Source organism: Gordonia sputi NBRC 100414 (assembly GCF_000248055.1).
Classification (GTDB): Bacteria; Actinomycetota; Actinomycetes; order Mycobacteriales; family Mycobacteriaceae; genus Gordonia; species Gordonia sputi.
In genome coordinates this window covers 1-114,436 of record NZ_BAFC01000116.1, presented here as the reverse complement: position 1 = coordinate 114,436, position 114,436 = coordinate 1, and the positions used below count along the sequence as shown (strand labels likewise).

106 protein-coding genes, 5 tRNA genes, 1 other RNA gene and 4 pseudogenes (1 of these 116 cut by a window edge) are annotated in these 114,436 nt (G+C 65.1%); 74 read left to right on the top strand and 42 right to left on the bottom strand.

Annotated features, from left to right (window positions below):
* Together GOSPT_RS19195 and GOSPT_RS19190 are read right to left on the bottom strand one after the other, a co-directional pair.
* Positions 1-3,044: the 5' portion of an arabinosyltransferase domain-containing protein gene (locus GOSPT_RS19195; protein ID WP_005208206.1), read on the bottom strand. The gene continues 322 nt to the left of window position 1, outside the view; only the first 3,044 of its 3,366 coding nucleotides appear in the window; it begins with the start codon at positions 3,042-3,044; its stop codon lies beyond the left edge, outside the window.
* Between the two features lie 63 nt (positions 3,045-3,107).
* Positions 3,108-6,503: an arabinosyltransferase domain-containing protein gene (locus GOSPT_RS19190; protein WP_005208205.1), complete on the bottom strand. Its 3,396-nt coding sequence runs from the start codon at positions 6,501-6,503 to the stop codon at positions 3,108-3,110.
* 162 nt (positions 6,504-6,665) lie between these two features.
* Here GOSPT_RS19190 and aroQ point away from each other — a divergent pair, with 162 nt between their 5' ends.
* Both aroQ and GOSPT_RS19180 read left to right on the top strand, forming a co-directional pair.
* On the top strand, positions 6,666-7,127 hold the full coding sequence (gene aroQ, locus GOSPT_RS19185; RefSeq protein WP_039856717.1) for a type II 3-dehydroquinate dehydratase: 462 nt from the start codon (positions 6,666-6,668) through the stop codon (positions 7,125-7,127).
* Positions 7,127-7,998, top strand: a pseudogene (locus tag GOSPT_RS19180) (SAM-dependent methyltransferase). Before aroQ ends, GOSPT_RS19180 begins: the two are co-directional and overlap by 1 nt.
* Before the next feature lie 67 nt (positions 7,999-8,065).
* On the opposite strand, the gene GOSPT_RS19175 reads toward GOSPT_RS19180, so the two are convergent.
* From GOSPT_RS19175 to GOSPT_RS19165, 3 genes are all read right to left on the bottom strand, one after another.
* Positions 8,066-8,818 (bottom strand): MBL fold metallo-hydrolase, encoded by a 753-nt coding sequence (locus GOSPT_RS19175; protein ID WP_005208195.1) that lies wholly within the window; start codon positions 8,816-8,818, stop codon positions 8,066-8,068.
* Positions 8,815-10,812 (bottom strand): galactan 5-O-arabinofuranosyltransferase, encoded by a 1,998-nt coding sequence (locus GOSPT_RS19170; protein ID WP_005208193.1) that lies wholly within the window; start codon positions 10,810-10,812, stop codon positions 8,815-8,817. Before GOSPT_RS19170 ends, GOSPT_RS19175 begins: the two co-directional genes overlap by 4 nt.
* Before the next feature lie 108 nt (positions 10,813-10,920).
* Positions 10,921-12,630 (bottom strand): HNH endonuclease signature motif containing protein, encoded by a 1,710-nt coding sequence (locus tag GOSPT_RS19165; protein WP_141630933.1) that lies wholly within the window; start codon positions 12,628-12,630, stop codon positions 10,921-10,923.
* A 431-nt stretch (positions 12,631-13,061) separates the two neighbouring features.
* Here GOSPT_RS19165 and GOSPT_RS19155 point away from each other — a divergent pair.
* From GOSPT_RS19155 to GOSPT_RS19145, 3 genes and pseudogenes are all read left to right on the top strand, one after another.
* Positions 13,062-14,298 (top strand): annotated as a pseudogene (locus GOSPT_RS19155) (glutaminase).
* Positions 14,299-14,327: 29 nt separating this feature from the next.
* Positions 14,328-14,750, top strand: a complete 423-nt coding sequence (locus tag GOSPT_RS19150; RefSeq protein ID WP_039856695.1) for a helix-turn-helix domain-containing protein — start codon at positions 14,328-14,330, stop codon at positions 14,748-14,750.
* A gap of 30 nt (positions 14,751-14,780) precedes the next feature.
* Positions 14,781-15,197 carry a VOC family protein gene (locus GOSPT_RS19145; RefSeq protein ID WP_005208187.1) on the top strand — a complete coding sequence of 139 codons (417 nt, stop codon included), beginning with the start codon at positions 14,781-14,783 and terminating at the stop codon, positions 15,195-15,197.
* A 27-nt stretch (positions 15,198-15,224) separates the two neighbouring features.
* Here GOSPT_RS19145 and dprE2 read toward each other — a convergent pair whose 3' ends face one another.
* The 3 genes from dprE2 to GOSPT_RS24400 all read right to left on the bottom strand — a co-directional run bounded on the left by dprE2 (position 15,225) and on the right by GOSPT_RS24400 (position 19,340).
* Positions 15,225-15,986 carry a decaprenylphospho-beta-D-erythro-pentofuranosid-2-ulose 2-reductase gene (gene dprE2, locus GOSPT_RS19140; RefSeq protein WP_005208185.1) on the bottom strand — a complete coding sequence of 254 codons (762 nt, stop codon included), beginning with the start codon at positions 15,984-15,986 and terminating at the stop codon, positions 15,225-15,227.
* Positions 15,987-16,085: 99 nt separating this feature from the next.
* On the bottom strand, positions 16,086-17,531 hold the full coding sequence (gene dprE1 / locus GOSPT_RS19135) for a decaprenylphosphoryl-beta-D-ribose oxidase (RefSeq protein WP_005208183.1): 1,446 nt from the start codon (positions 17,529-17,531) through the stop codon (positions 16,086-16,088).
* A gap of 45 nt (positions 17,532-17,576) precedes the next feature.
* Positions 17,577-19,340, bottom strand: a complete 1,764-nt coding sequence (locus GOSPT_RS24400; RefSeq protein WP_005208182.1) for a phytoene desaturase family protein — start codon at positions 19,338-19,340, stop codon at positions 17,577-17,579.
* Between the two features lie 167 nt (positions 19,341-19,507).
* On the opposite strand from GOSPT_RS24400, the gene GOSPT_RS19125 reads away from it, so the two are divergent.
* From GOSPT_RS19125 to GOSPT_RS19105, 5 genes are all read left to right on the top strand, one after another.
* Entirely contained in the window at positions 19,508-20,338 is an 831-nt protein-coding gene (locus GOSPT_RS19125; RefSeq protein ID WP_005208179.1) for an aldo/keto reductase, read from the top strand.
* 35 nt (positions 20,339-20,373) lie between these two features.
* Positions 20,374-20,880, top strand: a complete 507-nt coding sequence (locus tag GOSPT_RS19120) for a GtrA family protein (protein ID WP_005208178.1) — start codon at positions 20,374-20,376, stop codon at positions 20,878-20,880.
* A 2-nt stretch (positions 20,881-20,882) separates the two neighbouring features.
* Positions 20,883-22,310, top strand: coding sequence for a phytoene desaturase family protein (locus GOSPT_RS19115; protein ID WP_005208177.1), 1,428 nt, complete (start codon positions 20,883-20,885; stop codon positions 22,308-22,310).
* Positions 22,311-22,558: 248 nt separating this feature from the next.
* Positions 22,559-24,463: a glycosyltransferase gene (locus GOSPT_RS19110; RefSeq protein ID WP_005208176.1), complete on the top strand. Its 1,905-nt coding sequence runs from the start codon at positions 22,559-22,561 to the stop codon at positions 24,461-24,463.
* Positions 24,450-26,003 (top strand): glycosyltransferase family 39 protein, encoded by a 1,554-nt coding sequence (locus GOSPT_RS19105; RefSeq protein ID WP_005208175.1) that lies wholly within the window; start codon positions 24,450-24,452, stop codon positions 26,001-26,003. Before GOSPT_RS19110 ends, GOSPT_RS19105 begins: the two co-directional genes overlap by 14 nt.
* A gap of 76 nt (positions 26,004-26,079) precedes the next feature.
* On the opposite strand, the gene GOSPT_RS19100 is transcribed toward GOSPT_RS19105, so the two are convergent.
* The 5 genes from GOSPT_RS19100 to GOSPT_RS19080 all read right to left on the bottom strand — a co-directional run bounded on the left by GOSPT_RS19100 (position 26,080) and on the right by GOSPT_RS19080 (position 30,425).
* The gene (locus GOSPT_RS19100; RefSeq protein WP_005208174.1) at positions 26,080-26,958 is read right to left on the bottom strand and encodes a TIGR03619 family F420-dependent LLM class oxidoreductase; all 879 of its coding nucleotides are present in this window, start codon (positions 26,956-26,958) and stop codon (positions 26,080-26,082) included.
* A 152-nt stretch (positions 26,959-27,110) separates the two neighbouring features.
* Positions 27,111-28,073, bottom strand: a complete 963-nt coding sequence (glfT1, locus tag GOSPT_RS19095) for a galactofuranosyltransferase GlfT1 (protein ID WP_005208173.1) — start codon at positions 28,071-28,073, stop codon at positions 27,111-27,113.
* The gene (gene wzt / locus GOSPT_RS19090) at positions 28,070-28,909 is read right to left on the bottom strand and encodes a galactan export ABC transporter ATP-binding subunit Wzt/RfbE (RefSeq protein ID WP_005208170.1); all 840 of its coding nucleotides are present in this window, start codon (positions 28,907-28,909) and stop codon (positions 28,070-28,072) included. The genes glfT1 and wzt overlap by 4 nt, the downstream gene beginning before the upstream one ends.
* 3 nt (positions 28,910-28,912) lie before the next feature.
* Positions 28,913-29,782, bottom strand: a complete 870-nt coding sequence (gene wzm, locus GOSPT_RS19085; protein ID WP_039856694.1) for a galactan export ABC transporter permease subunit Wzm/RfbD — start codon at positions 29,780-29,782, stop codon at positions 28,913-28,915.
* Between the two features lie 76 nt (positions 29,783-29,858).
* Entirely contained in the window at positions 29,859-30,425 is a 567-nt protein-coding gene (locus tag GOSPT_RS19080) for a bacterial proteasome activator family protein (RefSeq protein WP_039856711.1), read from the bottom strand.
* A 170-nt stretch (positions 30,426-30,595) separates the two neighbouring features.
* On the opposite strand from GOSPT_RS19080, the gene GOSPT_RS19075 reads away from it, so the two are divergent.
* The 5 genes from GOSPT_RS19075 to GOSPT_RS19055 all read left to right on the top strand — a co-directional run bounded on the left by GOSPT_RS19075 (position 30,596) and on the right by GOSPT_RS19055 (position 34,025).
* Entirely contained in the window at positions 30,596-31,792 is a 1,197-nt protein-coding gene (locus tag GOSPT_RS19075; RefSeq protein ID WP_005208164.1) for a cysteine desulfurase-like protein, read from the top strand.
* An 83-nt stretch (positions 31,793-31,875) separates the two neighbouring features.
* Positions 31,876-32,346 (top strand): MarR family winged helix-turn-helix transcriptional regulator, encoded by a 471-nt coding sequence (locus GOSPT_RS19070; RefSeq protein WP_005208162.1) that lies wholly within the window; start codon positions 31,876-31,878, stop codon positions 32,344-32,346.
* A gap of 43 nt (positions 32,347-32,389) precedes the next feature.
* A complete protein-coding gene (locus GOSPT_RS19065; RefSeq protein ID WP_005208160.1) occupies positions 32,390-33,364 on the top strand; it encodes an NAD(P)H-quinone oxidoreductase in 975 nt (324 codons plus the stop codon).
* 90 nt (positions 33,365-33,454) lie between these two features.
* Positions 33,455-33,539: transfer RNA gene (locus GOSPT_RS19060), tRNA-Ser, on the top strand.
* Positions 33,540-33,650: 111 nt separating this feature from the next.
* Positions 33,651-34,025 (top strand): hypothetical protein, encoded by a 375-nt coding sequence (locus GOSPT_RS19055; RefSeq protein ID WP_231894495.1) that lies wholly within the window; start codon positions 33,651-33,653, stop codon positions 34,023-34,025.
* A gap of 10 nt (positions 34,026-34,035) precedes the next feature.
* Here GOSPT_RS19055 and GOSPT_RS19050 read toward each other — a convergent pair whose 3' ends face one another.
* Both GOSPT_RS19050 and GOSPT_RS19045 read right to left on the bottom strand, forming a co-directional pair.
* Complete coding sequence (locus GOSPT_RS19050) at positions 34,036-34,521, bottom strand: SRPBCC family protein (RefSeq protein WP_005208156.1); 486 nt, start codon at positions 34,519-34,521, stop codon at positions 34,036-34,038.
* Positions 34,522-34,525: 4 nt separating this feature from the next.
* The gene (locus tag GOSPT_RS19045; protein WP_005208154.1) at positions 34,526-34,888 is read right to left on the bottom strand and encodes an ArsR/SmtB family transcription factor; all 363 of its coding nucleotides are present in this window, start codon (positions 34,886-34,888) and stop codon (positions 34,526-34,528) included.
* A 105-nt stretch (positions 34,889-34,993) separates the two neighbouring features.
* Between GOSPT_RS19045 and GOSPT_RS19040 the strand changes: the two genes are divergently transcribed.
* Both GOSPT_RS19040 and GOSPT_RS19035 read left to right on the top strand, forming a co-directional pair.
* Positions 34,994-35,458, top strand: a complete 465-nt coding sequence (locus tag GOSPT_RS19040) for an Rv2732c family membrane protein (protein ID WP_005208152.1) — start codon at positions 34,994-34,996, stop codon at positions 35,456-35,458.
* 137 nt (positions 35,459-35,595) lie between these two features.
* The gene (locus GOSPT_RS19035; RefSeq protein ID WP_005208149.1) at positions 35,596-36,210 is read left to right on the top strand and encodes a hypothetical protein; all 615 of its coding nucleotides are present in this window, start codon (positions 35,596-35,598) and stop codon (positions 36,208-36,210) included.
* Positions 36,211-36,479: 269 nt separating this feature from the next.
* Here GOSPT_RS19035 and GOSPT_RS19030 read toward each other — a convergent pair whose 3' ends face one another.
* Both GOSPT_RS19030 and GOSPT_RS19025 read right to left on the bottom strand, forming a co-directional pair.
* Positions 36,480-37,106: a hypothetical protein gene (locus GOSPT_RS19030; RefSeq protein WP_005208146.1), complete on the bottom strand. Its 627-nt coding sequence runs from the start codon at positions 37,104-37,106 to the stop codon at positions 36,480-36,482.
* Positions 37,107-37,206: 100 nt separating this feature from the next.
* A complete protein-coding gene (locus tag GOSPT_RS19025) occupies positions 37,207-38,298 on the bottom strand; it encodes a magnesium transporter CorA family protein (protein ID WP_005208137.1) in 1,092 nt (363 codons plus the stop codon).
* A gap of 70 nt (positions 38,299-38,368) precedes the next feature.
* Between GOSPT_RS19025 and GOSPT_RS19020 the strand changes: the two genes are divergently transcribed.
* On the top strand, positions 38,369-39,490 hold the full coding sequence (locus GOSPT_RS19020; protein ID WP_005208135.1) for an acyltransferase family protein: 1,122 nt from the start codon (positions 38,369-38,371) through the stop codon (positions 39,488-39,490).
* 73 nt (positions 39,491-39,563) lie between these two features.
* Positions 39,564-40,805: a hypothetical protein gene (locus GOSPT_RS19015; RefSeq protein ID WP_005208134.1), complete on the top strand. Its 1,242-nt coding sequence runs from the start codon at positions 39,564-39,566 to the stop codon at positions 40,803-40,805.
* A 10-nt stretch (positions 40,806-40,815) separates the two neighbouring features.
* On the opposite strand, the gene GOSPT_RS19010 is transcribed toward GOSPT_RS19015, so the two are convergent.
* Positions 40,816-41,328, bottom strand: a complete 513-nt coding sequence (locus GOSPT_RS19010; RefSeq protein ID WP_039856691.1) for an acyl-CoA thioesterase — start codon at positions 41,326-41,328, stop codon at positions 40,816-40,818.
* 222 nt (positions 41,329-41,550) lie between these two features.
* Here GOSPT_RS19010 and GOSPT_RS19005 point away from each other — a divergent pair, with 222 nt between their 5' ends.
* The gene (locus GOSPT_RS19005; protein WP_174273073.1) at positions 41,551-42,594 is read left to right on the top strand and encodes an alpha/beta hydrolase; all 1,044 of its coding nucleotides are present in this window, start codon (positions 41,551-41,553) and stop codon (positions 42,592-42,594) included.
* 19 nt (positions 42,595-42,613) lie between these two features.
* Here the strand turns inward: GOSPT_RS19005 and hisC are convergent, their stop codons facing one another.
* Entirely contained in the window at positions 42,614-43,687 is a 1,074-nt protein-coding gene (gene hisC / locus GOSPT_RS19000; protein ID WP_005208131.1) for a histidinol-phosphate transaminase, read from the bottom strand.
* Positions 43,688-43,876: 189 nt separating this feature from the next.
* Here hisC and GOSPT_RS18995 point away from each other — a divergent pair.
* From GOSPT_RS18995 to GOSPT_RS18975, 5 genes and pseudogenes are all read left to right on the top strand, one after another.
* Positions 43,877-43,968, top strand: a tRNA-Ser gene (locus GOSPT_RS18995).
* Positions 43,969-44,008: 40 nt separating this feature from the next.
* Positions 44,009-44,084: transfer RNA gene (locus GOSPT_RS18990), tRNA-Arg, on the top strand.
* A gap of 209 nt (positions 44,085-44,293) precedes the next feature.
* Positions 44,294-45,054 (top strand): annotated as a pseudogene (gene aqpZ, locus GOSPT_RS18985) (aquaporin Z).
* Between the two features lie 178 nt (positions 45,055-45,232).
* Complete coding sequence (locus GOSPT_RS18980; protein WP_005208129.1) at positions 45,233-45,985, top strand: hypothetical protein; 753 nt, start codon at positions 45,233-45,235, stop codon at positions 45,983-45,985.
* Between the two features lie 151 nt (positions 45,986-46,136).
* Positions 46,137-46,685 carry a putative glycolipid-binding domain-containing protein gene (locus GOSPT_RS18975; RefSeq protein ID WP_005208128.1) on the top strand — a complete coding sequence of 183 codons (549 nt, stop codon included), beginning with the start codon at positions 46,137-46,139 and terminating at the stop codon, positions 46,683-46,685.
* Between the two features lie 4 nt (positions 46,686-46,689).
* On the opposite strand, the gene GOSPT_RS18970 is transcribed toward GOSPT_RS18975, so the two are convergent.
* Positions 46,690-47,694, bottom strand: coding sequence for a prephenate dehydrogenase (locus GOSPT_RS18970; protein ID WP_005208126.1), 1,005 nt, complete (start codon positions 47,692-47,694; stop codon positions 46,690-46,692).
* 115 nt (positions 47,695-47,809) lie between these two features.
* Here GOSPT_RS18970 and GOSPT_RS18965 point away from each other — a divergent pair, with 115 nt between their 5' ends.
* The gene (locus GOSPT_RS18965) at positions 47,810-48,352 is read left to right on the top strand and encodes a tRNA adenosine deaminase-associated protein (RefSeq protein WP_005208124.1); all 543 of its coding nucleotides are present in this window, start codon (positions 47,810-47,812) and stop codon (positions 48,350-48,352) included.
* Positions 48,353-48,401: 49 nt separating this feature from the next.
* Positions 48,402-48,863, top strand: coding sequence for a nucleoside deaminase (locus tag GOSPT_RS18960; protein ID WP_039856708.1), 462 nt, complete (start codon positions 48,402-48,404; stop codon positions 48,861-48,863).
* A 72-nt stretch (positions 48,864-48,935) separates the two neighbouring features.
* Here GOSPT_RS18960 and GOSPT_RS18955 read toward each other — a convergent pair whose 3' ends face one another.
* The gene (locus tag GOSPT_RS18955; RefSeq protein WP_005208120.1) at positions 48,936-49,883 is read right to left on the bottom strand and encodes an NAD-dependent epimerase/dehydratase family protein; all 948 of its coding nucleotides are present in this window, start codon (positions 49,881-49,883) and stop codon (positions 48,936-48,938) included.
* Positions 49,884-49,953: 70 nt separating this feature from the next.
* On the opposite strand from GOSPT_RS18955, the gene GOSPT_RS18950 reads away from it, so the two are divergent.
* From GOSPT_RS18950 to GOSPT_RS18935, 4 genes are all read left to right on the top strand, one after another.
* Positions 49,954-50,589, top strand: a complete 636-nt coding sequence (locus GOSPT_RS18950) for a TetR/AcrR family transcriptional regulator C-terminal domain-containing protein (RefSeq protein WP_005208118.1) — start codon at positions 49,954-49,956, stop codon at positions 50,587-50,589.
* A 121-nt stretch (positions 50,590-50,710) separates the two neighbouring features.
* On the top strand, positions 50,711-50,980 hold the full coding sequence (locus GOSPT_RS18945) for a hypothetical protein (RefSeq protein WP_005208110.1): 270 nt from the start codon (positions 50,711-50,713) through the stop codon (positions 50,978-50,980).
* A gap of 161 nt (positions 50,981-51,141) precedes the next feature.
* Positions 51,142-51,351, top strand: a complete 210-nt coding sequence (locus GOSPT_RS18940; protein WP_005208107.1) for a CsbD family protein — start codon at positions 51,142-51,144, stop codon at positions 51,349-51,351.
* An 83-nt stretch (positions 51,352-51,434) separates the two neighbouring features.
* A tRNA-Ser gene (locus tag GOSPT_RS18935) sits at positions 51,435-51,525 on the top strand.
* 43 nt (positions 51,526-51,568) lie between these two features.
* On the opposite strand, the gene GOSPT_RS18930 is transcribed toward GOSPT_RS18935, so the two are convergent.
* Positions 51,569-52,726, bottom strand: coding sequence for a site-specific integrase (locus GOSPT_RS18930; protein WP_005208105.1), 1,158 nt, complete (start codon positions 52,724-52,726; stop codon positions 51,569-51,571).
* Positions 52,713-53,402, bottom strand: coding sequence for a helix-turn-helix domain-containing protein (locus GOSPT_RS23335; protein WP_005208103.1), 690 nt, complete (start codon positions 53,400-53,402; stop codon positions 52,713-52,715). The genes GOSPT_RS18930 and GOSPT_RS23335 overlap by 14 nt, the downstream gene beginning before the upstream one ends.
* Positions 53,403-53,525: 123 nt before the next feature.
* Between GOSPT_RS23335 and GOSPT_RS24690 the strand changes: the two genes are divergently transcribed.
* From GOSPT_RS24690 to GOSPT_RS22885, 14 genes are all read left to right on the top strand, one after another.
* Positions 53,526-53,756, top strand: coding sequence for a helix-turn-helix domain-containing protein (locus tag GOSPT_RS24690; RefSeq protein WP_051994062.1), 231 nt, complete (start codon positions 53,526-53,528; stop codon positions 53,754-53,756).
* Positions 53,756-54,118 carry a hypothetical protein gene (locus GOSPT_RS18920; protein ID WP_005208100.1) on the top strand — a complete coding sequence of 121 codons (363 nt, stop codon included), beginning with the start codon at positions 53,756-53,758 and terminating at the stop codon, positions 54,116-54,118. Before GOSPT_RS24690 ends, GOSPT_RS18920 begins: the two co-directional genes overlap by 1 nt.
* Positions 54,115-54,822 carry a hypothetical protein gene (locus GOSPT_RS18915; RefSeq protein ID WP_005208098.1) on the top strand — a complete coding sequence of 236 codons (708 nt, stop codon included), beginning with the start codon at positions 54,115-54,117 and terminating at the stop codon, positions 54,820-54,822. The genes GOSPT_RS18920 and GOSPT_RS18915 overlap by 4 nt, the downstream gene beginning before the upstream one ends.
* Entirely contained in the window at positions 54,819-54,953 is a 135-nt protein-coding gene (locus GOSPT_RS24565) for a hypothetical protein (RefSeq protein ID WP_280985317.1), read from the top strand. Before GOSPT_RS18915 ends, GOSPT_RS24565 begins: the two co-directional genes overlap by 4 nt.
* Positions 54,950-55,582 carry a hypothetical protein gene (locus tag GOSPT_RS18910; RefSeq protein ID WP_005208097.1) on the top strand — a complete coding sequence of 211 codons (633 nt, stop codon included), beginning with the start codon at positions 54,950-54,952 and terminating at the stop codon, positions 55,580-55,582. The genes GOSPT_RS24565 and GOSPT_RS18910 overlap by 4 nt, the downstream gene beginning before the upstream one ends.
* 123 nt (positions 55,583-55,705) lie before the next feature.
* Entirely contained in the window at positions 55,706-55,939 is a 234-nt protein-coding gene (locus tag GOSPT_RS23690; protein ID WP_005208095.1) for a DUF6011 domain-containing protein, read from the top strand.
* The gene (locus GOSPT_RS18905) at positions 55,936-56,418 is read left to right on the top strand and encodes a hypothetical protein (RefSeq protein WP_005208093.1); all 483 of its coding nucleotides are present in this window, start codon (positions 55,936-55,938) and stop codon (positions 56,416-56,418) included. Before GOSPT_RS23690 ends, GOSPT_RS18905 begins: the two co-directional genes overlap by 4 nt.
* The gene (locus GOSPT_RS18900) at positions 56,415-57,734 is read left to right on the top strand and encodes an AAA family ATPase (RefSeq protein ID WP_005208091.1); all 1,320 of its coding nucleotides are present in this window, start codon (positions 56,415-56,417) and stop codon (positions 57,732-57,734) included. The genes GOSPT_RS18905 and GOSPT_RS18900 overlap by 4 nt, the downstream gene beginning before the upstream one ends.
* A gap of 301 nt (positions 57,735-58,035) precedes the next feature.
* On the top strand, positions 58,036-58,371 hold the full coding sequence (locus GOSPT_RS23965) for a hypothetical protein (protein WP_005208083.1): 336 nt from the start codon (positions 58,036-58,038) through the stop codon (positions 58,369-58,371).
* 157 nt (positions 58,372-58,528) lie between these two features.
* On the top strand, positions 58,529-58,783 hold the full coding sequence (locus GOSPT_RS23960; protein WP_168431307.1) for a helix-turn-helix domain-containing protein: 255 nt from the start codon (positions 58,529-58,531) through the stop codon (positions 58,781-58,783).
* 153 nt (positions 58,784-58,936) lie between these two features.
* A complete protein-coding gene (locus GOSPT_RS18890; protein ID WP_168431305.1) occupies positions 58,937-64,174 on the top strand; it encodes an aggregation-promoting factor C-terminal-like domain-containing protein in 5,238 nt (1,745 codons plus the stop codon).
* Positions 64,175-64,218: 44 nt separating this feature from the next.
* Complete coding sequence (locus GOSPT_RS18885) at positions 64,219-64,755, top strand: hypothetical protein (RefSeq protein WP_005208075.1); 537 nt, start codon at positions 64,219-64,221, stop codon at positions 64,753-64,755.
* A 29-nt stretch (positions 64,756-64,784) separates the two neighbouring features.
* Positions 64,785-65,498 carry a hypothetical protein gene (locus GOSPT_RS18880; protein WP_005208074.1) on the top strand — a complete coding sequence of 238 codons (714 nt, stop codon included), beginning with the start codon at positions 64,785-64,787 and terminating at the stop codon, positions 65,496-65,498.
* A 3-nt stretch (positions 65,499-65,501) separates the two neighbouring features.
* A complete protein-coding gene (locus GOSPT_RS22885) occupies positions 65,502-65,936 on the top strand; it encodes an HNH endonuclease (RefSeq protein WP_005208073.1) in 435 nt (144 codons plus the stop codon).
* Positions 65,937-66,031: 95 nt separating this feature from the next.
* Here GOSPT_RS22885 and GOSPT_RS18870 read toward each other — a convergent pair whose 3' ends face one another.
* Entirely contained in the window at positions 66,032-66,310 is a 279-nt protein-coding gene (locus tag GOSPT_RS18870; RefSeq protein WP_005208072.1) for a hypothetical protein, read from the bottom strand.
* Positions 66,311-66,678: 368 nt separating this feature from the next.
* Between GOSPT_RS18870 and GOSPT_RS22880 the strand changes: the two genes are divergently transcribed.
* Positions 66,679-67,596 (top strand): hypothetical protein, encoded by a 918-nt coding sequence (locus tag GOSPT_RS22880; RefSeq protein WP_005208071.1) that lies wholly within the window; start codon positions 66,679-66,681, stop codon positions 67,594-67,596.
* 71 nt (positions 67,597-67,667) lie between these two features.
* On the opposite strand, the gene GOSPT_RS24685 is transcribed toward GOSPT_RS22880, so the two are convergent.
* The gene (locus GOSPT_RS24685; RefSeq protein ID WP_373278573.1) at positions 67,668-68,324 is read right to left on the bottom strand and encodes a DUF5677 domain-containing protein; all 657 of its coding nucleotides are present in this window, start codon (positions 68,322-68,324) and stop codon (positions 67,668-67,670) included.
* A gap of 320 nt (positions 68,325-68,644) precedes the next feature.
* On the opposite strand from GOSPT_RS24685, the gene GOSPT_RS18855 reads away from it, so the two are divergent.
* Together GOSPT_RS18855 and GOSPT_RS18850 are read left to right on the top strand one after the other, a co-directional pair.
* A complete protein-coding gene (locus GOSPT_RS18855) occupies positions 68,645-69,046 on the top strand; it encodes a hypothetical protein (protein WP_005208069.1) in 402 nt (133 codons plus the stop codon).
* 584 nt (positions 69,047-69,630) lie between these two features.
* Positions 69,631-70,812, top strand: coding sequence for a Fic family protein (locus tag GOSPT_RS18850; RefSeq protein ID WP_005208068.1), 1,182 nt, complete (start codon positions 69,631-69,633; stop codon positions 70,810-70,812).
* Positions 70,813-71,200: 388 nt separating this feature from the next.
* On the opposite strand, the gene GOSPT_RS18845 is transcribed toward GOSPT_RS18850, so the two are convergent.
* The gene (locus tag GOSPT_RS18845; protein ID WP_005208067.1) at positions 71,201-72,277 is read right to left on the bottom strand and encodes a D-alanine--D-alanine ligase family protein; all 1,077 of its coding nucleotides are present in this window, start codon (positions 72,275-72,277) and stop codon (positions 71,201-71,203) included.
* Between the two features lie 85 nt (positions 72,278-72,362).
* Between GOSPT_RS18845 and GOSPT_RS18840 the strand changes: the two genes are divergently transcribed.
* Complete coding sequence (locus tag GOSPT_RS18840; protein WP_039856685.1) at positions 72,363-73,673, top strand: UDP-N-acetylmuramoyl-tripeptide--D-alanyl-D-alanine ligase; 1,311 nt, start codon at positions 72,363-72,365, stop codon at positions 73,671-73,673.
* A 1-nt stretch (position 73,674) separates the two neighbouring features.
* Here the strand turns inward: GOSPT_RS18840 and GOSPT_RS18835 are convergent, their stop codons facing one another.
* Positions 73,675-74,472, bottom strand: a complete 798-nt coding sequence (locus GOSPT_RS18835) for a MerR family transcriptional regulator (protein ID WP_005208064.1) — start codon at positions 74,470-74,472, stop codon at positions 73,675-73,677.
* A 51-nt stretch (positions 74,473-74,523) separates the two neighbouring features.
* On the bottom strand, positions 74,524-74,976 hold the full coding sequence (locus GOSPT_RS18830) for a hypothetical protein (RefSeq protein ID WP_039856684.1): 453 nt from the start codon (positions 74,974-74,976) through the stop codon (positions 74,524-74,526).
* A 136-nt stretch (positions 74,977-75,112) separates the two neighbouring features.
* Here GOSPT_RS18830 and tgt point away from each other — a divergent pair, with 136 nt between their 5' ends.
* Positions 75,113-76,366 carry a tRNA guanosine(34) transglycosylase Tgt gene (gene tgt, locus GOSPT_RS18825; protein ID WP_039856704.1) on the top strand — a complete coding sequence of 418 codons (1,254 nt, stop codon included), beginning with the start codon at positions 75,113-75,115 and terminating at the stop codon, positions 76,364-76,366.
* Here tgt and GOSPT_RS18820 read toward each other — a convergent pair.
* Together GOSPT_RS18820 and GOSPT_RS23685 are read right to left on the bottom strand one after the other, a co-directional pair.
* Complete coding sequence (locus GOSPT_RS18820) at positions 76,342-77,259, bottom strand: hypothetical protein (RefSeq protein ID WP_005208061.1); 918 nt, start codon at positions 77,257-77,259, stop codon at positions 76,342-76,344. The two genes, tgt and GOSPT_RS18820, sit on opposite strands and share 25 nt — an antisense overlap.
* A 67-nt stretch (positions 77,260-77,326) precedes the next feature.
* Positions 77,327-77,530: a hypothetical protein gene (locus GOSPT_RS23685; protein WP_005208060.1), complete on the bottom strand. Its 204-nt coding sequence runs from the start codon at positions 77,528-77,530 to the stop codon at positions 77,327-77,329.
* Positions 77,531-77,947: 417 nt separating this feature from the next.
* On the opposite strand from GOSPT_RS23685, the gene GOSPT_RS18810 reads away from it, so the two are divergent.
* A complete protein-coding gene (locus GOSPT_RS18810; RefSeq protein ID WP_005208059.1) occupies positions 77,948-79,297 on the top strand; it encodes a hemolysin family protein in 1,350 nt (449 codons plus the stop codon).
* Positions 79,290-80,315, top strand: a complete 1,026-nt coding sequence (locus GOSPT_RS18805) for a hemolysin family protein (RefSeq protein ID WP_005208057.1) — start codon at positions 79,290-79,292, stop codon at positions 80,313-80,315. The genes GOSPT_RS18810 and GOSPT_RS18805 overlap by 8 nt, the downstream gene beginning before the upstream one ends.
* A 15-nt stretch (positions 80,316-80,330) precedes the next feature.
* On the opposite strand, the gene gluQRS is transcribed toward GOSPT_RS18805, so the two are convergent.
* Positions 80,331-81,266, bottom strand: a complete 936-nt coding sequence (gene gluQRS, locus GOSPT_RS18800) for a tRNA glutamyl-Q(34) synthetase GluQRS (RefSeq protein ID WP_005208056.1) — start codon at positions 81,264-81,266, stop codon at positions 80,331-80,333.
* 376 nt (positions 81,267-81,642) lie between these two features.
* Between gluQRS and GOSPT_RS18795 the strand changes: the two genes are divergently transcribed.
* Genes GOSPT_RS18795 through GOSPT_RS18785 form a run of 3 tightly spaced genes read left to right on the top strand, consistent with a single transcriptional unit; the run spans position 81,643 to position 84,737 of the window.
* Entirely contained in the window at positions 81,643-82,698 is a 1,056-nt protein-coding gene (locus GOSPT_RS18795; protein ID WP_039856682.1) for an ATP-dependent DNA ligase, read from the top strand.
* A gap of 1 nt (position 82,699) precedes the next feature.
* Complete coding sequence (locus tag GOSPT_RS18790) at positions 82,700-83,785, top strand: DNA polymerase domain-containing protein (protein ID WP_005208054.1); 1,086 nt, start codon at positions 82,700-82,702, stop codon at positions 83,783-83,785.
* Positions 83,786-83,843: 58 nt separating this feature from the next.
* A complete protein-coding gene (locus GOSPT_RS18785) occupies positions 83,844-84,737 on the top strand; it encodes a DUF5996 family protein (protein ID WP_005208053.1) in 894 nt (297 codons plus the stop codon).
* A gap of 76 nt (positions 84,738-84,813) precedes the next feature.
* Here GOSPT_RS18785 and GOSPT_RS18780 read toward each other — a convergent pair whose 3' ends face one another.
* Positions 84,814-85,662 (bottom strand): NmrA family NAD(P)-binding protein, encoded by an 849-nt coding sequence (locus GOSPT_RS18780; RefSeq protein ID WP_005208052.1) that lies wholly within the window; start codon positions 85,660-85,662, stop codon positions 84,814-84,816.
* A gap of 112 nt (positions 85,663-85,774) precedes the next feature.
* Here GOSPT_RS18780 and GOSPT_RS18775 point away from each other — a divergent pair.
* The 8 genes from GOSPT_RS18775 to GOSPT_RS18745 all read left to right on the top strand — a co-directional run bounded on the left by GOSPT_RS18775 (position 85,775) and on the right by GOSPT_RS18745 (position 94,418).
* Positions 85,775-85,860, top strand: a tRNA-Ser gene (locus tag GOSPT_RS18775).
* Positions 85,861-86,047: 187 nt separating this feature from the next.
* Positions 86,048-86,770, top strand: a complete 723-nt coding sequence (locus GOSPT_RS18770; protein WP_231894643.1) for a hypothetical protein — start codon at positions 86,048-86,050, stop codon at positions 86,768-86,770.
* Positions 86,771-86,836: 66 nt separating this feature from the next.
* An RNA gene (gene ffs / locus GOSPT_RS23320) (signal recognition particle sRNA small type) lies at positions 86,837-86,931 on the top strand.
* A 70-nt stretch (positions 86,932-87,001) separates the two neighbouring features.
* Positions 87,002-88,288 (top strand): aspartate aminotransferase type Ic, encoded by a 1,287-nt coding sequence (locus tag GOSPT_RS18765; protein WP_039856680.1) that lies wholly within the window; start codon positions 87,002-87,004, stop codon positions 88,286-88,288.
* A 29-nt stretch (positions 88,289-88,317) separates the two neighbouring features.
* The gene (locus GOSPT_RS18760; protein ID WP_174273072.1) at positions 88,318-89,619 is read left to right on the top strand and encodes a glycosyltransferase 87 family protein; all 1,302 of its coding nucleotides are present in this window, start codon (positions 88,318-88,320) and stop codon (positions 89,617-89,619) included.
* An 85-nt stretch (positions 89,620-89,704) separates the two neighbouring features.
* Positions 89,705-90,166 (top strand): hypothetical protein, encoded by a 462-nt coding sequence (locus tag GOSPT_RS18755; RefSeq protein WP_005208039.1) that lies wholly within the window; start codon positions 89,705-89,707, stop codon positions 90,164-90,166.
* Positions 90,167-90,277: 111 nt separating this feature from the next.
* Positions 90,278-91,846, top strand: coding sequence for an acyl-CoA synthetase (locus tag GOSPT_RS18750; RefSeq protein ID WP_039856679.1), 1,569 nt, complete (start codon positions 90,278-90,280; stop codon positions 91,844-91,846).
* A 76-nt stretch (positions 91,847-91,922) separates the two neighbouring features.
* Positions 91,923-94,418 carry a DNA polymerase III subunit gamma and tau gene (locus tag GOSPT_RS18745; protein ID WP_005208037.1) on the top strand — a complete coding sequence of 832 codons (2,496 nt, stop codon included), beginning with the start codon at positions 91,923-91,925 and terminating at the stop codon, positions 94,416-94,418.
* A 39-nt stretch (positions 94,419-94,457) separates the two neighbouring features.
* Here the strand turns inward: GOSPT_RS18745 and GOSPT_RS18740 are convergent, their stop codons facing one another.
* Entirely contained in the window at positions 94,458-95,783 is a 1,326-nt protein-coding gene (locus tag GOSPT_RS18740; protein ID WP_005208036.1) for a class I SAM-dependent methyltransferase, read from the bottom strand.
* Positions 95,780-97,171: an FAD-binding oxidoreductase gene (locus GOSPT_RS18735; protein ID WP_005208035.1), complete on the bottom strand. Its 1,392-nt coding sequence runs from the start codon at positions 97,169-97,171 to the stop codon at positions 95,780-95,782. The genes GOSPT_RS18740 and GOSPT_RS18735 overlap by 4 nt, the downstream gene beginning before the upstream one ends.
* 80 nt (positions 97,172-97,251) lie before the next feature.
* On the opposite strand from GOSPT_RS18735, the gene GOSPT_RS18730 reads away from it, so the two are divergent.
* From GOSPT_RS18730 to GOSPT_RS18705, 6 genes are all read left to right on the top strand, one after another.
* Entirely contained in the window at positions 97,252-97,692 is a 441-nt protein-coding gene (locus GOSPT_RS18730; protein WP_005208034.1) for an SRPBCC family protein, read from the top strand.
* Positions 97,693-97,718: 26 nt separating this feature from the next.
* Positions 97,719-98,699, top strand: coding sequence for a pseudouridine synthase (locus GOSPT_RS18725; RefSeq protein WP_085941963.1), 981 nt, complete (start codon positions 97,719-97,721; stop codon positions 98,697-98,699).
* A 141-nt stretch (positions 98,700-98,840) separates the two neighbouring features.
* Positions 98,841-99,182 (top strand): hypothetical protein, encoded by a 342-nt coding sequence (locus GOSPT_RS18720; protein ID WP_039856678.1) that lies wholly within the window; start codon positions 98,841-98,843, stop codon positions 99,180-99,182.
* Between the two features lie 23 nt (positions 99,183-99,205).
* Complete coding sequence (locus GOSPT_RS18715; RefSeq protein ID WP_039856699.1) at positions 99,206-99,574, top strand: YbaB/EbfC family nucleoid-associated protein; 369 nt, start codon at positions 99,206-99,208, stop codon at positions 99,572-99,574.
* 6 nt (positions 99,575-99,580) lie between these two features.
* The gene (gene recR, locus GOSPT_RS18710) at positions 99,581-100,192 is read left to right on the top strand and encodes a recombination mediator RecR (RefSeq protein ID WP_005208030.1); all 612 of its coding nucleotides are present in this window, start codon (positions 99,581-99,583) and stop codon (positions 100,190-100,192) included.
* A 34-nt stretch (positions 100,193-100,226) separates the two neighbouring features.
* Positions 100,227-100,778 (top strand): uridine kinase family protein, encoded by a 552-nt coding sequence (locus tag GOSPT_RS18705; protein WP_005208029.1) that lies wholly within the window; start codon positions 100,227-100,229, stop codon positions 100,776-100,778.
* Positions 100,779-100,977: 199 nt separating this feature from the next.
* Here the strand turns inward: GOSPT_RS18705 and GOSPT_RS18695 are convergent, their stop codons facing one another.
* Positions 100,978-101,517, bottom strand: coding sequence for a hypothetical protein (locus tag GOSPT_RS18695; protein WP_039856676.1), 540 nt, complete (start codon positions 101,515-101,517; stop codon positions 100,978-100,980).
* Positions 101,518-101,656: 139 nt separating this feature from the next.
* Between GOSPT_RS18695 and GOSPT_RS18690 the strand changes: the two genes are divergently transcribed.
* A complete protein-coding gene (locus tag GOSPT_RS18690; RefSeq protein WP_005208026.1) occupies positions 101,657-102,382 on the top strand; it encodes a uracil-DNA glycosylase in 726 nt (241 codons plus the stop codon).
* 460 nt (positions 102,383-102,842) lie between these two features.
* Here GOSPT_RS18690 and GOSPT_RS18685 read toward each other — a convergent pair whose 3' ends face one another.
* A complete protein-coding gene (locus GOSPT_RS18685) occupies positions 102,843-103,565 on the bottom strand; it encodes a type 1 glutamine amidotransferase (protein ID WP_039856675.1) in 723 nt (240 codons plus the stop codon).
* On the bottom strand, positions 103,565-104,887 hold the full coding sequence (locus GOSPT_RS18680; RefSeq protein ID WP_005208024.1) for a Mur ligase family protein: 1,323 nt from the start codon (positions 104,885-104,887) through the stop codon (positions 103,565-103,567). Before GOSPT_RS18680 ends, GOSPT_RS18685 begins: the two co-directional genes overlap by 1 nt.
* Before the next feature lie 232 nt (positions 104,888-105,119).
* Here GOSPT_RS18680 and GOSPT_RS18675 point away from each other — a divergent pair, with 232 nt between their 5' ends.
* Both GOSPT_RS18675 and GOSPT_RS18670 read left to right on the top strand, forming a co-directional pair.
* Positions 105,120-106,178: an alpha/beta hydrolase gene (locus tag GOSPT_RS18675; protein ID WP_039856674.1), complete on the top strand. Its 1,059-nt coding sequence runs from the start codon at positions 105,120-105,122 to the stop codon at positions 106,176-106,178.
* A 73-nt stretch (positions 106,179-106,251) separates the two neighbouring features.
* Entirely contained in the window at positions 106,252-106,656 is a 405-nt protein-coding gene (locus GOSPT_RS18670; RefSeq protein ID WP_245548742.1) for a DUF732 domain-containing protein, read from the top strand.
* Positions 106,657-106,662: 6 nt separating this feature from the next.
* On the opposite strand, the gene GOSPT_RS24055 is transcribed toward GOSPT_RS18670, so the two are convergent.
* The 3 genes from GOSPT_RS24055 to GOSPT_RS18655 form a co-directional block, all read right to left on the bottom strand.
* Entirely contained in the window at positions 106,663-108,501 is a 1,839-nt protein-coding gene (locus GOSPT_RS24055) for a MinD/ParA family ATP-binding protein (protein WP_245548740.1), read from the bottom strand.
* Positions 108,502-108,708: 207 nt separating this feature from the next.
* The gene (locus GOSPT_RS18660) at positions 108,709-109,701 is read right to left on the bottom strand and encodes an EamA family transporter (RefSeq protein WP_039856673.1); all 993 of its coding nucleotides are present in this window, start codon (positions 109,699-109,701) and stop codon (positions 108,709-108,711) included.
* A 228-nt stretch (positions 109,702-109,929) separates the two neighbouring features.
* A complete protein-coding gene (locus GOSPT_RS18655) occupies positions 109,930-110,952 on the bottom strand; it encodes an LLM class flavin-dependent oxidoreductase (protein WP_005208019.1) in 1,023 nt (340 codons plus the stop codon).
* A gap of 123 nt (positions 110,953-111,075) precedes the next feature.
* Here GOSPT_RS18655 and GOSPT_RS18650 point away from each other — a divergent pair, with 123 nt between their 5' ends.
* Positions 111,076-111,960, top strand: coding sequence for a LysR family transcriptional regulator (locus GOSPT_RS18650; protein WP_005208018.1), 885 nt, complete (start codon positions 111,076-111,078; stop codon positions 111,958-111,960).
* Between the two features lie 5 nt (positions 111,961-111,965).
* On the opposite strand, the gene GOSPT_RS18645 is transcribed toward GOSPT_RS18650, so the two are convergent.
* Complete coding sequence (locus GOSPT_RS18645) at positions 111,966-113,222, bottom strand: MFS transporter (protein ID WP_039856672.1); 1,257 nt, start codon at positions 113,220-113,222, stop codon at positions 111,966-111,968.
* 63 nt (positions 113,223-113,285) lie between these two features.
* On the opposite strand from GOSPT_RS18645, the gene GOSPT_RS18640 reads away from it, so the two are divergent.
* Positions 113,286-114,161 carry a LysR family transcriptional regulator gene (locus tag GOSPT_RS18640; RefSeq protein ID WP_005208016.1) on the top strand — a complete coding sequence of 292 codons (876 nt, stop codon included), beginning with the start codon at positions 113,286-113,288 and terminating at the stop codon, positions 114,159-114,161.
* A gap of 38 nt (positions 114,162-114,199) precedes the next feature.
* On the opposite strand, the pseudogene GOSPT_RS18635 reads toward GOSPT_RS18640, so the two are convergent.
* Positions 114,200-114,436: pseudogene (locus GOSPT_RS18635) on the bottom strand (hypothetical protein); the annotation flags it as partial.

The following is a 114,436-nucleotide window of genomic DNA, read 5'->3' as shown; positions in this document are numbered from 1 at the left end:
TGCTGGCACGGGAAGTGCGCGGCGACCATGAAGTCGATCAGCGTGGGGGTCTGGGACCCGACGACCTGCTGAAGGGTCTGTAGGCGTGGTGCTCGCGGCGGTGTGATCCCGATGAACTGGTACTGCCCGAGGTTGTTGTCCAACAGCGACATTCGCATCGCCGACGCTCTCGGTGGCGCAGCACTCATGGGTACGCGCAGGTTGCGCCACGGCCGGTTGGAGATGACCGGCCCGGGATCGATCGGGAGGATGTCGGGTCCGATCTGGGTGAACGACCCGTCGGGTCCCCTGGTGCCGAACTGGACAACGAGTTTCTGCCCGAAGTTCGTGACCCCGAAGGTATCCACCGTCGAAATCGCACCCGCGGCCGAGACGACGAGCAGCGGGGTCGCGGCACGATCGGCGGGCAGGTCGTACCAGTCGGTGGTGAGTCGGGCCTCGCCCGCGTAGCCGTAGCTACCGAGGACCGGCGTCGTCGCGGGATCGAGTCCGTAGGGGAGTGCGACTGTCGACCCGTTGACGGTTTCGGGTCCGCGGCCACCCGTGGTGCCTGCGCCCAATCCGCCCGTGATCGAGAACGGTCGTGCGGGGCTTGCCGCCACGTTCATCTGGCCGGGGCGCTGACTGCCCGGCTCCGGCGAGAGATCGTCGGGGATGCCGTTGGGGGAGAATCCGACGGCAGCATCCGGTCCGCTTGTGGCTCCCGAGAGTGCCTGTGTCGCAGTCCGTCCGTCGGCGGGTCGAAGCATTCCGGTGTTGGGATCGGATTCGACGAGCACGTCGTCGGCCATGCCACAGTTGTTGCCGCGCAGCGTGTTCACGTTCTCGGCGAACACCGTGGTCGCGGGATAGCGCGATGCGACCGCTTTGGCGAACACCAGCAACTCCGCGATCACCATGAGGCCGGCGATCAGAGCGATGGGCGACGAGGCGAGGAAGAGTCGTCGACGATCGGCCCGCGACTCGCCGGGTCCGTCGGTCGTATGCGAAAGTCCCTTGTTCTCAACATAATCGAGTCGAAGGTGCTGCCACACCGCGATTCCGGCGGCGATCACGGCCAGGATCAGGAACAGCGTCGACACCGGTCTGCCCGCGATGATCGGGGCGCGGTCGAACCACGAGATGCCGTATTCGTAGGCGAATGGCCAGGCGTTGTAGCCGGCCATCGCGGCGGCGAGGGCGAAGAACAGTCCCGAGACGAAGACCGTCAGATTCCGTGCCGAGCGTGCGGCAGATTGCGCGACAGCCAGAGTCGCGATCGCTGCGATCGCGGCGGCGAGTCCCGCGAAGACGCCGAACTGGATCGTCCACTTCGTCGGGATGAAGGCGAACAGCACAAGGGTGACGCCGATGGCGCCGATCAGTCGCCACGTGGGACCGGCGTGGACACCGGCAATTCGCCCGCGCCGCAACATCACTGCGACTGTGACGACCAGTCCCGCCAACAGCAGCAGTACGGGGACACGGCGGGTGAGCGCTCCGTCGTCGGTGACGACGGAGATGAAGTAGTAGCGCAGATACTCCTGATACCAACCGATGACGGGTCCGACGACGTAGCGGACGCGGATCGCCTCGACCACCGTGGCGATCGTCTGGTCGCGGAACACGACGACCAACACGAGAAGTCCGGCGGCGATGGTGGGTGCGAGTAGGGGGAGCAGCCCGTCGGAGCGCCTGCGCACGAGCAGTACGTGCAGCAGTGCGCGGGACGAGGCAATCAGGATCGCGACGCCGATGATGCCCTGTGGCGCAAGGGCAAGCGTGAATGCCGCGAGGCCCGCCGCGATGGCTCCGGGAAACAGTTTGCGGGTCGCGAGTGCGTGTTCTGCCGCCCACCACGTGAGCAGCGAGCCCAGCACGATGATTCCCTCGGGACGCAGACCGGAGCAGAACGGCAGCCAGAAAGCGGTGAAGACCAGTGCTGCCGACCATTGCGCCCAGCCGCTTCGTCGAACAGCAGAACCCAGGCGTGGCAACAGGATTCGACTCAGCACAAACCACGAGGCGAGTCCCGCGATCAGTGCGGGGATGTGCATCCACAGGATCGACGGCGAGATCGACGACCAGTGCGCCAGGAACGAGTAGTACCAGTCGAATGGAGCCTCGGGGATGCCGTACCAGCGGTAGTAGTTGGCGAGATAACCGAACGACGACGCCGTGCGCCCCATATTCAGGATGTACCCGTCGTCGGGGCTGCCCGCGCCGAGGAACAACCAGATCACCAGCACCGCGGTGACCGTCAGGTCGGTGGCGCGGGGACGCAGGAGGCGCAGCCATCCGGTGCGGCGTCGAGGTCGGTGCCGGACGTCGTCGCTCATCCGGTCGAGCAGGAAGAGTGCGACGAGCGAGACGATCACCGCGAGCACCGCCAGCACCATCAGAACGAGCTTGAGCGTCGTCGGCGAACTCTCGTAGCGATTGTCGATGCGGATGTCGACCCGCATCCCCGCATCAGCGGCCGCCCGTGCCTGGTCGGGCGTCAGGTCGCTGAACACGCCGTCGATCTGAGGGCGCTTGTCGGGCTCGAGGGTTGTGGCGGCACCGAGGCCGACGAACTGTGCGCCGGGACCGTCCGGCGACGACCAGACGTGCAGTTCGCTACAGCGCCCCAGATCGGCTCTCGGCGCCGACGCCGCGACGGAGTTGCGGAAGGTCGCGGTCACGGTGTCGCCCGCGGTCACGTAGAGGGCAGAGGCCTTGGAGTCCTGCGCGGAGACTGCCATCGTCGACATGATGAGCGTCGACTTGCCCGCGGGTGCGTCGGCGAGCACGCGGCACGGGATGCGGACGTCCAGCGATTGCGAGGTCTGCGCGATCAGCGGCGCGGTGACCGACGACGTCGTCGACGCGAGTTGTTGACCCTGCGGCCAGGAGAACGATGCGTCGGTGCTGTGTACGGGCAGGAACCCGATCAGCAGACACAGCACAGCGCCCAGTAGGCCGGAGACCGTGGCGACCAGCCCGACGGTGCGACGCGAGCCGATCGTCGACTTCTCTGCCGGTGGCGAAGCATCGGACTCGGCTGGCGGGGCTGTCGCAGGCACGGTCACTGATGTTAGGCGATCACGTCCCACCGCCCGCCCGGTGCCGCGATCAGGGGTTGTGGGTCAGTGCCTGATCGGGGCGGGGCTCCACAATCCGCTGCGCGTTGCGGTGCCCGTGGTGATGGGTGCGCGGGTCGTCACGTCTCCGTAGGGCTGGTAGCGCTCGAGGGCGCCCCAGTCGCGGCCGATGTCACCCTGCAGATAGGTCGCGAGGGTCTCGGGCTGCTGCGACACCTCGAGCCACCCCAGCGGACCGCCACCGTAGGAGTCCTGCCACGCCGAGACGGCCGCGGCGAGGTCGGCGCCGGGCCTGATACGCCACTTCGGGATCTCAGCGACGCCGTAGTGGTGGGTGAACGGCCGCTGGCACGGGAAGACCAGCCCCGACGTCCAGTCGACGTGCACCGGGTCCTCACTGCCGACAACCTCTTGCAGTGTCTCCATGTGAGGCAGTCGCGGTGGGGTCACCACGATGAACCGATCGGCCGAGAGATTGTCGTCGTTGGCGACGATCCGCACCGCGGAGAGGTTGTCGGGAAGCGACGACGTGGTGATGCGGACGTTGCGCCACGACGGTTGCGGTCCCGGGTCGATCATCTCGGTCTCGCCGGTGGGCTTGAGGTCGGCGTCGCGGGTCGACGACCCGACGGGGTCGGTTGTGTACTCCAGCAGGAGGTTCGGGTTGTCGTAGCGTCCGGCGACCGAGAAGGTCAGCAGCGGCTGCTTCTTGTAGTCGGCGGGCAGTGCGTACCAGCCCGAGGTGAGGCGGGCGGGAACCTGATCGGTCGTCGAATAACTGCCCTCGACGGGTGTGCGTGCCGGGTCGAGCATGAACGGCAGACGTGCGTGGCTGCCGTTGACCCCGGCCGTCGAGAGCTCTCCACCGCCGGTTCCGCCACTGTTGGCGGTGAGGACGTCGTTGGTCGACGTCGCGTTGCCTGCGAGCACGCCCAGCGAGCCGGCGCTCGCCTGAGTGGTGAGGTCCTCGGGAACGCTGTTCGACGTGAATCCTGTTGTCGCAGGCCGGGATGCGTCGGGTTGGACGGTCGATGGGCCCGCGAGGGGGTCGGTCAGGGTCGGGTCGACGGGCGAGAGCATGTGGTCGTTGGGGTTGCGTTCCACCCACACCTTGTCGGCCATGCCGCACTGTTTGCCCGCGAGGGCCTCGATGTTCGAGCGTGGAACCGAGAACGACGACGACTGGTTGACCGCTGCGAATCCTGCCGTGACGAGTTCGAAGATCACCACGGCGGCTGCCACGTAAGCCAGCGGTGCGCCCGCGACGGAATCGATCGCCCTGCGGTACCAGCGTCGTCCGGTGTCGGTCTCACCGGGCGTGGTGTCCTGGGGCGTGGCGTCTTGGGGCGTCGTATCTCGGGGGTCGGTTCCGGTGAACGGCTCGCGGAAGTGGAACCACAGTGCGAGCAGCAACAGCAGCAGCGAGAGGTAGAGCAGTGCATTGCTCACCGAGAATCCCAAGCTGACCTGGCCGACGCCCCACGGCATACCCCACGCCGACGCGTAGTAGTACGAGTTGGGTGCCGTGAACGCCAAGCCCGCGATGAACAGCACGAGTGCTGCGAACAGGGTGCGGTTGCGCCGGGAATGCATGGCCTTGTTGCTCGCGGCGATGGCGGCGATGGCAGCCAAAGCCGCGGCAAGTCCGGCGAACACGCCGAAGTGGTGCGTCCATTTGGTCGGCGTAAACATCAGGAACACCAGCGACGCGAATGTGATGCCGACGATGCGTCGAGCAGGGCCGACGGCCGTTCCGGGGATGCGCGACTTGCGGATGAGCACCGCTGCCGAGACCACCATGCCGAGGATCATCGCGAGGACGGCGAAGCGTCGGGCGATCGAACCATCGGCCGAGAACGCGAACAGCGACGAGTACCGGTCGATCTCGTTGTACCAGTGTGCCGACGGCCCCAATGCGGTCTTCATCTTCGACGAGTCGGAGAACGCACGCAGCGTCAGGTTGGAGAAGACCACGAAGATGACGAACGTCCCGGAGGCGAGAACCGGTGCGAGCAGCGCTGCGTACGACCAGAATCCGCCGCCGATCGCGCGCGCACGTTTGATCAGGGCCAAGATGATCGGTCTCGCTCCCGCGATGAGCGCGGCAACCGCGAGCAGGCCTGTCGGACCCGCGGCGAGGCTGAACGCGCCGATCAGACACGCGATCGCGGCGGGGAGGATGCGTCCGGTCGCGATTGCGCGCTCGACCGAACACCAGGTCAGTAGCGCGCCGAGCGCGATGATCGGTTCCGGTCGCAGACCGTTGTCGAACGGGAACCACGATGCGAGGAAGACGAACGCGGCGGTCCAGCCGACGACGGGTCGGCTGATCGCGGCGCGGCCGAGTCGTGGCAGCACCTCGTGGCTGACGATCAACCACGACGCGATTCCGCACAGCAGGGCCGGTATGCGCACCCACGGGCTGGCGAGCGAGATATGGCTCATCAGGCCGAAGACCTCGTAATACCAGCCGAATGGCGCCTCCGGTGCACCGAACCAGCGGAAGTAGTTGGCCGTGTACTCACTGTTCTGCGCGACCCGCGACATCGTCAGCAGGTAGCCGTCGTCGGACGTGTTGGGTCCGATGAAGTGCCAGATGATCAGGGCGCCGATCACCACGTAGTCGCGGGCATTGAGTCGCCACCACTTCGCAGGGAAGATTCGACGATGCTTGCGGCCGTCCGTCGAATCGAGAACGGCAAGCGCCGACAACGACAACAGGGTGCACACGATACCGACGATCAGTACGAGCCATTTGAGGATCGTCGGGGCCGTCGAATAGCGCGAGTCGATGGTCACGTGTGCGCGCAGCCCGGGGAGTTCCGACGCCGCTCCGGACAGGTCGGTGAAGAGTCCGGTGACCTGTGGGCGCTGGTCGGAGCTATAGCTCTGCGATTCGCGGCCCTTGGTGGTCCCCATCAGCGCGGTACTGCCGGAGGCGGACTGGCCTGCTGGTGCCGTCATTCCGACGAACTCGGCGGTCACGGCGTCGGAGTCGGCGTGGACGACGATGTCACGGCATCCCTGCGAACGCATGTCGGCGAGCGTGGCCGACACCAGCGGCACGTTGCGCACGACGACTTCGATGCTCTGCTTGTCCGGCGAGTCGGCGGGGTTGCCGGTGCGGCGGATGAACAGACCGCGCTCAGCAGACTTCGCCGCCTGCTTGGGGGTCGTCGACAGCAAGACCGAATCGTCGGCGCCGAGCCGTTCGGCTGCCGAACACGGAACCGAGACGTCGAGGTCGATCGGGACGTACGAGATGAGTGGTGCCGAGACCGATCCGATCTCGCTGGATTCGACGCTGCCGGTGGAGGGCCAGTTGATCTCCGCCGTGGTCTGCTTGACCGGCATCAGCGGCGTGGCGAGCGCGAGGAATACTCCGAGCAGGCCGGTGACGATCGCGATGAGTTTCGCTCGTCTCACGGTCTGCGATTGCACAAGCAGTGATCCTAACGGCCGTGTGCGACGTCGCGAACTCTCGGTCACTCGTGCGGCTGACGCGCTCGTGGGTCTGGCGGTGTCGTGGGTGTGGCGGTTTCGTGGGTGTCGGCGGTGGAGAGTATGGACGCGTGGCCGGTGCCGGTGGATAGGCTTGCAACCATGTCGACCGACGCCACGGGAACCGAACCGCTGCCGATCCTGCTGTTGAATGGGCCCAACCTGAACACGCTCGGGATTCGACAGCCCGAGGTGTACGGCTCGGCGACGCTCGCCGACGTCGTCGAACTCGCCGAACGCACCGCCGGTGAACTCGGTTACGGCCTGCGGGCGGCGCAGACCAACCACGAGGGCGAGATGATCGACTGGCTGCACGAGGCGCGCGGCAATATCAGCGGAATCGTCATCAACCCGGCTGCGTGGACGCATACGTCGGTCGCGCTGGCCGACGCGCTCGTGATCCCCGACGTTCCGATCATGGAGGTGCACATCAGCAATGTGCACAAGCGTGAGGAGTTCCGTCACCACTCGTTCGTGTCGCCGCTCGCCTCGGGAGTGATCATCGGCTACGGCATCCGCGGCTATGAGTTCGCGATTCGACGCCTCGTGGAGGTCCTGGGCTGATGGCTGACCTCGACGATCTCGGACGGACGGCGCTGGGTGTCGCGTGGGCGCGAGCTGTCGAGTCGTCGAGGGACGACGCATTGTTCGACGACCCGCTGGCCGAGGCGATCGCACGAATCCAGCCCCGTGGCTCCGAATTCGGTGGACGCGACGGCGCCGATGGAGGCGGTTCGGACAAGATCCGAGCGATGTACGACTGGATCGTCGCGCGCACGGTGTCCTCGACGAGGTGTTCGCTGATGCCGTCGCCGACGGGATCACGCAGTTCGTGATCCTTGGTTCGGGGCTGGACGGTCGGGGATTTCGGCTCGATTTCGGTTCGGGAGCAACGCTTTTCGAGGTCGACAGGCCGTCGGTGGTCGAGGTCAAGGAGGACCTCGTCGCGCAGTCGGGTCTTGCGCCGACCGTCGAACGTCGCGTGGTGGCTTCCGATCTGGCTGATGACTGGCTGCGTGCCCTCCAGAGCAAGGGTTTTCGGGCAGATCTACCGTCGGCGTGGCTCGCCGAGGGGCTGTTCGTGTACCTGCCCGACGAACTCGGTCTACGCGTGATCGAGGGCATCACCGCGGCATCCGAATCCGGCTCACGGATCGGGGTGACCGTGCGCCGCGCGGCGTCGTCGGTTGTCGACGATTCCGCTGGTCCTTCTGCTGCCGACCCGTTTGCGGAGGTGCGGAAGTTGTGGCGTAGCGATGTTGACGTCGCGCAGCATCTCGACGCTGCCGGGTGGAACTGCGAGCTGTCAAAGACGCGCGACGTGCTTGCCGCTCATGGGCGTTCGCTGTCCGAGACCGCCGACGCGCAAGAGTCCGCGACGCTGCTGTCGGGTGTACGACGCCAACGCGGCCACGGGACGATCGACCGCTCCTGACGGATTGCTCAGCGCGCCGGGGGTTTTCGCGCCCGGGTTATCGTGCCGGGGTTTATCGAGCCGGGGTTTATCGAGCCAGGGCTTCTCGGGCCAGCTCGGCGACGGGGCCGTCGAGGCGAGGTCCGTGTCCGGGGAAGAGCACTGTCGCGTCGAGGTCGGTGAACGATTCGACGCTGCGTCGGGTCGCGGCGTCGTCGTGGTTGAAGAAGCGCGGGAGTAGCTGCGGCCCTTGGTGTCCAGAGAGCGGATGGCCGCTGATCAGAGCGTCGCCCGAGACGAGTACCGCGCCGTCGGCGACGAGGAAAGCGCTGTGCCCGTCGGTGTGGCCGCGAGCAACCACCGGCTGTGGCCGACCGGGGAGGTCGAGGGCGACGTCGGTCGAAAAGGGTTGTGCGGTGGCGATTCCGGCCCGGCTGAGTACGCCGAGAAGTGTGACCATCGCCAGCCATCGCCACGCGCGTGGCTGCCACGCGACCGCGGCGATGTCGAGTGGACCCGCCTGCTGCAGGAGGTCGCGGTGTGCGTGTGGCACTTCGGCGGGGTCGACGAATACCGGGAAGCCGAAGCGGTCCACCAGCTTCGCCAGCCCTCCGATGTGGTCGACGTGAGCGTGGGTGAGCAGTGCGGCTCTGATGTCGGTGGGGTGTGCGCCGATCGACTCGATCGACGCCACCACGTCGTCGGCGTTGCCCGGATATCCGCCGTCTATCAGTGTGATGCCCGAATCGTCGCGCAGCAGAACCCAATTCACCGCGGGTGTGTGCACCAGATACGCCGTCGACGACGTGGCGTCGACCTCGGTGATCTCGAAGGCGCTCACTTGCGCACCACCAGAACGAACGGTCCGACGTCGGTGACCTCGAAACGTGGGTCGTTGAAGAGGTTCGGGTCGAATGTCACCGTGTAGCGCTTGACGTTTGGATCGTTCGGATAGACGTCTGCGGCGAGGCGTAGTGCGTAGCCGTCGGCGGAATAGCGGAACAGGAAGACGTTCGGCGGGGTCCAGGGCGCGGCGTCGAGTTGGCGGACGAGGTCGTCGGCCGACGACGCCTTGGACCAGGTCTCGATGGTTGCGGCTCGTTTGTCGAACTCCGCCAACGGGTTTGCGTAGTGCGAGGTGAGTCCCTGGAAGCCCCAGTACGGGTAGACCGAGAGGAATCCGTAGTCGGCCGTGAGGACGACGTTGTCGGTCGCCGGGCGTCCGGTCTTCTCGCCGATGAGCTTGTCGATCTGCGGGTAGTACGACTCGGCGCCGGGTGGACGCTTGTCGGCACGGTCTCCGTAACCGTCGGTGTCGGTGTAGGCGGTCGTGATCTCGTTGGAGAGATAGGCCGGAATGCTCTGCGCCACAGCGATTGCCGCAAGGGCTGCGAGTACCCCGACCACGACGCGCACGTCACCGAATCTGCCGACGGCCCAGTGGGCAAGCTCGACGACGCCGAACACTCCCGCCGCCGCGAGCACCGCGACGAGGATGGGTTCGAGTCGAAAGCCGAGCAGCGTCGTGCCCGCGGCAGTTGCCAGCATCGAGAGCAGACTCATCAGGTAGATGCCGACGACCGTGACGCCCAGGGCCGCGGCGATGGTGCGTTGGCGGAATCGGAGCAGAATCCAGACCAGGCCGATGAACGTGATCGCGCCGACCAGGCTGAGGTGGAACATCGGCCACGGCAAGAACGAACCGCGTTCTGGCAGATAGTGTTCGGCGGTGCCGCCGCTCGCGGGCTCACTGCGCAATCGAGCGAGGAGGTAGGGAGCCCACACGGTCATTGCGATGAGCCCGGAGATGACACCCATCACCACCAGCCGCCCGAACACAGCCAGGACGAGGCCGCGTCGGGTTTTCGACACTTCTTCGCGGGGTAGCGCCTTGTTGGAGGCGTTGACCCAGCCGTGAACGATGAGCGCAAATGCCATCAGGATCGCGACGCCCGCGAACAGTCCCGTGTAGAGCGTGTAGAAGGTTGCGCTCAGACCGAGAAAGAGGCCGGTTGCCACCACCGCTGCCCAACTCGTGCCGGAGCGCAGTGAGGCCGTCGGGCCGTCGGCGTGCCGGGAACGACCGCGCAGACCGTAGAGCATGGGGATCAGCATCGGGACGCCGATCATGATCAGCACCGCCGCGTACGGTTCGGGACCCGCGTACATCAGCGTCACGACGGTGACGGCGAGCGCTGTCGCGATGCCGCGGTCGGCGCGCACCATGCGAGTCCAGAGCACCACTCCGATCGCCGCGGCGACCGCCATCGAGAGGATTGCCCACGGTTTGAACGCCTCCCAGCCGGGCAGACCCATCAACGACGCATAGCGGCCGCCGCCCCAGAACCATCCCGCCGGATAGTAGGGAGCCAGGTGCAGATAGGTCATGTCCGCGAGGTGCGGACTGCTGGTGAGCCGGGTCAGGTATTCGGTGCGGAACTGCTGGTCGGCGGAGAGTCCGAAGAGGTAGAGGCGGGTCGCCCCGAGCGGCATCCCGAGCGTGACCGTGACCAGCCCGGAGATGCCCGCGGTCGACAGTAGGGTGACCAGCCACCGCGCTTTGCCGTAGCGGTACAGCAGCGCAGCGATCACCAGGATCGCCACGGCCACCACCTGGCCCGCCGTGGTGAGCGACCGGGTGACGTTCGACGAGTTGAACGCGGGCCACTGCACCGAGTCGATGGCCTTGAGAGCGACCAAGGCCACGATCGCCCCGACGATCACCGCGATGACCAGGTCGATCAGTGTCCGGACGTGGCGATTCACTCGACGCTGAGGGGTCGCAGAAGCCTGTGGACTCGAGTCGTCGGTGGTCGGGCTCTGCGTTGACGTCACGCGTCTATTTCTAGCAGGGGGCCGTACTGACCCACGCCGGACGCCGCGGCGCGACGGCGTGTGGCCCCCGAGACGGTGTCTGGGGGCTGGCGCTCGTGCGGGCGTGGGTCAGAAGGGCGGGTCGCCGGTGTCGGGGTCGTTGGCGAGCCGCCAGGCGCGGGTGTCGGCGCGGTGTTGTCCGATGCGCGCGCTATGAGCGGCGGCAAGCCGTCCGGGGATGCGTCGGTCTGGGCGATCGGGCTCGTCGAGGGCGGGGAAGAGGTCGCGACCGTTGTACGCGTTGCCGACGAAGTGGTAGCCGCCCGGGGACCGGAAGATGGCGCGGCCCATGGGTGTCTGATGGTCGCGCCAGCCGACGGCGAAGGTTTTGTGGCGGTGGTGGAAGCGGCACAGCGGGCGCAGGTTGGCGAGCTCGGTGAGTCCGCCGGCTTTCGGATTGCCATGGTTGAACGGCTTGGCATGGTCGACGTCGGCGGTGGCGACTTTGTTGGTGCAGCCGGGGAAGGCGCAGCAGAGCTCGCCGGCCTTGACCAGGACGCGCAGTTTCTGCGGGATGGGGTAGCGGTAGGCGGCTTTGTTGTTGGGGGTGACGCGGTTGGGGTGGATGTAGTTCCGGGTGGCATCGGCGAGTAGCCGGCGGGCGGTGTCGGCGTCGATGAGGCCATGGCCGTCGAGGAACGCGGGGTTGTTGTCGTGGCCGAGGAGAGTCGAGAGATTGACCACGATGTGGAACATCGGCCGCGGCGCGAGGGCGGCGGAGCTCTGAGTTGCTGCGACCGGGTTCGTGATGGTTATGGCTGCGGGGCTCTGCTTGTCGTCGACGTTCTCGCTGCACGGAGTCTCGGACACCGTGGCGCAGTCGGGGCAGGTGCAGGGGAGTGTCGGGTAGCCCTGAGCGAGGGCGGTGAGTGCGTCGGCGCGTTGTTGAGCGTGGGTGCGGGGATCGTCGGGGTGGGTGTCGGCGATCATCGCTTCGAGCCGGGTGTCGAGGATCGCTGCCGCAGTGCAGGGGAGTTGGCCGTCGAATCTGGACTGACCGGGCTCGTCGCGGTGGGGGCGGATGCGGAAGTAGCGGCGGCTGGTGGCGGTGTCGCGGCGGCGGCGGGCGGCGCCGTCGGGATCGACGAGTTCGACGGTGGCGTCGATCATGGTGCGAAACCTGGTCATGGACATGGGTTCTCGTGCGCTGATTGCTGCGGCGAGTGCGGTATCGACGGCGGTGAGATGCGCGTCGTCGACGTTGTCGGTGCGGGCAACGACTTCGTGGAAGCGGGGTAGGTCGATACGGCCGGTTGCCAACAGTTCTGCGGTTCGGGGTATGCGGTAGCGGAGGGCTGCGCCGGTCTCGATCATCTTCTTGGCTTGGCCGGGTGTGAGGCAGAGGGTGGCGCCGAGCTCGGCGATGGCTGTGGTCAGGCCATCGGGGCCGAAGCGGGCCAGCGGGTTCTGGTTGTTCTGAGTCAGGAGCGCGGCGAGTTGTTCGGGGTCGGTACAGCCGTCGGGGACGGCGTGCTCGCCGGTTCCGATTTCAGCGTCGATGCGCTGGAGGTATTCGGCCTCGCGTTCTTCGTACAGCAGGATTGCGGCTTGCAGCATGCGATAGTCGGCGCACGCCTTGATCGCGTTGGTGTGGAAAAGCACCTCGATGAGTTCACGTGAGTAGAGGCGTTCGTCGTCGGCGAGCTGTGTCAGCTGTGTCTCGACGTCGGAGGTCGGTGCGTCAACTGCTGGAGTATGCGCATGACTGTTGGCCGCGGGCACGACGGGTGATTCGTCGGGTGTCAGCGGGCCGGTGCCGTCGGGGTTCTCCGATGCCATAGTCAGAACATACATTCGAGGTCTGACAATTCTGTCGGCCCAGGTGAAAGCGTTAGCAGCCGGTGTTTCCGACGGTGTGACGAATCATGTCGACGACGTTCAATCCCGGTATGGTCAGTTCGAGGGCGCCCGTTGACGACAGGACCGCTATCCCGTGTAGCGCGACCCACAATGAGGCTGCGACTCTTTCGGGATCTGTTGTACGGCCGCTCTTCTGGATGACGGACACCAGCCACTCGTACAGGGGGCGCAGTATGACGTTACCCCCGAAAATCGCCCACACTGTCATACGGATCGACCCCGTCGAACCCGCCGCGCCGCGCGGACGCGCACGCAGGCGTCGGTACCGTCGTCGAACCCGCCGCGCCGCGCGGACGCGCACGCAGGCGTCGGTACCGTGGACAGCAAAGCGCAAGGAGGCGTCTACCTGTATGCAGTCACCCGTCCGCGATTATCTGACCGAGGTCCTCGATTCGCTCGACGCCGAGAAGAGCGGCGCTGTCGCCGACTACATCCCGGACCTGGCCGAGGCCAACCCCGATCTCTTCGCCATCGCGGTCACCACCGTCGACGGCCGAACGTACTGCGTCGGCGACGACGAGGTCGAGTTCTCCATCCAGTCGATCTCCAAGCCGCTCGCCTACGCGGCAGCCCTGGCCGACCGTGGCTTCGACGCGGTGCTGGAGAAGGTGGGCGTCGAGCCGTCCGGTGAAGCCTTCAACGAGCTTTCCCTCGAGAGCGGTACGTGCAGGCCACGCAACCCGATGATCAACGCGGGCGCGATCACCACCCACGGGCTGCTCGTCGACGACGATGCCGACGTCGAGTCCCGCGTGGAGCGGGCGCGCAGCTTCTTCTCCACCCTTGCCGGACGTGAACTTGCCGTCGATCAAGCGCTCCACAAGTCCGAAATGGACTCAGCCGACCGCAATCTCGCGATCGCGCACATGCTGCGCAACTACGGGATCGTCGACGATGCGCCGCACGACATCGTCGACGGATACATCCAACAGTGCTCAATCATGGTGACGGCCAAGGATCTTGCCGTGATCGGAGCGTGCTTTGCCAACGGCGGCGTACACCCCGTCACCGGCGAGCGGGTGATGAGTCGACGTATCGCGCGGCAGGTGATGTCGGTGATGGCAGGCTGCGGAATGTACGACGGCGCGGGCGAGTGGCTGACCACCGTCGGCATTCCGGCGAAAAGCGGTGTGGCGGGCGGACTTCTCGGGACGCTGCCCGGCCAGTGCGGCATCGCGGTCTTCTCGCCGCGGCTCGACGAACACGGCAACAGCACGCGCGGTGTGTTGGCGTTCCGTCGGCTGTCAACCGACATGAACATGCACATGGTCGACGCCGAGCCCTACGGAACCACCGTGCTGCGCGATCCGAACCTCCGACGATTCGACGACCTTCGAACTGCAGGGAGTCATCCAGTTCAGTGGCGCAGAGTACGTCCTCGACAGTTTGGCCGCCGACGAAACAGGCACCCCCACTGTGGTTTTCGACGTCAGTCAGGTCAGCCACTTCGCTGACGTCGGGCGTCGGATGATCCTGGAGGGTATGCGTCGTGTCCGCGAGGACGGGCGCCGCGTCGTATTGATTGATCCCGACGACACTCTGCCCGATCCCGATCTGGGCGACGGAAGCTATCCGGACAGATCATGACTGGTGATGCGCGGCAAGCACGCGCGCGGATGAATCACACCGAGGACACGAATCGGCGAATGCTGCGCGCGCGTGATGCGATGGATTGCCGGTTCGCTGAACCCCTGGACCTCGGTGCGCTGGCGGCGATTGCGCACGTGTCGGAGTCGCACTTCAGCCGCGTGTTCAAGGCGACCTTCGGCGAGACGCCGCACCGCTACCTCCAACGACGACGGATCGAGCGAGCGTCGTCAATGCTGCGCGAGACGCAGCTGTCGATCAGTGACATCAGCACCGCAGTCGGGTTCAGCAGTTTCGCGACCTTCACCAGGACCTTCGGGCAGATCATGAGCGAGACACCCACCGCGCATCGCCGTCACGCCGGGGACCACGGTGCGCCAATCTGCGCGGTCAAGGCGCTACGCCGGCCGGCAGGAGCTCCTGTCGCCAAGAGAGCAGTTTTGGACAAGTGAGACCGAGGCAGCGCCGGTAGCGTTCCCGCCATGCCCAACACGATCATTCTGTCCCAGATATACGTACTCGACCACGACGAAGCCCTTGACTTCTACGTCGGCAACCTCGGCTTTGAGGTCCACTCCGACGTCGACATGGGTTTCATGCGATGGCTCACCATCAATCTGCCGTCCGACCCCGACCGCCAACTCATGTTGGAGATCCCCGGGCCACCGTCGTTGAGCCCGGAGACCGCAGCCCAGGTTCGCGACCTATTGACGAAAGGTGCTGGCGGTGGCTGGTTTTCGATGTCAACCGATGATGCCTATGCGACCGCAGACACACTTCGGGCCGGAGGCGTCGACTTCACCGATGAACCGACCGATCGTGACTACGGCATCGATTTCGGTATCCGCGACCCGTTCGGCAATCGAATCCGCATCGGACAGATGAAGTCTCGCCCCTGAGTCTCGCGAGCGTGGCTTCCGGTACGCCTAGACCGGCAGCTTGCGGAAGACCTTGCGCGGTATGTGGCGCAGCACGGTCATAATGAACCGGAAAGTGCCTGGCACCCAGACGATTTCCTTGTTGTCGTCGACAGCCTTGATGACGGCCTTCGCGACGACGTCCTTGTTGACGGTGAGCGGAGCTTCCTTGACGTTCGCCGACAGTCGGGTCCGCACCTGGCCGGGACGCACGACGAGAACGTGCACGCCGTCGTCGGCCAGCGCCTCGCCGAGGCCGAGGTAGAAGCCGTCGAGACCTGCCTTCGACGATCCGTACACAAAGTTGCTGCGTCGAACACGCTCGCCCGCAACCGAACTCATCGCGACGATCTGGGCGCGTCCCTGGTGCTTCATCTTGTCGCCGAGCAGCACCCCAACACTCACCGCGGCGGTGTAGTTGATGGTCACCTCGGTCACGGCCTTGCGCTGGTCCTGCCAGACCTCTTCGTCGTCGAACTGCACACCGGCAGCGACGATAGCGAGGTCGACATCGCCTCCGGCAAAAGCCTTCTCGATGGTCTCGGGGTGCGTCTCGGGCTTCGTCGCGTCGTAGTCGATGAGCTCGACCGACGTCGCACCCGCCTTGCGCATGGTGTCGGCTGCGGCGTCGGCGGTCGGATCACCGGGCACGACGGCGAGGATCACGCGGGCGGGTCCACGAACGAGGAACTCGCTGGCAATGGCGAGTCCGATCTCGGAACTGCCACCGAGGATCAGGATCGACTGCGGCGAATCGACGGCGTTGAACATTGGTTGGTGTCTCCTCGGGTGTTGGGAAGTAGTTGGTGGTCTGAACGGGCAACCGGATTCGGCCGCAACGCAATTCAGTACAAGCGAGCCGAGTTCACGTCAGTTGAGTTCGAGTCGACGGCCCATGTCGGACAGGAACACGCCGGTCGGGTCGATCTCGCGACGCTTGGCGATCCACTTGTCGATCTCCGGGTACATCTTGTGGAAGTGCTCGGCAGACGTCCGCGAATCCTTTGCGGTGTACAGCCTTCCGCCGATCTCCATGACCCGACGGTCCATGTCGTTGAGGAACTCCGCGAGCCCTGCACGCAGCGGGAAGTCGAGGCAGACGTTCCAGCCCTCGAACGGGAACGACAGCGGCGCTTTGGGATTGCCCTTACCGAACAGCTTGATCACGTTGAGGAAGCTGATGTGACCCGACGCCTGGATGTCGGTGATGATCTTCTTGAACTCGTCCTCGTTGCCCTTGGGCACGATGAACTGGTACTGCGTGAATCCACCACCCTTGCCGTACGCGACGGGGCGTCCGTAGGCGTTGTTCCAGTTCCCGATCAGATCGAGCGGGTGATAGAACTGCGGCAGACTCTCGATGACGTCGCGCTTGTTCGATCCGGCCCGGTAGTAGAGCTCGCCGATGAGTCCGAAGTCGAATTTGTTGTCGAGTCCACGCGGGAAGATATTCGGCAGCGTGATCAGCGGCTTCGGGTTGAACTTGAGCGGATCCTTCTTGAGCTTGTCAGGCAGTTCGTCGAACGTTGCCAGATTGCCGCGGCTGAACGAACCGCGACCGAGCTTCGGGGCGGCGCTCATCGTGTCGAACCAGCCGGACGCGTACTCGTAGCCGTCCTCGTAGTTGTCCTCGAGGTGCAGCGCGATGGTCTCGTCGAGGTTGTTGGTGGTGAAGGTGTCGGCCTTGAAGTAGGCCGTCTCGGTGCGCTTGAGCTTGATCTTCACGCGCAGCACGATGCCCGTCAGGCCGATGCCTGCCACCGTGCACCAGAACAGCGAGCCGTCGGGATCGTCGGGCGAGCCGTCGGGAGTCAGGGTGAGAATCCGGCCGTCGGCAACAAGGAGTTGCATCTCGGTGACGTGATCGCCGAACGCGCCCGTCGCGTGGTGGTTCTTGCCGTGGATGTCGTGCGCGATGGCGCCACCGACGGTCACCTGCCTCGTGCCGGGCATCACCGGCACCCAGAAGCCGCGGGGCACGACCACCTTCATCAGGTGATCGATCGAGAGGCCCGCGTCGACGTCGACGATGCCGGCCTCTTCGTCAAGAGAATAGATCCTGGTCAGCGGCGTCATGTCGATGGTCAGGCCACCGGAATTCTGCGCCGACTCGTTGTACGAGCGGCCGAGTCCGCGGGCGATGACCCCACGCTTGAGGTAATCGGGTTTGTCGGCGTTGTCGTCGGCAACCCGAGCCACCGCATCGGCGATGACCTCGGGGTATGGCGTCGACAGGACATGCCCGGTGATCGGGGTGGTACGTGACCATCCGGCCAGCGTGCGCGTGGTGATCGGCAGGAGCTCTTCAGTAGACATCGTTAGGGATCTTACCGCGACGGCAGATACGCCCGACGCAGCTTGTCAGCCTTCGAGCACCAACGCCGCCGCGTTGTGTCCGGGTATGCCACTGACACCACCGCCTCGACGCGCCGCCGCACCGGCGAGCAGTACGCGGGGGTGCCGCGTCTCGACACCCCACTGCCCGACGGTGTGCCGGTCCTGCGCCCACGGCCACTGCAGGCTCCGGTGGAAGATGTTGCCGCCGGGCAGCCCGAGTGCGGCCTCGAGATCCTGCGGCGTCTTGGCCTCGATACACGGATTGCCGTGGGCGTCGGTGCAGATGACGGACTGAATAGGTTCTGCGAGAACAGAATTCAGAGAGTTCAGAGTGGCTTCGACGGCCCTGCCGGTTGCCGACGGTGCGTCGAAGACCGCCGGAGGCATCTGGAGTCCGAACAGTGTCAGCGTGTTGCATCCGGCGAGCTCTGGTCCGAGGATTGACCTGTCGGACAGTGTGTGACAGTAGATTTCACACGGCGGGACGCTCGGGACCTTATCGATACTCGCCTGCTGCCACGCCGCGTGCAGCTGCCCGTACGACTCGTTGATGTGGAACGTCCCGGAGAACGCAGCGTCGGGAAGGACCGATCCATCACGAAGCGCCGGCAGCCGATCGAGCAGCATGTTGATCTTCAATTGTGCTCCGGCAGTGTCGGATTCGACGTCGAGCGGAACGTCGAGGCAGTCGTTGATCGACTGCGGCGCACACGCGACGTAGAGCATCGAGGCGCGGAGGGTGGTCTCGACTCGGCTGCTCGCTGCGCTCGCGGCCGGCTCGACCAGGGGTTGGGGGCTGCTCGCTGCGCTCGCGGCCGGCTCGACCAGCGGGTGGGGGCTGCCCGCAGGCTGGACCAGCGGGTGGGGGCTGCCCGCAGGCTGGACCAGCGAGGAGGGGCCAGCCGTGGACCGCTCGACCAGCGGGGATGGGCCGCGCTCAACATGCGCGGAGCTGACGTACTCGACCGTGCCGTCGGCCGGGTCGATGCCGGTTATCCGCGCGCCGGTCACGATCCGGGCGCCTGCGGCGACGGCGGCTTCGTAGAGTGCGCCCGATACCGCACCCATGCCGCCGACCGGGACGTCCCAGTCGCCGGTGCCACCACCGATCAGGTGATAGAGGAAGCAGATGTTCTGGCGCAGTCGGGCGTCGTGGAGGTCGGCAAAGGTGCCGATCAGCGCGTCGGTGGCGACGACGCCGCGCACCAGGTCGTCGGCAAAATAGCGCTCGATGAGCTCGCCGAGTGGACGTTCGGTGAGCAGCTCCCAGATCTCGGCGAGCGACGTGTCGAGGCCGGCGGAGCTCGACGCACCGATCACCAGATCGCGCAGTTCGTCGCGGCTGCGCAGCGGCTCGATCAGCGTCGGGAAGACGCGACGTGCGATTTCACCCATCCGGCCGTAAAACCATTGCCACGACGCGAACTCCGTGTCATCGCCGGTGATGCGTCGAAACGATTCGGCGGTCGCAGACTCGTCCGCATTGTCGACGAGCAGGCCGCGAGTGGGGTCGGTGGGCAGCGGCGTGTACGACGAGTAGCGGCGTCGAATCAGCGAAATGTCCAGGTCCAGGTCGGTGATGATCTCGCGCGGCAGCAGCGACACCAGGTACGAGTAACGCGAAAGATGTGCGGGCACACCGGGAAACGGCGTCGCGGAGACGGTGGCACCGCCGACGTGGTCTGCACGCTCGAGCACCAGCACTCGACGTCCCGCACGCGCGAGGTACGCGGCAGCCGTCAGTCCGTTGTGACCCGCACCGATGATGATGTCGTCGAAGCGTTCCATGCATCGAGCATGACCACCGTCGTGACGTGTTGTCGAGGGTCGAGGTACCCGACCGGTCGCTACGCGGTGTCGGGTCGGGCACTTCGGATACGTCATGGTCACGATGCGCCAACGACGGGGGTTGTTCACCGGGCACGATCGGTCGTCGCGACCATATCCTTGTGAGCGTGGACATCCCTTCGGTCGAACTCTCGTCAGGATTCCGGTTACCTCTCGTCGGCCTCGGAACCTACGACATGCTCGGCATGCCCTGCGTCGACGCCGTGTCGGACGCGCTCAGGTCCGGATATCGCCTGCTCGACACCGCGTCGAGGTACTCCAACGAACTCAGCGTCGGGATGGGATTACGCGAATCCGGCATCGCTCGCGACGAGGTCGCCGTGCAGACCAAGCTCGGCGGTGGCGACCAGGGATTCGACGAGCCGATCAACGCGGCCAAGGAAAGCGCTCGACGGCTCGGCGTCGCACACATCGACATCTATCTGATTCATTGGCCGTGTCCGAGCCTCGGTCGAACCGTCGACTCCTGGAAGGCGCTGCTGACCCTCGCCGACGAGGGCTTCATCACCGTGCCGGGGGTCTCGAACTTCAAGGCACACCAACTGCAGATGCTCTACGACGAAACCGGCGTCTGGCCACAGGTCAACCAGATCCAGTGCTCGCCTGCACTCGCGCGAGATGAGTTGCGCGAGTTCATGTCCGAGCGTGGGATCGTCGCGCAGGCGTGGCATCCGACCGGCCGCAAGGAAGGCATGCTCGGCGACGCCGTGATCATCAGGCTCGCGCGCAAGTACGGCAAGTCGCCGACGCAGATCGCGTTGCGCTGGTCGGTGCAGCAGGGCATCTCGGTGGTCCCCAAGTCGTCGCATCACGGGCGGCAACTCGAGAACGCCGACCTCTTCGACTTCTCGTTCGACGACGCCGACCTCGCAGAACTCGCAACACTCGACCGTGGTGAGAAGGCGGCCCGCGACTCCGACGTCGAAGAGGAGTTCTGAAACAGCGCCCGCCCGGCACCGTCTAGGGTGGCAGGGTGCAAGACGCAACCTCCGACGACGGGCACGACCACAAGTCGCGGCACGAAGACTTCAAGACGCGCCACGCCCCGACTCCGATCGAAGTGCCGGTCGACGATGCGGAGGCCTCGACCGACGTTCCGCTGACGACACAGATCCTGCGGTTCGTCATCAGCGGCGTGATCTCCGGCATCCTCGACTTCGGACTGACCACGATCCTGCAGTTCGGTTTCGGGTTGCCGCCCGTGGTGTCGAAGGCCGTCGGCTTCATCTGCGGCACCACCTGCGCGTACATCATCAACCGGCGCTGGACGTTCCGTGCGTCGCCGAGTACGGCTCGCTTCATCGCCGTCGCACTGCTCTACTGCTGCACGTTCTTCGTCAACGTCGGCATCTACACCTGGCTGGCCCACGTGTGGGAGCACACGTTCCTCAACAGCCTCATCGCGTATGTGATCGCACAGGGCACTGCGACGGTCATCAACTTCGTGGTGCAGCGCACCGTCATCTTCCGAGTCACGTAGTCGTGCCGACCGCGGTTGTCGTCGGCGCAGGCCCGAACGGGTTGTCGGCAGCGGTCCGACTCGCGCAGGCGGGTCTTGACGTCACAGTCCTCGAGGGTGCCGACACGATCGGCGGCGGCACGCGGTCGGGCCCATTCGACGACGAGTTTCCCGAGGTCATCGTCGACCATTGCTCCGCGTTCCATCCGCTGGGGACGTCGTCGCCCTATCTGCGCACCCTGCCTCTCGACGAGCACGGATTGCGCTGGTCGTGGCCCGACATCGACTGCGCGCACCCGCGCGACGACGGCACTGCGGCGCTTCTCTTCCGCGACATCGAGCGCACCGCGGCCGGATTCGCCGACGCGGGTTTCCCCGGGGCGGGCGACCGGTGGCTCGCGCTCCTCGGCAAGGTGTCGACGCACTTCCCCGAGGTCGCCGACGACGTGCTCTCGCCGATGCTGGCGCTGCCGCATCACCCGCTGCTGCTGGCGCGTTTCGGGTTGCCCGCGCTGATGCCTGCGACGGCCCTTGCCAGCTTCCTCGGTCCGCACGCGGGCGCTCTGTTCACCGGCATGTCCGCGCACGGTTTCACCCGACTCGACGTCCCCGGAAGCTCGGCTGCCGGACTCATGCTGACCGCGGCGGGCCATCACGGCGGCTGGCCGGTGGCTGTCGGCGGGTCGTCGACGATCACGACCGCGCTCGCCGGACTCCTGCGCTCGCTGGGCGGCACGATCGAGACCGGACACACCGTCTCCGACCTCGCGCAGATCCCCGCCGACATCGTGATTCTCGACGTCACGCCGCGCGCGGCCGCCGACATCCTCGGTGCGCGCCAACCCAGCCGCATCGCTCGGTCATATCGGCGCTGGCGACGCGGCCCGGCGGCGTTCAAGGTCGACTATGTGATCGACGACGAGGTCGGGTGGACGGCGCGCGACTGCGCTCGTGCGGGCACGGTGCACCTCGGCGGCGAGGCGTCGGAGATCGCGAAGGCCGAAGCCGACGTCGCCGCGGGACGGATGCCTCGTCGACCCTTTACTCTCGTCGGGCAGCAGTGGGTCGCCGACGAGAGTCGAGCGTCGGGAAGTCTCAAGCCGCTGTGGGCTTATGCCCATGTGCCGCAAGGGTATTCGGTTGACGCGACAGAGTATGTGACCGCACAGATCGAGCGCTTCGCGCCGGGATTTCGGAGCAGGATCGTCGCGGTTCGTGCGACTTCGCCCGCAGAGCTGGAACGGGCGAATCCCAACTATCCCGGCGGCGACATCGGCGGTGGACGCAACGACCTGGTTCATCTCGTCGTACGGCCGCGACTCACCGCATCGCCGTACTCGACGGGAGTCGACGGCGTGTACCTGTGCTCGGCCGCGACACCTCCCGGGGGAGGTGTGCACGGGATGTGCGGCTTCGGTGCCGCTGAGGCCTCGCTGGCCGCGCTCCGCTGAGAACGTCACGGTAGCCGTCGGTCGCGCGAACGACATGTAACGCGTGTGTCTGGGCGCCCGACAGAATTGATACACGAGTTCAGTCGGGATCGTCAGCCCGATTCGACCGAATGCGTTGCGGCAGCACCCACTTGTGGAGCAGTGGCGCTCGGGTGTCAGTGACAGGGTGTTCACAGGGTGTGGGCTACTGTGGCCGTCGGGGCCGACACGTGTGGCGCGAGAGCCCCCGAAGAGATGAATGGGATGCAATGTCGACAGCAGCACAGCCGACCACGACCGATACTCCGCACACGGACCCGTCTGATTTGCGCGAGATGACCAATTCGTCGTCGGACCGTCTACTCGTCCAACGCACGCTGTTCACCGGTCCGGAAACCCGGATCGAGCCGGGAATGTACGCCGACACCGACCTCTCCCGGGTGAGGCTCGATCGCCGCCGAGCTCATCTCGGACCGGGGGCACGACTGTCGGCGAACACCTACTTCGGACGTTTCCCCGCCGCCTTCTGGCAGAGCTACACCCGCGTGCGCTCAGTTCGCCTAGAGTTCGACCACGATTGCGCCCCCGGTACGACGCTGCGGATCGACATCCGCGCGTCCGACATCAGCGGTCGCGAACGCCCGGTGCAGACCGCGGAGGTCTCCGGACAGGGACACGTGAGCTTCGACCTCGACGTCAAGCGCTTCCTCGACGGCGGCGCACTCTGGTTCGAGTTGACCGCCATCGACGGTCCGGCCAGCATCTCCGACGTCGAGTGGAGTGTGGACTCGCGGGTCCGGGACCGGCCCGTGTCGGTCGTCATGTGCACGCACAACCGCCCGGTCGACGCCGTGGCGACCGTGCTGGCGCTCGCATCCGATCCCGTCGTGCTCGAGCGTGTCGCCGCGGTGTACGTCGTCGACCAGGGCACCGACCGCGTCGCAGACCAGGCACGGTTCAGCGAGGTCACCGCTGTACTCGGCGACCGCCTGCACTACATCACCCAGCCCAACCTCGGCGGCGCGGGAGGATTCAACCGCGGCATCCACGAGGTCACCAAGGACGGCAACCACGACACCGACATCGTCGTGATGGACGACGACATCACGTGCGAGCCTGAGTCCGTTCTCCGGTTGACCTCGTTCGCCAACAGCACGGCGCGGCCGATGCTCGTCGGCTCGCAGATGTTGCTGGCGTCGGAGACCTACCGGGTGCACATGACCGGCGAGTGGGAAGCGCTCGACGAGCTCAAGGCCGGACGTCCGGGCGCGTATGGCAAGCAGGGACTCAACGCGCTCGAGAAACAACAGGACGCGCGCACCGACGCCGGATGGAACGGGTGGTGGTCGTGTCTGCTCCCGGTCGAGGCCGTCTATGCGGCGGGACTCTCGCTGCCGCTGTTCTTCCAGTGGGACGACATCGAATTCGGTATCCGCGCGCGCCGCAACGGTTTTCCGACGGTCACGCTGCCCAACGCGGGCGTCTGGCACGCCGACTTCCACCTCAAGGACTACGACGACTGGTCGCGCTACTTCAGTTGGCGTAACGCCCTCATCGTCGCAGCGATCCACGGACCGTTCGACCCGAAGCACCTGGTGGCCGTCATCGCCAAGGAGATCGGCGCGCACATCGTATCCATGCGCTATGGCCTTGCCGCGACTTTCCTTCTCGCCGTTCGTGATTTCCTGCGCGGACCGTCGATCCTCGACGACGGCGGAATGTCGAAGCTGGCGGAACTGAAGGAGCTGCGCGCGCAGTATCCGGACACGGTCATCCGTGACAGTGCCGACGTACTCGTCGACGCCGATCCCAACACGAGGATCTCACGCCGCGGACCGCTGCCCGACGAGGACAAAGAGACCCGCGTGCTGGTCAAACGCGCTGTGCAGCAATGGCTCGGCAGGGTGTCGCCGGCGCCCGTGTCCATCTCAGCCGACGACGGACGCTGGTGGCACGTCGGGCTCTTCTCGTCGGCCATCGTCACCGACTCGTCGCAGACTGGTGTCCGAGTCAGACGGCGCGACAAGCAGGTCGCGGCTCGGCTCGGACGTGAACTCGCACAGTTGTGCCTCGAACTGCGTCGTGACGGACTCGACGTCGCCGAGGAGTGGCGAGGAGCCATGCCCGAACTGACGAGTCGCGAGAACTGGACGAGATTGTTTGACGGCGACTGAACGACTCCGGTCCGCCCGACCCGCACTGGTGGTCGGGATCTTTGGAGTGGTGTTGTGCGCCTTCGGTTCCTGGCGCCCATCGCACTGGTATGACGAGGCCGCAACGGTGTCGGCGGTGCACCGTCCACTGTCGGCGATGTGGGACCTACTCGCTCTGACCGACGCCGTGCACGCGCTGTACTACCTGTGCATGCATGTGTGGACCAAGGTGTTTGGGCTGTCGGAGTTCTCGCTGAGGTTCCCGTCTGCATTGGCGATCGGCATCGCCGCGGGTCTGCTCGTCGTTCTCGCTGCGCGACTGTGGGATACGCGTTTCGGCGTCATCGCGGGCCTCGTGCTCCTCTGTCTGCCGCGCACGACCTGGGCGGGCTCTGAGGCCCGATCCTATGCTGGCACAATCGCCCTGGCGATCGCCATGACGCTTGTCTTGCTGATTGCGCTCGACGTCGACGACGGTGCCACTCGGCGTCGACGCTGGGGGTGGTGGGTGGCCTACGCCGCGGTCTGCGTTGTCGGCGTGGTCTGGTTCTTTTTCACCATCTCGCTGCTCTCCGCGCACCTGCTGATCGTGCTCGTGCGGAGTCGGGGGCGAGATAGGCTCCAGATACGCCGGACGACAGTCGCTTTCGTCATCTCCGCGATCGTCGTGTGCGCGGTCGTTGCACCATTTGCGCGCATCGTCATCTCGCAACGTGGGCAGATCTCGTGGGTAGAGCAAATGTCGCCACGGACGCTCGGCAACTATGCCCGATTCGAGTTCTTCGACGGCGCAACCATTTTCCTCATTGTTGGCGCTCTCGTAGTCGCGGTAGGACTCGCCGCTGCGGTACTCGGTGCCGGCGGCCGGTGGTCGATCCCGGTCATCGGAATGCTGTGGGTCTTCGTGCCCGCGGCACTCGTGTTCGTCTTCTCGTGGTTGGTCGACGCTGTCTACACACCCCGCTATCTGATCTTTACAGCAGGTGGACTCGCGCTGATCCTGGCGTGGGCGGTGCGCCAGATCGCACGCGACCGTGTGTGGGTGGCAGCGCTTCTCGTCGTGGTTCTGGCCGCGGCCGCGACGCCGTCGTACCTCGCCGACCGCAGCGCGTACGGCCGACTCGGCGGCACCGACTTCTCCGAGGCCGCAGACTTCATCGGCGCCAACGCACACCCCGGCGACTGCGTCGCCTTCTCCACCGCGCCGACGTGGAGTCCGGTCTCGCAGCGAGTCGTCTTGCGCGCCAAGCCCGCCGACTTCGCAGGACTCCGCGACGTCGGCCCCTCGATAGATGCGGTCCGGGCCGACTCGCTGTGGGACGGCGACAAACCCGTCACCGCCTATCGACGGTTTGCCGAACAGTGCCAGGTGATGTGGGTGATCACCGACAAGGACCGTGACCACGGCTACGTCGTCTACCCCGGCGCCACCGCCTACTGGCTGTTCTCACCTAACCACTTCACATCGACGTTGCTCTACCAACAACTTTCGGCCGCCGGACTGCACGTCGTGCGCCAGGTGCCGTTCAACAACTCGCAGGTCGTCGAGATGCGACGCTGACGTCGAGCGCACGCTCTGGAGTGCCAACTGTGTGCTCGAGGGCGTCGACTGGGCGTCGCGTCGCGTCGAGTGTGCGTCAGCCGTTCACCTTGGCGATGACGTTCTCGGCGTAGGCGTTCAGATGATCGATCTTGGTCGCAAGTGGCTCGGTGTCGTCACCCATCACGTACGGCAGGCGGAAGCCGACGATCACGTCGGTGATTCCCTTGTCCTCCAACCTCTTACATCCGTCGACCGTATAGGCGTCGAGTGAGATGACGTGGATCTCGAAGGGGTCGTTGAGTTTTCCCTCCGCTTTACGGATGTCGGTGATCTTGTCGAGCAGGGCGTCGAGCTCCTCCGCGGGGCCGCCTCCGTGCATCCATCCGTCGCCTCTGATGACGGCTCGACGCAGCGCGGCGTCGGCGTGACCTCCGACGAGGAGTGGAATCGGCTCGGTGGGTGCGGGAGTCATCTTGATGCGTGGGATGTCGTAGAACTCGCCGTGGAATTCGAAGTACTCACCCGACGTCAGACCGCGGAAGATGTCCATGCATTCGTCCATGCGCTTGCCGCGGCGGGCGAAGTCGACGCCCATGAATTCGTAGTCCTCCGGCCACGGACTGGTGCCGACGCCGAGCGCGAGGCGGTTGTTGGTCAGGTACGCAACGGAACTCGCCTGCTTGGCCACCAGCGCGGGCGGCCGCACTGGCAGTTTGAGAACGAACGGCGTGAAGCGGATCGTCGAGGTAACTGCGCCGAGGGCAGCGGCCTCGATGAACGTCTCGATGAACGCCTTGCCGTCGAGGAACTCGCGATTGCCGTCCGGGGTGTACGGATAGGTGGCGTCGGACTCCTCCGGATACGCGAGCGAGTCGGGAATGGTGAACCCCGCGTACCCCGCCTTCTCGGCCGCCTGGGCGAGTGGTGCGTAGAAGCTCGGATCTGTCATCGCCTCGGCGAAGGTGAACCGCATGTGTCTCCCCTGTGGATCGGTGTCTGATCACACAGTAGAACACGTTCTAGTTCCGGCGAGGGCGGTCGGCGAATTGCGCCCAGTCGACGCGACGGAGCGCCCAGTCGGCACGCTGAAGCGCCCACTCGACACGCTGAAGCGCCCAGTCGACGTCAGTCTGGCCGCACGAACCGCTCGCGTCGGCCGAGCTGCTGCAACCGGAACCACTCGCGGAAGCCCGCGACGTCGCGCTGCTGCACCAGGAAGTACCAGCCGAATCGCGCGTACTCCTGCGGCAGCAGTTTGCGCATGCCGGGCTGGTTCATCAGGAAGCCGCGGTTGCGGTAGGTGAAGAAGCGCTTCACCGAGTTGTCGGGATACTGCGTGTGCATGCGGCCGCCGAGGATCGGGCGGAACTCGTCGGAGCCGTACGGGTGCAGATATGCCGTGGTCAGGCACGTGCCGAAGCGCAACCCGGAGCGCGCCAGGCGTCGGTGCACCTCGACCTCGTCGCCGCGGAAGAACAGCCGGAGGTCGGGGACGCCGACCACGTCGAGCGCATGCGCTGAGAACAGCGCACCGTTGAACAGCGAGGCGATGTCGGGCAGCAGGTCGTCGTCGCCTGCAGGCTCGCCGTCGCCCTCGAACAGCTCTGACCGCTTGCGCCGCCACGCCACTCCGCGGCGTAGCGGGAAGGCGAGTGTGTCGGGGTCGTCGATGTTGACGACGACGGGCGAGACCTCGTCGAGCCGATGACGCGCGGCGCAGTCGAGCAGCGTCGACAACACCTCACTGCCTTCCGGGCGTCCGTCATCGTCGGCGCACCACACCCAATCGGCGCCGAGCGACAGCGCGGTCAACATGCCGAGTGCAAACCCGCCCGCACCCCCGAGGTTGCGCTGTGAACCCACGTAGGTTGTCGGAATGGGTTGCGCGGCAACGAGTTCAGCTACCTGATGCTCGTTCCCGTTGTCGACGACGACGAGGTGGTCGACAGGTCGCGACTGTGCCGAGACCACGGCAAGCGATTCGGCGAGCAACTCCGCCCGCCGATGCGTCACCACCACTGCAATGACACGCGAGGCAGTCACACGCGAGGCGCTGACATGCGATGTCGAGCCCGTGGTGTCGCTCATGCGGACTTGCCGTCGGTCCGATGCATCTCGTCGAGCACCTCGCGCACGTGCGCGGCAGCGGTCGGGCCCTCGTAGGCACCGACCACTTCCTCGATCCCGCCGTCCATCCGGATCTCGCCGTGGTCGATCCAGAGGGCGCGGTCGCACAGCTGCGCCAAGAACTCGTTGGAGTGGCTGGCGAAGACCAGAATGCCCGAGCGCTCGACCAGCGACTGCAGCCGTGTGCGCGCCTTCTTCATGAACTCCGCGTCGACCGCGCCGATGCCCTCGTCGAGGATCAGGATCTCGGGATCGATGCTGGTCACCACACCCAGCGCGAGGCGCACGCGCATACCGGTCGAGTAGGTGCGCAGCGGCATGTTGAGGTAGTCGCCGAGCTCGGAGAACTCCGCGATCTCGTCGGTCTTGCTCAGCATCTCCTTGCGGCTCACGCCCAGGAACATGCCGCGGATCAGGATGTTCTCGTAGCCGGAGATCTCCGGGTCCATGCCGACGCCGAGGTCGAAGACCGGAGCGACCCGACCCTTGACCCGACACGAGCCGCGCGTCGGTTCGTAGATGCCCGACAGCAGCCGCAGCAGCGTCGACTTACCGGCACCGTTGTGACCGACGAGCCCCACACGGTCGCCGTGCTCGAGGTGCAGGTTGATGTTCTTGAGTGCCTCGACAACCACGACGTTCGACGCATTGGCACCGATCACGCCGCCCGCGGCTCCGAGCACCGACTTCTTCAGCGAGCGCGTCTTGGCGTCGAAGATGGGGAAGTCGACGCAGGCGTCCCAGGTGTCGACGCGGACGGCGTCGTTCTTGGTCTCAGTCTGTTTGGAGCTGGTCACGACTCACACCCAATACGGAACTCGGGCGCGGTAATTGCGCATGATGAACAGGGCGAGAAGGCATCCCGCGACGGTGCAGCCGATGACGATGGCCCAGTGGTAGAAGGCCACCGATTCGCCGAGCAGCGGACCGCGCGTGATCTCGAGGTAGTGGTACATCGGGTTGATCTCGACAATCCGTGCCCGTGATGATCCCTCGCCGGTCACCTTGTGCAGCGACGACGCGCTCCAGATGATCGGCGTCATGAAGAACACCAGGCGCACCGCGGTGCTGAGTAGCTGACCGATGTCGCGGAATCGGGTCGTCAGGATGCCGAAGACCATCGCGACCCAGACGCTGTTGATGACGAACAGGATCATCGCCGGGATGATCAGCACGACGGTCCAGCTCAGGTGGATGTGCTTCCAGAAGATCGCGAGCAGCACCAGGTAGATGACGATGTTGTGCGCAAAGATGATGAGCTGTCGCCACGCGAGTCGGTAGACGTGCACCGACAGCGGCGACGGGATCTGCTTGATCAGCCCCTCGTTCTTGGCGAATACCTCTGAGCCGTCGAGGATCGATCCCTCGATGAAGCCCCAGAAGATGAAGCCGAGGGTCACGTACGGCAGGAACGTGGTGATGTCCTCGTCGAACAGCTGCGAATACAGCAGACCCATCGCGACGGCCGTAATGCCGGTCGCGATAGTGATCCACAGCGGACCGAGCACCGAACGGCGATAGCGCTGTTTGATGTCCTGCCATCCGAGAAGCGCCCAGAGCTCGCGCGCGCGAAGTCCGTCCGAGAGGTCCTTGAACGCACGCCGCAACGACCTCGAATCCGACGTCGTGGGTGGTGGCGGAACTTCCCGCTCGTTGACTACCGCTGACACGGGGATTCAGCATACAAGCGCGCGGTTCGACGATCCGGAACGGGCGGTGTCGAGCGAGGAGTGCACGACTCGATACTCAGAGGTACTGACCGGTGCTCGGCCCGCCGCCGGGGCCTCCCGGCCCACCTGGACCCACGATTCCGGGAGGCAGAGCGCCCTGTCGCATCTGCTCGAGTTGCGCACGTGCGGCCATCTGCTGGGCGAACAACGCCGTCTGGATTCCGTGGAACAGTCCCTCGAGCCACCCGACGAGCTGTGCCTGCGCGATACGCAGCTCGGCGTCGGACGGGGTCGAGTCGTCGGAGAAGGGGAGTGCAAGTCGTTCGAGCTCTTCACGTAGCTCGGGGGCAAGGCCGTCTTCGAGTTCGCTGATCGACGTCTGGTGGATCTCGCGGAGCCGGTTGCGCGACGCCTCGTCGAGCGGAGCTGCCCGCACTTCTTCGAGCAGTTGCTTGATCATCGTGCCGATGCGCATGACCTTGGCGGGTTGCTCGACCATGTCGGCAACACTGTCTTTGGATTCGGCTTCTTTCCCGCTCGTGTGGTCGTCAGGTCCGACAACCACGATGCTCTCGTCACCGGTTGCCGGCGAACCGAAACCACGGGGATCAAATGCTCCGGACGACGTTCCTTCGCTAGCCATGTGACCCATTGTGCCGAAAGCCACCGACACTCGTCACCAGTCGTCGGCATTGCCCCCGAGGCCAGTCGGTATTGCTGTCGACGCCACGAGGACGCCGCAACGCCGCCGTCGCGCCGCGTTCGGCGGCAACCCGTCCGAAGCCCGTGTGCGGGCCGTCTATCGTGACTGGCATGAGTCTCGACGTCGCCGCGGTGCGAGGACTGTTCCCCTCGCTCGGCGACGGCTGGATTCACCTCGACGCCCAGGCCGGAATGCTGATCCCCGACTCCGTTGCCAGTGCGGTCTCGTCCGGGTTCCGGCAGCTCGGCGCAGCGCCGGGCGGGGTCTATCCGGGCGCGGTCCGCACCACCGAAGCCATCGACGGCGCACGCCGAGCGGTCGCCGATCTCGTCGGCGCACAGGCCGCGGGTGTTGTTCTCGGGCCCTCCCGATCGGCGCTCGTGTGGTCGCTCGCGGAGTCGATCGCCCCCAACACCTGGCTCGGCGGCGACGTCGTCGTGAGTCATGCCGACGACGAACCGAACATCGTGCCGTGGCTGCGGGTCGTCGGACGTTATGGCGGTTCTGTGCGGTGGGCAGAGCTCGACATCGAGACCGGCGAGCTGCCCGCGTGGCAGTACAAGAACCTCATCGGCGCGCGGACGGCCGTCGTGGCCGTGACCTTGGCGTCGTCGACGCTCGGTGCGATCACCGACATCCCCGCCATCGCCCGCTTCGCCCACGCACGCGGCGCGATGCTGGTTGTCGATGCGACGAATGCTGCGCCCTACATGCCGCTCGACATCGACGAACTCGGTGCCGACGTGCTCGTGGTGTCCGCAGAACGGTGGGGCGGCCCGCGAGTCGCGGCGATGGTGTTCCGGGATCCCAAGGTCATCGAACGGCTCGTTCCGATGTCGGTCGACCCGCGCGCGGTCGGGCCCGCGCGTCTCGAACTCGAACCGCTGCAGGGTGGACTACTGACCGGGCTCGTCGCATCGATCGAACACCTCGCCTCGCTCGACGCCGACGCGATCGGCAAGAGGCGTCGACGACTCGTCGCCTCCCTCGACGCGGTGAGCGAGTACCTCGAACGCCTGATGGTCTACCTCACGACGACGCTCGAACAGCTCAGCCAGGTCTCGGTTGTCGGGACTCCAGGCAACCGCGTCCCGACGCTCAGTTTCACCGTCGATCAGGTCTCGGCCGACAAGGTCGTCCGACGACTCTCCGACAACGGGATCTGCGCGCTCGCCGACCTTCCATGCCGGGCACTGACGCGTATGGGCGCGAGCGACTTCGGCGGCGCCGTGAGCGTCGGTCTCGGGCCGTATTCGACGCCGTACGAAGTTGACCATTTGGTCAGAACTCTCGGGTCATTCGGTTAGACCAACGTCGCAGCGTATGGCGTGTGGGTCGACCGATCCACACGGTTTCGCGTTTAGCGACAACGCATACTAAGTTGACTAATGTGAACGACCCCGAACCGCGCCCACACACGCCCGGTACGCCGGAGCTGACCACCGACCAGGTCGAGCTCTGGCAGTCGTTCGTAGACGGCGGATGGGCCCTGATGGCCCAGGTGAACAGTACGTTCGGCGCGAACGGTTGGACTACAACCGATCTGCGCATCCTCGAGGTCCTCGCGACGCGTGAGCAGTTCGGCATCAGCGAACTCGCCGCGACCGTGCACATGGGCGTCAGCACCGTATCTCGTCAGGTCGGCAGGCTGATCGACACCGGCGATGTTGTCCGGGTGCGCTCTGACCTCGACGGCAGACACCGACTCGTCCGCATCACCGACACCGGTCGCGGCACGCTGGCCCGCATCTCACGGGTGCGCGACGGAGTGGTGCGCGAGTACGTCGTCGACGTCCTGGGTGAGGACGACTTCACCACCATCTGCCTCGCCATGCGGAAGGTCCGCGGCTCCTGGTCGTGACGGTTACACCCCTTCGACGCCACTTTCGGGCAGCATCGATGGCATGCGTGCAATCACCGTCGACTCCGAAACAGCCACACTGTCTGTCGCCGAAGTACCCGATCCGACGCCGGGACCCGGCGAGGTGCTCATCGAGGTCGCGGCAGCGGGCGTGAACCGCGCCGACCTGCTCCAGAAGCAGGGCCTGTATCCACCGCCGCCGGGGGCGTCGGACATTCTCGGTCTCGAGGTGTCGGGCAGGATCGTCGAATTGGGTTCTGAGGTCACGGGGTGGTCCGTCGGCGACGAGGTATGCGCCCTGCTTGCGGGCGGCGGGTACGCCGAGTTGGTGGCGGTTCCGGCCGTGCAGCTGCTGCCGAAGCCGTCGAATGTGGACCTGATCGAGGCTGCGGGGCTACCCGAGGTTGCGTGCACGGTGGTCTCGAACCTGCTGCTCACGGCGCATCTACAGCTGGACGAGCTGGTCCTCATTCACGGTGGCTCGAGCGGAATAGGCACCCATGCGACGCAGTTGTGTCGCGCGTTGGGGGCCAGGGTCGCGGTGACGGCGCGAACGAGGGAGAAGCTGGCGCGCTCGGCGGAGTACGGGGCCGAGATCCTCATCGACTACTCGTCGGAGGACTTCGTCGAGGTGATCTCCGGGCACGGTGGCGCCGACGTGATCCTCGACATCATCGGCGCGGCTTACCTGCCGCGCAACGTGAAAGCTCTCGCGACCGGGGGACGCCTGGTCATCATCGGTATGCAGGGTGGCGTCAAGGGTGAATTGCCCATCGGCGCAATGATTTCCAAACGACTCTCGGTCTACGGCACCGCGTTGCGCTCGAGGCCGGTGACCGGAGCAGACGGCAAAGCGGCGATCGTCGAGAAGACCCACGCGCGTACCTGGCCGTTGATCGAGGCGGGCTCGGTGGTGCCGGTGACCGACTCCGTGTTCGAGCTCGCCGACGCCCAGGCCGCCCACGAACGACTCAACAGCGGCGACGCGATCGGCAAGGTGCTGCTGCGCGTGGGCTGATGAGGGAACAGGCTGACGAAGTCCACCGGCCGGGCGGGTCCGTGGGCTGATGCTGGTCTCACGCTGCGGGTCACGTACCCTTTTCGGCAGGGAAGCGTGGCAGAGCGGCCGAATGCACTCGCCTTGAAAGCGAGCGTGGGTAAAACCACCGGGGGTTCAAATCCCTCCGCTTCCGCAGATGAGTCCACGTTGCGTGGGATCCAGAGGGGCATTTTTGTACCCCTGCGTCCCACGCAACTGAACCTCGTTCCGGCGAACGACGCGTGCGCGTGATCGCTGAGACCGTATGGCACAATTCCGGCCTGTGAAGAAGGTGATGGCAAGTGCATTGATCGGCGGCGCCGCTGCCACAGGCGTTCTCGTGGGCGGCGGAGAGGCGCACGCCGACGTCACTCCTGGTACGTACCGATACTGCAACACCGAGTTCCAGGGTTTTCACGTTCCGGTGCCGTGGTGCTCGGACTCGACGGTTCGCAATCACCGGTTTGGTGTCACCCCCAGCTTCCGCGGCTACCCCATCACAACCGTTGGCAAGTACGAGTACGTCAGTTTCGGCCAGGGCAACGGACTCAAGATGTACAAGACGCGCAACGGATATGCCGGCTCGCAGTATCAGGGCAACAAGGTCATCGCCAAGTTCGTCTTGACACGCAAGCGCTGAGGTCGCGCGGTCATTCGGCCAGGAACTGATCGATCTGGTTGAGAGACTGCGTCGCGCCCTCGGCCATACCCATGTCGAGGACCTTCTGCAGTCCCTCAACCGTTTCGTAGGTGCTCACGTAGGTGGCCACCGTGCGGCCGTCCCTGTCGGTGAACGAGTATGCGTTGTGCGACAACGGAAGTGACTCGATCGGCGTGAAGTCTTCGTCGGCGAAGCCGTCGCGGAAGGTGAAGCTCGACGGCTTGTCGACGGCGTCGACGAGCCAGTAGCCCGCGTACTTTTCGCCGTCGGGGCCCGTCATGTAGTACGTGACACGCCCGCCCGGCGCCAAGTCGTGATCGACGAATGTCGCGGGGTATTCCGGTGGGCCCCAGACCTTCTCGAGCTGGCGCGGATCGGCGTAGATCTGCCAGACGCGTTCCACCGGAGCGGCGAACTCGGCTGTGATGGTGATCGATCGGTCGTCGAGATTCTTGGTGACGTCGATGACGGGCATTGTCTCAATCCTTGTCGTTGGAAGGCGTCGACGTGGTGTCGTCGACAGCAAGTAATGCGTCGATTCGGTCGATGCGGCCCCGCCAGACCTGCTCGAGCTCGTCGAGTAGGTCCGACACGGCGCGCACGGCCTCGACGTCGCCGGAGGCGAGTTGTTCACGCCCTCGGCGACGCTTGGTCAGCAGTCCGGAGCGCTCGAGCACCGCGACGTGTTTCTGTACGGCGGCGAAGCTCATGTCGTAGTCGGCGGCAAGTGTCGACACCGACTGCTCCTGCGCGAGCACACGCCGCATGATGTCGCGGCGGGTCCGGTCGGCAAGCGCGTGGAACAGTGCGTCTGCTCGATCCTCCGTCGCTGTGCTCACCACACGAACATACAACTGATCGGTTGTATGTGTCGAGCTTTGGTGGGATTCGCCTGCAATGCGCACCCGGGTCCTGCGCCCCGAGTCCTTGCGGTGGACACTGGTGGGATGCGCGACGACGGGAGAGGTGTAGACCGCGACGAACTGGACCCACGGCTCGCCGATTCCCTTCGCGGAATCGAACGCAGGGTCATGGCAGAGGTTCCGCTCCGCGGGCGTGCGGTCGCCGCTGTCTGGGTGGCCGTGGTGGTGCTTGCCGGCGTGAGCGCCGTGACCGCACTGACCGGAAGGTCGACGCCGCTCTCGCAACTCGCGGTCGTCATCGGTGCCGCCGCGGTGGTGCTGTCCATGGTCGCGGTGATTGTTCGACGCTTCGCGCCCTGCTGGATCGCGGCGGCGGTGAGCGCTGTCGCGGTGCCGATCTCGATTCTGGGCTACTGGGCCGATCAGACTGCGCGCCAACAGACTTCGTTGGGACTCTTGGTGGCCGCGCTGTGCCACATCGCACTAGTGGTCAACTGGGTGCAGTGCGTGCGGCCGCCGGTGGGACACAAGGCGGGCCCCACGCCGTAGCCGTGGCGCGGGTGGGCACCGGACTGTCGAGGTTTCGGCGTCATTCGGTCGTGCGACTGCTGGTAACCGCCGGGGCCGTCGGTGTCGAATAACCGGGTAAGAGGACGGTCGCCCGATCGCCCGGGACAGGGAACATCATGCGATACCGGTGGACTGCAACGACTTTGGCCGCGGCCGCAGTAGCGCTGTCCGTGGCGGGCTGCAACCCCGACGACACTCCATCCGCAACAACTTCGATGCCGACCGTCGTTGTCACCACGACGATGCCTGCGTCGACCACATCAGGTGCGGAGGAGGCCGACTCCGGCACTGCTGTCGAGAAGTCGGACTCTCAGGACGGTGGCGCCACGCAGGCTTCTGGTGGTGGAAGCCAGACCGCGCGGCCGCTGCCTCCCGGGCACGGCGTCGGATCGTCGGCGTTCGTGGGTGACTGGACGCGACACGCCAGTTCGCTCGACCTCGCAGGAGATCAGACGGGCACACTACTCATGGGCTCAGGCGCGCTGAACACCGAGAAGTGGTCGGTCACCTGGACGCGGCGCGGAATGGGCATCACGATCACGATCGGTGACCTGATCGTCAAATCCGGCGAGGGTGTCGGCGATATTTCGAAGGGCGAGACGGTCAGCGGCGATCTGTCGACCGGCGCCCACGGCGGCCCGACCCTGGTGACTAAGGGCCTCGGCGACACCGGCGGCCCGCTCACCTGGTGCAGCGCCGCATCCGCGGGCACTCCAGCGTGCGGGGCGTGATCTCGACAGGCTCGATCAGCGAGGGTGGCTCGATCAGCGAGGGGTGATCTCGACAGGCTCGATCAGCGAGGGTGGCTCGATCAGCGAGGGGGCGGCTCGATCAGCGAGGGGTGATCTCGACAGGCTCGATCAGCGGCCAGGCGCTCGAGCAGCGAGGGGGCGGCTCGATCAGCGCGAGCGCGTACACAACTCGGTCGTGAGCGCGGCGCCATCACAAAAATCTCCTCGGCGGTCCGCTCAGGTACGAGTTGTGTACGTACCGGTGGTCGTCAGGCCGGCGACATCGCGCGCTGAGCCTTCTCGAGCGCGGCGAGGGTGCGAAGCACGTATTCGCGGCGCGAGGTCAGGTCGGCGATGCGGGCCTTGGCGGAGAGTCCCGATTCCTGCTCGGCGGCGGCCAGGCGTGCGTCGATGTCGGTGAGTTCGCTCAGCAGGCCCTCGGCGCGGCTGAGAAGCTCCGCCCGATCGGGCCGCGAGACGTCGTTGCGTCGTGTCGGACTCGTGGTCGCCGTGCTCGCCTTGTCGCCCGTGCTCTTCACGGCGCTCGACTTCACAGCGCTTGACTTCACAGTGCCCGCAGCGGCCCGCGATGCGGATCGCTTGGGTCGAGGGGCGGGGGTACTCGTGCGGATCGCGTTCAACTCGGTGTACGCGTCGCGAGCGCCGACCCGGTGCTCACGCTCCTCCTCGTCGTCGCATTCCACGGAGCCGCCGAGCGGGCGCAGGCCGTAGAAACCCAAGAACTTGCGCGCCTCGGTGATCGTCTCCTCGAGCTCGCGGCACCTGGCGCAGCGCAGTTCGTCGCGAAACTCCGCGACGTCATCGGTGGAGGAGCACCACTCACACGGGGTGGCAGTGTTTTCGGTCACGACAGCGTCGGCAGTTCTGGAGAGCACGTCGAAAACAATACGGGACAAGAGGTTTCAGATTCCAATTCGAGCGTGTCGCACGCCCGACACCCCGCGTGACCACACCCCGCGTGACCAGACCGGGCGACTACAGCCAGTCGCGCTTGCGGAAGTTGATGTAGAGCACGATGACCGATCCGACGATCAGGATCGCGCTGACCCAGACACCCCACGACGTGCTGTATCCGGGGAACAGCACGTTCTGTCCGTAGTAGCCGGTGATGAGGGTCGGCACAGCGATGATGGCGGCCCACGCGGTCAACTTCTTCATCACGGTGTTGAGCCGCGCGTCCATCAGCGAGAGGTTCGTCTCGAAGACACTGCTGAGCATGTCGCGCAGTGACTCGGTCCACTCGGCGGCGCGCAGCACATGGTCGTAGAGGTCGGAGTAGTTGGGATCGAGCTCTGCCGCGTGCTCTCCACGATCCTGGTAGCGGTGCCGCTGGATGGTGCCCACCACCTCGCGCATCGGGAGCACCACCCGCCGCAGCACCACGAGATCCTTGCGCAGGTCGTACGTCCGACGTTGCAGGCTCACATTGGGGACCGACTTGTCGAAGAGGTAGTCCTCGAGCTCCTCGATCTGGTCGTCGAGTACCTGCACCGCGTCGAAGTGACCGTCGACGACGACGTCGAGCACCACATAGAGCAGCCCGCCGATGCCGAACGCCGCGGCGTGCGTGTCCTCGCAGCGCTCCACCACGGTCTTGATGCCGTCGCCCGGATGCATACGCACCGTGATCAGGGCGTTGTCCTTGATGAATATCGAGATGCGGTGCAATGTAAAGGATTTGGCGCGCTGATTCTGCCCGTTGTTGACAGTGGCCCCGGATCGCGGGGGTGGTGGGTCGTCGGAGTCATCGTCAGGATCGCTGTCGGGGCGTCGAACATCCTGTGCCGCAGGAGGTTTCATCTCGATGCCGTACACCATGATGAAGGTGTGGTCGCTGTAGGTGACGGTCTTCACGCGCTCGGCGGCCGAGATCGTGTCCTCGATGGCGAACTTGTTCAACCCGAGTTCGTTTGCGAGCGAAGAGAGCGTCTCATGGCTCGGGCACTGCAGATCGGCCCACACGACGGTGTCGGATTCGCCGATGTGGTCGGAGACCGATTCGAGCGAGAACCCGTCGACCTTCTTGCCGTCGCGCCAGATCTGACCCTGGATGCGCTCGTCTCCCATGACGTCATCCTGCCACGCGGCGAGAGGTCCTCGACGCTGCCGCGCTCGCCCGACCTGGCAGGATCGGCCCATGGCCCACCGCATCCCGTCGCTCACCGGAGTGCGTGCGCCGGCCGCGGCCGCGGTCTGCCTGACACATGCGGCGTTCTGGACCGGCAACTACACCGACGACTACGTCGGGCGCCTGTTCTCGCGGTTCGAGGTCGGCGTCGCCATCTTCTTCGTACTCTCGGGGTTCCTGCTGTTCTCGGAGTGGATTCGACCGCTGCAGAAGGGCTCGGGCCCACCGTCGACGCGGCGCTACTTCTGGCATCGCGCACGCCGAATCCTGCCCGCGTACTGGATCACGGTGATCGCGGTCTACCTCGTCTACGGCTGGTATTCGCCGGGTGGCGAGGCCGTGGTGACGGGCGTCGGCTGGTCGGGTTTCTGGCGCAACATGACGCTGACGCAGGTCTACGGCATCGGCCACCTGCATGCCGGCCTGACCCAGATGTGGAGTCTCGCAGCAGAAGTCGTGTTCTACCTGCTGCTGCCGGTGATCGCATGGCTGCTGATCGTCGTCGTGTGTCGACGCCGCTGGCGACCGGATCTACTCATCGGTGGCCTGCTCGTGATCGGGCTGGTGAGTCCGGTGTGGGCGGTGCTCGTCGACGGAAATCCCGACGCCGATCCGACGGCCCGACTCTGGGCACCCGCCTTCCTCGGATGGTTTATCGCCGGCATGGTCCTTGCGGTCTGCGCGCCCCTCGTCGCGAAGTGGAACACCTGGTTCTGGCCCGCGGCCGCGGCTGCCGCGTTCCTCGTGTCGGGTCTGCCGCTGGCAGGTGAGCCGACGATCACGCCGAGCACGGCGTCGGCCACGATCGTCAAGCATCTGCTCTACCTCGTCATCGCCGTCGGGATGGTGGGTCCGCTCACCGCCACCGACCAGTCGTCGCCGTGGGCTCGGCTGTGCGGGAGCCGACCCGTCGTGTGGCTCGGCGAGATCTCCTACGAGTTCTTCCTCGTGCACGTACTCGTACTCGAGGTGGTCATGGATCTGCTGAACTACCGCGTATTCAGCGGCAATGTCGTCGTGGCGTTCGTGGTGACTACCGCGATCAGCATCCCGGTCGCGTGGTTGTTGCACCGCGCGACCCGACCCCTGTGGCGTGCGACGACGCCCCGGGCACCCGAATTGCGCAGGTAGAATCTGGGAACGCGGCGGAGCCGGGGAACCACTCCCGCTCGCCAGACAGTCCCGAATCGAAGGCGTTACGACGATGATCGACAAGAGCGCGGCCCAGCGGGGTGGCGACAGCAGTGCGCAGATCCGCAGTTGGTGTCAGCGATCGGCCATCGCGGGTGAGCGCCCCGAACTCTCCGATGCCGCCGCACTACTCGTGGCGTCGGGGTACCTCACGCCTGCGGGTCGGGCGATCCTGGTTCGCCGGATTTCTTCCGGACTACCTGTGCCGACGCTGCCTGCGGGTTTCGGCGAGCTGCGTCGACTCCAGCGGGCGATCGTCCAGCTCGAAAGCCAACTCGACGCCCCGATGGTGCCCGGAATGGTCGTGACGCTGATGCGCGGCCGTCTCAACGGGCTGCTGCGTCGGCGCGACGACTCGCGCAAGCTGATCGTGACCGCGAAGGGCGTCTTCGCAGGTAGTACGCGCGCCATCCGGAGGGAGCGTCGGGAGAACGTGTACCTCGAGATCGAGGAACGCGAGCGGCTGTTCGCCGGACTGCTCTGCACACCGACCCCGAACGTGAACACATCGAATCCGATGCGCCGTGCGGGAACGGCGGCTGTGGAACGGATCGCGGGCGTCGTCGGACAGGTCGCCGCACGCTCGGGGTATCCGCAGGCGGGGGAGTGGGCCAACCGCGTTGCCGCAGTCGACGGCACTCCCGCGTCGCCGAGGACCCCCGCTTCACCGCTGTCCGGGGTGGCGAACTTCGTCGACGGCTACGAGACGCTGATGTTTCTCGCCGCCCACTACTACGACCGCATCATGCGCAATCCGGCCTGGCGGTCGGACCATTTCGCCGTGCAGCGCACGCAGGTCAATCTGCACGCCGAACTCGCCGAGATCGTCGCCGACGTCATCGCGCTGCGCTCCGTGCGGATCGACCTCGACCGCGCCAAGCGCAACGGCGGATTCGACGCCTCGTTCGCCGCCCAGATCGACCGTCGCGAAACGGTGTTGCGGCCGGTCTGGACCGAACTCATCGACCGTGTGCAGGCGCTCGGCGACGTCGCGCACGTCGTCGAGTCGGCCGCCGTCGAACTGCAGATCCTGTCTGAATACAACAGGGCCGCAACCATCGACGACCGGATCGACGCGCTCATCGCCAGGTCGGGCGACCGGGAGATCTCCGTCGACAACGCCAAACGCCTGAGCGAGCAGGTGCGCAGCGGCGAGGAGCAGTTGCGTATCTACCGCGACGTCCTCGAGGGCAACATCGCTCGGATCTCACCTGCCGTGCCGCGCGAGCTTCCCGCCCGCTACGAGCCGTCCTGACCGCGTCGTTTCAGGCGCGCGACCAAGACCGCAGGTGATCTTTTTCGACGCTGCTCAGCCGTCGAAGTGAGTGTGCCGCCACGTCGACGACGGCCATCTGGGTGCTCGCGACACAGGCGGGTTTGGAGTCGTCCTCGGCGTGCGCGCCGCGGATCTCATAACCGATGGTGAAGTCGACCGATCGAAAACCCTTGATCCACATGCCAATTCGCAGCGGCGAATCGTCGTGCCGTAGTTGGCTCTGATATCTGATCTCGACGTGGACGATCATTGCGCTCTTGATCAGTTCGGCCTGCGACCCGGTCGGGGTGTCGGCTTCGGCGGCCAGGGTGGTTGCCATGACCAACCATTGGATGCGCGCCTCCTCCATGAGGGTGACCATCCGCGCGTGGTTGATGTGACCGAACGCATCCATGTCCGACCACCGCACGGGGACCTCGGCGACGAATGCGAAGTCTCGGACACCGAGACCGCGTTCACCTGCAGGCTTCGCCGAACTGTCCGGATTCTTTGGTGTCGTCACAAATAACAACCCTATGTCGACGTTGCGTGAAGGCGGTTCGGGGATGTCGATTGCCAGGATCGACACGTACCCTGTGGACGACACCGGCCGCAGTGGGAGGGGAACCCACTGATTGCGGGCCGTCTAGACAATAACGATGCGCTGTTGAAGAAGATGCGCACTGCTGCGAGCGCCCGACCATCAACGGTCGGCGCGCTCCGAAGAGTTCGAGGAGACCGTTGCATGGCTGGGCGTTGGAGAATCGCGGCTGCGCGTCGGCGTACGGAAGGTAGTGGATCGGTGCTTCGGCGATCTGCAGTACTCGCGACCGCGCTTGCCGGATGTGCCGCGCTACTCACCGGTGTTCCCGCCGCGAACGCGGCACCCGTGCCCGTCGCGAAGATCGCGAAGGTTCAGAAACTCGGACCGCTCAGAACCGACATCTGGGTCACGTCGCCGTCGATGAAGACGAAGATCAAGTTGTCGGTGCTGACCCCCGCGGACGCGTCAGGCCCGCGGCCGACCGTCTATATGCTCGACGGCGCCGGAGCCGAGGGCGACGTGAGCGACTGGATCACCAAGGGCCACGCGGGCCGCTTCTTTGCAGGCAAGAACGTCAACGTGGTGCTGCCGACCGGCGGTAAGGGCAGCTTCTACACCGACTGGCAGAAGCACGATCCCAAAGTGGGACAACCCATGTGGGAAACCTTCCTCGCCAAGGAACTCCCCCCGCTGATCAACAAGCAGTTCGACGGCAACGGCCGCAACGCGGTCATCGGCCTGTCGATGGGCGGCCAGGCGGCGTTCGCGCTCACCATCCGTCACCCGTCGACCTACAGCGGACTCGCCTCACTCTCGGGTTGCCCGCCGGTCTCCGGCGCCGCCAACGAGGCCTACGTGCGCACGACCGTCGGTCGCGATGGGGGCGACGCGACGAATATGTGGGGACCGTTCGGTTCGGCGGGCTGGGACGCTCACGATCCGGCCAAGCATCTCGACGCGCTGCGCGGCAAGAACATCTTCTTGGCCGCCGGATCCGGCGCGATCGGCCCACTCGATCTGCAGCGTCGCATCGAACCCGACGAGGGCCCACCCGAGGCCGTGACGGCGTCGTCGTCGGCGCTGGAGCTGGGCGCCTACCGCTGCTCGCTGGAGTTCGCCGCGACGATGCGCGCCAACAACGTGCCCTACACCGACGGCTTCCGCCTGATCGGCACGCACACCTGGGCCTACTGGGAGCAAGACCTTCCCGCCGCCTGGCGCACCGTCTCGCGCGGCCTGTACTGAGCCGCCGCTCGGGAATGCCCTAGCCGACCGAGTGGTCCTCGGCCCAGCGGGTGGCGAAGCTCAGGAAGGCGTCGTTCTCGTCGGCCTCGGTGACGGTCGCGCGTACGCCGTCGCCGGCGAAGGGTCGGATGATCACGCCTGCGTCGCGCGCGGCGTCGGCGAAATCAGTTGTCGCGTCGCCGAGTTCGATCCAGACGAAGTTCGCCTGCGTGGCCGGGACGCGATATCCCATGTCGCGCAACCGGTCTGCGACTCTGGTGCGCTCGCTGACGATCGCCTCGGTGCGCGCGAGTAGCTCGTCGTCGGCGTCGAGGCTTGCGACGGCCGCGGCCTGAGCCACCGAGTTCACGGAGAACGGTACGTGGGCCTTGCCGAGCGCGGTGATCACCTCGGGATGTGCGATCGCATATCCGACGCGCAGCCCCGCGAGTCCGTACGCCTTCGAGAATGTCCGCAGCACAACCAGATTGGGGTACTCGCGGTGCAGTTCGATGGCGTCGTACGCCTGAGTCTGCGACGGCCGCACGTACTCGAAGTACGCCTCGTCGAGAGCGACGACGACGTCGCTGGGCACCTTGGCCAGGAAGGTCCGCAGGCTGTCGGCGTCGACGATGGTGCCCGTCGGGTTGTTCGGGTTGCAGACGAAGATCAGGCGGGTGCGGTCGGTGATCGCGTCGGCCATCGCGGGTAGGTCGTAGCTGAGCTCGTCGGTCAGTGGGATCTGCACCGGCACGGCTCCGACGAGACGGGTTGCCAGCGGATAGGTCTCGAACGACCGCCAGCCGAACAAGACCTCGTCGCCCGGCTCGCAGGTGATGGTCACGAGGTTCTGACAGAGGCTGACCGAGCCGCAGCCGACCTGGATCTCATCCTCGGTGACGCCCAGACGCTTGGCGAGTGAGGCCGTCAACTCGACCATGCCGTTGTCGGGGTAACGGTTGATGGTCTGCAGCGAATCGGTGATGGCCTGCTCGACGCTGGGCAACGGGCCAAACGTCACCTCGTTGCTCGCGAGTTTGATCGCGCCGGGAAACGTTGCACCGGGCACGTAGACGGGCAGTTCTTCGAGGTGGAGGCGAAGGCGGAAACTCACACGTCAAATGTAGGACGCGGGTACGCGCGTGCCGAAACCGGCTCATGTGAGGCGACGTTTGCGCGTTCTCCGCGACGCCTCCGTCAGGGGCCGTCTGTGCAGGTCGTCGTGCCGACTAGCTCGCGGTTTGCTTCCGACTGACGACCGTGTGTAATCTTTCCACTCGGCAGTTCGAAAGGACTCCGCCAAGGAGGCGTGCCAGAGCGGCCGAATGGGACTCACTGCTAATGAGTTGTCTCGCTAAAACGGGACCGGAGGTTCAAATCCTCTCGCCTCCGCCACCGCAGTCTGCCTCGACCGCGGAGAACTGAATAACGCTACGCGCCCGTAGCTCAACGGATAGAGCATCTGACTACGGATCAGAAGGTTTGGGGTTCGAATCCCTACGGGCGCACCACACAACTCCCCGTCACCGGTACTCGGTGGCGGGGAGTTTGTCGTCGACGGGTCTCGTCCGGCGTCCCGGTGCCAGGTCTGCACGCGGTCTCGCCGAGGTCACTGTTGTGAATCGGACACTGAGAATCCGCAATCATGGGTGATTTACTGAAGTGGCGCAAGTGCTTGATGTGACATTTCGGTCCTGGGTCGTACGACGAGAGGAACTCTATGCCTTCGCCCATTGCAAAAATCACTGCCGAGTTGTTCGGCACGTTCTGGCTGGTCTTCGGCGGTTGCGGTACCGCGATCTTTGCCGCGAAAGAGGTGGCTGTCGGTGACGACACCGGCACCCGAATTCAGGTGGGTGTCGGCTACCTCGGCGTCGCCCTCGCCTTCGGTCTCACCGTGGTCACGATGGCGTACGCCCTCGGTCACATCTCCGGAGGCCTTTCAATCCCGCCATCACGCTCGGTGCCTGCGTCGGCGGACGTACCCCGTGGCGCGACCTACCGGGCTACTGGGTCGCGCAGATCGTCGGCGGTCTGCTCGCGGGACTCGCGCTGTGGGGCATCGCCTCGGGCAAACCGGGGTGGTCGCGTGAAGGAAATATGGCTGCCAATGGCTACGCCGAGCACAGCCCCGGCAACTACACACTTGCCGCGGTCATCGTGGCGGAAATCCTGCTGACCGCGTTCTTCCTGATCGTCGTGCTCGGTGCGACGGACGTCCGCGCACCAAAGGGTATGGGCGCCTTGGCAATCGGCTTGAGCCTGACGCTGATTCACCTCATCTCGATCCCGATCTCCAACACGTCGGTCAACCCGGCGCGCTCGACGGGTGTCGCCTTCTTCAACGGCAACGGCGCACCGGGACAGTTGTGGGTTTTCTGGGTTGCACCTCTCGTCGGCGGCATCATCGGCGGCTTGCTGTACCCGCTGTTGTTCGAGGATGGGCGTTTCAAGTTCGCGCCCCTGCAGAACACCGTCTGACGGAGTCAGCATGCAGAACACCGTCTGACCGAGCACACCTGACCACCCACGACGGCCGGCCGCGGGCGCGATGCCCGTGGCCGGCCGTCGTGTTGTCGTAGCGGTCCGTATGGTCGGGATCAGGGATCGTCGGGATCAGGGATGGTCGGGATCACGATGTCGAGACGGGAGCGTCAGCATGGGACAGCAGGAGGCGGGGCCACGGCCCGAGGACCTCTATCGCGCGCCGTTGATGCCTGGCCTCTACCCGCCGCTCGGCTTCGCCCCCGACGGCACGCCGCGGTTCGTTCCCGGCCAGCAGCCCTCGCGTGCAGCCGCCGGACCCCAGGCTCCCGCAGGCGTCACACCGCAGTCGGGAGGCGCCGGAGCGCCCCCACCCGGCCCTACAGAACCCGGCCCATCAAGATTCGACGACGAGCGGCGTCAGCCGAAGTCGCCGGGCAGGTTCGGCACGGGGGTGGTGTTCGCGCTGGTCGCGGCCGTCGTTCTCGGTTTGGTGTTCTACGGTTTCTCGCTGATCCGACAATCCGACGCGCAGTCCCAGGACGCGCCTGCGACCCTGACGCTCGTCGATCCCACCACCCCCGACGTCCCGACCCAGCAACAGCAACCCAACAACCCGATGGTCCCGCCCGGTGCGACGCCTGCACCGCGCGACAGCGACACCGCGGGCCGATCCGTCACCTACGACGCGACCATCGAGGGCAGCGGAACCATCCTCTACGTCGACGACGTCGGCCTGCGCAGCGAGTTCACGCCACCTCCAACCTGGCACCTCGAGTTCACCGCGGGATCGGCGCCGCTACGACTGTTGGTCCTGGCCGGGCTGAACAGCTCGGCGTCGTGCGAGATCAAGGTCGACGGCCAGAGCGTCTCGATCGATCGGGTCGACGCCGGGTCGTCCCGACGCACCGCCACCTGCCGCGCCTGACCGTAACGAAGTGGTGGAGACCGCCATCCGATGTGTGTCGCGGCCTCTCGCTCGCTACCGTAGACGCGTGAGTACAACCCCAGCCCCTGATCACGACACCGCGGCGAGCGGCGGATCGGTCGATACCGCTCCGGTTCGGGAGTACAAGACGATGATCACCTGGCGTGGTGTCGGAGTCGACAGACTCGAGCAGGTGCGCCTGCACGTGTCCGGACTGCGCATCAAGGCATACGGTCGCATCATCTCGGCGGCAACCGCCGACAACGAGGCGTTCTCCGCGTCGTACGAGCTGATCACCAACGACGCGGGAATCACCAAGCGACTCTCCATCCACCTCCTCCGGGAGAGCGGCGAGAGCCAACTCGGACTCTCTCACGACGACGAGAACCTCTGGCTCGTGCGCACCAACGGCGACACCATTCGCAGCGACTTCGACGGCGCGCAGGACGTCGACCTGGCCATGTCGCCGATGTTCAACGCGCTGCCCATCCGTCGATTCGGCCTGACCACAGCTCCGACCGACGTCGAGATCCCGGTGGCGTACGTCTATCTGCCGACCGGCGACGTCAAGCCTGCGCGGATGCATTACACCTCCGGGCCCGACGGCATCGACGTCGTCTCGCCGGTGGCGACCGCGAAGATCACCGTCGACGACAACGGATTCGTCGTCAACTACTCGGGACTGGCCGAGCGCGTCTGAGGGGTCACCCCAGCCAGACCCGACCCTCGTGGGCCTGTTTGCGCATGTCCGACGCCCAGCCGGGTGCGCCGACGCTGACCCCGACAATGGGCTCCCGACCCCGCGCGGCCATTTCCTCGTAGGCCATGCGTGCGCGATGCCCGTCGTCGATCAGCGCGGCAACGCTGCCCGAGTCGCGCAGTTCGTCGCGTGCCTGCACGAGACGGTCGATCGCCTCGCTGAGCGCGTTCAGCACGGCGATGTCGTTGGCCTCGATCATGGCGCGCTGCAGTGCGGGTTCGGTCGCGGCCACGCGCGTCCCGTCCCGGAAACTGCCGGCTGCCAGACGAAGTGCGAGGTTGCTCTCTCCTGCGCCCACAGCAGCCGTGTCGGCGGCAAGCAGGTGCGGAACGTGCGAGATCGCCGCGACGGCCCTGTCGTGTGCGTCGGGCGCCGCGGGTACGACAATCGCTGACACCTGCAGCGCGAGCTCTGCCACCGCGGTCCAATCGTCGGCGTCGGTGTCGTCGGACGTGGTGACCATCCACATCGCATTGGTGAACAGCGTCGGATCGCATGCGTCCCATCCGGACCGGCTGGTCCCGGCCATCGGATGCCCGCCGACGTACCGCGCATGCGGATGAAGCCTGGAAACCTTCTCTGCCACAGCCTGTTTCACGCTGATGACATCGGTGAGCAGACATTGCGGTGCCGTCTCGGCGATTGCACTCAGCAGCGGCTCGATCGTCGTGACCGGGGTGGCCAGCACGATGATCGCGTCGTCGGCTGCCGCGCGTCGCAGCGTCGCAACCAGATCCGACGAGGCGTCGTATCCAGAATTCGACGCCGCGTCGACGGTCGCCTCGGAGCGGTTGTAGCCGAACACGTCGCGCCCGGCCGCCGTGAGGGCCTGCATGAACGACCCGCCGATCAGCCCGAGGCCGAGGATGCAGACCGGTCGTCGAGTCGTCGACGTCGCCTGTGATTCCTGCGCGGTCTGCGGTTGGCTGCCCTGCTTGTCTCCGGTCACAAGGACCAGATTCGCACATCGGTCGCGGGTCCCGGAGCGTGTGCCGACGGAGTGTGGACGGCCAGAGTCGGAAGGGGATTGGGGCGGGCGTCGATTCTCGACTACCGTGAGCGTCATGGCAGGTGCCGGCGCTGGGGTTTCGGACTCCAACAAGCAGCAAGCGATCGACGATATCGAGGGTTTCGCGGTAGCCGTGGTCCGCGAGGATGCCGCTTGGAAGGTGAAGGCGCTCGACGAGTCCGCCCTGACCGACCTGTCCGCCGCCGAGACGCAATTGCGTGAGCTGCGGGCAGCGGGTGCCGTGTTCGGACTCCTCGACATCGACGACGAATTCTTCATCGTCGTCCGCCCGGCCCCCGGCGGTGCACGACTGCTGATCTCCGACGCGACCGCCGCGATCGACTACGACATCGCCGCCGACGTCCTCGACGCCATCAACGTCGACGTCCCCGATCTCGACGACGACGAGCTCGACGACATCGACCCGTGGGAGGAAGGCGACCTCGGCGTGCTCTCCGACCTCGGACTTCCCGACGCGGTGATGGGCGTCATCGTCGGCGACACCGACCTCTACGCCGACGAGCAGATCGGCATGATCGCCGCGCGACTCGGATTCGCCGACGAACTGTCGAAGGTGCTCGACTCGCTCGGACACTGAGGGCCCGCGTGTGAACGGCGGGCATGACGCGTCGCGCGTTCCGGATCAGATGAGCCTGTGGGATCAGATGATCGGTGAGGCGCTGTCCGCGGCCGTCGACTCCTCCGGACCCGACGATGTCCCCATCGGGGCCGTGGTCTTCGACCCCGCGGGCGTCGAACTCGCGCGCGCAGGCAACCGTCGTGAACTCGACGCGGATCCGACCGCCCACGCCGAGATCCTCGCGCTCCGAGCCGCCGCGCACGCCTTCGGTGACGGGTGGCGCCTACCCGGGTGCACCATCGCGGTCACCGTCGAGCCGTGCACGATGTGCGCTGGCGCGATCACGCTCTCACGCGTCGACGCACTGGTCTTCGGCGCGTGGGAACCCAAGACCGGCGCCGTCGGGTCGCTGTGGGACGTCGTCCGCGACCCGCGCCTTGCCCACCGCCCGCAGGTCCGCGGCGGGGTGCGGGAGGCGGAGTGTCGGGAGCTGATGGTCGGCTTCTTCGACACGCGCCGCGAGGGCTGAGCCGTCGACGGTGCGCTCGAGACGGCCGACTGGGCGCTCAAGACTGTCGACCGTGCGCCCCTGACCGCTCCGTCACGGCGTGACGACGGCGCGCTCCGGTCCGTCGTAGCTCCACGCCTTCTCGACGTCGTCGATCCCGAACGCCGCGTAGGGCACCTGCAGGGCGCCCGATGCGATCGCGTCGATGACCGCGGGAATCGAGCGCATCTGCTGCTCGGCAGACACCGAACCCGCCCCGCTGCCGGAGATCGTGATGTTCCGTGATCGCAGGAGCGTCGACGGTACGGCGGCGTGCGTCCCGGCGAGCGACCCGATCTGCACGTACGAGATCTGAGCGTCGTCTTCGTGCAATCCCTGCCGCCCCAGCGCGGTGAACGTGGCCTCGGCGACCGGACCCCAGACGTAGTCGAGGACAAGGTCGGGGGTCGACGTGGCAACGGCCTCGGCTAGCGCGCCTGCTGGATCGTCGACATCGAGTTCGACGACGTCGACGTTGGGCGCGCGCAGGCTGCGTAGTACCGCCTGGTTCCGGCCGGCGGCGATGATGCGGTCGGCACCAAGGACCCGTGCGCTCTGAACTGCCAGCCGACCCGACATTCCTGTCGCACCCAGGATCAGCACGGTCCCGAGCCTGCCGCGCGCGTCCCGGTGGGCGTGCAGCGGAAGCCATCCGGAGCCTGCGGGATTGACCCCCGCGGCCACTGCGAGCGGGTCGGCGTCGTCGGGGACCGGAAATCCGCCCTGTGCTGCCATGCGCTCGGCCATCGTGCCCCAGGGAGGTGCGATGCGGCCCGTGTAGCGCAGTGAACCGTCTGCTGCGCGCACCACAGCGTCGATGCCTGGCACCTGCGGGTAGATGCCGGAACTGCCGTAGTGGCGGCCCGCCGCCAACGACCTGACGATCTGGTGCAGACCTGCGCCCACGAGCTCGAAGAGCTGTGTTCCCGCGACGACCTCCGGTTCGTCGAAGGTTCCGGGCACCGGGTTGTGTCCGGCTTCGGTGATGATTGCTGCCTTCATGAGGAGTCTCCTTAACTTAGTTAAATCGGGACTGCCACCAGGTTCCCTTAACTTTGTTAATCTGTCAACCGTGCCGACAGGACGATCCAAAGGACTGACCCGCGCCGACATCGTGCAAGCGGCGTTGGATCTGCTCGACGAAAAGGGCATCGACGCCGTCACGGTCCGCGCTGTGGCGACCCGACTCGGAGTCAAGGCGCCGGCCCTGTACTGGCACGTCGAGAACAAGCAGGCGCTGCTCGACGAGATGGGCACCGAGATTCAACGTCGGGTGATCACCGAACTCCGTGCGCAACCAATGGACGTCTGGCCCGACTCGGTCGCGACCTACGCGCGCGTGCTGCGTCGCGAATACCTCGCCCACCGCGACGGCGCACGCACGTTCAGCGGAACGCGACTGACCGACCCAGAGGTGCTGCGTGCGCAGGAACCGTGGCTCGAGCAGCTCGTCGCGTCGGGCGTTGATCTCGAAAGGGCGGTGCGCGCAGTCGAATTCGTGACAGCTTTTGTCGTCGGATTCGTCATCGAAGAACAGGAGCGTGCGCAGTCGGGCGAGCCGCGTTACTCGCTGTCGGATCGGACCGAGATGCTCGGCGACGACGTTCCGCTGGTCGCGGAGGCCGGTCGGATTCTTTTTGGCGATCGAGAGCAGCGATTCGAGCGCAACCTCGACGCCATCGTCGACGTGCTGCGCGCTACCACCTGATCGCAGGGGTGTCGAGGTATGCACAAACCAGGGTTCTCACCCAAAGACACAGGCGCCCCGTTGTGGCAGGTTGGTAATCGAGCGCGGAGCATCGGGCTCCGCATGGCGAGGAGTCGACACCATGAGTGAATCCAGCGACAAGATCAACGAGGCCGTGGAATCGGTCAAAGGCAAGATCACCGAGTTCACGGAGAACGAAAAGGTCCAGGACGCCGTGGGCACGGCGAAGGAGAAGTTCACCGAGTTCACGGAGAACGAGAAGGTGCAGGACGCCGTGGGCACGGCGAAGGAGAAGATCACCGAGTTCACCGAGAACGAGAAGGTGCAGGACGCCGTGGGTACGGCCAAGGAGAAGTTCGGCGAGATCAAGGACAAGCTCCTCGGGAAGTGAGACCGGTCCCGCGTGACCGCAGGCAAGGTGCGCACGACTGACCCGCCAAGGCTTCGACCCGGCCAGATTTCGATATAACAGCGCCACTTCGACGATGTGTACGGTGGATTTCAGGAGACGCGAAAACCGCGCTCTGGTTCGCACACGCGAAGGAGAGTTCTATGGCAACCACTGATGATGCACAGAACAAGGCAGAAGAGCTCAAGGGTCGGGGCAAGGAAGCTGTCGGAAGCCTGACCAACAACGACGACCTCAAGAATGAGGGCAAGGGCGACCAGGCTGTAGCCGAAGGCAAGCAGAAGGTCTCCGAGGTTGCCGACAAGGTCAAAGAAGGCGTCGACAGCATCAAGGACAAGCTCACCGGCCACTGAGCCATACGGCGTGGCGAGCTCGCCATGCACCTCGCTGACCTGCTGATTTAGTGTCAGACGCCAGCTGCGGTACAGTCTTCCGCGGTGGCGTGTCCGAGCGGCCGAAGGTGCAGCACTCGAAATGCTGTGTGCGGTAACCCCGTACCGAGGGTTCAAATCCCTCCGCCACCGCCAGAAATGGCCTCCTATCTTCCCAGGTAGGGGGCCATTTTGGTGTCTACGGGGAGGTGTCGGTGGTTCCCTCTGCCCACACTTTGCCCACACTCTGCGGCGAGTAGCGCTGATTCAGGGTGACCGCGACAGCATCTAGATCGTCGTCAAACAGGTCTGCGTAGACGTCGAGGGTGACCTTCGCGGAGGTGTGCCCGAGCATCCGTGCGAGCGCCAGGACGTTGACGCCGGCCGACACCGCGAGGCTCGCTGTCGTGTGTCGCAGATCGTGCGGCGTGATCGTCTGAACTCCTGCCCGCTGCACCGCTCCGGCGAACCACCCTCGAGTGGACTTCGGCCGCGGCAGGTACCGACCGTTCGGACCCGGGAACACCAGCTCGTCGAGATCCTTCCCCTGACATTGCACCGAGAGCTCATCAAGGATGAACTGGGGGACAGGTACCGATCGAGTCTTGCGTGACTTCGTGCGCCCAACCGCGTGCTCTACACCAAGCTGCACCGCATTGTCATGCACAGTGAGCCGCTTCCGCAGGAACTCGACATCGCGGACCCGCAGGGCAACCAGCTCGCCCCAGCGCAGACCGCAGTAGGCCAGGGTGAGCACTAGGGCGCGGTGCTCACCCGACTCGACGGCGAGACGTTCGACGTCGGATGCTGACAGGTAGACGTGCCGCTTGCGGCCCTTCTTCGGCAAGTTCTCGACCCCACGGGCTGGGTTCACTGCGAGTCGCCGAGACTTCACCGCGTCGTCGAGGATGCCGGCGAGTACGCCGTAGGCGCGGATGATCGTCGTCGCGCCGGCGCCCTTCTTCACCACTTCGCCCTTGGCGTCGGTGATGGTGCGCCCAAGATCCGCGATCCACCGCTCGACCTCGCCGAGCTCGATGTCCGAGACTCGTCGACGGCCCCACTGCGGTTCGACGTGCGTGCGCCACGCACTCTCGAGCGTTCGGTAGTTCGACGGCGCGACGTCGGACTCCTTGCGTGCCAACCAGTCTGGCGCTAGTTCGTCAATCGTGATCCGACCAAGTGTCGGAGCGATGTACGAGCCTGTCAGCTTCTCGACCTCGACGGTGGCGGCAAACGCCTCGGCGTCACGCTTAGTTCGAAAGCCGCGCTTGTCGGTCTGGCGATGGTCGGGAGTGCGGTAGCGAACGCGGTATCGCGCGCCCGACTTCGTTGAGTAGCGCTCAATCGTCGCCATCTTGGTCCCTTGAGAGTTCTTCCCTGAGTTCTTGTTTGAGTTCTCGCATTACTCGCCCTCGTTTCTGCGGATTGCTGTCTCCGCCAGCGCGCTGGTCACGTTCATCCGTGATGGTTCGTCGCCACAGTTTGTGTGACAGGTACGCGAGTTCGGGCAGTGAAATTCCTAGATCTTCTACCACTCTCCGCTCGGTCTCACCGAAGCTGTGCAGCTGCTTTTGTGAGGTATAGCGAGCCCGACCGGCTTCGATGCCGGACAGCCCGTCGCTGGCGGCGTGGGAGCGGGCTTGGGCTTCCTGGTCCACTAGCTCGGCAAATCCGACCCTGAGAGTGCTTCCGGGGGCTCCATTGAAGAACTCCTGGAGATACTCGGCGAGTAGGGGGGTTTGGTTCCCAACATCAATGAGTGAGCCTCGAGGTGCCGCTAGCAGAGCGACCGCGTTGATGGATTCGTTCCCATCAAGAGAAGCGCCATCTAGTGCGCTTGCCAGCGCAATCAGCAGGTGAACTGTGACCGTAGACCTGCCGGATTCAAGTGCTCGAACGCTACTTCCTTGCCAACGAAATCCAAACGGCTGCATGCGTTTAGCGAGTTCATCGGTCGTCAAGCCGGCGGTTTCGCGTAGGCGTCGGACGTTCTGTCCGAGCAGTGTTGATAGCGCGGTGGGGTTCGCCATGACTCTGATTCTATGTCACTGGCGATACTCCAGTGTCGCTTGACATCGCGCCCCCAGGCACCTATCTTCAAATCTCAAGCGATACTCAGAGATCGCGTGAGAAGAAGGGAAGGCATTGGGACTATGACGAGAACTCCGCATTTGGGGAAGGCTGCGGCCGACTCGGCGCATTCCGAAATCGGAACTCCAGATCAGGTTGCCGAGTTCATGCACACAACTACAGCCGCGTTGGCGCAGGATCGCTACCTCAGCCGAGGTATCCCCTATATCAAGCACGGCCGCCGAGTGCTCTACCGCTGGGCCGACGTCCACGCCTACCTGGAGGCCAACACTGTCAACCCGGGGGCGGCCTGATGAATCGCTACCCCTTCACTGAAGCGGAGGACGCGGGGCTCGGCGCCGACGAGTTCGAAGGTCCGCGCCGGTTCACCCGACCGTGCGAGCGGATCGTCGCAACAACGCCTCCAGAAGACGGTGTTGCCGACTGCCTCGATCCTCGCGTGCGCCTGCGGATGCTCGACCGGGCCGCCGATCTGCTCCACGACGTCGTCCTCGAGACCCCTCGGGATGACCAGCACCGCGACCGTCTACGTGATCTCGCGCAGTCCGTGAAAGACCTCGCCGACCTCATCGGCGCGGAAATGACAGCGCCCGAGGTGCATCCCGCCAAGAACGTCACCTCGGGCGAAACCAACTCTCAGAAGGAGAATCGATGACTACCACTGTACCCACTGTCGCTGAATTGTTGGAAGAGCGACGTCGCCACGTATACGACCTGCTGCTGGCGATCTGCACTGTCTGCGCACAGACTCGGCAGGCTAAGCGGCCACGCAACCGGGATTGGTCGACCCAAACCGGCGACCTCAAGTGCGCTGCCTGCGGCACGGTCACACGGCACGCCCTGGTTCACGGGAGCAGCCATGACGAGCGTACGTGGGCGTTGGCCTACGGCATGCCCGACGACTACGGCAACGTCCACTCAACCGAGTTCATGGATCGTGCACGTGCCGGGATGAAGCGAAACCCGCAGCTGAGCCACATTTGGTACTCGTCCGTCGAGGAGAAGGCCATCGCCGCAGGCGCGCCGATGATGCGCACATTGTGCGGGGAACTGGTGCCTACCCCTGCGAATGCCGACGAAACCAACAGCGTTCCGAAGACTCCTCTGGACCCAATCGCATACGGCCAGTCGCGACACCGACGCGAGTTCGATTCAGATGGGTGGCGAATCATGGAGTGCGTCAACTGCCTTCGCGTGCACAACCACGGCGAAGCTGTACGTCGTCGCAAGCAGCTGGCGGAGTTGATGACGACTGCGCTCGCTGAACTCCTCGATCCTCCGCGCGCAGGAATCTACGACGATCACTCGGCTGCACTCATCGACGCGCTCCGGGCCGTCCACGGGGAGGACGCGAAATGAGTGCCGTAGTGGCAGTTGCCTTCATCACGGGAATCACATTGGCCTACTTGGTCGGTCGTGAGGATGGCGCCGAGGCGAAATTCGATTCGTGGAACGCAGATTTGACCGACAACGAGGTGAAGAACCGATGAATGCAAATGACGGCGGCGACGAACTGGTTGCGAAGGCGATGAAGATCGTGGATCAGAGCATCGAAGCACAGCACCGCGCGGACCTCGAGCTGATCGAGTCGGGAGCCGCGGCAGCTCGAAAGCTCCTCGCGGATCTCGAACGGGCGCGGGACGAACAGCCCGCCATCCTCGCCAAGATGCGCGACGAGGCCGAGGAGGAACGTGACCGTTGCCGCGTCGAGGAACCGTGGCTCGACACGGTTGGCGCGATCCCAAGCTACGTCGACAACGACGGCGTGGCAGAGCTTCACGGCATGATGTCGATGCCGTCGATCGCCGGGAAAGAAGTGTGGGGCTGTCGTCTCGCGTTCGATGTGGCTTCCTCTGCCCGGCCCGCGAATGATGTTGTGTGCGAATACTTCTCCGACATCGCCGACACTGACCATTTGATGTTGGTCTTCGCTGCGGCGATCGACACACTGGCTGATCACGTCATCAAGCCTCTGCTCGATTCCGTTGAACGGCAGGGCGGCGACTACGACATGCGGGTCCGGCTGGCAGACGCAGCACGCAACGCCTGGACGACGCGTATCGGCTCGATGGGCGACGCGCCGGAAACAGATCAAGGTGGTGATACCCCAGCATTCTGACCTTCCTCAATTGGGTGGGCGCGAACCAGATTCGCGTGGGCTCCTGACCAAAGTCTCCACGCAAACCCATTGGGCCCGACCTCGGCGGCGTTCGAGGTCGGGCCCGGAAGGACACTCATCACAATGTCTAACCGACATTCTACCGATACCCCTGCCGGGTATTCGGAACATTTCATCGACCCCGCCGACAAGCTGCTGCGGGCTGCGCTGCGCGACGGAACTCTCATCCTCGCCGTTCGGTGCCGCTGCTGCGGTGCGGCCCTCACCGCAACGAAATCCAAGGCGGTCGGTGCCGGCCCCATATGCCGGCGCAACGAGGCAGCTGACCGTCGCCAGCGAACGGAGGGCGCCGCATGAACGATCCGTCAGCCACCCTATGTTTGCTCGCTGCCACACTTCACTCATCCGCGGCCTCTGTGGTGTCGGCGCTCTCGGTTGTCACGCCAGACGAGGTGCGCCTTCTCGACGCTCCCACCGCCACTTGCCTCGACGCCGCTCTCGAGATGGCGAAGAACGGGCGAGCACCTGCACCCGTCCTACTCAACGACGAATTGCTCAGGAGCGGGGCGTATTCGGGCCATCATGGTGAGCTCGCGAAGAACCGGATGCTCGACGCGGTAACCACCGACGCGGCGCCGGAACGTTTGTGGGAGTTCGCGGGCGTGATCCTCGCGCAACTTGTGCGGGCGCGGATGCTCTCGGCTGCGGATGCGATCGCGGAGCGTGCTCGAGATGGCGCCGAGGCGGACGCCTGGCGGACGTTCGTTCGAGAGGGAGCCGCGGTCCGTTCGTTGTGGGAGCGGCTCTGCTCGGCGCGTGGGGAGGTTGCGGCGTGAGCGGGAAGCCGGAGACGAAATTCGAACGTCGTGTGCTCCTGCGGCGGGCAACAGACATCAAGGACGACGTGCCGACCTGGGTATGGGAATACGAGGGCAGGGGGCGAATGGCCCTTGGAACTGCTGCACTCTTTGCTGGTCGTCCAGGCGCTGGCAAATCGACTGGCGCGAGGTGGTTGGCGTCCCAGATCACCAATGGCACCCTCGATGGGTGTTGGCTCGGGAAGCCTCGCAACATCGCCTATATCGCCCGCGAAGAAGCGGTCGAGTATGTCGTGAAACCAAGCTTTCGAGCTCATGGTGCTGACCTCAACCGGGTGTTCTTTCCCGAAGTGGAGGAGATCTTCGACGACAAGACCTCGATCTCGTCGGTGGCCACACGAGATATTGACGATCTCACGAAGCAACTGCTTGAGGCTGAGGTGTGCGCTGTCGTCGTTGATCCGCTGATGGCGATGTTGGGGTCCAAAGCGGATGTGAACCGTAACAACGAGGTTCGGGCAATCCTTGATCCGTGGCGCACCTTGGCCGAGACCATCAACGGGATCGTCCTCGGTGTGGCTCATCTGAACAAGGCCAGTAACGGCGACGTTGTTGCGGGCATCAATGGTTCGTCGGCTTTCGGTGAGATCGCACGCGCCGTCTTTGGGTTCGCGAAAGATCCAGAATCCGAGGACGGCGAGCGGATTCTGTCGCAGGAGAAAAACAGTCTCGGCGACGAATCACTCGCACTGCGCTACCGCATTGATTCGCAGACCGTGACGACAGCCTCGGGCAAGTCGGCTGATGTCGCGCGTTTCGTCATCCTGGGTAACTCAGATCGCAGAGTTGGAGATGTTCTCCGTGACGCTGCACGAGGTTCCGCGGAGAGTTCAGATCAGCCGATCGACGGTTGGCTGCTTGATCTCCTCAAGGATGGCCCCGTTTGGCACGAGGCAATCGTCGACGAGGCCACGGGCAACGGCTGGAGTAAGGACCAGTTGCGTCGCTCGAAGGACCGCATCAACAAGGAGTCTCTGGTCGTTCGAGCGGTGAAGTCCGGTGGGACAGGAGCGCGGTGGTACTGGTTGCGTGAAGACCTCGCAGGAACCGTCTTGGCAACAGGTGGGCTCTACTCGCGAGAAGCGCCATCTTCGCCACCTTTGCCAAGTTCGCAGGTAGGAGACGCGCCCAAAAGGTCGATGACCACAAAAGGTGGCAAAGTTGGCAAACGTGGCGGACCTCAGAGTGTCAGGGAGCACTCTGGCACTGAAGGGGCCTCAGTAGTTCCGTTCCCGCGCAATCCATCGGCAGCAGACGACGGAGGCGACCGATGAGGGCGGCAACGCGCAGGGAAGGTGGTGAGGTGTCGCTTCTCGCGGCGATCCTCGAGGGCACTGCGAATCTCTCGGGTGCCGCATGTGTCGATTCGCCTGGCCTGTTCGACGCTCGCGACGCAGACGAGGACGTTGCCGATGCCGCGTACCGGCACACAGCAGCTGCACGCATATGTGGCTTGTGCCCCGTCATTGATGCGTGCCGCTCTTGGGCGGACTCGAGAGCTGATCAAGAGCATGCGGTCACGGCGGGCCGGGTTCCGCGCCAACCCGGCAGGCCGCGGAAGGGCGGTGAGGCGGCGTGACCGGACCGGATACAGACGGGTCGGTGGCGCTGACATACCTCGTCGATGGTGAAGAGTGCCTCACAGCTATCGGCCTCGCTCTCGTGTGCTCTGTGCCTGTCTGTGATGCTGAGCGCTTCATGGCCGATCATGGCCGGCACGCCGAGCTACCCGCGGCCTGGCGGCGACGTGGGCGACGTCGAGTGTCGGAGGCTGCGGCGCATACAGGTGACCAGTCCGCATCGTCGGTCGTGCGGTACTGGGCGGATCAACTCGGAATCCCCACGGCGATCACGGTGGTCGCGTCGGCATCCCCTCTGCTGGATTCGGGGAGCGGGGGCGATCGTGACTGATGGTTTCCAACGACCCGTTGAGGGATACATTCACGGCGAACACGGACGAATAGTGGTTGTCCCTGGTCGGGTCGCGGCATGGCTGGAGAAGCGGTGCAACCTCAACCAACTACGAATCTCGGTGCGTGGCTGCGATAGCGAGGTGGACAGTGTTCTGATGGCGGTACACCTTGCCGCGCTCGAGTGGCGAAGTGCCGCAACCGGAACCGAAACGGCGGCATCTGCGGAACCTGCGGCAACCTCAGAAGCGTGGGTGACCACGACGCAAGCCGCGGGACTACTCGGAATCTCTGACCGAGCGGTACGGAAAGCGATCGCTGAGGGCAGGATTGCGGCGACCCGAGTCGGCAACGCGTGGCGGATCGCCCGAGAAGACCTGGAACATTACCGGGCTGCGCGAAAAGTGGCCTGACACAAACTGATCGGGGATGCGATGGCCACGGAAATCGGGACCGCATATTTATCAATCGTCGCGGAAACTTCTCGCCTCGGTCCCGGCATCCGTTCGGCGCTTGGTCAGGCTGATCGTGAGGCGACTCGTGCTGGTCGGTCGATGGGCGGCGCCATGTCTACGGCGATGGGTACCGCGCTTGGTATCGGTGCGTCGAAGGCTGTCGGCGCGGGCATGTCGGCGGTTAGTACCGCGTTCGAGGCTGGCTTCAAGCGTCTGGATGCGATCGACCAGGCAAAGGGGAAGCTGAGCGCTCTCGGTGCGTCGACGCAGACCACGGCGAAGGTGATGGATTCGGCGTTGGCTGCGGTGAAGGGCACCGCGTACGGGCTAGGTGATGCGGCGACCATCTCGGCATCCGCGATGGCTGCTGGGGTCAAGCCTGGCAAGGATCTCACCAAGTATTTGACGATGACTGCGGATACCGCGGCCATTGCGGGGACGTCTCTCGGCGACATGGGGGCCATCCTCAACCAGGTGCAGACCGGGCAGATGGCCTACACCGATGACCTGAATCAGCTTGCGGACCGAGGCATTCCGATCTATCAGTGGCTCGCCAAGGAGGCGGGTGTCACTGGTGGTGAAGTGAAGAAGATGGCCGGCGACGGCAAGATTTCGTCGGAGATGTTCTTCAAGGCTATCGAGGCGAATGTTGGTGGTGCGGCGAAGACGATTGGGTCGTCGACGGTCAAGGGCGGCTTCGAGAATCTGAAAGCGGCGATGGGTCGCCTGGGTGCTGCGGCGATGGAGCCGGGGTTCAACCGTCTGCCTACCGCACTGACGGGGATGACGACTCGGATTGATGAGTTGACTCCGAAGGCGAAGGCGCTCGCGTCGGCGTTCGACGCGAAGGTGTTTGGGGAGTGGGCTCCTAAGGTCCGTGAGGCGTTCGAAGCCCTCAAAGACACCGGCGTACTTGGCGATACAAAAGAGACGTTCCGTCAGCTTTCCGAGGCGTTGAAGGCTGCGGCTCCTGCTGTCGGGCAGGTTGTGGCGTCGTTGGGTCAGGCGTCTGCGGCGCTGGGTGTTTCGGGTTGGCAACTGTTTCTCACTGCGCTTCAAGCTGGCACAACGGCGCTGAGTGCGCTGAACCCGCTGCTTGAGGCGACAGCAGGCTTGATGAAGAACAATCAGGGTGTCGTGACCGGGCTGGTCGCAGCATGGTTGGCATTCAAGACGATTCCCTCGATCTTGGGACGCGTTACGGGTGCGATCACGCCGATGACGACGGGTCTGCGTTCTGCGACCACGAGTTTGCGGGGCTTCTCTGATCAGATGGCTGTGCAGCGGCAACTTGCCGCGATGGGTGGCACGGAGATCGGTCGGTTCGGTTCGGCTGTGGCAACTCTGGGGACTCACGTTCCTGTGGTTGGTCGGATGCAGGGTGCGTTCATTGGCGCGTCGGATGGTGCGCAACGGTTCGGTCGTACGGCTGGTGTGGCTGCGGCTGCGGGCACTGGACTCAAGGCTGCGGGGTCTGCGGTTGCGGGCGTGTTCGGCGGCCCGCTCGGGTTGGCGCTCACGGGTGCGGCGATTGCCGGTACTGCGTGGGCGGCGTCGGCGGCGAAGCAGAAGCAGGAGACCGAGGCGTACGCGGCAGCGTTGAAGGATCTGTCGGAGACACAAAAGGTCACCGGGCAGTTGCTGATTCAGACGCGCGGCGCCGTCACTGATTCGGTGTACGCGAAGTTGGGTGAGCAGGTCGATGAGTACCGCGCGAAGGTTGATGCGGGTGCGAAGGCCGATGCGAAGTGGACCAACGTCGCCTCCGACATGATCGGTGATGTCGTGATGGGGTGGCGCGGGTCATCTGATGACATCTCGGCCAGCATGGACGAGCAGGCCGGCGCGTATCAGAACATTCAGCGTGCGATGGATAAGACGGGCTTGACGTCGCAGCAGATGGCTCGAGCGTTGGGTGGATCTGCTGGCGACTGGAAGACATTCACGGCACAGCTACGTGCTGCGGGTGACGGCGGCGCGAAAGCCGCTCAGGACATGCAGGGATTGCGCGACAAGGTTGTTGCGCAGCAGGACATCGGGCGTCGAGTAGTTCCGGGGATCACTGAGCTGGGCGAAGCTTTCCGAGTCATGGGCGATAAGAGCTCGTCGTCGTCGGACAAGCTCAACGCGTTGAAGACGGCGATGGATGCGCTCAATCCTGCGCGTAGCAAGACCGAGGCGATCGCGCAGCAGGCCGAAGCGATCCGCAAGGTCGCCGACGCTGCGCAAGGTATCACCGCTGATGCGTTCAAGGGCGACCAGTTGGATGCCACCACCGAATCGGGTGCTGCACTGTCGCGCACGCTCGCTGATCTCGCGGACAAGCAGGCGCAGCTAGTGGCGACAGGTGATCAGGCGGCGATCGCGCAGGGCGCAAAGTCGATGGAGACTGCGTTCCAGCAACTAGCCACCGCAACAGGACAGCCGATTGAGAAGATCCGCGAACTTTACGGGGAACTCGGCGGGAAGGCTGTCGATCTCTCTGTCCGGCTCAGTGGGGCATCCGAGACGGTGCAGGATCTTGGGCTGATCAAGGCCGCGTTCGAGCAGCAGCCCGATCAAAAGACCGTTTCGATCCAGTCGTCGGATGTCACCCAGAAGACCCTCGACATGCTTGATCAGTTGCACATCAAGTGGGAGCAGTCCCCGGATGGCAAGACGATCGAGATCAGTGCCGCTGACAACGCGTCGGGGAAGCTCGCGATCGTCACGCAGACATTGCAGAACATGCCCAAGGGCAAGGCGATCAACGTATCCGCACCTGGCGGTAACGACGTGCTCGGGTTGCTGCGGGAAATGGGCGCAAAGGTTCACGCGGACAACAACAAAAACATCGCTGTTGACGCGCCATTGGCGCAGGATGTGATCGACAAGCTCCGCACCATCGGCGTGGAGGTCCGCACCAACAACGGTAAGAGCATCCTCGTCACCGCCAACGACTCCGACTATCAGGGAAAGAAGCAGGACTGGACGAGGACCGAATACAAAGACATCATTGTCCGCAATCTTCAGCAGGGAACCAACCCGATGGCACCGGGCAATGGGATCTTCGCTGGTCCGCCGAGCAACGCGAACGGTTCGATCCGCCAGTACGCGGATGGTGGGATTGCGGCGCTCGAGTCGTATGCGAATGGGAAGACGCCGGATCAGGCTCTGATTCAGAAGGCTATGCCGGGTCCGGGTTTGGTGCAGTGGGCTGAACCGGAGACGGGTGGCGAAGCGTATATCCCGTTGGGGAAGAACAAGCGTGCCCGTTCGCAAAGCATTTTGGCGACGGTGGCTGACATGTTCGGGCTTGTGGTGATGCCGAAGGATTCGGTGCCGGAGGGTGTGTCGGGATGGGCTGGCGCGCTCGCCGGTATCGCTACCCGCGGTATTGCGTCCGGGTTTGATGGGGTTCGGAAGTTCGCTGATGGTGGCATTGTCACCGGCCAACAGTTGCGGGACCTGGCGAACGGTAAGGGTGCGTCTCGTCCATTAACGGGCGCTCCGTACGTGTGGGGCGGCGTGAACTGGGGCGACTGCTCCGGTGCCATGTCGGCGTTTGCGCGGTTGGCTGCGGGCCTGTCGCCGTTTGGTGGCCGGTTCTCGACGGCGGCTGAGGCTGACCAGTTGGCGAAACTGGGCGCGAAGTCGGGTACAGGGCCTGCCGGGTCGATGCGTTTCGGCTGGGTCAATGGTGGTCCTGGTGGTGGTCACACCGCGGGCACCCTGCCTGACGGAACGAACGTCGAGATGGGTGGCTCCTACGGTGGCGGCATGGTCGGCGGCAACGTCGGCGCCGATGATCCACAGTTCACGAACCGCGCCTGGATGCCCGTCAAGGACGAAACCAAATACGCCGGAAAGGGTTCCGATTCGTCATCGGATGATTCGGTGGCGTCGGGATCATCGATCGATTCGTCCATCGACTCCGGTTACAGCTTCGACCCGATCACCCAGGACGCCGAGCAAGCCGGCGACACAAGCATTTCGGGGCGTGCCGGCAACGTGGTCGCCGCATTCGTCAAAGGCCAGATTTCGAGCCTGTTCGATGTGTTGTCGACGAATGATTCGCCTGGTTGGTTGGCGGCGCTCACCGAGTATGAGAAGCAACATTCGGAGAACGCGAAGAAGAACTACGACGCGGAGAAGAAGAAGCTCGATCAGGATTACAAGGATGCCGCTGATGCGCGGAAGTCGGATCTTGAGGACGCGAAGACGTCGATCGAGGATGACTATCAGGCGAAGCGCATCTCTGCCGACGAACGAGATGTTCGCCTGTTGTCTTTGCGTGACACCTACGAGCAGGACGAGTTGGGGAAGCGTCACGACTACGAGAACTCGGTGATCACACTCGGTAAGAAGTACGGGCAGATCAAGGGTGACACTGAGCGGTCGCTGTCGTTGAAGCAACGGTACGAGTCGAATGATTTGAAGGCCGGTCAGCAGTTGGAGGCCGACAAGTTTGCGCGTGAGGCCCAACTCAATCGGGATCAGCGGTCGTTGGATTCGTTGCGGGATTCGCACGCCATCTCGGAGTCGGAGTACGAGCGCCGCTCGCGCGAGCTGAAGACAAAGTACGACTCTGATGTGTCTGGGATGAAAGCCCGCTACGAGGGCAACAAGTCTCAGATGAAGTCGGAGTTCGACAAGTCGCAGCGCCAGTTCGCGCCGTCCGATCAGTATCAGCCCAACACGTACAAGCGGGGGTCGTTCAAGCCGACTGATCCGGGTGTGAATCGTCCGAAGGTGGGCGAGGACACAGGTGTCGATACGAAGAAGAGTTCGTCGTCGGGGTCGGTGAAGGACGAGTTCAAGTCCGGTCTTCGTGAGGCGTGGCGTGACGGTCAGCCGTGGACGGACACGGACTGGATTATCACGAAGGAATCGAGCTGGAACCCACTGGCGCGAAACGGAAAATACTGGGGACTCCCACAGGCAGGCCCCGAGGTATATGCCGCAGCCGGGAAATCGCCAACGACTGAGAATCCCAAGGACCAGGGCGAGGTCTACGACAAGTACGTAGGTGACCGCTACCAGACGCCGATGGGTGCTCGCGCTCATTGGGAGGCGAACAACTGGTACGACCAGGGCGGCCAGGCGATCGGTACGGGGTTGATGGCGAAGAACGTGATCACGCCGGAGCGGGTGCTGTCGCCGCGGCAGACTGCTGCGTTCGAGAAGATGGTCGACCGCGATTTTGAGGGTGGCGGCGACACAGGCCAACTCGTCGACAGGCTCGACCAACTCATCGAACTGAACAAGCAACTCTTGAAGCACTCCCGATCGCTGCCCGCTGCCCGCTCCGATAGCGGTCAGGCCCGCTTCGCCGAGGCCCGTCAGCGTGCGGCGCTATCAGGTTTCTGATCCGCACCACAGAACCAACCACACATAGAGAAGGAGAACCAATCATGTTCGACAGCAACACATTCCGCGACGAAGCAGAGCAGGCACGCGGCGAATACCGCCAGACCTCGCAGTCCATTGAGGCGAGCGCCGACTACACCGTCGATGCCAAGCAGCGCATGATCGCCGAAGCGCGCGAAGCCACCGAACGCAAGCTCGCCGACATCCGCGTTCGTGAAGACCGAGCACGGGAAGACCGCATCAGCGTGCTGCGGCGCCGGCTCGTCGGCAGGCCCAGCGTGGACACTTCGAACGAGATCTCTTGGCGCGACGCCGCCGACCGGGTCGCCAGCCTCGAGACCGAAGAGCAGGCGATCACCCTGCTCAACCAGGCGCTCGACAACTCAGACGGCCCCCTCATCCGCACCATCCTGCGTGCTGGATACGACCGCGCCTGGGCCGGCGTCATCAACACCTACACCGCAGCCAAGAGCTACGACTACGACGACGCAGAAGAACTCTGGTCACTCGTCACCCACAACGCACAGAACGGTGACGACATCAAAGCCAAGCTGTTCAGAGACCTCGCCTACGCGCTCTAACCACCACCACCCGACAGATAGGACAACCGATGCTCTCGACAGCAGAACCCGCCACCAGCGTCACACTCACCAGCCGCCAACTCGCCGACACCCTCATCGGTATCGACGCCAGCCCTGGCCTCGCGGCAGGCAGACTCCGCTACTACGCCGCCCAGCCAGACGTGCCGGCCGTCACCCGTGACTACGCTGAGGCCGTAGCGCGTGGCCTGTCGGTTGCCGACGTAGCCAAGAGCTACCGCCACCCCGCAGCCGACGTCCGCCCAGTCCCGGCCAGCCAGCAGCGACAGAAAGAACTTACCCCCGCAGATCTCGCATGGCTGAGCTCGCTGCCCACCGACCCCAACAAGGTGAGCTACGCCGACGCCAGCCAACTCGCGCAGCTCGTCAACAACCTCAGCTCCGATGCACCGGCAACCAACCGGCAACTACTCGCCCACCACTGGGAACCAGTGCGCGATGCCTACGACCGACGCCAAGCCCAGCACGCATTGAGCCGCACATACGTCACCCTGCCCGATCCCACCCACGCCATCGCCGGGATCGTCGGCATCGAGACCAACGAACTCTCACCCACCGAATGCGCGCTACGAGGTGAAGAGATCGCCGAGACCATCCACCAAGCAATGATCGACAACCGACACCGCGACCGCGCCTACGCAGACAGCATCATCACCGAAGTAGACCGGCGCGTCCGCGAGCGCACATCCACCGAGGCCCCACAGATCGTCACAGCACAGGACTAGGCCGTGCCGAACACCGCCCAGACCGAATGGTCACGACAAGCAAGCAAACGACGACGCATCCGAGACCGATTCATCAACCGGGCCCGCCGAGACGGACTCGACTGCGCATTCTGCAGCCAACCCATCAACCCCGACGCACCACATCTCGACCCCGGCGAACTCACCATCGACCACATCGTGCCCCTCAGCCAAGGCGGCGCACCCTTCGAGCTCTCCAATCTGGCCGCAGCTCACCGCCACTGCAACCGCCAGGCCGGCGACAAACGACCGACCCGGACGTACAGCCACGAGCCCGACAGCGCACTGCCCAAAGGCTCGTGGCAACTCCACCCCGACGGCAGCATCCCCACCGAAGACCGTCCACTCACCGACGATCACGGCAGCACCTACTACGAGAACGGCGGCCGCGTCTACGAGACCAACCGTCGGTGGTGGTAGACGTGGTGGGGCAGGGACCCCCTCACCCCCAGGTCAGGCCACCCCAGGGCATATGGCTGTTCTCCCCCCGCCTTTTTTCCGCGGGCGGATCTAAGTCAATGGTGGGGGTCGTCTGGCCACGCTCGCGGTTCTAGCTCGTATCTGCCGTCCTTGCCGATCCACCTCGTGATCCGGTGCTGGCGCCGAAACGCCACGATCTCGTCGTACAGTGACTCGATCTTCGCCGTTGCCTGCCCGGACGACAGGTCTAGAGCCTCGTCGAACAGTGGTTGGTACTCGGGTAGGTCTTCGTCGATACCCTTCGCAAACTGGTGCAGTTTGGCCAGCTCGCGCTGTCGGTTCGCAATGAATTTCGCTTGTCCGGGGGACGCCATGGCAGAAGGCTAGCTTGAATCCCACCGGGGGGAGGGGGTGTCCGGGGGGAGAGAAGCCATATGCCTTGAGGTGGCTGACCCTCCTGGCAGGGGGTCACCCTCCCAGGGGCATCTGCGTCCCTGAACCCAGACGTCAGAGCGCATCCTGGCCCCCTGAGGGCTCTGTGTGTGAAAGCGGCGCTATGCCCTGAGGGCGCCGTGGGTGGTGGGAGTGGGGGCATGCGGCCTGGGGCTGTCACAGGGCTCGGTAATAATCCTCACATGGAGATCTTCGTGCAGCCTCTGCGCCCCTACGCGCCAAGCGTCACAACTTTGAGCAGACTGTCGAGTCTCCGATTAACTTCGAGTCCGCGCCGTTTCGAGAGGCGTTGACTGAAGGTGAACGGGCGTCACGCCTCTCGCTCAATCCGTCAGGGAACTCGCGGTTCTTTGGCTATGCCAAGGACACTGTGCACCCCGAGCGAGGGGATCTCATCTTGTTCCAAGGCGACGGAACGCTCTACTTCGTCGGCCGGGTGGGGACTGTGTTCGAGAACCAGGAGTTCGCGAATCTCATTTGGTACCAAGGCAATACTTACGACAAAGTCTATTCTCTGCAAGATGCTCGTGACCTGCGAGGAACGGCTGAGGAAGTGTCAACCGAATCAGTGTGGTCTGACGTCTACGGGTTGGACCAGTACGGCAATCCGCATGCGTTCCGCGGATTCACCAGAGTGAGCAACGAGCTGGTCTTCGACAGGCTCGTTGAGAGGTTCGGCTGGTATCTCGACGGGGCTGCGACCACTAGCGCAGAGTCTGAAACTGGGGGCAAGAAGACTTCTGGTGCTGTACTCGTCCCTCCAGAGTCGAACGTCGCGGAATCGTTCGAGGTGGACGCAGTCGTTTCGGAACCTCAGGAGCGCCGTCGGCGGGAAGCTGCCCTGCAGCAGCGTTACTGCGACTTCCTGCGCGATGCCGCGCATACGGTCATGCGGCACCGGATTCCGCGAGATGAAGGCTCGGATCTTGCAACGGATCTGTTCGATGTCACCGCAGACGAGTTGATTGAGGTCAAGGCAAGCACTGACCGCAACACACTGAGGTTGGCGCTGGGGCAGGTGCTCGACTATCACCGGTATGTCAACAGCGAGCGCAAGGCCGTGCTTCTGCCTTCGAAACCCGAACGAGACATGATGGATCTCTTCAAATCCTTCGAGGTCAGAGTGAATAGCTGGCTCCCGTTGGGCATAGCCGTTCGGACCGGCTACGGGTCTGGGAATTTCAGGGCAGCGGGTTTGGTGTCCTAGATCTTGATGGCTCCCGCAAAAATGCTGGTTACGTCGTGCATGACGATCCGGCGACGAGCAGCGTTTCGTCGTCAGTTGGCATGCAGGCGGCACCAAGCTTGGTCAGAGAGTTTCAGCCAAGGTTCGACACTAAGTGCGCGTCCGTACGCCTGTATCTCAGACCGAGTGCGTCGAGCTTTGTCACAGGTGCTTGCTGCCGCAATGGCCCAGAGGACCGAGAGTGCCAGCAGATGTAGCCACCCGCTGAAGTCGACCCGCGCGTGGCGACGAAGCAGTATTGCGTCAGGCGCACTGCTTGACCTGTCCATGTACAGGTCAACGCATTCAACCGACGGGTGAGCATACTGGCTTACCAGCCGGAAGTAGGTGTAAGCATCAATGGGCATCTGGAGGTCTTCACACATTTCGTTGAACTTGCGGGCTTGTGTCGTGGACGTTGTAGGAAGGCTGTTGAGAACTCGATTTCTCTCCACGTCACCGGCCGCGTCTCGAAAGTCGGCGCTGCTGGACTCACTCAGCCCTTTTACGAGATTTGTTGTGAGCCGGGAATGCTCGTTCACCCAAGCCTCAATGGCGTCAGGCACATGGACAAGCCATTGCGCTGTGATCGCCCCTTCAAAGGCCGCTCTGACCAGAGGCATCGCCACAAGGCCACTTGAATGACTGCTGCTTGAGGTCAAGTCCCTTGCGGCCTCTGCCAGATCGACAGTGTGTGAGGCGAGTCCGATGAGGCAGGGAACGATCGCTTCCTGACCGGATGATCGCGGCCTTTGTAGGTTGTCTGATCGTTCAAGGAATCGCTCTCAGGTGTCACTCATTCGATCTAGCGTCTCGGCAAGGCGACGTTGATCGTCAGTCACATCAGTCATTGAGGCTGCGCCTTTCATAGTTCAGGTATGCCTCGATTGAGTGTTCCAAATGGAACGCCTGCCGACCTAAGCGTTACTGAGGTCACCGGCTGCTTGTCAGAGGCCGCTTCGTCGTCTGATCGGTCGAAGATCGGATTGTCTGTGCAGTTTCTGGCGCTGCTGCGCTCTATCGTCGAGTGATGAAGGACATCCAGGTTGATGCCGATGGGAACTTCCGCTGCTGGAGCTGTGGTGGTCGAAACTTTTCGGAGAAGCGGACTCGTCGGGCGAAGATCATCGGGTTGACTGCGGGTGTCGCGACGGTCGGTGTTGCTGGCGCTGCGGCCCCGTTGGTTGCGAAGAAGCGGCTCTACTGCCAAGGGTGCGGTGAGTACAGCAAGATGGGCAATGCTCAGCCGTATGCGGCGCCGGCCTCGCGGGTGAAGCCTGCGGCTCCGGTTGATCAGTCGATCGCTGATCGAGCTGAGCGTCTTGCTTGGCAGCGCTCGCAGCCTGTTCGGCATCGTCCGTCAACGGAGGCGTCGAAGATGGAGGGCAAGTTCCTCGAGGTGAAGAAGCCAATACGCAAAGTGCAGGACTGAACCCTGTGCCCCTGCGTTCATTAGACTTCGTGGTCGACGAAGTGATTGGTCGGGAGTTCATCACTCGTAGAACGCTGATGGAGAATCTGCGCCCTGGCCGCAAGTACGCAGGTTGTGCGCGCAAGGTTGGCAACCGTTGGGTGTTCACCGATGACGATATTGCCCGCCTCCTGGAACGTATGCGGTATGGGTTGATGGAGGAAGCGCTGTGTGCTGTGGAGTCACCCTTGGCGCCACTCTTGGCGTCAGGGATGTCCCCACGGTCGCCTCGGGTTCTGAAACGTTAGGGAAAGATGGCGCCGCTGCGGGATCTCGCTCATGCGAGAACGCCCCGTCGAGCATCACCCCTCCGGTCTGCCGCCCGGATCGCGAACCCTCCGCAAGATCGAGGCCGTTGGGTGAGAGGGAGTGTGTCTCAGGTCACTTGACGTCAGCAATGTTGTCGCATCGTGCCTAGTCGTGGGTATAGTCACACAAGTGTTAGTTATAGCTTTTCCCGATATGCTATAACCCTATCAGGGTCTTGTAGACGAGGCTATAACAAGTCCCTGCCTCGTTAAACGAATGCGACTGAAGGTATAACGGTGCAGCTTGAAGACTTCCGGGACTCGCCAGTAGGGCGCCTGACGCCCATCTCGGGTCACGACGCTTACTTGGGCAAGGACTACCGGCACTACGCATACGTCCCTGATCCCCTCCCTGCGGAGGTCGGTCTTAGCTTGAAGGCCCATAAGCTCGCTGATGAGGCAAGCATGTCTGTTGGTCGCCTCGACTTCGCTGTCAAGCGTCTGCCGAATCCAGCTCTGCTGGTACGTCCTGCGCTCCGTCGTGAAGCTCAAAGTACATCCGCACTGGAAGGCACATACGCCACCCTGGAAGAGGTGCTAGAGGCAGACCTCGTGGACGAGCAAAATCGTCGAGCAGAGGTTCGAGAAGTCATGAACTATGTACGCGCAGCAGAGGAAGCCCTGAGGCTGATAAAGATCAAACCCATCTGCCTCAACGTCATCGCACCGCTCCAGGCGGTTCTAGTTCAAGGAACAAGGGGAGACAACTGGGACAGGGGGAAGCTGCGCGAAACGAATGTCTACATCGGCGAGCGAACCAAGGGGATAGAGTCCTCACGGTTTGTTCCACCCCCAAGCGGGGATGAGTTGGTAGCAGGCATTTCCGAGTGGGAGAAGTGGATTCATCGGGACGACGACTACCCGCTCCTGGTCAAAATCGCCATGGCTCACTATCAGTTCGAAACGCTCCATCCGTTTTCAGATGGCAACGGTCGGCTGGGGCGCCTGATCGTCACACTTCAGTTGGTAACGGCTGGCGCCTTGACCTACCCAGTGCTCAACCTCTCTCCGTGGCTGGAAGAGCGCAAGGACCGATACATGGACCTTCTCTTGGGCATCAGTAAGACTGGCGACTTTGATTCGTGGGTGAAATTCTTCTGTGAGGCGGTACATCACCAAGCAGAAGATGGGGTCCAGCGAATCGAGGAGCTACTTGAGTTCCAAATCGACCTCAAGGAACGACTAGCAACCGCCAAGGCTCGTGGTGTTGTCAACAACATCGCGGACAGTCTGCTTGGATATCCGATCATTACGATTCCCCAGGCGGCCGAGCTGCACGATGTTACGTACCCTCCGGCGAAGAAGGCGATCTTGATGCTCGTGGACCTGGGGATTCTCCGCGAGATGCAGCCGCTTTATCCCGGGGATGCTAAGCGGTACAGGTGCGATCACGTAATGCGGGTACTCAACCGACAGTAATCTGCCTGCCCGCGTGCGCAGCGATCGTTCCTACCCATGGTGCCCACATTCTGCCCACACTTGTCCATGAAATCGACTGATCTGATGTGATGTCAGATGACCTCAAACCGCAGGTGAGAGGGCATATCGGCACCGGGCCAGGAGGTCCGATTAGGGTTCAAATCCCTCCGCCACCGCCAGAAACACCCCCTCATCTACGCAGATGAGGGGGTGTTTCGCTGTCTGGGGGTTAGTTGGCTCTCCCGTTTTCAGTCATTTCTGAAGGGTCCCGACGAGCCGACCTGGGCTTTTGCCGCCGGGCATCTCTGAAATTGACTGAAAACGGGAGCGGCCCGGAACGTCTTCGGACGGAGCACGTCCACCTGCCGTGCCAGGCGGGGCGACGGCGTCAGTGCTCCGTCGAGAACCCCGCGCGCCGACGGTGCGCTTCCAGCGCAAGCGTGACGAGGCGGTCGATCAGGTCGGGGTAGGCGATGCCGGTGGCGCCCCACAGCTTCGGGTACATCGAGCCGGGGGTGAATCCGGGGATCGTGTTGACCTCGTTGAGCAGCCAGCCGCGGCCCGGCTCCTCGTAGAAGAAGTCGACGCGCGCCATGCCCGCGCACCGCATCGCGAGGAATGTCTTCGCCGCGAGCTCGCGGACCTCGCGTACCGCCTCATCGCTCAGCGGTGCCGGGATCACCAGCTGGGCTGCGCCGGTGATGTATTTGTCCTCGTAGTCGTAGAACTCGCTCCCGGAGATGATCTCGCCTGGCACCGACGTCTCGGGGTTCTCGTTGCCGAGCACCGCAATCTCGACCTCGCGCCCGGACACGAACTCCTCGATCACCACGACGTCGTCGTAGCGCAGTGCCAGGTTGATCGCGTCGTCGAGTTCGGTTGCGTTGTGCGCCTTGGTGATTCCCACCGACGACCCGAGGTTGGCCGGCTTGACGAACAGCGGCAGGCCCAGCTCCTCGATGGCGCGGAACGCGACGGTGCGCGGGTCGTCGACGCCGTCGCGGTATTCGATCCACCGGCACTGCGGGATTCCCGCCTGCGCGGCGATGACCTTGGCCATGCCCTTGTCCATACACGCTGCGGAGCTGAGCACACCGGCGCCGACGTAGGGCAGCTTGAACAGCTCGAGCATTCCCTGGATCGTGCCGTCCTCGCCGTGCGGGCCGTGCAGCAGCGGCAGCACAACGGTGATCGCTCCGTCGGAATCGGCCTGTAGCTCGCGCAGCGGGTCGACGACGGTGCCCGCGATGTCGAGTGCATCGGGCAGCGGTGTCTTGTCGGCCAGTGAGGCGATCACCTTGTCGTTGCGGACCCAGGTCCCGTTCTTCGCGATACCGATCGGGACGACGCTGTACTTGGCCGGATCGGCTGCTGCCAGCACGTGCGCCGCGGTCACGCGCGACACATCGTGCTCGGCGGACACGCCGCCGTAGAGAACAACCAGGCGAAGCAGGGGAGTCGACATGGGTCACACGATACGTCGACGCCTCGCCGCGCTCTCCCCGGCGTGCGGGGCGTTTTGCTCCTTCCTCTAGCGTTGAGTCGTGCACATGCAGGCAAATGAGGTGGCGGACGCGGTTGGCGGTCAACTCGTCGGAAACGACGTGACGGTCGACGGCGCGACGATCGACTCGCGCGCGGTGCGGTCCGGACAGCTGTTTGTCCCGGTCGTCGCTGCTCGCGACGGACACGACTTCATCGAGGGCGCGGTGTCGGCGGGAGCGGGCGCCTACCTCACCTCGACCGGCCCTGTCGAGGGCGTCGAGGCCCCGGCCATCACCGTCGTCGACACCGCGCTCGCACTCGCCGACCTCGGCCGCGCAGCGCGGCGTCGACTTCCCGAACGGGTGGTTGGGATCACCGGGTCGGTGGGCAAGACGTCGACCAAGGATCTGCTGGCCGGACTGCTCTCCACGACGTTCCGCACGGCCGCGAGCGAGAAGTCGTTCAACAACGAACTCGGCCTACCGCTCACCCTGTTCAACGCCCCCGACGACACCGAGGCCGCGGTCGTCGAGATGGGTGCGCGCGGGGTCGGGCATATCGAGTTGCTGTGTTCGATCGCCCACCCGACCGTCGGCATCATCACCCGGGTCGAGGGCGTGCACCTCGAACTCTTCGGCAGCATCGAGGCCGTCGCGCGTGCGAAAGGTGAACTGGTCGAGGCACTTCCGGCCGACGGCATCGCCGTGCTCAACGCCGACCACGAGCGCGTCGCGGCAATGGCATCCCGCACGTCCGCGCAGGTGCTGACCTACGGCCTCACCCCCTCGGCAGACGTCGTGGCCACCGACATCGTCGTCGACGATCAGCTCCGTGCATCGTTCCGCCTGCACACGCCGTGGGGCAGCACGCAGGTGTCGCTCGCGGCGCGCGGCGAGCATCAGGTGTCCAACGCGCTCGCCGCCGCGGCGGCAGCGGGCGGGCTCGGCGTACCCGTCGAGTCGATGCCCGCCGGGTTCCTCGACGCCGCGCTGTCGGGTCTGCGCATGGAGCTCTCCACCACGGCCGACGGCGTCGTCGTGCTCAACGACGCCTACAACGCCAACCCGACGTCGATGTCGGCCGCGCTGCGCTCCCTGGCGGCCCTCGATGCTCGACGACGCTTCGCCGTGCTGGGAACGATGGCAGAACTCGGACACGATTCAGCCGCCGAGCACGAGGCGATCGCGACCCAGGCCGACTCACTCGGCGTCACGGTGATCGCCGTCGACGAGCCCAGCTACGGCTCGACGGCCACCCACGTCGCCGACATCGACGCCGCCGTCGCAGCACTCGACGGACTCGAGCGCGGCGACGCGGTCCTGGTCAAGGGCAGCCGCGTCGCAGCGCTCGAGCGGGTCGCCGAAAAGCTGGGCTGACTCACTTCCCGTCTGTGTCCTTACCTTCTGCGTTGGCGCGGATCACGTCGCGCAGGAACACCGCGAGGCCGGGCGCGACGGCGTCGTAGTGCTTGGCGAATCGCGGATCGGCGACGTACATGTCGCCGAGACAGACCTGCATCTCGTAGCCGCAGTCGTAGAACTTCTCGATGCTCGCCCGATGTTGCTCGGCGAGATCGTTTGCCTCGGCAGAACTCGGTTCGACGCCGCGCCGCAACGCGTCGGCGAGTCGTGCCTCGAAGGCGTCGGCGTCGGCTTTGATCTGGCGCCAGTCGTCCTTGCTGAACTGGGCCGTTCGCTGCTGGCTCTGCTTCCACTCGTCGGTGTCACCCCAGCGCTGCTGCGCCTCGGCTGAGTACTCCTCGGGTAGCCACTCGTCGCCGAAGATCTCGCTCTGCTCGGCGGCCGACAACTGAATTCCTGACTTCTTCGCGTCCATCATGTCCTCCACTGCTGCGACCATCCGGTGCAAGCGAGCGATCCGCTCATTGAGCAGATCGCGCTGGGTGGTCAAGTGGCCCAGCGCATCTGCGTGCGGATCGTCGAGCAGGGTCGCGATCTGCTCGAGCGGAAAGCCCAACTCCCGGTAGGTCAGCACCTGGTGGAGGCGCTCGACGTCGGCGTCGTCGTACACGCGGTATCCCGCGGGTGTTCGGCCCGTCGGGATGACCACACCGATCTGGTCGTAATGGTGCAGCGTCCGCACACTGACGCCGACGAGGCCAGCGACCGCACCGACGGTGAGGTCGCCCGACGACGGGGCATTTCCTTCGCTCACACCGATGACCTTGCTGCCTGACGTCGCGTGAGGGTCAAGTCGGCGAATGCACTACGGCGCGAAGCCAACTCTGTCCGAGCCCTTCTCGCACGCCGCGAGCAGGCCGTGTCCGGTGGCCGGGGCGCACGACCAGCCGTCGACATCCTGCGGCTCACCACTCGAGATCTTCGGTCCGTACGACTTCGCCAGTGTCATGGCGTCGGCACAACTCACGTCGCCGGCCAGAATCTGTACGGTCAGCGCGCCGTCGGGCCCGGAGATCTGGTCGCACGACTTGGTGCCCGCGGCGGTCTCGGGCGGTACCGAGGTGGTCGGTGTTCCCGGTCGGGGGCCGCCGACCACGGCGGGGCTCGTCGAATCGCTCACCTGCGTCGTCGCAGAGCTCGACGTGTCTGATTGCTGGTCGGAGCCACAGCCGGTCAGCGCCAGGGACGTGGCCGCGAGGGCTCCGCAGCAGGCCAGCACGATCCGGGTGGGTACCTTGAGGTTCGTTCCGCGCGTCATGGACTCACCGTAGCGAATCGACGCTTCGGGTCCGCGGACCTCGTCGGGAGCTGGTTTGAGCTCAGGGCGCTCGACCTGCGAAGATCGGTCGGTGACCCCGCCCGACATCGACGCTCCCGACACCAACCCGACCGGTCTGCACCTGCATCCCGAACATTCGTACGCGGTGGGCACGCGGCTCGACGGTTCGCTCGGCCGCACAGGGGTCATCACGACGCCGCACGGCGAGATCCACACACCCGCCTTCGTTCCGGTCGGAACCAAGGCGACGGTCAAGACGGTCCTGCCCGAGGCGGTCGCCGCGCTCGGCGCGCAGGCCGTGCTCGCCAACGCCTATCACCTGTATCTGCAGCCGGGACCCGAGATCGTCGACGCCGCGGGCGGCCTCGGCGCCTTCATGAACTGGTCGGGTCCGACCTACACCGACAGCGGCGGGTTTCAGGTCATGTCGCTCGGCACGGGTTTCAAGAAGGTCATCTCGATGGACGTGACCGGCGAGCAGGACGACGAGAAGATTGCCGAAGGGCGCGAACGACTTTCCCGTGTCGACGACGACGGCGTCACCTTCAAATCGCATCTCGACGGGTCGTCGCATCGGTTCACGCCCGAGCTGTCGATGCAGATCCAGCACCAACTCGGCGCCGACATCATCTTCGCGTTCGACGAGCTGACCACGCTGATGAACACCCGTGGCTACCAGGAGAATTCGCTCGAACGCACCCGGCAGTGGGCGATTCGCTGTCTGGCAGAACACAATCGGCTTTCCGTCGAGCGTGGACATCGACCCCAGCAGTCGCTGTGGGGAGTCCTGCAGGGCGCGCAGTACGAGGATCTACGACGCAAAGCTGCCCGTGACCTGACCGAGCTCTCGCGTCGCGACCAGGATTCCGGTGGAAAGGGCTTCGGCGGCTTCGGAATCGGCGGCGCCCTGGAGAAGGCCAACCTCGGCACGATCGTCGGCTGGGTGAATTCCGAACTGCCAGAAGACAAGCCGAAACATCTGTTGGGTATCAGCGAGCCCGACGACATCTTCACCGCGATCGAGAACGGCGCAGACACCTTCGACTGCGTCTCGCCGACCCGCGTCGCGCGCAATGGCGCCATCTACTCGCTCGACGGCCGCTACAACATCACCAACGCGCGATACCGCACCGACTTCCGCTCACTTGATCCCGAGATCACCAACTACACCTCGCAGTACTCGCGCGCCTACCTGCATCACCTGTTCAAGGCGAAGGAAGGACTCGGTGCGACGCTGGCAACACTGCACAACGTCGCCTTCGTCGTGCAGATGGTCGACGGCGCGCGCAGAGCCATCGAGTCCGGCGACTACTACGCCTACCGCGAAGAGTTCCTCGGCCGGTACTACGCGGGCAATCGCAACGACTGAGCCACGCAATGGCCGGGTGATCGGGCCGTTTGCGACTCGAGAACCGTGTGTTCCGGCGTGATGCGTTCCCAGAAGACTGCGCCGACGCAGGCGATGACCACCCATCCGACGCCGATCACCCCGCACCACAGGATCAGCGTCATGGCCACCCCGATCGGCCCGAACCCGTTCCAGCCGGAAAGCAGCGCCGGAAATGCTACTCGCGAGGCGAGTGGCAGGACGACACCATCGACCGCGACCCCGGCCAAGCCGGCCAGAAGAAGATAGCGCAGACCTCGACCGCCGTCGCGGACCAAGAGCGGTGGGGTCAGTGACCAGAAGATCCACACCGGTATCAGCCCGACGACGAACATCAGCGCGTGTGTGGTCGAGGTGGCGCCGACGGTGTAGGTCAGCCATTCTCGCGTAGCCAGCATCACGAGGTACAGCAGGAACCAGATGGCGCCGCGGAGGAGACGTTGGCCGAGCCCGAACTGTTCCCGACGCCACGCCTTTCCGAAGATGGCGGCGATGGTGATCGACATGGGGATTCCCCAGACTAGGAAGCCCGCAACGCCGAATATGGTCCAGCTCGATCGCAATCCTGCGGAGTTGCCGAAGGCCTCGCGTACCTGGTCGTCGAGCGGGTGGTGGAGCCCGGTTTCCCGGATGAACACCGTTCCCGGGCTCGCGTTGGAGGCGAACCCGGAAAAGTATCCGAATCCGAGGATGATCAACGGAATCACCGTGGTGAACAGCTCGACTGACACGAGAGTGCCCGCGGTGCCGCCGTCGATCTCGGTGAACCGATCAGCGATCGCGGTCGTGATCCGACCCGACCGGGCCTCATGCAGTCGACGACGACGCTCCGCGAATCGACTCTCCGGATCGATACGCTCGCGCTGTTCACTCATTGGTGCATATCGAAATCACTCCGAACGCAGTCGCTACTTCTCGTTGGTCGCTACTACTCGTTGGTCGCTACTTCTTATCGTCGAGCTTTGTCTTCTCGTCGGCGGCCAGCCGGGCGATCACTGCTGCTCGCGACACCGGGTCGAGCGCGCCGATGGCGTTCTCGACCTCGGCAGTGGTCGCATCAACTGTGCGTCGCTTGCTGTTGAAAACTACCGCGGCGACCACGAGTGCGATACCCACAGCAGCGATGACAATTCGATTCGGACTCATGATGTCCTTCTTGGATTCGCTGGGATGCCTTCAGAGTTGAAGCTACCCTCGTCGCACCTCTTTGTGGTGAGCCAATGGTCCTGAAATCATCGGATTCGACTGTCCGCCAATGCAAATCACCAAGCCATGTCACCGATCGTGGACCAAACGGGCATACTGCCTGCGCCACCAGGTAGGCCGACGAGGATCCGCCCCTACTGCGGTCCGCACTCTCCGGGAACCAACGCAATGTCCGTTTCGTTGACTTTCACGTATCCTGGAGTCCGATATTCCACATCCCCACCCGCGACAGAAAGACACGATGAACCGCGCTCGGCGCAAAAAACGGAAACCTCGACGATCCGGCCCCCACTCGGGGGCATTCACAACTTCTGACCCGTCGGCATTTGTTCCGACGGTCCGCGACGAGGTGATCGCATGATGATGCTCCTCGGAATCGTGATCGGAATCCTCGTCGTCTTCGCCATCACCGCGTTGACCGGCTACTTCGTAGCGCAGGAGTTCGCGTTCATGGCCGTCGACCGGTCGCGACTCAAAGCCCGCGCAGCCGACGGTGATGCCGCGGCTGCCCGCGCACTCTCGGTGACACGCAGAACGTCGTTCATGCTCTCGGGCGCCCAGCTCGGCATCACCGTGACCGGCCTGCTCGTCGGCTACGTCGCCGAGCCATTGATCGGCAGTGGCGTCGGCGAACTGTTGGGCGACGTCGGCATCCCCGTCGCCGTCGGCGTGGCCATCGGCACCGTGCTGGCCGTCTTGTTCTCGACGGTCGTCCAGATGGTGTTCGGCGAACTGTTTCCCAAGAACCTCTCGATCGCACGCCCCGAGCCCGTCGCGCGTCGACTCGCGCTCTCGACGTCGATCTACCTCAAGGTGTTCGGTCCGGTCATCTCGCTGTTCGACGCCGCGTCGAACCTTCTGCTCAAAGCGCTGCGGATCGAGCCGGTGCACGACGTCGAGCACTCCGCGTCACCGCGCGACCTCGAACACATCGTCGCCGAGTCGCGGGAGGTCGGGGAGTTGCCCGCCGAACTGTCGACGCTTCTCGATCGTGTCCTCGACTTTCCCACTCGTACAGCAGAGCACGCGATGGTGCCCCGGCCACTCGTCGACTTCGTCGCAGCCGATACGTCGCTGTCGGAGGTTCGCGACCTGATGGCCGTGGGGCATACGCGATATCCCGTGGTCGGAGCCAACCCCGACGACGTCGTCGGGATCGTGCATCTGCACGATCTGCTCGAACGTCTCGACGAAACCAGCCTCACCGCAGCTGATCTCGCGCGACCCGCCGCGATCGTGCCCACCACGCTGCCGCTTCCGGCGGTACTCGAACGACTCGACACCACCTCTGACGACGAGATGGCTGTCGTGATCGACGAATACGGCGGAATCGCAGGCATCATCACCGTCGAAGACATCGCCGAGGAGATCACCGGCGAGATCGACGACGAGCACGATACGACATCGTCCGAACCGATCGAACTGACCGACGACGGCTGGCTCGCCCGCGGCGACACACACCTCGACGAAGTGTCACGCGTCATCGGGCACGACGTGGCCGAAGGCGACTACGAAACCCTGAGCGGACTTGTGATTTCGACGTCGGGCGGACTGCCCCAGGTCGGAGACAGCGTCGAATTGCCGCTTGCCGACGGCGCTTTCGGCGTCGCCGCTCCAACGGTGACCGCAACGGTGACGCAGGTCAGACGCCGCGTGCCCGCAACCGTCCATCTCGTCATCACCGAGTCGGGAGACGCCGATGAGTAACCCGTGGGTTGTGCTCGCGGTCACGGTCGTGTTGATCGCGGCGAGCGCGTTTTTCGTCGCCGTCGAATTCGCGTTGATCGCGGCTCGTCGCCACCGTATCGAGGATGCCGCACAGACCAGTCGTGCCGCGCGGGCCGCGCTACGCAGTTCGTCGGAACTGTCTGTGCTGCTTGCCGGTTCGCAGTTGGGTATCACCGTGTGCACGCTTGCGCTCGGCGCGGTGACCAAACCCGCTGTGCATCACTGGATCACGCCGGGAATCGAAGCACTCGGCGCGCCGCTGTGGATCGCCGACGTCGTGGGATTCATACTCGCGCTGATCATCGTGACATTCCTTCACCTGGTGGTCGGCGAGATGGCACCCAAGTCGTGGGCGATAGCCCACCCGGAGAGATCGGCTGTGCTGCTGGCGATTCCGATGCGCGCCTTCATGTGGGTGGTGCGCCCGGTGCTCGTCGTGCTCAACCAACTCGCCAACTGGTGCCTGCGTCGCGTTGGTGTGCAACCCGTCGATCAGGTGTCGTCCGGGCAGGATTCGGCGACTTTGCGACAGTTGGTCGACCACTCCGCCGAGACCGGAGTGCTCGACGACGAGTATCACCACAGGCTCAGCGCGGCGTTGGCCACGGAGGCGCTCGCGGTGGGCGACGTCGTCGGCGACGGCGCACTCGACGGTGTTCCCGCGGATGCTTCTCCCGCTGGGATTCAAGAGGTTTCGCGTCAGACGGGGCACTCTCGGTTGCTCGTCGTGCGCGGTGGGGCTGATGAGAACCTCACCCGCGACTCGGTGATCGGCGTGGTGCACGTCCGCGACAGTCTCAATGCCGCAGCCGATGTCACGGCTGCCGACCTTGCCCGAGATGTGTTGATCCTGCCTGCCGAACTACCCGCGTACGAAGGTATGGCGCGCATGCGAGACCAGCGTGCACATATCGCGCTGGTCTCCGCCGGTGATGAGATTCTCGGCGTGCTGACGCTCGACGATCTGCTCGACAGACTGCTGACCACCGCGTCCTGAGCGGATGCGACTGCCTCAGATCCATTCGTCGTCGGTGAGAATCCACGGCTGCGTCGGGAGCTTCGTCGGATCGAATCGTTGAGCGAGGTCGGCGAGGGTGACATGTTCGCCGGGCTCGGCCAGCCGTAACGACGCCGCGATGTGGTCGAGAACGGTCGCGGTGTCGACGCCGCGGGCGGCGAGGTCGGCGAGTGTGACTGCTCCGTCGCGCTTCGACAAACGAATCTGCTTGTCGTTGAGCACCATCGGGACATGCGCGTAGACCGGCGGTGTGTGTCCGAGCAGCGTCGTCAGATATGACTGGCGTGGCGCCGACGGCAGGAGGTCGTCGCCACGGACCACCTGGTCGATACCCTGCTCGGCGTCGTCGATGACCACCGCGAGGTTGTAGGCGGGCGTGCCGTCGCCGCGTTGGATGACGAAATCGTCGACGGCTCCGGTGTATTCGCCGTGCAGGACGTCGACGACGCTGAACTCGTCGACGTCCGACACGATCCGGATCGCGGGAGGACGCCCGGCTGCGCGCTTACTCTCGCGCTCCTCTGCGGTGAGGTGTCGGCACGTCCCGGGGTACGCGCCCGGTGGGGAGTGCGGCGCCGACGGGGCTTCGAGGATCTCGCGTCTGGTGCAGAAGCACTCGAAGGTGCGGCCGCGCCTGGTCAGGTCGTCGATCAGCGCGCGGTACCGATCGAGCCGGTCGGTCTGGTACACGACCGGCGGCTCCCAGTCGATCCCGAGGGCGTGCAGGTCGTCGATCTGTCGCTGATCGGATCCCACCGCGGTGCGGTCGAGGTTCTCCATGCGCAGCAGAAACCGGCGGCCCGAGGTGCGGGCGAAGAGCCACGCCAGCACGGCCGTGCGCAGGTTGCCGACGTGCAGGTCGCCCGACGGCGACGGCGCGTACCGCCCGGCAGGAAGCGCCGACTGCGCAGCGGGTTCGTGTGCGGACATCGGTCACGACACTACCGCCGCCGGTGGTCTCGACAAGCTCGACCAGCGGGGGAGGCTCGCCAAGCGGGTGGGCCCTTTCCGCTGATTGAGCGGCCGCGAGCGCAGCGAGCTGCCGAACCCTACCGCTGATTGAGCCGGCCGCGAGCGGAGCGAGTTGCCGAGTCGAAATCACTTGGGGTGGTCTCGACAGGCTCGACCAGCGGTGGGCGCTTGACCAGCGGGGGGAGGCTCGACCAGGGGTGGCGCCTTTTCCGCTGATTGAGCCGGCCGCGAGCGCAGCGAGCTGCCGAGTCGAAATCACCAGCGGGGGACGCTCGACCAGCGGCCGACCGCGCGGCTCATTGCGGGATCGTCGTGCAATGGGGAGTATGGGGTGGTGGACCTACCGGTCATGCCTCCCGTCGCGCCGATGCTCGCCAAGGCTGTCTCAGCGGTGCCGGAACAACCAGACGGCGAGCCGTCGTGGTCCTACGAACCCAAGTGGGATGGCTTTCGTGCGTTGGTCTTTCGCGACGGCGACGAGGTCTACATCGGTTCTCGCGGAGGCAAAGACCTGGCGCGCTACTTCCCCGAAATCGTCGACGCCGCGCGCGCCGAACTCCCCGACAAGGTGGTCCTCGACGGCGAGATCGGCGTCCCGTCCGTCATCGACGGCGTGCACCGCCTCGACTGGGACTCGCTCGCGCAGCGGATTCACCCCGCCGACTCACGCGTGCGGATGCTCGCCGAGAAGACGCCCGCGATCTTCATCGGATTCGACGCGCTCGCACTCGGCGACCTCAGCGTCGTCGACGAACCCTTCGCCGTACGTCGCGACACGCTCGTGAAGGCGGTGGGCCCACACGAGACCGGCAGGCGGTTCAACGTCAGTCGCGTCACCGCCGACGCCGACACCGCGCGCACCTGGTTCTCCGCATTCGAGGGCGCGGGCCTCGACGGCGTGGTCGCCAAGCGGATCGGCTCGCCGTACGTCGAGGGCAAGCGCGAGATGCTGAAGGTCAAACACAAGCGCACGGCCGACTGTGTGGTCATCGGCTACCGAGTGCACAAGAGCGGAACCGGTCTGGGTTCGATGTTGTTGGGCCTCTACACCGATTCGGGAGATCTCCACATGGTCGGCGGCGCAGGAGCATTCACCGACAAGAAGCGAATCGAACTCGAAGAGATGTTTGCGCCGATGCGCACCGATCCCGACAAGCCCGCACCGGGCGAGCCGACGCGGTGGCGATCGGAGAAGTCGGGGGAGTGGATTCCGATCAGGCCGGAACTGGTCGCCGAGGTCGCCTACGACCAGATGGAGAATCACCGATTCCGGCACACCGTCAAGTTCCTACGGTGGCGTCCCGACCGCGATCCCGAGAGCTGCGGCTACGACCAACTCGACGTCCCGCTGACCTACGACCTCCACGATGTGCTGGAAGGGGAAGGCTGACATGGCATCCCGCTCGCCTGCTGAGGAACTCGACGTCGAGGGTGTTGCCGTCCGAATGAGCAACCCCGACAAGATCTATTTCCCCGAGCTCGGTGAAAACGGTGGTCGCAAAAGAGATCTCGTCGGCTACTACCAGCGCATGGCGCAGGCGCGCGACGACGGCGCCGACGGCCCGTTCCTCGTCGCCCTCCGCGATCGCCCGACATTCCTGCAGCGCTTCCCCGACGGCATCGACGGCGACGAGATCTACCAGAAGCACCTACCGAAGAAGCGACCCGACTTCATCGACTCGACGCGCATCACGTTCCCCTCGGGCAGAACCGGGGATGCACTCCGTCCGACGAGCCCGGCGTCGATCGTCTGGGCGGCCAACCTCGGGACCGTCACCTTCCATACCTGGCCGACGGTCGCGGCCGACAACGAGCATCCCGATCAACTGCGCATCGATCTCGACCCACAGCCCGGCACCGACTTCGACGACGTTCGACGCGTCGCCGTCGACCTCCTCGCGCCGCTCCTCGACGAGCTCGGCTACGTCGGATATCTAAAGACGTCCGGCGGCAGGGGGATTCACGTGTTCATTCCCATCGAGCCGCGGTGGGACTTCATCGCGACCCGACGCTGTGGCATCGCGCTCGCCCGCGAATTGGAGCGTCGAGACCCTGACGCCGTGACCACCTCGTGGTGGAAAGAGGATCGCGGCGAGCGGATCTTCATCGACTTCAACCAGAATGCGCGTGACCGGACCATGGCTGCGCCGTATTCGGTGCGACGCAACGCAATCGCGCGCGTGTCGACTCCCGTGACCTGGGCCGAGCTCGCCGACGTCGATCCCGACGACTGCACCATGCGTAGCGTTCCGGAACTCGTTGCGCAACGGGGTGATCCGATGGCCGACATCTCGACGCATCGTCGTGGCCTCGAACCACTGCTGGAGATGGTCGAGCGCGACGACGCGCAAGGTCTCGGCGACATGCCCTACCCGCCGAGCTACCCGAAGATGCCGGGTGAGCCTCCGCGCGTGCAGCCGAGCAAGAAGGTGGGTGCCCACTGGGATGAGGAAGGAAACAGGATCGGTCCGAACTGAGCGTCGAATCGGCGTCGTGCAGTCGAAACACGTCGTCGCACAAGGGAATGAGTAGCGAATGACCACAACCGCAACGTTCGAATCATGGCCGGAGCTCCGTGTGTCCGACTGGGAGCAGACCCGCGACACGGTGCACATGTGGAGTCAGATCGTCGGAAAGACCCGAATGGCGTTGGCCCCGAATGAGAATCATTGGTGGCAGGTCGCGCTGTATGTGAACTCGGTGGGCCTCACGACCTCGTTGATGCCCTACGACGGCTACGGCGTCGAGATCGTCTTCGACTTCGCCGACCACGTCCTCGACATCACCACGACGAAAGGCGAACGGCGACAGGTGCGTCTCGAGCCACGCACCACCGCCGACTTCTACGCGGATTATCTGGCACAGCTGGAATCGCTCGGCATCAGCGTGCCCATCTACGACCGCCCCGTCGAAGTGGCCGAGTCGATCCCGTTCGCGCAGGACACGACGCACGCCTCGTACGACGCCGACGCCGTGAAGCTCTTCTGGCACCAATTGGTCAGCGCGCAGCGCGTTTTCGCGGAGTTCCGTGGAAAGTGGCGCGGCAAGTGCAGCCCCGTTCACTTCTTCTGGGGCTCATTCGATCTCGCGGTCACCAGATTCTCCGGCCGTCCCGCTCCGCTGTTCTCCGGCGTCGTGCCGAACTGTCCGGAGCGAGTGATGGTCGAATCCTATTGCGAGGAGGTCTCCAGCGCCGGGTTCTGGCCCGGTGGCGCCGACGAGGGGGCCTTCTACTCCTATTCGTATCCCGTCTACGAGGGCTACCCCGACGCGAAGGTGCACCCGGCGGCGGCGTCGTACGACACGACGCTCGGCGAATTCCTGCTGCCCTACACCGCCGTTCGAACCGCCGACGACTCAGACGCAAGCCTTCGGGAGTTCCTGCAGTCGACGTTCGACGTCGAATCCAGTCTGGGGGAGTGGCCGTAGAAAGTGAATGTGTGTCGTATCGAAGGATGTGTGTGTTGCAGCGCCCACATCCTTCGATACGACACACATTCTCCGGTCAGCCGAGAGCGTGCTGCGCCCAGTCCGCGAACGACTCCCACTCGATCTGCGGGTAGGCCGCGTGCAGCGCTGCGACGTCGACGCTGTACCCCTTGGTCGCCAGGAACGTGAACATCGCCTGCATATCCGGCGACGAAATACGTTCGGGGTCATACGATTCCGCGTGCACCTCCTGGCCGGTCGCGGCAGTCAGCGCGGCGGCCATCGCGTTCGGGGTGATCTCGTCTGAGGCCAGGTCGATGCGTCGGCCCGTGAAGTCGGCAGGGGCATCGAACAGCATCGCGACGAATCGGCCGAAGTCCCGACGCGAGAGTTGTTGCAGCGCCTTCTCCGCGGGCAGGGCGAGCGGCATCACGCCGGCTTTGAGTGCGTCGAGGCTGCCGAGCAGGTTGTCGTAGAAGTAGGTCGGGCCGACGATCGTGTGCGGGATGCTCGACGCCGCGAGCTTCTTCTCCACCTCGTACTTCGAATCGAAGTGCGAGATACCGGTGTTGTGATCGGCATCGGCGACCGACGAGAACACCAGATACGGCACGGATGCGGCTTCGGCCGCCGCGATGATGTTCTCGCCCTGCCCGACCTCGGCGTCGGCTCCCGACTCGAACGGCGTCGTCAGCGCGAAGACCCCGGCGGCCCCGGCGAAGGCGTCGGCAAGGCCATTTCCGGTCGCGATGTCGGCGACGGCCAGCGGGATGCTGCGGTCCGCGAGCTCCAGCGACCTGTCCGAATCGAGAAACCGTACGACGCCGCGCACGGGTTTTCCAGCGTCACGCAGCGCGTGCAACACCACGCCGCCCTGATTACCGGTCGCGCCGAGAACGACGTAGGGAGATTCGGATGTGGGCATGGCGTCGACCTTTCCGTGGCGGGGGAGCACCTTCGACGCTACCGATCGACGCCCGGTGCCGACCGCACGAATTTGGGTCTGGGGTGGATTGGCCGTTATTATCGCCAAGCCTGGAGGATTCGCCTAGTGGCCTATGGCGCTCGCCTGGAACGCGGGTTGGGTTAATAGCCCTCAGGAGTTCGAATCTCCTATCCTCCGCAGCAGAAACGAGCCCGACGCGTATGTGAGCGTCGGGCTCGTTTCGTTTCCGCAGGTCACTGCCCTGAACCGGCTGTCGTTCACTCCGAGGACACCTGCGCCTGGGATGGTTACGCGCGTTCAGCCGGAACGCTGCTCGCGGCGGAGGTCGAACGTACCCCACCCCGTCCACGGCAGGAGCGACACGATGGCAGCGTGCAGAGCGACCAACCGTCCTCATCCGCATCGTCCGCGGCCGGCACGCCCGCTGCAGCCGAGTCGCCGGTTGGCCCTCGCGGCGTCGACGATCGCACTGGCCCTGATGGCGTCGTTGGCCGCTTTCGCCCCAGCGCATGCGTCGCCGCAGCGCGGAGTTGACCCCGTGCACATTCCGACGCGTGCCGCGAAGGACTTCAGTCTGCTCATCGCATATAGCTTCGGGAACCGCATCGCGCCCGGCGTCGACGCCACCCGCACGGTCGGCGAACCGGGTCCGGTCAACGAAGCGCTGGCCGAGTCCGCAATCCGCACGCGCGGCAACCGCACCATCCCGATCTACGCCCAGACCGAGATCGCCCGCGTATTGCATGCGAAGTTCCATGCCGCGGGCGTCGTCGAGATCCCGCCGAATCGCAAGCCCGACGGCACGCTCGTCTACCTCTCCACCGACGGTGTCGCCGCCAAGGTCGCACAACTACGCGGACCGTCGGCACGCGTCGACGTCGCCGGGATCATCGCGTTCTCCGACCATCAATGGCGCGCGGTCTACACGACGCGCGCCAACGGACTCGACGCCTATGCGCCCGCGGGCATCGCGATGCCGTCGACCTACGACCCACTCTCCGGGCAGGACTGGACCCGCAGCCGCTCCGCCTACCTGCCACGCGACTACGCGGCCCGACTCGCTCTGCTCCCGCGACTCCTGCGCTGATCGACCTCCGGGCGACAACCACGCCGACCCCCTGACGCATCGCGACAAAGGCTCGCTACAATTGACGACGGATCCCGCGCGGCGTGCATCCTGTGAACTCCCCCAGGGCCGGAAGGCAGCAAGGGTCAACGGGCTCTCTCGGGTGCGCGGGGTCCTCTAACTTTTGTTCAGATCCGCAAGCGTGCCGAAAGCCGCCATCGAGCCTGGCGCCGGTTCGGCGAGAGGTTTCCGTTGAACTACCACTCGATGAGTGCAGACGAACTTCGCGCCACCCAAGACGACCTGCGAAAACTCTACGAGGGTTTGCTGTCCGCTGGGCTGAAGCTGGATCTCACCCGCGGTAAGCCCGCGCCGGAACAACTCGACCTCTCCAACGAGCTGCTGTCGTTGCCCGGCCTCGGCGACTACCGTGACGCCTCCGGCACCGACTGCCGCAACTACGGCGGCGTCAGTGGGCTGCCGGAGCTGCGCGCGATCTTCGCCGAGCTGCTCGCCGTCGACGCCGACAACCTGATCGCCTTCGGCAATGCCAGCCTCGACCTGATGCACCAGGTGGTGGTGTCCTCACTGCTCAAGGGCACTCCCGACTCTCCGGAGTCTTGGTCGTCGACCGGCGAGACCGTCAAGTTCCTGTGCCCGTCGCCCGGCTATGACCGCCACTTCGCGATCACCGAGCACTACGGCATCGAGATGATCCCGGTGCCGATGCTCCCGAACGGCCCCGACGTCGACGTCTGCGCGCAGTTGGTTGCCGACGATCCGTCGATCAAGGGTCTGTGGGCCGTGCCCACCTACTCCAACCCCACGGGCGCCACCTACAGCGAAGACGTCGCACGCGCCCTGATGGCGATGCCCGCGGCGCCGGACTTCCGTGTCTTCTGGGACAACGCCTACGCCGTCCACACGCTTGTCGACGCCCCGCCCACCCCGCTGCCGATCGTCGACATCGCCGCGCAGGAGGGCCACCCCAACCGCGTCTACGTGTTCGGCTCGACGTCGAAGATCACCTTCGCGGGAGCGGGTGTTGCCTTCTTCGGGTCGTCGGCGACCAACGTCAAGTGGCTGACCGACAACCTCGCGTTCACGACGATCGGTCCGGACAAGATCAACCAGCTTCGTCACCTGAGGTTCTTCGGTGATGCCGACGGCGTGCGCGCGCACATGGCCAAGCACCGCGAGATCCTCGCCCCCAAGTTCCGCCTGGTGCTCGAGATCCTCCAAGACCGGCTCGCCGACTCCAAGGTCGCGGCTTGGTCGGAGCCCGAGGGCGGCTACTTCATCAGCCTCGACGTCCTCGACGGCGCCGCCAAGCGGACCATCGCGCTCGCGAAGGAGGCCGGGATCGCGCTGACGGCCGCCGGGTCAACCTACCCGTACAAGCACGATCCGTACGACCGCAACATCCGGCTCGCACCGACCTTCCCCAGCACCGACGACCTGCGCGTCGCGATGGACGGCGTTGCGACCTGTGCACTTCTTGCCGCGACGGAGAAGCTCCTCGCCGACGTCGAATCCTGACGAGACGGCACACGTGTGACAGTCCGGCAATGGTGAGGGCCTCACGACGTTGGGTCGTGGCTGTCGGCTTCCTGCTCGTCGCCGCCGTGGCCGTGTGGTTGCAGGATGTGATCGTTCCCTTCACGACGCCGTTCTGGGGACTCTTCGACAACCAACTCGACCTCGACGTGTACCGCGCCGGAACGCAAACCGTGCTCGACGGTGGCAGCCTGTACGACGCCAAACTACTCGGCCAGATGGACTACACGTACGCGCCCATCTCGGCGATCATCTTCATCCCGTTCGCGCTGATGTCGTTCGAAGTGGCCCGAATCGTCTGGACCGCAGGCATTTTCATCGCGCTGTACCTGGTGATCATGTTGTGCTTCCGCTCGCTCGGCAGACAGGCGACGTGGCCGCTGCGGATCATCGCGCTCTCGCTGATTGCCGTCGCGCTGCTGCTCGAACCGGTCCGCACGACGGTCTGGTACGGCCAGATCAACGTTTTTCTGTTGCTCATCATCCTGGCCGACCTGCTGCGTGTCGACAGACCCAAGGGCGACAACAGCCGCGGTATGGGCATCGGCACCGGAATCGCCGCGGGTATCAAACTGACCCCGTTGATCTTCATCCTGTACCTGGCAATTCTGCGGCGCTGGCGCGCGATGTTCGGGGTCATCGCTGGCTTCGTCGGCACCATCGTCGTCGGATTCATCGTGCTGCCAAGCGAATCCTGGGCCTACTGGACCGACAAGCTCTTCGACTCCAACCGAGTCGGCGCACCGCAAACCGTTGGTAACCAGTCGATCCGCGGGTGGTTGGCCAACCTCATCCACACCGACGCGCCGAACTCGTTGCTATGGGGTGTCCTTGCCCTCGCGGCGCTCGCGTTGGGTATGTACGCGGCCGTACTCGCGCACCGCCACGGTCAGGAACTGCTGGCGCTGAGCCTCGTCGGCATGACGGCATGCGCGATCTCGCCCATGTCGTGGGGACATCACTGGGTGTGGTTCGTGCCGATCCTGGTGATCTGCGTGAATCTGGTGTTGCGCGTTGATCTGTCGCCGCTGCGTCGAACATTGGCGGGCGTGGCCTGCGTAAGTCTGATTCTGGTGTCGTTCTCGTGGCGCACCTATCTCGCGCATCCGATCTGGTTTGTCAACAAGACAGTTCCCGACGCCTATCTCATCGGACTGTTTTTCAAACATGGAATCAGTTGGCTCGAATGGTTCACGGTATATCCCTACAACGCGGTGTTCCTCGGCACGGCAATCGCGACAATCGTCGTCTATCGGACATCGAATGCCGCGGCTGTGACCGGCGCCGATAACGTTCGCGACACGGTCGGCTAGTCGCGCTAACGAGTTGTCGCTGCAATTCGACGTGAATCATGACGGGGCCGACGTCCACGGCCCCGCATTCTCGAGGAGGCGCACCATGATTCGACGTTCGATGGCACGCAAAATGACCACAGGGCTCGTCGGTGCCTGCGCGGTAGCCGCAGCCACGATCGGAGCCGGTCACGCAGCGGCTGATCAATCGGTCTACGGCGAGGTCGGTATGGGGTGTTCCAGCCTCAACCCCAACATCATCGATATTCCCTCGTATGCGGGCATACACGTCCAGCGGCGAGAGGGCGACAACACATTCACCTTGTGGGGCGACAGCAAGAGCTTCTTTCGCTATTACTCCGACACGAGAGTCGTCGTAACCCAACTCTCCAATGGAGCGACGCACACCTACAACACGCACTGGGTCCACACGATCGCCGACGACAGCGGCTATCGGATCGACGACATCCCGGGCCGCGGCAAGGTGAAGATCACGATCAATGCCGTCAACCGCGGACTGCTGACGCTGCGCGCACCCGAATGCTCCGGCGTCACCGATCTGCAGTAGCACTACTCGGTTATTGACAATTCACTGAACTCGGACACGGGTGGGCAATAAGCTGTCGCCAACTTCGGCGGAGTCTCGAGCATGCTCCGCCCTCGATGGCGGGAGTCAGTGATGGCAGGACGAGTGGTGGTACCCGATTCGATGGATCTCGGTTCGTGGATTGCGCGGCGTGCAGCGATCATCCCGGATCACCCGGCACTGACCTTCGACGGCGAGACGCTGACGTTCGCCGAGCTCCAGCGTCGAATTGACCTGCTGGCCGAGCGACTGGTCGACGGCGGAGTCGCGCAGGGCGATCGCGTTGCCTATCTCGGACCGAATCACTCGGCATTCCTGGTCGCGCTGTTCGCCTGCGCGCGAGCGGGCGCGACATTCGTCCCGCTCAACTTCCGGCTCACCGGACCAGAGCTCGCGTACATCCTCGGTGACTGCGGCGCAACAACTCTCATCGCCGACGCCACGCTGACCGGTGTCGTCGACGACGTGCGCGCAGACATCGACGTGCAACGGTTCATCGCGGTCGGCGGCGCCGACGGTTGGGAGAACTTCGACGACGTGCTGGCCGCCGGTGAGCCGATCGCCGGTCCGGTGTTCGCCGACGCCGAGGACGTCGCGGTCATCATGTACACCTCGGGGACCACCGGTCGTCCCAAAGGCGCCATGCTCACGCACGGAAACCTGTTCTGGAACAACATCAATGCGCTGCTCAGCTTCGACACCGTCTCCACCGACATCACCTACACCGCGGCGCCGCTGTTCCACATCGGCGGCCTCAACGTCACCACTCTCGTCACGCTCCAGAAGGGTGGCCACGTGATCCTGTCGGGTGCGTTCGATCCGACACAGACACTGGCCGACATCGAAAAATACCGTGTCACAACGATGTTCGGCGTCCCCGCGATGTTTCTGTTCATGAGCCAGGTTCCTGCTTTCGCCACCGCAGACCTCTCTTCGCTGCGATACCTCATCTGCGGCGGCGCCCCAGTGCCCGAGCCGTTGATGCGCACCTACGCCGACCGCGGAGTCACGTTCGCGCAGGGCTACGGCCTCACCGAAACAGCTCCGCTCGCACTCGTCATGGGCATCGACGAGTCGGAGAAGAAGATCGGAGCCGCGGGGAACAGGGTGTTGCCGCTCTCGGACGTGCGACTCGTCGACGCCACCAACGCCGAGGTGGCGCCGGGGCAGCCGGGCGAGATCTGTGTGCGTGGACCCCAGGTGATGGTGGGCTACTGGGACAATCCCGGCGCCACCGACGCCGCGATCGACGACGACGGGTGGTTCCACACCGGCGACGTCGGACGTGAGGACGACGAGGGATATGTCTACGTCATCGACCGCGTGAAGGACATGGTCATCAGCGGCGGCGAGAACGTCTATCCCGCCGAGGTCGAGAGCGTGCTCTACAGCCACCCCGCGGTCGCCGAGGTCGCGATCGTCGGACTCCCCGATGCGAAGTGGGGAGAGGCCGTCACGGCGGTCGTCGCGACGGCGCCCGGCGAGACCGTGACCCTGAAAGAACTGCGCGAATTCGCGGCCGACCGCCTTGCCCGCTACAAGCTCCCGCTGCGTCTGGAGTTCATTGACGCGCTGCCGCGCAATCCGTCCGGCAAGGTGCTCAAGTTCGCGCTGCGCGACCGGTTCGGTGCGGAAGCTCCCGCCGCGAGCCCGGCGGTCTGACCTGCCGGGGAAGGTCGCTGTGCACAGCCGTAGGGCAGGCGGCTGCGCTGTCGGTGATCGCCGGTAGTCTCGACGCGTGGCTCTGTATCGCACCTATCGTCCGGCAACGTTCGCCGAAGTCGTCGGTCAGGAGCACGTCACCGATCCGCTCAGCCGCGCCCTCGACGGAAACCGCATCAATCACGCGTACCTGTTCTCCGGGCCGCGTGGGTGTGGCAAGACGTCGTCGGCCCGCATCCTCGCGCGTTCACTGAACTGCGAGCAGGGCCCGACGTCGACCCCGTGCGGCGTCTGCTCGTCGTGCGTAGCCCTCGCGCCGGGCGGGCCGGGCAACCTCGACGTGATCGAACTCGACGCCGCCAGCCACGGAGGCGTCGACGACACACGTGAACTGCGCGACCGCGCCTTCTACGCGCCGTCGGAGTCGCGGTATCGGGTGTTCATCGTCGACGAGGCGCACATGGTCACCAACGCGGGGTTCAATGCGTTGCTGAAGATCGTCGAGGAGCCGCCGGAGCACCTCATCTTCGTCTTCGCCACCACCGAGCCCGAGAAGGTCTTGCCGACCATCCGCTCGCGCACGCACCACTACCCGTTCCGCCTCCTCGCGCCGCCGGTCATGCGCGGGCTGCTCGAGAACATCTGCGCCAAAGAGGGCGTCGTCGTGGCACCGGATGTCTACCCGTTGGTCATCCGCGCCGGCGGCGGCTCGCCCCGCGACTCGCTGTCGATCCTCGACCAGCTACTCGCGGGTGCGTCCGACGAGGGCGTCACCTACGACCGCGCCCTCGCGCTGCTCGGCGTCACCGACATCGCACTCATCGACGACGCCATCGACGCCCTTGCCGCCTCCGACGGCGCAGCGCTGTTCGCGACGGTCGAGAAGGTCGTCGACGCCGGGCATGATCCTCGACGTTTCGCCGTCGACCTTCTCGAGCGGTTGCGCGATCTCATTCTGCTGCAAGCAGTTCCGGACGCTGCCGAACGTGGACTCGTCGAAGCGCCTGGCGATCAACTCGCGCGCATGCAAGGTCAGATCGAGCATCTCGGACCGGGCGGACTCACCCGCTTCGCCGAGATCGTGCACGAAGCGCTCGGCGAGATGCGCGGCACCACGTCGCCGCGCCTGCTGCTCGAGGTGATGTGCGCGCGGATGCTGCTGCCATCGGTCTCCGCCGCCGACGCCGCGCTGCTCCAGCGTCTCGAACGACTCGAGTCAGGCGTCGCTCCGGCCGGAGGGAACGCCGGCGGTGCAACGCCCTCGCCTTCCGCGCGCGCCGAGGGTGCTCCCACCGCGGCCCCCGCCCCGCCGCCCGTCGACCCGCCCAAGTACGTCCGCCCCTCGCAGCGCAAGACGGACGAGCCGCCAGCCGTCGCCTCGGCGGCCAGCGCCGGCGATTCCTCCGCTGGTCGAGCAGACCGGAGCGCTAGCGCCGGCGATCCCCCCGCTGGTCGAGCAGACCGGAGCGCCAGCGGAGGTGAGTCTTCCGCTGGTCGAGCAGACCGGAGCGCCAGCGGAGGCGATCCCACCGCTGGTCGAGCAGACCGGAGCGCCAGCGGAGGTCGTGTCGAGACCACCCCGCCCGATCCCACGCGCGGCGATGCTCCTGCTGCCGCGCCTGCGGGCGATTCCTCCGCTGCCGCGCCCGCAGGCGATCCCTCCGCTGGTCGAGCAGACCGGAGCGCTAGCGCAGGCGATCCCACCGCTGGTCGAGCAGACCGGAGCGCTAGCGGAGGTCGTGTCGAGACCACCCCCGCCGAGACCACCACGCCCGCCGAGCCCACGCGCCCGATGCCGGTGGCGCCTGCGAAGCCCGCCGCACCACCGACGCCCGAACCTGCCCCGACACCGGAACCGGCCGCAGTAGTTGCCGCAGACGACGACATCCCGCTACCCGACGAGCCCGTCGACGACTACGACGCGCCCGTCCCCGACGACGGCAGACCGTCCACGCCACGCAGCGTCGAACCCGAACCGCAACCAGAACCAGAACCCGAACCGCAGGCCGGCCTCGACGTCGAGACCGCGCGCAAGCGCTTCCAGGAAGTCCGCGCCGCGGTCCGTGAGCGGTCGAAGAGTCTCGAACCGATGCTGTCGAACGCCGTCGTCGACGAGATCCGCGACAACGTCGTGATCCTGGCGCATCCCGTTGAAGTGTTGGTCGGCAGATTGTCGGCGCCGCATGCGGTCAACATCATGCGCGAGGCGCTGCACGAGGTCTTCGGAACCGAACTCGACGTGCAGACCATCCATAAGGTCGTCGACGTGACCGCGCCTACGAAAAACGCAGCGGGACAACCAGATCGGCAGCAGCGTCGTGCTCAGACCTTCTCGCGGCCGAGCCGCGCTCGAGGCACCTCGGGCGAGCAATCCGACGCCGCCGCAGCACCGGAGGCTCCCGCCGAGCCCGAGGAGCCTGAACCGCCGCGCCAAGACGACGACATCCCCGACGCTGAGCGTGCGGAGATGGTCGCCGAGGTGCAGAACGCGGCTCCCGAGGGTCGCTTCGACCCGAACAAGGTCGCGATGGAACTGCTACAGACCGAGCTGGGCGCCCGGCCGCTGGAGTAGCGCGCACCGCGCGCCGCTACCAGCGGGTCCGAGTCGCCGCTATGCGTCCCACCACGGGCGTAGTGGGAGATCGCTCTGGCCGTAGTCGTCGAGCTTGGTCGCCAGGACGTGGTGAAGCTGAACGATGTTGCGCTCGAAGCCGATTCGGCATCCGGCCATGTACAGGCCCCACAGCCTCGCGGTGCCCTCGGTGACCTCTTCGACGGCCTCGTCCCAATGCTCGACGAGGTTGCGGTTCCAGTCACGCAGCGTCATGGCGTAGTGCGGACGGAAGTTCTCCTCGTGCAGCACCTCGAGTCCGCCGATGTCCTGGATCTTCGAGATGATCTTGCCGGAGCCGGTGAGCTCCCCGTCGGGGAAGACGTAGCGGTCGATGAACGATCCGGCGCGTGCGTTCTTGAAGTTGTCAGGTCGAGTGATGCAGTGGTTCAACATCATTCCGCCGCCCCGCAGCTTGTCGCGGATGAACGAGAAGTACGCCGGATAGTTGTGGACGCCGATGTGCTCGGTCAGTCCGATCGACGAGACGGCGTCGAAGTCGCTCTCGGTCACGTCGCGGTAGTCGCTGAAGCGCACCTCGGCGAGGTCGCTGAGCCCCTCGTCGACGATCTTCTTCTGCGCCCACTCGGCCTGCTCCGCGGAGAGCGTGACACCGAGTACCTTGACTCCGCGAGACGCTGCGTAGCGCACCATTCCGCCCCAGCCGCAACCGATGTCGAGGAGACGATCGCCAGGCTTGAGTCGCAGCTTGTCGAAGATCAGGCGGTACTTGTTCTCCTGGGCCGTCTCCAGCGACGCCTCGAGGTCGGGGTAGACGGCGCAGGTGTAGGTCATCGACGGTCCGAGAACCCACTCGTAGAAGGTGTTCGACACGTCGTAGTGATGATGAATCACCTCGGCGTCGCGGGTTTTGCTGTGCCGCAATCCTTCTGCGAAGCGACGCCAGCGTGGCAGCGCTTCCTGGGGCGGCGGCGCGATCGGCTTGAAATGCTCGATGCCCAGCGAGCGGGCCACATTCGCCAACGTCAAGGGAGACGGACGCTTGAATTCGAGGTCGGCGGCAAGAGCGCGCAGCGCCTCGTAGGGGTCGCCGGGGTGGGCCCCGATCAACTCGAGGTCGCCAGACACGTACGCGCGCGCCAGTCCGAGGTCGCCGGGTGCGGTGACGAGATACGTTGTGCCACGAGAGTTCTTGAGGTTCAGCCCATACTCGGCGTCGGCGGGGCCTGCCGAGCTGCCGTCGTACGCGGTGATCCTGATGCTGAGATTGCCGCCGACGAGCGACTCGAAGATCTGCGCCAGCGTCATCTTACCCGGCGAGGCTTCCGGGGGAGATGCGGGTCCGTTGTCCTGGAACGTCGTCATTGCCGTTTCACCGCTTTCGCATAGAGGTCGAGAAGCCGGCCGCGAGGGTCGTACCGCTTCTTCAGGAGTCGATAGTGTTCGCCACCGTAGAGTTCGTCGAACTCTTCGGGGGAGTAGAAGGATTCCGAATACAGGGACTTGTGGCCGTCGAGATCGGCCACCTCGCGCTCGATGAGCTTGTTGGCGTGGCCGGGATCGCCGGGAGTCACCGGCACTGCCGACCAGAACCCGACGTTGACGTAGGTGCGCTTGGGCTCGAGCGGGTAGAGCGGCCACGGCCGCGCGGCGTCGGCAACTGGTAGTGCCGGCTCACGTAAACGCAACGGGCACAACCACACCGGCTCGATCGGAATGTTCTCGAGGAACCACTCGAGGTACGCGGTGGTGTTCTCGATCGGAACCTCGATGTCTTGCACCACCCGCTCATTGGCGGGCAAACCCTTGCGCTTGTTGAGCCTGTCGGCGATGTCGAAGCGCTGGTCGTAGCCGATCAACTTCCAGTAGAAGCTGCTGCGCAGCAACTTCTTTGGCCAGAGGCGTCGAATCTTCGGGTTCTGGGCACCGAAGGCTCGTGAACACCAGAACCAGTCGGTGTCCCAGCGCCAGAGGTAGTCGTGGATGGTCAGGCGGTCGCGCTTGATTCCGGAATCGTGCTGGATGGACCGGTAGTAGATGTCCATCCCGGTGTAGTCGCTGACCGGACCGGCGTCGTCGGTTTGGCGGCCGACGGTCAGGTACGCCTCGTCGGCGGTGAAGACCACACCGTCGAGGTAGTCGACGCGCTCGCCGTCGTAGGTACGCTCGTCGGCGATGGTGTTCATCGTCGACTGCAGTGTCGCAAGATCGTGAAAACGTATGTGGCGCAACGCAACGTACGGCTGCACTGATTCGAGTTCGATCTTCAGTCTGACCGAATATCCCAGCGTCCCATACGAATTGGGGAAACCGAAGAAGAGGTCGGAGTTCTCGTTGGTCGGCGTCGCGGTGACGATGGAGCCGTCGCCGGTCAGAATGTCGATCTCGAGCACCGACTCGTGCGGCAGGCCGTTACGGAACGAGGTGCTCTCGATACCAAGGCCAGTCACCGCACCGCCGAGGGTGATGGTCTTGAGCTGCGGCACCACCAGCGGCGCCAGTCCGTAGGGCAGCGTTGCGGCGACCAGATTCTCGTAGGTGCACATTCCCGCGACGTCGGCGGTCTTGGCAACAGGATCGACGGAGATCACCCGATCGAGACCCGATACATCGAGGCCGGGATGCGGATTCTTGGCGCGCGCACGAAACAGGTTCGACGTCTTTTTCGCGAGACGGACCGTTGCTCCTGGCGGAATCGCCCGATAGCTGGCCAGAAGGGTGGCAACCCCGTCGTCGAAAGCCTGTGCCCCCATCTCCAACCGTCCAGAAGTCACTTGGCTAGCCTAGGACCTGATCAGCACGCCCGCCAATCTGCCATGAAGGAGTGCCCGTCGTGGGTGAGATTTCCGCCAGTCAAACGATCGACATCGCCGCAAGTCCCGACCAGGTGATCGGGGTGCTCGCCGACTACGTCGACGCACGTCCGGCGATCCTTCCCGAGCAGTACCGCGACTACAAGGTCATCAGCGGCGGCCAGGGCGACGGAACGGTGGTGCACTGGATTCTGCAGGCGACCTCCAAGCGTCAGCGCGACGTGAAGGCGACAGTCAGCGTCGTGCCGGACACCATCACCGAACGCGATGAGAACTCGTCGATGGTGACCACCTACAAGGTCACCCCGGCCGGTAGCGGTTCCAAGGTCACCACGACCACCACGTGGAACTCCAACGCCAGCGGCATCGGCGGCTTCTTCGAGAAGACGTTCGCGCCCAAGGGTCTCGCGAAGATCCAGGCTCAGCTGCTCGCGAATCTCAAGGCGCGGGTCGAGAAGTAGCCCACTTCTGCGGACCGGTTCGCACTATGAGTCCGCAGGACGATACCCGGACACCTCGACGTCGCGGCCGCGCTCGGCCCTCGCCACTGCCGGTGCGTGACGGCGTCGACGCGACGCGCGTCGTGGTGCGCCACGGCGAGGAGCTGACGGTCGGGGAGTCGCTGCTGGCCAGCCCGTCACTGGCCGACCTGACCCTCGACGACCTGCGGGAGCGGACAGCCGCCGGTGACGTCGTCGACGCAGACGGCAACCGCGCCGACCTCGACGCTCCTGCCCGGGCCAATACGTCGTATTACCTGTATCGGGATCTGCCCGACGAGATCGAGATCCCCTTCGACCTGCCGATCCTGTACCGCGACGAGAACATCGTCGTCGTCGACAAACCGCCGTTTTTCGCGACCATGCCGCGCGGGCGGCACGTCACCCAGACCGCGTTGGTGCGGCTGCGGCGTGAACTCGGCAACGACGCACTTGCACCCGCTCACCGGCTCGACCGCCTGACGTCGGGGGTGCTTTTGTTCACTGCCCGCCCGCAGGTCCGCGCGGCGTATCAGGGTCTGTTCGCCCGACGACTCGCACGCAAGGAATACCGTGCGCTGGCACCGCTCGACGACGCGCTGCGCACCCCGGCAACCGTGCGCAATCGCATCGAGAAGACGGCCGGTGACCTGCGGGCGTTGGTCGTCGACGGCGAGGTCAACGCGGTCAGCGAGATCACTCTGATCGAGGAAGCCGGGCCTGGCCACGGCCTCTACCGCTTGCGCCCGCACACCGGACGCACCCACCAACTCCGCCTGCATATGGCGTTGCTCGGGGTGCCCATCGTGGACGATCCGCTGTACCCCGACGTACGCCCCGACCTCGCCGAACTGCCCGATCGAGGCGACTTCACCCGGCCGCTGCGCTTACTCGCACACAGCCTGGAGTTCGATGACCCGCTCACCGGCGAACCGCGCAGATTCGTCAGCGGTCGGCAGCCGGAACACTCGCCCGTTCCGAGCGAGTGAGCGAGTGCGTACACAATCGTGACGTCAGCGAGGAGCCATCGAAATTATTGTCGCGGCCCCTCGCTCAGGTACGAGTTGTGTACGTAGCGGCGGTCGGACTTGGGCTCGATCGGCCGCGAATGCATCGCTAGGCTGAGATTTGTGACCATCCACGCCTCCTACGAGCGACACCCCGATCTCGGGTGCGAGGCCGTCGTCTTCATCGACGACGAATCGATGGGTTGCTTCCAGATTCAGCGCGACCTGGTCAGTGACGCCAAAGCGGGTGGCCGTGAAGGCTATTGCGTCACCACGGGAGCCAGCGCGCCCGTCTACGGCGGGGTGGTCGAGTGGCGGCGCGTCGACGACGACAGGATCGAGTTCGCGCTCACACCGAAGGCAGGCAGGCTTTTCGGCGACAACGTGCTCTCGTTCCAGATCACGCCGGTCGGTGACGAGAGCGTCGACGAGATCATCGAGCATGTCGAGCGACTGCTGCGGTGAGCGCACCGACTACCCTGGTGAACGTGACTCAACCTTTTGACCCTAGTTCCCTGTTCGGCGGCGGTGACGGCGGCGAGAATCCGATGGCGGGCCTGCTCGCCCAGGCGCAGCAGATGCAGGAGAAGTTGCTCGCGGCGCAGGAGGAGATTGCGGCAACCGAGGTCACCGGTTCGGCGGGCAACGGGCTGGTCACCGTGACCGGAACGGGTACCGGCGAGGTCACCGCGGTGACCATCGATCCCAAGGTCGTCGACGCAGACGACGTCGAGACGCTGCAAGATCTGGTCCTCGGTGCGCTGTCGGATCTCGCGTCCAAGCGTGACGAGCTGACGAGCGCGAAGATGGGACCGCTCGCCGGCGGACTCGGCGGCGGACTTCCCGGCCTCGGCTGACACTTCATGTACGAGGGCCCCATCCAGGATCTGATCGACGAGCTGGCCAAACAGCCAGGGCTCGGCCCCAAGGGTGCGCAGCGGATCGCCTTCCACCTGCTCGCCGGTGAGAAGTCCGACATCGACCGACTCATCGCTGCCCTCGGCCACGTCCGCGACGATGTCACCTTCTGCGCGGAGTGCGGAAATGTCTCCGCGGATCGGCTCTGCCGTATCTGCTCCGACGCGCGTCGCGACGCCACCAAGATCTGCGTCGTCGAAGAACCCAAGGACGTCCACGCGATCGAGCGGACCAAGGAGTTCCACGGCCGCTATCACGTGCTCGGCGGTGCGCTCGATCCGCTGTCGGGGATCGGACCCGATCAACTGCGCATCCGTGAGCTGCTTCGACGCCTCGCCAATCAGCCCGACGGGGTCGACGTCAGCGAGATCATCGTCGCAACCGACCCCAACACCGAGGGTGAGGCCACCGCGACCTACCTCCTGCGCATGCTCAAAGACTTCCCGGGGCTGTCGGTGACTCGCCTGGCGTCGGGCCTCCCGATGGGTGGCGACCTTGAATTCGCCGACGAACTCACACTCGGCCGGGCGTTGTCGGGGCGGCGGGTCCTTGCCTGACACCAGCGCGCTGGTGGGAGACGGTGCACGCTCGATGGGCTCGCTCTCGCCTGAGCTCGATGCCCAACTCGACGAGCTGGCCGCGGAGATGGTGTCGGGGATCGTCGCCATCGACGGGCCGTCCGGATCGGGCAAGACGACCGTCGCCGACACCCTGGTGGACAAACTTCACGCCCGCGGTACCGGCGTGGTGCTGGTGCGTACCGACCACTTCGCCACCTGGGACGATCCCGTTGCATGGTGGCCAGAGATGGAATCCGATGTGTTGCATGCCTTTGTCCGACGCCGCGACTACCGATATCGCCCACGCGAGTGGGTCGACGGCGAGCCGCGCGTCGGCAAGAGGGTCTGGTACCGCTGGGAGCCGCTACTCATCATCGAAGGGGTGTCGGCGGCGCGGCGTCGGATCGCCGACCGCTTGACCTATTCGCTGTGGCTCGACGGCGGCGCACCCGATGAGCGACTCGAACGCGCGGTAGCGCGCGATGGCGAGTCGTCGCGGGTCCACCTCGAGAAGTGGCAGCAGTTCGAGCGTGGCTGGTTCGCCGTCGACCGGACCCGCGAGCGGTGCCGGGTGCTGGATTAGGTTGTACGGCAACCGTAGTCAGCGTGAGGCCTTCTTGGTGGCTTTGACGAGTAGGTCGTCGAACTGGTTCATGTCGACGGTGTTGCCGCGGCCATCGGTCTCTGCGTTGAGGGACACGAGCAGACGATCTGGGAGCCAAGCGTATCCGTTGACGACTTCGCGGTGGTCGGTCGTATTCGCGGGTGGGTTGGCGATATCGCTAACCGATTTGACGATCAAATGCCTCGGTCCCGGATAGCGCGCCGGGCACCGGCAGTTCAGTGGTGTGGATCGTGTAGAAGCCGCTCTTGTGGGCGTCGATTGTGCGCGTCAAGCATTGCGGGTAGAGAACAGCATCACGCATCTGCGCAGGACCGTAGTCGTTACGGATGAGGTACTGAGTGTAGGCCGTTTTCGCATCCGGGCTTTCGGCAGCAAACCCAACGCGTGTGGTGTGATCGGTTCTGTCTGCCCTTGCGTCCAGAACCGGAGTGCATGCCGCTGGCTCATCCGTGTACCAGGGTTCGGAGCGCAGGGCTTTTGCAATCTCCCATGTCGTACCCGCACTGCCCTCGACGTAACCGTCGGGAAAATCGCTGAGGGTCAACAGGAGTGGCTGGTCGGGATTGGTTGGTGTGCTGGGGGAGGTTGTCGGATTGGCCGCGTTCCCAGGCTTGAAGGTGATGGCGATGACCACGATGATCGCCGCGACGACGATGAGTGCGACGGCAGCGGCGAGGTAGGTGCGGGTGCGATTCATCGGTTGGTTGCAAGGGGTGGTAGCGGGAGCTGTCGGGCGGAAAGTGCCACCTTTATGCTCCTTGCACATCGATCCCTGCCTGGTCTTTCGGCAGGATAACAGAACGCTGTCGAAGGTAGTCGCGGCGTACGGTGAACCCATGGCTTACCGCAGCATCGCAGCCCTCGATGCCGCACTGATCGAGTGCCGCGCGTGCCCAAGGCTGGTGGCCTGGCGCGAACAGGTTGCGCGCGAGAAGCGCGCAGCATTTGCCGACCAATCATACTGGGGTAGGCCGATTCCCGGATTCGGTCCGGCCGACGCCGCCATGCTCATCCTCGGGCTGGCACCCGCGGCGCACGGCGCCAACCGGACCGGCCGAATGTTCACCGGCGACCAGAGCGGCGACGTGCTCTACCGTGCTCTCTACGACGTAGGGCTGGCCAACAAGCCGACTGCGGTCTCCATCGACGACGGCTTGGAACTGACCGGTGTGCGGATCACCGCGCCCGTGCATTGCGCGCCTCCGCAGAACAAGCCGACGCCGGCCGAGCGAGATCAGTGCGCGCACTGGCTACACAACGAAATCGACCTTCTCGCACCGACTTTGCGATCGGTGTTCGTGCTCGGCGCATTCGGTTGGCAAGCGGCGCTGACCGGGTTCGCCGGTCTCGGGTGGGAGGTTGCGCGGCCAAGACCGAAGTTCGGTCACGGTGCGCAGACCGTGATCCGACGCGGCGACCGCGAACTCACGCTTTTCGCGAGTTATCACGTGAGCCAACACAATACGTTCACCGGACGCCTGACGCCCGCGATGCTGCGCGGGGTCCTGCGCGCCGCCGGCCGCCACGCGGGGTTACCTGTGGTCGACGACGCGGGCGCGTGACTGATCGAGCCGCTGAGGTGAACCTTCATATCGGAGCCGGCGATGGAGTGGATACGATCTGCCTGATAACGGTGTCCGCGTCGTAGCGGTGTGCAGCAGAACGGAATTGACGGCGTCCATGAGCGAGAAGATGCGACGGCTCGCAGGGCGCGATCCCGACCCGACGTGCCGCTGCGGTCATCCCCGCACAGCGCATGAGCACTTCCGATCGGGCACCGACTGCGCCATCTGCGGGCCGGAGAAGTGCTCGCGTTTCCGGCGGGCGTGGTGGTCTCGACAGGCTCGACCAACGGAGTAAGCCGCTCGACCGGCGGGTGGTCTCGACACGCTCGACCGGCGGGGTAGGCGCTCGACCGGCGGGTGGTCTCGACGGGCTCGACCAGCGGGGTGGGCGCTCGGCCGGCGGTGGTCTCGACAAGCTCGACCAGCGGAGTAGACGCTCGACCGGCGAAGGTAGAGCTCAGCCTCGACGCCCGGCGGCGAGCCGTTCGCGGCGCAGCCGGTCCACTTCGGGCAGGTCCAGCGGCGCGAGCGATTCGACGCCCATCGCGCGCGCCAGGAGCAGGTCGGCGAGCTGCGGATTCCTAGCCAGCGCCGGACCGTGCATGTACGTCCCGAGCACCGAGCCCTGCACCACGCCCTCGGTTCCGTCGCCGACACCGTTGCCGACGCCGTGGCGCACCTTCGCGAGCGGCGCGGCGTCGGACCCCAGCGTTGTACCCCCGCGGTGGTTCTCGAATCCGGTGAGCTGATCGGTCAGTCCGGGCATCACCGGGTCGGTGACCACCTCGCCGATACTGCGTGTGGCCTGCGGGGATGTGGTGAGGTCGAAGAGTGAGATGCCGTCGACGCGTTCGCCTGCCGATGTCTCGTACCAGTGGCCGAGTACCTGGATTGCGGCGCAGATGGCGAGCACGGGACGTCCGGCGGCCGCGGCCCGCTGCAGACCGGGGTACCGCGTGAGATGCCGTGTGGCCAGCCGCTGCGCGTAGTCTTCAGCGCCGCCGAGGGTGTAGACGTCGAGCGAGTCGGGCACCTCGTCGTCGAGGGTGATCTGCACGATCTCGGCGTCGACACCACGCATGCGCGCCCGCTGACGCAGGATCAATGCGTTGCCGCCGTCGCCGTAGGTGCCCATGACGTCGGGCAGAACAAGGCCGATGCGCAGCGTCGAAGTACTCATCACTGTCCCTTCCGTGCGCGCTCGGCGCGTTCGATTGCGACGCCGAGATCGCGGAACGCGGTGTAGTTGGCCAGTACCTCGACGCGTCCGGGCGGGCAGGAGGCGATGGCTTCCATGGTGTCGGGGATGGTGGTGTGCTCGGCGCCTGCGTAGAGGAGTCGGACCGACAAGTCGGCGGCGCGTTCGCCGGCCGCGACCACCTGCATCGTCTCGAACGCCTCGAACCGCACGTCCCAGAGCCACGAGAGATCCTCGCCGTCGGGGACCTGACCGTTGACGGCGATGACCAGGCCGTCGGCGTCCTGATCGATCATCGAGAGCGCTTCCTGCCACCCCGCGGGGTTCTTGGCGAGCAGCGTGCGCACGGAATGGTTGCCCACCTGGTGGATACCGTAGCGTCCGGCCACCTCGCCGACGGTGCTGACGGCGGCAACAGCCTTCGCGGGATCGGCACCCATCGCGACGGCAGCGGCAATGGCCTGCGCGGCGTTGCCACGGTTGGCGCGGCCGGGCACGCTCAACGTCATGGACGCCTCGAATCCGTCAGGGCCATAGATCTTTTCGTCGTCGACCCACCACTGGGGCGTTGGACGACGGAACGTCGGATCGCCGGTGGAATACCAGTCGACGCCGCTCTGAATCGACGGGTCGGTGGGGTCGCCGGAGGTGCGCGCGATCGGCTCGCCGGTGCGCGGGCAGCTCACCGAGTCGCCGACCCAACTCGCGCCCGCAGCGACCCACACGACCTTCGGAGCGTCGAACGCGGCCGAGGTGATCAGGACGTCGTCGCAATTGGCGATCACGGTCGTATCGGGGTGTCGCGCGAGGCCCTCGCGGAGCCGTCGTTCGATCATGTTGATCTCGCCGACGCGGTCGAGTTGGTCCCGTGAGAGGTTGAGCATCACCACGACCTCGGGGTCGACGGCGTCGCTCACATGCGGAACGTGCAACTCGTCGACCTCGAGTGCCGCGACCGGCGCCGACCGCTGCAGGCTGAGCGTCGCGATGATGCCCGCGTCCATGTTGGCGCCGTCGGCCTGGGTGGCGACCTCGCCGAGTTCGGCCAGGGCGGCGGCGGTCATGCGCGTGGTCGTCGACTTTCCGTTCGTCCCGGTGATCAGCGCGGTCCGCTTTCCGGCGGCGAGACGGCCCATGATGTTCGGGTCGATCTTCTCGGCGACCAGGCCGCCGATCATCGATCCCTTGCCGCGCCCCGCGGTGCGCGACGCCCAGCGGGCAGCCGACGCAGCTCCGAGGGCTAGCGACGTACGAACGGGGACACGGGTGGTCGAGCCACCCGGAGCGGGGACGCGGTCGGGCATGGGGAGAGTCTGTCACAGCGCCCCACGGCCCGCCGTCGGGGCGCAGCGCGCGGCGGGGTCGCGCTGGCCCCTCGCTGGTCGAGCCGCCCTCGCTGGTCGAGCTTGTCGAGACCACCTCGCTGGTCGAGCCGCCCTCGCTGGTCGAGCTTGTCGAGACCACCTCGCTGGTCGAGCCGCCCCCGCTGGTCGAGCTTGTCGAGACCACGTCCCTGCGCCGGGTACTCTCGCGGCCGTGAGCCGCGCCACCAACCCCACGCTGTCCCCGCCGCTACGACCCGTCCGCTCGCTCTTGCGAGTCATCGGCCACGTGCCACCGCAGGTATTCGGTGCAGTGTCGCGGTGGTGTCCGGTCAACGCAGACGGCGACCACGTCAGCGTTGAGATGCTGGCCGCCGCGGCTGTGACAGCAGTTCTCCCGAACGCCGACATGGGCGGGCCGACGATCGGCAAGGCGCGCAGTGGACTCGCGCGGATCACCGCGCTCACCGCAGAGAAACTCCCGGTGCTGGCCGTCGAGGAGGACCTCGAGTTCGACGGCCCGGCAGGCCCTATCCCGGTGACGCGCTATCGCGCGGGCGTCGAGAGCCGTGGGTTGATCCTGTTCTTCCATGGCGGCGGTTTCACCACGGGCAGTCGCAGGAGTCACGACCCGCTGGCGCGCAGGCTCGCCGTCGACACCGGCGCCGACGTCGTGTCCGTCGAGTATCGACTCGCGCCGGAGAACCCCTTCCCGGCAGCGGTCGACGACGCCCTCGCGGCCTGGCGCGGTGCGGTCGACTCCGCCGCGGGCTGGGGTATCCCGAGCGACCGGATCGTCGTGGCAGGCGACAGTGCTGGCGGCAATCTCGCAGCGGTCGTCGCGCAGGAGGTCCGTGGTGAGCCAATCACTCCGATGCTGCAGCTCTTGATCTATCCCAAGACCGATTCCGTCGGCGAACACGGCTCGGCCCACGAGTTCGCGAAGGGCTACTTCTTGACCCGCGAACGCATCGCTGATTTCACAGACGCGTACGTGCCCGATCCTGCCCAGCGAGCCGATCCGCGCGTCTCTCCGCTACTCGCACAGGACCTTTCAGGCCTACCTCCCGCACACGTCGTGGTCGCCGGCTTCGATCCCCTGCGTGACGAAGGGATCGCATACGCCGATGCCCTCGGTGCCGCTGGAGTGCCTGTCACGTTGCAGCGAGAGGGGTCGCTGATCCACGGTTTCGCCAACATGGCGGCGTTCAGTTCCGTTGCGGATCAAGCAATCTCGCGGTTCACCGACGTGGTGTCCGACGCCCTGCGCTGACTGGCGTCGCGCATCAGTAGAGTGGTCGACGGTTCGGGGCTTGATCAGACCTTTCTACACATGGGGGAGTGGCATGACGATGCCGAAAAGTAGACGCTCGATCGTCAGGGCGATGATGGTCCCGGCGATGGCCGTGGTGGTTGTCGGGCTTGCTGGATGTGGCGGCGGCGACAGCGATTCGGCGCAGCCGACTTCGGCTTCTTCGACACCTGACGCCGCGAAAGCGCTACCGCAGCAGGGTGATCAGTTCTATCTGCAAGGGCTCAAACAACTCAACATCCACTTTCCCGACGATTCGGCCGCGGTGACGGCGGGCAAGCAGGTGTGCGCGAATCTCAAGGCGGGCGACGGACTTCTCGACGCCATCCGCAAGGTGGGGAACGGACTCAACGAGGCCGAGTCCGGTCAGGTCCTCGGCCTCGCGGCGCAGAGCTACTGTCCCGATGAACTCGGAAAGCTCAGCGGCGCCCAGTCGTAGAGTCGCTCAGAACCTCTCGTCGGCTGGGGGGATCGATTCCTGTGCCGCTGGTTCGTAATGGCTTTGCGGCGCAGCCGGATACGACTGCGGCGGGGTGTCGGACTGTCCGGTCGGATACCCCTGAGCGCCCGTCGGAGTGCCCTGGTAACCCGGCGGTGGCCCCTGATACCCGACCGGAGGTGCTTCGTGCCCCACCGAAGGTGCCTGGTAGCCAGGCGGAGGTGCCTGGTACCCAGGCGGAGGGCCCTGGTAGCCGGGTGGGGGTTGGAACCCGGGCGGCGGACCCTGGTAGCCAGCCGGCGGCACCTGGTAGCCAGGCGCAGGTGCTTGGTACTCGGGCGCCGGCGCCTGGAACCCGGGTTGAGGACCTTGGTACCCGGTCGGCGGACCCTGGAATCCGGGCGGAGGTCCTTGGAACCCGGGTACGCCGAGCGGCCCTTGGAGTCCTTGCACGCCGGCACCTGAGTCCGGCATTCCCGGATTGAATGAATCCGACACTGTCGCAGCAAGTTCCAGGAATGCATTGCGGGTGTCGCGGTTCATGTGATCGAGGTCGATCTGCGCGCCAGTCGCGAGATGGTCATCGAATGGGATGATTTGCACCGCCCGTGTCCGACCGAGGAAATGCTCGGTCAGCATGTCCAGATCGATCGGCGCACCTCCCGGCTTTGACGCTGAGATCACCACGACGGCCTGCTGTACCAGTCGCTGATAGCCGTGAGCGTTGAGCCAATCCAGTGTCGCTGCGGCACTTTCGGCGCCGTCGACGGCCGGTGACGTGACGAGGACGATAGCGGTTGCCGAACTCAGGACGCCCTCCATCGCCGAATGCAAGAGACCGGTACCGCAGTCGGTCATGATGATGTTGTAGTAGTTCTCCAGGATTCCGATGACGTCAAGGTAGTCGTCGGCGCTGAAGGATTCTGATATCGCTGGATCACGTTCGGATGCAAGTACTTCCAGATGGCTCGCGGATTGGGACGTGTGGCGTCGAACGTCGGCGTACCGCGTGACGTTCGGGTCGTTGAGCAGCGAGCGCACCGTCGAGCCGGTTTGCTGCGGGACACGGCGGCCGAGTGTTCCGAAGTCTGGGTTTGCATCGACCGCGATCACCCGGTCCCCGCGTAGCGATGCGAACGCGGATCCGAGTCCGATTGTCGTCGTGGTCTTTCCGACGCCACCCTTGAGGGAGAGCACTGCCAGACGGAAATCGCCGGCGATCGGCCGACGGATGCGTGCGATCATCTCGTCGAGTTGTTGTTGCGACTTGCTCTCGCCCAGATTGATCAGACCGCCCGACACGGTGCGCAGTGCTCGCCGCCACCCGGCTCCGCGCGCCGAAAACGGTGTCGCCGGTTGCTGATTCGGGTTCGCGGCACCGGGAGCTCCGGGGACTTGGGCACCTGGCTGCATTCCCGGCTGTTGTGGTCCCCCCTCGTAGGGGCCGCCGTAATAAGTGGGGTCGGGGAAGTTCGGCTCGGGGTAGTGAGGCCAGGGAGGTCCTGGTTGCTGCATAGGCGCAGGCGGGTAGGGCGCGCCGGGAGCTACCTGGTGGGGATCGGCCGGATAACCAGCTGGCGGCTGCGGTGCGGGATGCTGATCGTTCGGGAGGTACGCAGCGACCTGAATCTCGGGTGTTTGCGGCGCCTCGCCCGACTTACCCGTGTACCAGTTGACCTGCGCCACGGGCGGCGGGGCGAACTGTGCGGGCGAGGGTTGCGGCGGTTGGGGAGCGTCCGACGGGGGCTGGCCCGCACCGAACGACGTGTCGATCCGACCCTCGTCGTCCTCGCGGCCATCCGATTTCGGCCACGATGACGGCTGCGAGCCTTCGGCGTGCGACATCTCGTTGATCATCCCCTCGTGTGCCCCAGGTGGGCCTATCGCACCCAACCCTGATGCTGGTTCGACCCTGAATACTAGGGCGTCTAACAGTAGAGGTCGTGGCGACGCCCTCCGACGACTCGTTGAGCAGTACGGATGGTCTATCGATGGCGACTTATCGATCGCGACGAGCATTTCGGATTGGCAGATTGTTGCCGTATCCCGTTTTCAGTCATTTTCGGCGGCGCTGCCAGCGCCGACCTGGGCTTTTGTGGTGGGCTCGGCGCTCGAATGACTGAAATCGGGAGACGGTGTGGTGCGGGCCCGCGAGCGTGGCGCGGCGAGTACTCCTGCTGCGCATCCGGCGATCACCAGCGCGGCTCCGCCGATCTCGACGTAGGTGGGTTGCTCGCCGAGGAAGAGCCAGGCAGCGGTGATCCCGACGACGGGAACCAAGAGCGACATCGGCGCGACTCGGCTGGCCGGGTAGCGCTGCATCAGTGACGTCCACAAACCAGATCCTGCGATGGTTCCGAGCAGCACCACATACGCCAGTCCGGCCAGCGCGATCAGGCCTGAGGTCGAGCCGAGCGTGGCCATGGCGTGGAAACCTGCCGACGGTCCGTCGACAGCGAGGCTCAGCAGGTACAGCGGGATCGGCGGCACCACCGACATCCACAGCGTCATCCGCAGTGCGTCACCGGAGTTCGGGGGCAATGCGAGGCGGTTGCCGATATTGCCGAATGCCCAGGACAGTCCCGCCAGAACGGTGAGCAGGATCGGCACCACGACGCCGACACCGAGCGAACTGTGGCCCGCGCGGTCGACTCCGATCAGAACGATTCCGCCCACTGCGACTGCGATTCCGACGACCTGAGCCGGCACGAGTCGCTCCCGCAGGAACACGACGCCGAGCAGCACCGTGAACGGTGCCGATATCTGGAGCACGAGCGATGCCAGGCCGGTTGGCATGCCGATGTTCATCGCGAGGAAGAGAAACGCGAACTGCCCGACGCCGAAACCGAACGCGTACAACAGGAACCACTTGATCTGCATCTGGGGGAAACGGACGAACAGCACCACCGGAACCGCCATCACGGCGAAGCGGAGCGCGGCGAAGAAGAACGGCGGGAAGTGGTCGAGGCCGAGGCGAATCGCGATGAAGTTCAGACCCCATAGGACGACGACGGTCAGTGCCAGCATGCGGTCGCGCGTTGTCATGTAGTCATGGTCAGGGCTCTGGGAGTGAAGCACAATCGAAATAAAGTGCATAGAAGATGTAGTAATGCTTCATGAAAGCCATGTCGGCTGCGCCGAGCCGGCCACCGGGTGCAGACGAACTGCCCAGGGCACCACACACCGCCGACCAACACCGACCCAACATCCCCACCGACACGACAACGCCGACGGCACCGCAAGTCGGTGCCGTCGGCGTTGGGCTAGAAGGTGTTACCGCCAGCCGAGTGCGGGAGCGACGTCGTTGAGAATCGACTCCATCACGTGGGCGTTGTATTCGACGCCGAGCTGGTTGGGGATCGTCAGCAGCAGCGTGTCGGCGGCCGCGATGGCCTCGTCTTCGCGCAGCTCCTCGATGAGCTTGTCGGGCTCTGCGGCGTAGCTACGCCCGAACCGTGCAAGCCCGCCTTCGAGGTGGCCGACCTGATCCTGGTCGTTGCGATCGCGTCCGAAGTAGGCGCGGTCCATGTCGGTGGTCAGCGGGAAGATGCTGCGGCTCACCGAGACTCGCGGCTCGCGAGAGTGGCCGGCCTTTTCCCACGCATCGCGGAAGCGCTCGATCTGCTCGGCCTGCAACTTGTGGAATGGGATGCCCGTGTCCTCGGTCAGCAGCGTCGAACTCATGAGGTTCATGCCCTTCTCGGCAGTCCACTCGGCGGTTGCCCGACTGCCGGCACCCCACCAGATGCGGTCGCGCAGGCCCTCTGAATAGGGCTCGATGCGCAGCATGCCCGGCGGGTTCGGGAACATCGGTCGCGGGTTTGGCTGCGCGAACTCCGCGCCCTCGATCACCTTCAAGAACACCTCGGTGTGCTGGCGTGCCATGTCGGCGTCGGTTTCACCCTCGGCCGGGACGTACCCGAAGTACTTGTACCCCTCGATCACCTGCTCGGGGGATCCCCTGCTGATGCCGAGCTGGAGTCGACCGTCGGAGATGAGGTCGGCCGCACCCGCGTCCTCAGCCATGTACATGGGATTCTCGTAGCGCATGTCGATCACGCCGGTGCCGATCTCAATGCTGTTGGTCTTTGCGCCGACCGCCGCGAGCAGCGGAAATGGCGAGCCGAGCTGACGGGCAAAGTGATGCACGCGGAAGTAGGCGCCGTCCGCGCCGAGCTCTTCGGCGGCAACGGCGAGGTCGATGGATTGATGCAAGACATCTGACGCCGTCTGGGCTTGCGAACCCGGAGACGCCGACCAGTGTCCAAAGGACAGGAAGCCGATTTTCTTGGTCATGTGAGATATAACCGGACCGTGGTCCATTTATTCCGCGGTGGAGGGTTGGAACTGTGGTGCTGCGTGTCGCGGGATAGTTAAGCATCAAGGCCGCACGACCACGCGTCGTCGTAGCATCGCTTCATGGACGTGAAGCGCCTGCGGCTGCTGAGGGAGTTCGCCGACCGGGGCTCCGTGGGGGCGGTCGCCGACGCGATGCACATGACGCCGTCGGCCGTCTCGCAGCAGTTCAAGGTGCTCACCAAGGAGGCGGGCGTCGAACTGCTGGAGGCCGACGGTCGGCGGGTGCGACTGACTTCGGCTGGGCAGGCTCTTGTGCTGCGCGCCGACGAGGTGATCGCCGCGGTCGAGCGGGCGCAGGAAGAGATGGCCGCGTACCGCTCCGGGCGATCACGGGTCCGGCTCGCAATGTTCCCATCCGGAGCGACACTCCTCCTGCCGACGGTCCTCGATCGCGCTGCCTCCGAAGCGATCGAGATCGACGCGTCGCACCTCGACGTCGGCTATCCCGACGCTCCGCCGGCCCTCGCCGACTTCGACGTCGTGGTGACGCACCGCGACGAGCGGACGCCACCTGTCAGTTCGCCACGTGTGCGCGTCACCGAACTGATGCGTGAGCCACTCGACGTCGTCGTATCACGCAATTCAACTCTTGCAGAGCGTGATTCGGTGTCGGTCACCGAGCTGGCCGACCATGATTGGATCAGTGTCGAGGGCGGGTTCCCGGTCGACGATGTGCTGCTGTCGATCTCGGCCATCACAGGTGTCGCACCGAGGGTGACGCAGCGAATGCTCGACTTCACGACGATCGAGGCGCTCGTCGCGGCTGGTCACGGAATCGCACTGATGCCGCGTCACGCGTCCCGTCATCCGGGGGTGAAACCGCTTGAATTGCAGGGTGTTCGAGCAGCGCGCGTCTACGAGGCGTTGACCAGACCGCGGCCGCGTCGAGCGGTGACATCGGTGGTCGACGCCCTCGCCGCTGCAGCTGCCCGGTATGGCGCCTGAGCGGGCTACCCTGCCGAACGTCGACGCCGCGGAAGCGCCGCGAGCAGAACCCCTGCGGCAGTGAGCGTTCCGACGTACGCCGCGACCCCCGCCCAGCCGAATGCCGAATACGTCAGACCGCCGAGCGCACCCACCACGGAACTGCCGAGATAGTAGTGGAAGAGATACAACGACGACGCCTCGGCCCGATGCTCGGTCGCCCGTGCGGAGACCCAACCGCTCGCCACCGAGTGCGCGGCGAAAAAGCCTGCGGTGAAGAGGAACAGCCCGATGATCACGGACCACAGATGGTCCGGAATCGTGATCAACAATCCCACGAGCATGATCGACGTCGCACTCACGAGAACCCGGCGTCGGCCCAGGCGGTCGGCCAGCCTGCCGCCCCACGCCGACGACACCGTGCCCGCCAGGTACATGAAGAAGATTGCTGCGACGATTCCCACCGGGAGTCCGAAAGGCTCCCCCAGGAGCCGATAGCCGATGAAGTTGTAGACGGTGACAAAGCCACCCATCAGCACGAAGGCCAGGGCGAAGAGTGACAGCAGACCCGGATCACGAAGGTGCGCAACCAGATTGCGTCCGGTCGTGCGTAGCGAGACAGGCTGTGGCTCGAAGAACTGCGAGCCGGGCACCATGCGCCAGAACGCAATCGCGAACACCAGGGACACCAGCGCGGCGATCTCGAGTGCCCACTGCCAGGACACAAAGTCGACAGCAAAGCCAGGAATGAGCCGTCCGACCAGACCGCCGATCGTCGTACCCGCGACATAGCGGCCCATCGCTCCGCCGAGCGACATGCCGTCGACTTCCTCGGCCAGATACGCCATGGCGACGGCGGGCACTCCGGCGCAGAGCAGTCCCTGCAGGGCGCGTCCGGCCAGGAGCAACTCGATCGACGGCGCCCACGGAAGCAGTAGTCCGATGACCGAGGCGGCAACCGCGGACCCGACCATGAGGCGCACCCGGCCATACCGCTCCGACAGTGCGCTCGCCGGGATGATTGCGACGGCGAGCAGGCCAGTGGTGAGCGAGACCGCCAGAGCCGACGTCGTCGGCGAGACGTCGAAGTGTGACGACAGTTGGGGCAACAGACCCTGCACGTAATACAGCGCCATGAACGTCGTCATCCCGGCTGCGAACAGCGAGAGTGTGGCACGCCGATACCCGGGCGAGCCGGGTGAGTGCTTGACGGGCGCGAGGTCGGTGGTCGCTGGGAGGACGGTTGCTGTCACTCCATCTATCCTGAGCTGCGCCGCCGTCATTAGGAAATGAATGTTTAGCTGATGCATCATTCAAAAATGAATAACTACAGCTAGAATGGCGTGATGCACGACGACCTGCGGTGGTTCATCGCCATCGCCGAGGCAGAGAACCTCACCACGGCCGCAGACCGGGTCCATTCGTCGCAGCCGACGCTCTCGCGCTTCCTCGGCCGTCTCGAACGCGACCTCGGGGTGCCGCTCTTCGACCGCGATGGTCGACGCCTCGTGCTGAACCGGTTCGGACGCGCCTACCTCGACAGGGCGCGTCGCGCGGCGTCGCAGTTGGAAGCCGGGCGTCGGGAGATCGAGGAGATGCGCGCTCCGGCGCGCGGGGCAGTGCGATTGGCGTTCCTACACTCGTTCGGGCTGGGGTTGGTGCCCGACCTCATCAGCCGGTTCCGGGTGGAGAACCCATCGGCGCGTTTCACGCTGACCCAAGATGCGGCGGCGACCGTCGTCGGGCATGTCGTCGACGGCGACGCCGACCTCGCGATCGTCGCGCCCCGCCCGATGCGCACCGACATGGCGTGGGCCCGCGTCGCCGAACAAGAACTCGCGCTCGTGGTGCCCCGCGAGCATCGCTTCTCGGGCCGGGAGACGATAGGCCTCGCCGAGGCCGCCGACGAGGAGTTCATCGTGATGCAACACGGCTACGGCATGCGACGGATCTTCGACGAGATCTGTGCCGCACACGATCTCACGCCCGCGATCGCCTTCGAATCGTCGGAGCTCGCGACCGTATCCGGCCTCGTCGCCGCGGGCCTCGGCGTCGGAGTGGTGCCGGTCGAGGAGTCGGCGCGCCATCCCGGCGTCGAACTCATTCCGCTCGCGGGTGAAACGCGCGAGATCAGGCTGACGTGGTTTCGCGGTCGGCCGCTGAGCGACGTCGCGTCGCGCTTTCGAGACTTCGTGCTCGCTGGGAGTTCGGCCGACGGCTGAGGCGCGCAGGCTTGCTGAGGCCGCGCGCCCGCTCCCCCTCACCCTTCTCCCGCGGCCGCGCCCGCTCCCGCTCCCTCGTTTCCTTCCCGCTTATTGGATTCAATCAGCGGGAAGTAAACCCGTGAGCGCGAACCGTGGTCGGCCGGGATGATCTCGAAGGTGACCAGCCATGGGCGCAGCAGGCCGGCGAGCTGCCGTCGCTCGAGCGTCGCCCAGACCCAGCGGAGCACCATCGTGTCGAGTCCCCGTAGTTCGTCCTCGCGTAGCTTCTCCCG

Coding starts and splice junctions, on each gene's coding strand:
- GOSPT_RS19035 (WP_005208149.1), top strand. CDS start 35,596: ATGCGATACCGGTGGACTGCAACGACTTTGGCCGCGGCCGCAGTAGCG.
- GOSPT_RS19080 (WP_039856711.1), bottom strand. CDS start 30,425: ATGGCTAGCGAAGGAACGTCGTCCGGAGCATTTGATCCCCGTGGTTTC.
- GOSPT_RS18940 (WP_005208107.1), top strand. CDS start 51,142: ATGGCAACCACTGATGATGCACAGAACAAGGCAGAAGAGCTCAAGGGT.
- glfT1 (WP_005208173.1), bottom strand. CDS start 28,073: ATGAGCGACACCACGGGCTCGACATCGCATGTCAGCGCCTCGCGTGTG.
- GOSPT_RS18725 (WP_085941963.1), top strand. CDS start 97,719: ATGAGTCCGCAGGACGATACCCGGACACCTCGACGTCGCGGCCGCGCT.
- GOSPT_RS19165 (WP_141630933.1), bottom strand. CDS start 12,630: ATGGCATCGGAGAACCCCGACGGCACCGGCCCGCTGACACCCGACGAA.
- GOSPT_RS18660 (WP_039856673.1), bottom strand. CDS start 109,701: ATGACAACGCGCGACCGCATGCTGGCACTGACCGTCGTCGTCCTATGG.
- GOSPT_RS18945 (WP_005208110.1), top strand. CDS start 50,711: ATGAGTGAATCCAGCGACAAGATCAACGAGGCCGTGGAATCGGTCAAA.
- GOSPT_RS18695 (WP_039856676.1), bottom strand. CDS start 101,517: ATGAATCGCACCCGCACCTACCTCGCCGCTGCCGTCGCACTCATCGTC.
- GOSPT_RS18790 (WP_005208054.1), top strand. CDS start 82,700: ATGGCATCCCGCTCGCCTGCTGAGGAACTCGACGTCGAGGGTGTTGCC.
- GOSPT_RS23685 (WP_005208060.1), bottom strand. CDS start 77,530: ATGAGTCCGAATCGAATTGTCATCGCTGCTGTGGGTATCGCACTCGTG.
- GOSPT_RS18880 (WP_005208074.1), top strand. CDS start 64,785: ATGCTCTCGACAGCAGAACCCGCCACCAGCGTCACACTCACCAGCCGC.
- GOSPT_RS19150 (WP_039856695.1), top strand. CDS start 14,328: ATGAATCACACCGAGGACACGAATCGGCGAATGCTGCGCGCGCGTGAT.
- GOSPT_RS18890 (WP_168431305.1), top strand. CDS start 58,937: ATGTCTACGGCGATGGGTACCGCGCTTGGTATCGGTGCGTCGAAGGCT.
- aroQ (WP_039856717.1), top strand. CDS start 6,666: ATGTCGACCGACGCCACGGGAACCGAACCGCTGCCGATCCTGCTGTTG.
- GOSPT_RS18855 (WP_005208069.1), top strand. CDS start 68,645: ATGAAGGACATCCAGGTTGATGCCGATGGGAACTTCCGCTGCTGGAGC.
- GOSPT_RS18755 (WP_005208039.1), top strand. CDS start 89,705: ATGATTCGACGTTCGATGGCACGCAAAATGACCACAGGGCTCGTCGGT.
- GOSPT_RS18785 (WP_005208053.1), top strand. CDS start 83,844: ATGACCACAACCGCAACGTTCGAATCATGGCCGGAGCTCCGTGTGTCC.
- GOSPT_RS18645 (WP_039856672.1), bottom strand. CDS start 113,222: ATGACGGCGGCGCAGCTCAGGATAGATGGAGTGACAGCAACCGTCCTC.
- GOSPT_RS24055 (WP_245548740.1), bottom strand. CDS start 108,501: ATGTCGCACGCCGAAGGCTCGCAGCCGTCATCGTGGCCGAAATCGGAT.
- gluQRS (WP_005208056.1), bottom strand. CDS start 81,266: ATGTCCGCACACGAACCCGCTGCGCAGTCGGCGCTTCCTGCCGGGCGG.
- recR (WP_005208030.1), top strand. CDS start 99,581: ATGTACGAGGGCCCCATCCAGGATCTGATCGACGAGCTGGCCAAACAG.
- GOSPT_RS19110 (WP_005208176.1), top strand. CDS start 22,559: ATGTCGACAGCAGCACAGCCGACCACGACCGATACTCCGCACACGGAC.
- GOSPT_RS18930 (WP_005208105.1), bottom strand. CDS start 52,726: ATGGCGACGATTGAGCGCTACTCAACGAAGTCGGGCGCGCGATACCGC.
- GOSPT_RS18810 (WP_005208059.1), top strand. CDS start 77,948: ATGATGATGCTCCTCGGAATCGTGATCGGAATCCTCGTCGTCTTCGCC.
- GOSPT_RS19020 (WP_005208135.1), top strand. CDS start 38,369: ATGGCCCACCGCATCCCGTCGCTCACCGGAGTGCGTGCGCCGGCCGCG.
- GOSPT_RS23690 (WP_005208095.1), top strand. CDS start 55,706: ATGTCTAACCGACATTCTACCGATACCCCTGCCGGGTATTCGGAACAT.
- GOSPT_RS18680 (WP_005208024.1), bottom strand. CDS start 104,887: ATGCCCGACCGCGTCCCCGCTCCGGGTGGCTCGACCACCCGTGTCCCC.
- GOSPT_RS18915 (WP_005208098.1), top strand. CDS start 54,115: ATGACTACCACTGTACCCACTGTCGCTGAATTGTTGGAAGAGCGACGT.
- GOSPT_RS18670 (WP_245548742.1), top strand. CDS start 106,252: ATGACGATGCCGAAAAGTAGACGCTCGATCGTCAGGGCGATGATGGTC.
- GOSPT_RS18655 (WP_005208019.1), bottom strand. CDS start 110,952: ATGACCAAGAAAATCGGCTTCCTGTCCTTTGGACACTGGTCGGCGTCT.
- GOSPT_RS18690 (WP_005208026.1), top strand. CDS start 101,657: ATGGCTTACCGCAGCATCGCAGCCCTCGATGCCGCACTGATCGAGTGC.
- GOSPT_RS23335 (WP_005208103.1), bottom strand. CDS start 53,402: ATGGCGAACCCCACCGCGCTATCAACACTGCTCGGACAGAACGTCCGA.
- dprE2 (WP_005208185.1), bottom strand. CDS start 15,986: ATGTTCAACGCCGTCGATTCGCCGCAGTCGATCCTGATCCTCGGTGGC.
- GOSPT_RS18735 (WP_005208035.1), bottom strand. CDS start 97,171: ATGGGGGCACAGGCTTTCGACGACGGGGTTGCCACCCTTCTGGCCAGC.
- GOSPT_RS18650 (WP_005208018.1), top strand. CDS start 111,076: ATGGACGTGAAGCGCCTGCGGCTGCTGAGGGAGTTCGCCGACCGGGGC.
- GOSPT_RS23960 (WP_168431307.1), top strand. CDS start 58,529: ATGGCGGTACACCTTGCCGCGCTCGAGTGGCGAAGTGCCGCAACCGGA.
- GOSPT_RS18920 (WP_005208100.1), top strand. CDS start 53,756: ATGAATCGCTACCCCTTCACTGAAGCGGAGGACGCGGGGCTCGGCGCC.
- GOSPT_RS18760 (WP_174273072.1), top strand. CDS start 88,318: ATGGTGAGGGCCTCACGACGTTGGGTCGTGGCTGTCGGCTTCCTGCTC.
- GOSPT_RS24400 (WP_005208182.1), bottom strand. CDS start 19,340: ATGGAACGCTTCGACGACATCATCATCGGTGCGGGTCACAACGGACTG.
- GOSPT_RS18750 (WP_039856679.1), top strand. CDS start 90,278: ATGGCAGGACGAGTGGTGGTACCCGATTCGATGGATCTCGGTTCGTGG.
- GOSPT_RS19005 (WP_174273073.1), top strand. CDS start 41,551: ATGGCTGGGCGTTGGAGAATCGCGGCTGCGCGTCGGCGTACGGAAGGT.
- GOSPT_RS18740 (WP_005208036.1), bottom strand. CDS start 95,783: ATGACGACGTTCCAGGACAACGGACCCGCATCTCCCCCGGAAGCCTCG.
- GOSPT_RS19065 (WP_005208160.1), top strand. CDS start 32,390: ATGCGTGCAATCACCGTCGACTCCGAAACAGCCACACTGTCTGTCGCC.
- GOSPT_RS19015 (WP_005208134.1), top strand. CDS start 39,564: ATGATCGACAAGAGCGCGGCCCAGCGGGGTGGCGACAGCAGTGCGCAG.
- GOSPT_RS18685 (WP_039856675.1), bottom strand. CDS start 103,565: ATGAGTACTTCGACGCTGCGCATCGGCCTTGTTCTGCCCGACGTCATG.
- GOSPT_RS18955 (WP_005208120.1), bottom strand. CDS start 49,883: ATGAAGGCAGCAATCATCACCGAAGCCGGACACAACCCGGTGCCCGGA.
- GOSPT_RS18705 (WP_005208029.1), top strand. CDS start 100,227: ATGGGCTCGCTCTCGCCTGAGCTCGATGCCCAACTCGACGAGCTGGCC.
- GOSPT_RS18980 (WP_005208129.1), top strand. CDS start 45,233: ATGGGACAGCAGGAGGCGGGGCCACGGCCCGAGGACCTCTATCGCGCG.
- GOSPT_RS18640 (WP_005208016.1), top strand. CDS start 113,286: ATGCACGACGACCTGCGGTGGTTCATCGCCATCGCCGAGGCAGAGAAC.
- GOSPT_RS18905 (WP_005208093.1), top strand. CDS start 55,936: ATGAACGATCCGTCAGCCACCCTATGTTTGCTCGCTGCCACACTTCAC.
- GOSPT_RS18960 (WP_039856708.1), top strand. CDS start 48,402: ATGAGCCTGTGGGATCAGATGATCGGTGAGGCGCTGTCCGCGGCCGTC.
- GOSPT_RS18820 (WP_005208061.1), bottom strand. CDS start 77,259: ATGAGTGAACAGCGCGAGCGTATCGATCCGGAGAGTCGATTCGCGGAG.
- GOSPT_RS18805 (WP_005208057.1), top strand. CDS start 79,290: ATGAGTAACCCGTGGGTTGTGCTCGCGGTCACGGTCGTGTTGATCGCG.
- GOSPT_RS19025 (WP_005208137.1), bottom strand. CDS start 38,298: ATGGGAGACGAGCGCATCCAGGGTCAGATCTGGCGCGACGGCAAGAAG.
- GOSPT_RS19075 (WP_005208164.1), top strand. CDS start 30,596: ATGAGTCTCGACGTCGCCGCGGTGCGAGGACTGTTCCCCTCGCTCGGC.
- GOSPT_RS18965 (WP_005208124.1), top strand. CDS start 47,810: ATGGCAGGTGCCGGCGCTGGGGTTTCGGACTCCAACAAGCAGCAAGCG.
- dprE1 (WP_005208183.1), bottom strand. CDS start 17,531: ATGTCTACTGAAGAGCTCCTGCCGATCACCACGCGCACGCTGGCCGGA.
- GOSPT_RS19050 (WP_005208156.1), bottom strand. CDS start 34,521: ATGCCCGTCATCGACGTCACCAAGAATCTCGACGACCGATCGATCACC.
- GOSPT_RS18910 (WP_005208097.1), top strand. CDS start 54,950: ATGAATGCAAATGACGGCGGCGACGAACTGGTTGCGAAGGCGATGAAG.
- GOSPT_RS19055 (WP_231894495.1), top strand. CDS start 33,651: ATGGCACAATTCCGGCCTGTGAAGAAGGTGATGGCAAGTGCATTGATC.
- GOSPT_RS24690 (WP_051994062.1), top strand. CDS start 53,526: ATGACGAGAACTCCGCATTTGGGGAAGGCTGCGGCCGACTCGGCGCAT.
- GOSPT_RS19100 (WP_005208174.1), bottom strand. CDS start 26,958: ATGCGGTTCACCTTCGCCGAGGCGATGACAGATCCGAGCTTCTACGCA.
- GOSPT_RS18770 (WP_231894643.1), top strand. CDS start 86,048: ATGGCAGCGTGCAGAGCGACCAACCGTCCTCATCCGCATCGTCCGCGG.
- GOSPT_RS19145 (WP_005208187.1), top strand. CDS start 14,781: ATGCCCAACACGATCATTCTGTCCCAGATATACGTACTCGACCACGAC.
- GOSPT_RS18840 (WP_039856685.1), top strand. CDS start 72,363: ATGCAGGCAAATGAGGTGGCGGACGCGGTTGGCGGTCAACTCGTCGGA.
- GOSPT_RS18780 (WP_005208052.1), bottom strand. CDS start 85,662: ATGCCCACATCCGAATCTCCCTACGTCGTTCTCGGCGCGACCGGTAAT.
- GOSPT_RS18870 (WP_005208072.1), bottom strand. CDS start 66,310: ATGGCGTCCCCCGGACAAGCGAAATTCATTGCGAACCGACAGCGCGAG.
- GOSPT_RS19040 (WP_005208152.1), top strand. CDS start 34,994: ATGCGCGACGACGGGAGAGGTGTAGACCGCGACGAACTGGACCCACGG.
- GOSPT_RS18975 (WP_005208128.1), top strand. CDS start 46,137: ATGATCACCTGGCGTGGTGTCGGAGTCGACAGACTCGAGCAGGTGCGC.
- GOSPT_RS24565 (WP_280985317.1), top strand. CDS start 54,819: ATGAGTGCCGTAGTGGCAGTTGCCTTCATCACGGGAATCACATTGGCC.
- GOSPT_RS18830 (WP_039856684.1), bottom strand. CDS start 74,976: ATGACGCGCGGAACGAACCTCAAGGTACCCACCCGGATCGTGCTGGCC.
- GOSPT_RS18845 (WP_005208067.1), bottom strand. CDS start 72,277: ATGTCGACTCCCCTGCTTCGCCTGGTTGTTCTCTACGGCGGCGTGTCC.
- GOSPT_RS18885 (WP_005208075.1), top strand. CDS start 64,219: ATGTTCGACAGCAACACATTCCGCGACGAAGCAGAGCAGGCACGCGGC.